We start from the raw sequence: 88,968 nt of genomic DNA, 5'->3' as shown, positions 1-88,968 counted from the left end.
TCTCCGACAGGTATAGACTTGACTTACAGCTTAGATGGCCGTACTTATCAGTCGAGTCCGACGTTTAGTAGTTTATCCTCAGGAACTTATAACATAACTGTCAGTAATGGCACTTGTACCAGCTCGTCTGTGAGTGTGACAATCAATAGTCAACCAGTAACACCTGATTCAGTAAAGGCAACTGTTACTCAACCAAGCTGTAATATAGCCACAGGCAGTATAACCATAACATCTCCGACAGCAACAGGCTTGACTTACAGCCTAGATGGTGGTAACTATCAGTCGAGTCCGACGTTTAGTAGTTTATCCTCCGGGACTTATAACATAACTGTCAGCAATGGCACTTGTATCAGCTCGTCTGTAAGTGTGACAATAAACGGTCAACCCACCACACCTGATTCAGTTAAGGCAACCGTTTCTCAACCAAGCTGTAATATAGCCACAGGCAGTATAACCGTAACATCTCCAACAGGATCAGGTTTAACCTACGGCCTAAATGGCAGTACTTATCAGTCGAGTCCGACGTTTAGCGGCTTAGTGCCAGGAACTTATAACATAACGGTAAGTAATGGTACTTGTGTAAGTGCACCTGTAAGTGTGACAATCAATAGTCAACCAGTAACACCTGATTCAGTTAAGGCAACCGTTATTCAACCAACCTGTAATGTAAGCACAGGTAGTATAACTGTAACATCTCCAATAGGTTCAGGCTTAACCTACGGCCTAAATGGTGGTAACTATCAGTCGAGTCCGACGTTTAGCGGTTTAGCACCAGGGACTTATAACATAACTGTAAGCAATGGTATTTGTACCAGTTCATCTGTGAGTATGATAATAAATAGTCAACCAGTAACACCTGATTCGGTAAAGGCAACAGTTATTCAACCCAGCTGTAATGTAGCGGCTGGCAGTATAACTGTAACATCTCCAACAGGATCAGGTTTAACCTACGGCCTAAATGGTGGTAACTATCAGTCGAGTCCGACGTTTAGCGGCTTAGCGTCAGGAACTTATAACATAACTGTCAGCAATGGCACTTGTACCAGTTCATCTGTAAGTGTGACAATAAACGGTCAACCAGTAACACCTGATTCAGTAAAGGCAACTGTCACTCAACCAACCTGTAATGTAGCCACAGGTAGTATAACCGTAACATCTCCAACAGGTTCAGGCTTGACTTACAGCCTTGATGGTGGTAACTATCAGTCGAGTCCGACGTTTAGCGGCTTAGCGTCAGGAACTTATAACATAACTGTCAGTAATGGCACTTGCAGCAGTTCATCTGTAAGTGTGACAATAAACGTTCAGCCACCAACACTGAGTCTAAGTGTTAAAGAAAAACTATGTAATACAGATGGTACCTACACTGTTTTCTATCAGACGGTAGCCGGAGCAACAATTAATGTGAATGCCGGAGTGGTAAATGCTGCAGCAAGTCGCATAACAGGAATCCCCGGTGGCAAAAACCTGACAATTACAGCGAGTATGCCAGGTTGTGATGATATGATGGTAAATGTACCGGCAATGACCTGTGTTCAAACATGTGAGGAGGCTAAGTGCATACCCTTTTTTATTACCAGGAGGATAGCAAAGCAGAAATAACGAGAATTTTTTAAATGAGTCAGAAGTAACCTTAACCCACAGCAAAGCCTGAGCAAATTTGTTTAGGCTTTTGTATTTATTCATTTGAACCTGAGATGTTTTAAATCAGTGGCATAATTTAATTAAACGTTCCCCTTTTTCTACAAGGTTCCTTCTTCCAACTGGTCTAAATAAATGAAATCCGGAGATTTGACGCCTGCTTCTTTACGTATCCGGACAAGTCTGGGAGATTCAAAGAAGTTTTTTGCGTCCTGCGAAGAAGTCCAGACAGAAAAATGCACAATTTTATTTGGCTCATTTTCATATTTTAAAACCTGATAGGAAATTTCACCAGCCTCTTTCCTGATATCAGAAGCTTTGTCGAACACACTTTTCCAGGCAGGATAATCTTCTACTTCATGAATGATTAATACGTGATTCATAATTGATAAGGTTTGGTTTTTAACGAGTTATCTGACAGGTGTCATTTTACAGTATTATAAAATACTTTTGCGTATTATTAAACATGAAATTGTAATGGATTTCGATGTATTCTAATTTGTCATTGCCGGTATTTTATTTTACAGGAAATAGCCTTAATCTAACGGTAAAGCAGGTATTTCTTTCTCATAGTTTTGTACTCTGATAATTTCGGTTCCCAGGAATCCTGAATCTGTTTTACCGTTGCTCCGGAAATAATCTGATTCCTGAAATCATACACTCCTGCCAGCACATCAATATTTCCCATTTCTTTGCTTTGTGTCCTGTCGAAAAACTTCTCTTTATCAGGATAGGCATTATACATAGAAATCATCCATTCAAGATTAATCCTTTTGGTTTTTCGCAACTGTCCGATATCGTATTTTCTTAAATCAATACCATAACATGCCTGATTCATATGTAAAGGCGTCTCACTCATTCCGGGAATACCTGCCGGAGTAAAAGAAAAAGAAAATTTATCTTTTAAAGCAGGACTGCCTAATACTGTAAAAGGAAAATAAGTACCTCTTCCAAGATTAAGAATAGTACCTTCAAAAAGACAAGTAGAAGGGTAGAGCATAATGCTCTGTTGAGTGTTGAGGTTAGGAGAGGGTTTGACCGGTAAAATATATTCCATGTCATGGGTATAGTTTTTGACAGGGATAATTTTTAGTTTACAAACTCTGTGTTCCGGTAACCATTGTTCGCCATTAATCATTTGGGCAAATTCAGCAATAGTCATTCCGTGTGCAATGGGTATTGGAAATTGTCCGATCCCGGATTTAAGTTTCATGTCTAAAATCGGACCATCTACCAAGTAGCCGTTTGGATTAGGTCTGTCCAGAATCAATAATTCTTTATTATTTTCAGCGCAGGCGTCCATTACATCTCTTAGCACATTAATATATGTATAGAATCTGCATCCTACATCCTGAATATCAAAGATCATAATATCTACATCTGAAAGATCCGCAGCAGATGGTTTTTTCTTACTTCCGTACAGGGAAATTATTTTAATGCCTGTTGCCGGGTCTTTTTCGTCCGCAACCTTTGCTCCATTACTGGCATTTCCTCTGAAACCATGTTCAGGGCCAAACACTTTTACAATATTTATACCTCTTAAAATCAGACTGTCAACCAAATGTTTTTTCCCGATGATGGTAGTCGGATTTGCCAAAATGGCGACTCTTTTGCCTTCCAGGTATTTTATATATTTTTCTGTTTGATTTGCACCGGTAATGATGCTGTCTTTTTTCAGGAAATTAATCGATTTATGGTTGTTTTCCAGGTCAGAAAGATTCATAAACCCTGATGAAATAATTGTAAAGAGGAGGAAGGTAACTGCCAGGAGTATTTTCATGGATGCCGGGAATGTATTTGCTAATCAAAGTTATGGTTATGGAAATCTAAATTGAGAGGATAAATATAATTGGATAAGCTTAAAATTCAATGAAACCTGCTCATCCTTCATGCCCGATTTTTTTCATAAATGTTTCAATATTATTCTTTTCAAAATAGATAAATTCCCTTTTTATGAGAAATTTACCAGATATGCCATTCATCTTTCAACCAAGACTTCCGCTTATTCTGTTGAAAATACTATCAAACTTCACACTTCTTTCTATCCCTAACCTCATCCTTTTGGCTCTTTTGAATTCTTTAAAGCCCAGGTCATTTAAAAATGCAGTTGCGGCTATATTTTCTGAAGGGAATGATACTTTGCTGTTTGACTTTAAATGAAATTTTAAAAGCGCTGATCCTGATTCAGGATCCGTTGAAATGATTAATCCTTCTCCGAAATCCGGTAGATAGAATCCTCTGACATGGTTTTCCTGTACATAAACGAATCCATTTTCCAGATACATATCCAGAAATTTTGTCCTTTCTTCATTTGAGACTAATTGATCGGTTTGGATAATCCCGTTTCGGAATTCATACTTAAAGGGGATAATCCGGTCTGAGAATTGGTGATTTTCTCCGAGATGTACGTCCTTGAAAAAGAGATATTCCGATTCTGTAATGAATCCGGCTTTCTCATAAACAGGTGCTCCCAGTTCAGTAGCGATCAGATAAACGGTTTCAATGTTTGCAGGCAAACTTTCGACCAAAGTTTTGGTAATTAATAATCCGATTCCTCTCTTTCTGAAATCCTTATGGACTATTACATGTGCCAGCCAGGCAGTGTTTTTATGAATGATAGTCGTACCAATTCCGGCAATTTTATTATCAATAACAACCTTTTTAGGGAAACAGAATGAAGATTTTGTGTAAAATTCAATGCTTGGAGTAATATCATTCCAATCATCAGGCTGCAATTCTCTTAAGGCATTAATATCGTTTTCTGTTAAATGCTGAATGTCCATATACTACTGTTTTGTGGTTAATTTATGAGCATGATTGAAATGCATGACACAGATAAATGTTTAGCGGTCTGACGAAAGACAGTGTATGGAAGAATTAAGTTCCATTTCTCGTCTTTTGTCAAACCGCTATTAAAAGTAGCTATGTACTTTGTTATGGATCTGGTTTTATTGAAGTCCTTCGATTTCAACAACTTCGTTTACATCTTCTGCATAATCAACTCCTGAAATACCAAATCCAAATAAATTTAAGAAGTCAGATTTATAGCCCTGTAAATCACCAAGTTCAGGAAGCGTTTCTGTTGTAGCATCTAACCATAATGCTGCAACTTCCTGCTGAACATCCTCTCTCATTTCCCAGTCATCTATTCTTATTCTGCCATTTTCATCAGTCGGAATATTCTGGCTTGTATATAATCTTTCGCTGAACAAACGTTGGATTTGCTCAATACATCCTTCGTGAATACCTTTTTCTTTCATTGTTTTATATAATAATGAAATGTATAAAGGTATAACAGGAATTGCCGAACTCGCTTGTGTAACCAGGGCTTTATTTACTGAAACATAAGCTTTACCATGAATACCTTTCAATTTGTCGGAAATCTGGAAAGCAGTTGCCTCCAAATGGTCTTTTGCTCTTCCGATTGTTCCTTTACGATAAACGGCTTCAGTTAAGCCAGGTCCGATATAGGAATAAGCAACCGTCATGGCATTTTCTGCCAAAACATCAGCTTTTAATAAGGCATCAATCCACATTTCCCAATCTTCACCACCCATTACAGCTACTGTATTTTCAATATCTTCTTCATTTGAAGGGGTAATCGTAATGTCAGAAACTATACCGGTATGGAAATCTACCGTTTTGTTTGTAAAAGTATTGCCGATAGGCTTTAATACAGATCTGTGTGTAACACCGGTGACAGGATGTGTTCTGACAGGCGAAGCAAGGCTATAAATAACTAAATCAATTTTGCCTAAATCAGCTTTAATAAGGTCAATGGTCTTATTTTTTACTTCTTCAGAAAATGCGTCACCATTGATACTTTTCGCATAAAGTCCGGCTTTTTTTGCCTGATCCTGAAAAGCTGCACTGTTATACCAACCAGGAGAGGCCGTTTTTTTCTCTTGCGGAGCTTTTTCAAAAAAAACACCAATTGTTGAAGCATTTGAACCAAAGGCACTTGTAATTCTTGAGGCTAAACCAAAGCCGGTCGAAGCACCGATTACCAATACTTTTTTAGGACCATCAATCTGCCCTTTTGATTTAACGTATTCAATTTGATTTATTACGTTTTGTTCACAACCTGCCGGATGCGAAGTCAAGCAAATAAACCCTCTCATTCTTGGTTCTATTACCATTTGCTGTGTTACTTTATGTTGACTATTATAATTGTTTTAATGTTTCAGAATCAATGAAGCGATAAATTTAGAAATATTAATGTTTGTTTCAGCATATCTTCTTTTATTTTATGAAACACTTTATAAACAAACCATTATCTTCAGGACTTAAATACATTTTTGACCGGTATTAAAAACACAGGATTTAATCAAGCATTTTTAAGATTTCTAATCCCTCTTGCCATTGCCCGAAGCCCGAGGAGGCATTAATGTGTCCTGCGTCTCCAATATTAATAAATCTGCTTCCCCAGCAATCTGCAAAGAACCTGGCTCTTTCCAATGAAACCCAGATATCGTTTGAACTTGCTACAACAATGGTATCGAAAGGTATTTTGCCTGTTGGAATCGGGCTGAAACCTGTGGTAGGAAAATGATAATCAGGGGCTTCAAGATCACTTGGTGCAACGAGTAGTGCCCCTTTGATTTTCCGGTTATAATTTGCCACCCAATGAGCAATCGTTGAACAACCCAGACTATGTCCGATTAAAACTACCGTAGAAAGGTCAATTCCGGAAAGAGCATTATCAATAGCCGCTATCCAGTCTTTGTAGGCCGGAGCCTCCCATTCTTCTTGAATAATCCGCTGAAAATTCTTTCCTGATTGTTCAAAAAAGGTTTGCCAGTGTTCTATGCCGGAATTGCCAAGTCCTGGCACAATGAAATAATTTGTCATTTAAGCGTCATTTTCTGTTGAGCAAACATTGCTCATCGTATTCTGCAAGGCAGGGTTAATTCATTATTTAACCTGCTAAAAATAGAGCTTTTTTGAATAAAGGGCAATTATCGCTTCGGTAGAATAGAGTTAATGAAAGAAGAATTGACCAATATTTTAGCCAGGTAAGCGCATTGAAATGATCTTTATCAAAGATAATGTATAGGTAAATGGCAATTAATTTCAATCTTTTTGTGACAAGATGAATTTGTAAATGTCTATATATCAGTAAGTATATATGGTTTTTGCTCAGGAATATTCACAAGCCTGTACAACCTAATCATTCAGAAATACGTCTTTAAGTTAAAAAACCACAAATTTTCAAACTTTTAAATCTCAGCCTAATGAATCAGATTAAATTATGCCTCTTTTCCTTCTTTTTAATTTTATTATTCTCTTGTAAAAATGACAATGATCTTACCCAAAACAGCAGACTGATCGGTAAATGGAAATTGGCCGAAGTTTTATTTGATCCCGGAAACGGAAGCGGGAGATATCAGACTGTTACGGCAATGGAGTCCAGTGTACTGGAATTTGAAGCAAATGGTGATTTCTCAGAAATAAAAGGCCCGACATATTCATCTGTTAATCCATACAACAGATATAGGGTATTGGATGATAAAAGGATAGAATTAAGCATGAAAAATGACCCTGACGGAACCCTCAAAACGATATGGTATTATGCTAATCCTACAGCTAATACTCTGGTAATGGGTTATGGATGTCTGGAAGCCTGTTCCGGAAAATATACTTCTATTAGAGAAAAATAGCTTTCCGCTGTTTTAAACCAAGCTGTGTTCAGCTGTATCTCTTTACCGGACTTTTCCTGACCATATTTAATTGAAAAAGCCCTGAAATAATTTGATTTCTCAAAGGCGGTTAATAAATTAGAGTTGTTACAATTAAAGAAACTAACCTTATAACAATCAGGGAAATGGATACAGCCGGAAATATTAAATACAGCACAGTAGAGGAGTATTTCTCTGCTTTTCCCAAACAGGTTGCAGATCTGCTGGAGGAATTAAGAAAAATAATTCAACAGACCGCTCCGGATGCTCAGGAATTAATAAGTTATAATATGCCTGCTTTTAAGCTTAACGGAATGCTGGTGTATTATGCTGCCTATAAACATCACATTGGTTTTTATCCGACTTCTTCCGGAATCAGGGTTTTTGAAGATGACCTGAAAGATTATAAAACTTCCAAAGGAGCTATTCAGTTTCCAATTGAAAAAGGAATTCCCTCAGATCTGGTAAAAAGAATCGTCGAATTCAGAGTACAGGAAAATCAGGAAAAAGCCTTACTGAAAAAGGCCGGGAAAAAATGAGTTTGCTGGCGTGTATTATCTTCGAAAAATAAAAATTAAGCGAGGGCTCTCTTATTGATAGAACAGTGTTTTGGATAAACTCAGGACCCAGACGTACTGTTTCAACTCAAAAACCTTAAAATATCCCCTTAAATCAGAAGTATATAAAGCAGGGTCAGGCTTTGTTTTATCAGAACTTTGCGCCTTAATGATTTAATAAGGTGCTGAAATACAGTATTAATACGGGTGAAGATACCGTATTAATACGCTATATTTTATTGGGTATCGGTTGTTACTTTGTATCAGTTAAATTAAACATTACCCCGAATCAATATCCCTTCCCACAAAATACTTTAAAACATTAATTTTTAGTAATTAATAACAGTTTCAATTTTTTCTAAAAAATGGGTAAACCCGCTGCAAAAATCGGCGATGTTCACGTTTGTCCGATGCTTAACCCGGGAGGTGCACCTCATGTAGGCGGACCTGTCATACAAGGAGCAACAACAGTCCTGATAGGAGGAATGCCCGCGGCAGTCGCAGGTAGTAACTGTATCTGCTCCGGCCCGCCGGATAGTATCGTAAGTGGCTCTGGTTCGGTGTTGATTACAGGCAAGCCTGCCGCCCGAATGGGAGATTCTACAGCCCACGGAGGTACGATAGTCGCCGGAACACCAACCGTCTTAATTGGAGGATAATTGTTATTTTAAGTAATACATATATCATTACCGTTAGTTGTTATTTAGCCTTTAGCCATCGAAAAGCTATGATTTTGCATGCCGCAAAAGTAATTGTGAATGAGCTTAATATTCATTTCACCATAACTCTTACCGACGCGCTCTCGGCGGTTCCTCCAACGCAGGAAGATACCGTTGAGTTGGGAAATATTGCCCTGGCGGAAGGAAACGGAGGGAATGTTAATGCCAATCTGCAAAACAAAATCATCGTAACTGTGGTCAATCTGCGGGAAGACAAGGTCTTGAAAAATACTGCTCATCAAAAGGTTGATCTGGCAAATATGCGGACGGATTATTTTAATCCATCTCTGTTTGTCAATACTTTTTTGTTGTTTTCTGCTACTTCTTCAGACTATAGTAAATCCATTTCTGAAATTTCAAGAGTGATTCGTTTTTTTCAATTCCGGAATATTTTCACCCATAATAATACGGATCTTACTATTGCTACAAAAGTGCCGTTGTATGACAGAATGACTGAATTTAAGCTTATTATGGATCTGTATTCTCCGAGTTTTGAAGAACTTAATCACTTGTGGGGTACACTGGGAGGAAAACAATATCCTTCAGTCCTGTACATGATGCGTATGCTGGAATTGAAACATGTTCCGCCAACTTACGAGGGTGGTGGTGTTATTCAGGAAGTACAAAGAAATTATAATCCGCTGACTAAATATCAGGATCCTTTCTGACATGGAAAAAATTGTTGAGAAATATAAGTTACTGGTTGGTCTGAAAATCACACACCAAAACTTTAAGCAGGAAACAGATGCCGTAGAGGATTGGCTGATCATTAAACCTAATGCTGAAACGGAGGCAATTTTTAAGCAAAACCGAATGATTTTAAGGCAGGTTAAAGATGGATTTTTGGTTTTGATTCAGACGAAAAACAGCACAGGTGATGAGAAGAAACCATTATTCTCTGTAAAAGATTTGGTGTTGGTATTTGAACTGGCTTTTGCTAATCCCGCTATCGCCAGCCAGACAGCGCTTCCTTTAAAGACTACCAAGAAATATAATTTCAGCAATGAAAAAGCAGGATTGGCGGCCAGGAATCTGGCTTCAGCTCCTCCGGTTTTTAACAACGCCCTGAAATACCTGGCGGGAGAAATTGTGAAAGACGGAACAGATTATAAAATGGCCGTTTTTGATTTCACAAAGCCACCGGATCAGGAAAGAATTAAGTTTCAGAAAATTTCAGTCTGGAACAACTATGTTACCACAGAGAATCTTGAAAATGTATCCGTTGTCAATGGATTTGGCCGTATAAGTATAAAAATCAGTGATAGCCTCGGCCCGTCTTTTAGCTTGCTGACCTTGACAACTGAACTGATCTCACCAACTTTTGAGATCAGGATATTGAATATTTTGAGTTAGAAGCAAGACGTGAGAAGCAAGATATAAGATTAAAGACAAAGTTTTGCCTATCGCTTATAGCCTAAAGCGTATAGCTGACTGCCGAAAGCCGATTGCCCCAATGAATTTTAAAATTTAAACCTGAAAATTTATTATAGCTATGTTAAATCTACTTAATGTTCGTACTCCCGGCGTTTACATAGACGAGGTGCCAAAATTTCCCCCTTCCATTGCAGCAGTTGAAACCGCTATTCCCGCCTTTATCGGATATACCGAGCTTGATAGCTATAATGGGATAAATCTTGTCAATAAAGCCACAAGGGTTGACTCAATGGTTGATTTTGAAGCAATTTTTGGTCTGGGACCTAAAATCAATATCATTGAGGTTGATCTGGATGCTAACAATGCTGTCAAAAAGACCAATGTTGAATCTACCTATTATCTGTATGATTCAATGCGCATGTATTTCAGAAACGGAGGAGGGAAGTGTTATGTAATTTCCCTGGGGAAATACCCGGACACTTTTGCCGACGCAAGTTTTCAGACAGGTGTTCAGAATGCTATAAATGCCCTTGAAAAAGAGGATGAACCTACCTTGATTTTATTTCCGGATGGAATCAAACTGACTTCAACAAGTATTCTGGGAAGTTTACAGGCATTGGTTTTAGTACAATGTGAAAAGTATAAAGACCGCTTTTTACTGGCCGATGTGAAAAAAGCGAATCCATTGAATGATGCAATTGTGCAGAGTGATATTCTGAATTTTAAAAATGGAATCGGTTCTTCAAATCTGCAGTTCGGCGCGGCCTATTATCCTTATCTGAAAGTAAATTTACCGCGACAGGTTCGTTATCGTGATGTAAAAGGAACTATTAAGAAATTAGGCATTCCGGTCAACTGGGTAAATGATTTTATCAATGCCACTGATGCTGAAACGATTGGGTTCTTTAATGATTTAAATAACCTCGTGGATGATAATAATACCCTGAACACTGTTCGTCAGAATTATATTACTACGCTCTCAAAACAACTGGAAGAGCAGTTCCTGGCGAAGAAACAGGAGTTCTTAAATGCCTTTGCTGCTGCAACTACAGGAGGTTATACAAATACCCAGGTTACGGCAGTTAAAACAAAATTTTCAGAGCTTTTTGATTATTTGTTCGATTTCCTGAACAAATTTATGGATCAGCTGGCTAAAAACGCATCTCCCCCCTTGCATGATCCTGCATTAACCGCTTTGAGGACACTAATTACCAATACACTAAGAGACAATTTTGCAAAACCACTCAATCTGGTAGATCGGTTTGCACAGGCTACTACCATTGTAAATACTGCTGTTGGTGTGATTCAAAGCACCGGTGGAAGATCCTGGGGGTATAATGGCTGGAGTACTGAAATTACTAATACAACGGCACTTACAGCCGGAGATCTGACAGGTTATACCTTTGCTGACCCCACTGGTGCAGCTGATGCCAATAAGCGCACGGTAGATAATCTCAAACAAATCGTCGATAAGAATGCGGATACGATTTTCGCAGGAATTAATTCTGCCAATAATGGTTTTCTGGGAGATATGGTCAAATTAGAAGCGGTAAGAGAAGACGCCATTCTGAAAAGAATTCCGGTGCTGAACAGTGTAATTAACTTTATCCGTTCAGAAGCATTTCTGCTTCCTCCGACCGGAGCTGTTGCAGGTATTTATGCAAGAGTTGATAATAACCGGGGGGTTTGGAAAGCTCCTGCCAATGAAAGTATTATCAATGTTGTTGCTCCTTCCGTATTGCTTACCCACGATCAGCACGGAGAATTGAATATAGACCCATCTACCGGAAAATCAATCAATGTAATCCGTTCTTTTGTAGGAAAAGGAAATCTGGTCTGGGGGGCAAGAACCCTGGCCGGAAATGATAATGAATGGCGGTATGTCAATGTCAGAAGATTGTTTAACATGATTGAAGAATCTTCGAAAAAAGCTACAGAACAATTCGTTTTTGAGTCGAATGACGCGAATACCTGGGTAAAAGTACAGGCAATGATCGAAAATTTCCTGACAACATTATGGCGCCAGGGAGCCTTTTTCGGAGCAACTCCTGATAAAGCTTTCTATGTGCTGGTTGGCTTAAACAAAACGATGACTCAGCTTGATATTCTGGAAGGCAGAATGATTGTTGAGGTAGGCGTGGCCGCCAATCGTCCGGCTGAATTTATCATTCTGAGATTCTCTCATAAGCTGCCGGAGGCATAAGGAAAATCTTTCAAATTAACGCTTAATAAACTTATAAAACGACATAAAAATGGCAGAATATCCTCTTCCTAAGTTTCACTTCGAGGTTGATTGGGGTGGACAAAAGTTCGGATTTACCGAAGTAACAGGCTTAGACAAGCAAGTTGAAGTCATTGAGTACCGTGATGGAAGCAATTGGACTTTTTCTAAGATAAAAATGCCCGGTTTGCAGAAATATAGCAATATCACTATGAAAAGAGGGACTTTCCTGGGTAAAACCGAATTTTATGACTGGCTAAAAACCGTTGATAATCTGGGAAAAGTTGAGCGTCGTGACATCACGATCAAGCTTTTGGACGAAACTCACCAGCCTGTTTTTACCTGGAAAGCACTCAATGCTTTTCCTACAAAAGTTCAGGCAAGTGATCTTAAATCTGATGGAAACGAAGTGGCTATTGAAACTTTGGAAGTAGCTCACGAAGGACTTAGCTTAGTAAAATAGAAAATAATGGCCTCAGCAGGATATTACCCGCCTCCGGGTTTTCATTTCAAAGTAGAATTTGACATAAGTTCTGACGATAACGATACCAGATTTCAGTCGGTGGCAGGTCTTACCGTAGAGTTTGAAACGGAATCCTTTAAAGAAGGAGGCGAAAATCGCTTTGAACATGTATTACCCGTTCGGACGAAATATCCTGATTTGGTTCTGAAAAGAGGATTTCTTACAAAAGATTCCAGAATTTTTGAGTGGTGCATGAAAGCCTTTCAGGAGCGTGACTTTAAACTTTCCAACATTATTGTCAAACTATTGAACGAAGAACATGAGCCACTTAAAACCTGGAAAATAGTAGGAGCCTATCCTAAAAAATGGACTGTCTCTGACCTGAATGCTGAGTCTAATACCATCGCTGTGGAATCGTTTGAATTACATTATAAATATTTTACGATCGGTTAAGTTATGCCTATCCTCATCAGAGAAATTCATATCAAACTGGCTGTAAATGCCCCTGCTCAGCAAAGCGGAAACAATACACCTGCCCGCAATACGGGCGGAGCGAATGCAGAAGTACGCACTGACGATAACCGCGAGCTGATTATTGCCGAATGCGTAGAACAGGTACTTGAAATATTGAAAGCTAAAAATGAACCGTAAATGAATGATTCTGACTCGGGTAAACTCGAAAAAATGAAAGTCATAGGGTACAAAAACGCCGAAATGAAAGAAAAAGTCGGTGAATTGAAAGCTATGATGAACCCCGAAAACTATCAGCTCGGGTATAAAATTGAGTATGATGACAAGCAAGGTTCAGGCACCAGCAGTAAACAATTAAAGTTCAAGGAAATTAAGCCTAATGAACTGGCTTTTGAGTTTCTGTTCGATAGTACAGGTATCATTGATGACAAAGCAAGGTCTGATGTCTGGCAGGAAATCTGGGATTTCAAGAAAATGCTGGTCGATTATGAAGGCAGTTCACATCAACCCCGTTTTTTTGAACTGATCTGGGGAAAGATGATTTTCAAAGGTAGATTAATGAGTCTTGACATTACTTTCAAGCTCTTTAAACCCGACGGAACGCCTATCAGAGCCATCGCCAAAACCAGCTTTTTAGGAAGTGTTGAAGAAAATCTCCGGGTAGCCAAAGAAGATGCCCAATCACCTGATCTGACGCATGAAAGACAAGTAATCAGTGGAGATCATCTTTCCTGGATGAGTTATAAAATATATGAAGATCCGAGGTATTATTTGCAGGTAGCCCGTGCAAACGGTCTGACAAATTTCAGGAAACTTCAGGCAGGTAGTAAAATATATTTTCCACCATTTGATCGTGAATCCAGATGAGTGAGCGCACCGTACAAACCACAGCTACACCAGATGTTTCTACCTTTCAGATTCTTTCTGAAGGGCAGGAAGTGCCACGTTCGTACCATGTTGTTTCCATTAATATTTCCGGTGAAATTAATAAAATACCAAAGGCGACTATCATTTTTCTTGATGGAGAAGCAGCTAAACAGACTTTTGCCATCAGTGATACCGATTCCCTGATTCCGGGAAAAAACATAGAGATAAAAGCAGGTTATCAGGGAAAAGATGATTCAGTTTTTAAAGGCGTAATTATAAAACACGGCATAAAAGTAAAAAGGAACAGTACTTTTTTAGTGATTGAATGCCGTGATAAAGCTGTCGGGATGACCATCCAGAAAAAAAACAGATATTTCTCGGAAATGAAAGACAGTGAGTTGATGGAAGATCTGATCGGGGCGCATGGTTTAGAGAAACAGGTTGAAACCACCGGTACAAAGCATGAGAGTCTGGTACAATATGAAACGACCGATTGGGATTTTTTGCTGTCACGTGCTAAGGAAAACGGTTTATTCACATTGATCGAAAATGGAAAAATCAGTGTAAAAAAACCGGATTTCTCGGATGACTCAACAGTCAAACTGGTTTTCGGATCATCTGTTCTGGAGTTGGATGCGGAAATTGATGCCAGATTGCAACCATCTGCCTATAAAGCCAGTTCCTGGGATTTTTCTGAACAATCCCTCAAAGAAGTTGAAGCTGCAGAACCAGGTTTTAGCCTTAACGGGAATCTTACTGCTAAAAATCTGTCAGAAGTCATTAATAAACCAGCTTATTTTCAAAGCAGTACCAGAATACCAGAACCGGCTTTGCAGGCAATGGCTGACGCTGAGTTGTTAAAAAAGCGTCTGGCTAAAATTATGGGTAGAGCTAAATGCCAGGGTTCACCTCAGCTCAGACCCGGTAAAATTGTAGAAATCGGAGGTATTGGCAATCGTTTTAAAGGTAAAGCCTTTATTTCAGGCGTAAGGCATCAGATTGCTAACGGAAACTGGGAGACGGATATTCAGTTAGGTTTTCCGGAAGAGATTTTTCAGAATAATGATAATAAATCTGTAAGCATCAATGGTTTACACGTAGGGATTGTAACGCAGCTACAGGAAGATCCTTCAGGAGAACATCGGATAAAAGTGAGATTGCCGATTATCAGCACAAGCGAGGAGGGAATATGGGCAAGAGTAGCCTCTTTAGATGCCGGAAAAAACCGTGGAATGTTTTTTCGGCCTGAGATTGATGATGAGGTCGTGGTGGGTTTTCTGAATAATGATCCCAATCATTCAATTGTACTGGGGATGTGCCATAGCAGTGCCAAACCTGCACCTATTGAAGCAAAAGACGAAAATCATGAAAAAGGATATGTATCGAGATCAGAAATGAAAATTCTGTTTGATGATGATAAGAAGATCCTGACCATTCGTACACCCTCAAACAATCAGGTAATTTTTTCAGAAGAAGAAAAAGGGATTTTTTTCGAAGACCAGAATGGGAATAAATTGAAAATGACAGAAGATGGGATTTTCCTTGAGAGTCCTAAAAATATAGAATTAAAAGCCACGAAAGACCTGAAAACAGATTCCATGAAAGCTGATATAAAAACCTCAGCCGGTTTTAAAGCAGACGGAGGCGGAGGATGCGAATTATCAGCAGGAGGAGGCAATACGATGGTTAAAGGCGGTATGGTAATGATTAACTGAGCAAAACTAAAGCGTCATGGATCCAATAGATAATCAGTTCTTAGGCAAAGGATGGTCGTTTCCACCTACGTTTATACCTTCAGTAGGCGGGGTATCAATGAGAGAAGGAGTGGATGATATTAATGAAAGTCTTCATGCTTTGCTCACCACGATTGTCGGTGAAAGAGTTATGCAGCCTCGTTATGGCTGTAATCTCCAGGAACTGCTTTTTGAAAATATAGATACCACTTTTCAGACCTATATCATTGACAAAATTGAAACCTCCATCCTGTATTTTGAACCCAGGATTAAAGTAGAGCAGGTCATTTTTCAGCTCGATCCGATTGGTGAAGGAAGAATTCTGATTCAGGTTGATTTTATTGTAAAAAACACTAATTCCCGATACAATTTCGTCTTTCCGTTCTACAAAAAAGAAGGAACCGAGATTCTGGAATTATTGACAGGTACCCCTCAAACCGACAATGCTTTATGAGCAATAAATGTAAAAATATCATCAATCCATTAAGGGTAGAACGTGAAGGAAATGACCAGAAAGGCAGAATTAAACCTGATCTTTTACCTGAGTCGTGTCCGGTAGATGCCCGTACCGAAATAGATGATCTGGTGTTTGTTAAGGAATTTGCCCGAAAAATCAGCTATTACGATATTTATAATCAAAAAAACGGAAACTGGGGACAGTTTTTTGACACCGATCTGACTATTACTCTGGCAAATATTGCGCTTCAGAACGAGAGCAATTTCAGAGGCTGGATTCAGTCTGAAATTGAAAAAATAAAAGATAATACTGTTTCTCTTGCCGAAAAGAAGAAAAGCCTGACTAATCTTTTCAAATATGTAGTCAATCTGGCCTGGCAACTGGATATGATTTACCGCAGAATGCCGGAAGGCTTGCCCTTTAGAGTTTTTCTGGAAAACCAGATATTTCGGCTCGCACCGTTTTTTAACAAAATGGTAAGCTATTATAAAGGCGCTGTTGCCGTAGGAATTATAGATGAAACCGGGTCGATTAGTCAGAAAGTTTTTGGCGAGAAAATCGAAACGGCCAGTGAAATTATTTTCAATAAATCCTTTTCGCTCAGATGGAACTACGCCGGGGGAGTGGCAACGCCGCAGGACAACTCTATTTATGGTACCGGAACGGATGACCACCAGCTGTATCTGGGAGCAACACATAATTTCTTTACGGATATTCTGTACCGTTTTCTGCAAACCTATACCCGGACAATCCAGGAGGCGAAACTTCAGTTTGAGAAATTACTGACTAAATCAGACCATGAACCGCACATAACCCTTTTGCTGTCTTTTATTAAGCTTTTTCAATATTCTCGTCAGCATCTCAACGGTCTTTCAGCCAGACATCTGGATTTGTATTATCGTGATATCCTGAAACTTTCTGAAAAAGCACCACAGCCTAATCAGGTACATATAAATTTTGAACTGGCTAAGCGGTTTGAGCAGTTTTTACTGGAAAAAGGCGCTTTTTTGAAGGCAGGAAAGGATGCCGCCGGAAAAGACGTGTTCTATAAAACGGAGTCTGATCTGACGATCAGCCAGGCTAAAATAAATTCTCTGCGATCATTTTACAGAGGTACCCAGGCTGATGATGATAATAAATCCGGGTTGATGGTTTATAAAAACAGGCTATTCGCTTCTGAAAACCTGATTGAAAAAGAAGGTATAAACTGGCAGCCGTTTGTGCAGAAAAACTATGAAGATGGAAAACTGACGGGTATTTCGACCCCGAAAGCACTCATTGGTTTTGCTGTAGCATCTAATCATCTTTTTTTAAGAGAAGGCAACCGGACAATTACTCTGACCCTGACCCTTACCAATTTACCGGCAACCTTACCTGTTAATCTCAAAGACCATTTCGGAATAGAACTTACGGGAGAAAAAGGCTGGATTCAGCCAGCCACCCTGACTAGCGTTAACGGTTCGGGAAATCAGCTCATCTTTATTTTTAATCTGGATGAAAAAGTACCTTCCATTTTACCATATGCCGGGAAAGTACATGGCGGTCAGTTTGGAACGGCACTTCCTGTAATGAAGGTTGTTTTGCTGCATATTGATAATGAGCCGTTTATCTATCAGTATCTGGAGAATGTTTTTGTGAATAATGTTAACGTTACCGTAAATGTTTCCGGTGTTAAAAACCTGCATTTACAGAATGATTTTGGGATTCTGGATGCTTCTAAGGCCTTTTTACCCTTTGGAGCGATTCCGCTTAAGGACAAAAGTTCATTCATTATGGGAAGCAATGAGTTATTTCAGAAAAAACTTACTTCGCTTTCTTTAACCTGGGACTGGAAGGATGGAACCTATGCCGGAGATGTAAATCCGGATTATATTCTGAGAAAAGGCGCCTGGGCTGCTTATGCCCAGCCTGTTCAGGCCGATGATATTTCGGTACCGACTTATGGAGATAATCCTTTACTCTCAACCGGCAATACGGAAGGATTTATCAAAACAGTTTTTAGCGGAGATTTTCAGACCGCTTACAATACCTATTTGAAAAATGTAACTGATGCCTTAAAACCTGCGACAACTTCAGCTCCTCCTTCAGCACCAAATCCGCCAATAGCCAATGCTTTGCAGGTGAGTTATACAGCTGAAATTAATTACAACATTGATTCAGACTCCGATTTTCCCAACCGGAATATTTCGTTTTTTCATATGACCCCTTTCGGCTGTGAGGAAAAACATCATAAGATTACTTCTGGTACGAGCCCTTTGTTACCACAGTTTCAGCATAAAAATGCCAATGATCCGTTTTTTGTCCTGAAAGATATCTCCGGTAATGTGATTGCCGGAGATATTGAACATGAGGGTGAGTTTTATCTGGGATTACAGGAACTGAAACTTCCGGGTATGATTTCGATTTTATTCCAGGTGGAGGATGGAAGTGCCAATCCGCTCATAGACAAACCTGAATTCCATATTCACTGGAGTTTTTTAACCGGCAATGGCTGGAAATCTTTTCTCAAAAGCGAAGTTTTTGATAACACACTTCAGCTGACAAAATCAGGGGTGATTTCATTTAACATTCCTGTGGAAGCAAGCAGCGAAAATACCAGCATGCCTTTGGGGAATTTATGGATAAAAGCAGCTGTAAATGATGCTGATGAAGCAGTTTGCCGGATAGCTGGTGTTCATCCTCATGCAGTCTTATGCACACTTCAGGAAGCTGTATCGCATCCCGATTTACTGGAAAAACCATTACCGGAAGAAACGATTTCGAAATTAGCAGTTCCTGAGGCGGCGATTAAAAAAGTAACACAAAATTATGATTCATTCGGAGGAAGACCCTCAGAACAATCAGACCAGTTTTATAAGAGAATCAGCGAAAGGTTGCGTCACAAAGACCGGGCTGTTACCGTCTGGGATTATGAAAACCTGATTTTAGAGGCTTTTCCGGCTATTTATAAAGTGAAATGTCTGAATCATACCCGGTATGAAACATCCGGAAGCGGGGATATTTACAATGAGCTTTCACCTCGTCATGTAACCATTGTTACACTTCCGAATCTCAGAAACCAACGCCAGATTGATCCTTTAAAACCTTATACTTCTGTAGATGTACTCTCTGAAATTGACAAATTTCTGACAAAGCGCACATCTGCATTCGTGAAGTTACATGTAAAGAATCCGATTTTTGAAGAAGTAAAAGTAAGCTGCAAAGTGAAGTTTTTCCCGCAGTACGATGCCTCTTTGCAGGTGATTACTCTGCAGAAAGAAATCACACAATTTCTCTCTCCCTGGGCATTTGATGCCGGAAGTGAGATTGTTTTCGGAGGAAAAACGGAAAAGTCTGTCCTCATTAATTTTATTGAAGAAAGAGAATATGTTGATTATCTGACTGATATGAAATTGTACCATAAACATGATGGAATTGAGGAAGAAACTGAAACGGCAAAAGCCGCCAAAGGTATTTCGGTACTGGTTTCGGTATCATCTAAAAACCATATAATTGATATCATTCCTCCTTCGGCAGACATCCTCAATTTAGAAACCTGCAGATGTTGAAAATTATAAAAACCGCATAAAATATTGTCTATGAAAGAGCCAGTTACCATATCGAAAAATCAAAACCTTTTGCCCTCAGAAGATTATATCTTTTTGAGAAAGAAAGGTCTTGAATTGATTGAACAGTTGGGAAGCGACAAATGGACAAACTATAACATTACGGATTCAGGTATTACGATTCTGGAAAATGCTGTATATGCCCAAACCGAAATGGGTTATCGGCTGGATTTTCCAGTCACTGATTTTCTGGCAGAAGCGCTTAACAAAGGAGGTTTTGATCAGGCATTTTACTCAGCAGCTGAAATTCTGACTACCTCAGCCATTACAATCAGCGATTACAGAAGGCTTCTTATTGATAAAACGGGTATCAAAAATGCCTGGTTAATTGCTAAAGACTGTGTCTGTGAAATGCCGGTTTTCACGGATTGCAAAAATAACCAGCTAGTCTATACTTATGATAAACTTTCAGAAGGAGTTCATCCTCAGGGATTTTATGATATTTTATTGGATTTTGAGGAAGATACCACCTTCGGAAGTTTGAGCGACGGAAAGCTTTTTACCAATTATTATTTCCCCTCAGTACAAAAAAGTGCTGAAGTGGAAATCCGTTTTCCGATCTGGCAGGAAGTCCTGAACCGCTTTCAGGATTTTGAACATTTCCTGGATTTATCTAAAGTTCTGGATACTGTAACTCCGGTCAAGGTCAGTCTTTTCAACGCCGCTAATCTGCCTTTGACAAACGCTAATTTTGCAAAATCTATCCGTCAGCCTCTGAAAGCGAATATTGAAATCAAGTTTGACGGCATTGCCAAAAAATTAATATTGCTGAATGTTCCTGTTATTATTTTTCTGGAGAAGGAAGAAGATAAAAACCTTTTGGAAATATCAGATTTTACTGCATTTATTGCTGAAGCTACTGATTTTGGCGTAGTATCGGTCTATCGGAAAAAACTTAAAAAAATACAGGAATCGATTGTCGCTTCAAAGACACTTTTACATCGTTTCAGAAATCTGGATGAAGATTATTGCAATTTTACTGAGGTAGGTGTTGAGGACATTGCAGTTTGTGCCGATATCGTGGTTTTGCCGGAGGCGGATCTTGAAAAAGTACAGGCACAGATTTATTTTGAAATCGAACAGTATTTCAATCCTTCCATTCGTTTTTATTCCCTTCAGGAACTTTTGGAAAAAGAAATTCCGACTGAGGAAATATTCAACGGACCATTTTTAGAGCATGGTTTTATTCTACAGAACGATTTAAAAAATTCACAGCTGAAAGCAGACATTCGTGCTTCTGATATTATCAATCGTCTGATGGATATTGAGGGAGTTCTGGCTGTTCAGCATTTTTTGATGACTAAATATGGTCCGGATGGAAATGCTATTTTACCAGGTGAATCCTGGAAATTAGCTATTTCACCACAGCACCGGCCGCAATTATATATCCATCGGTCTAAACTTCTGTTTTTTAAAAATGAATTGCCATTTCTTCCGGCCAATAACGATGAAGTAAAAGCAACACTTCAGCAACTCAAAAGTGCCTCTGAATCATACAAACTGCAAATTCATGAGAATAACCTTCCGCTTCCCAAAGGCATGATTCGTGATTTTGAAGACTATTTTCCTATTCAGTTCCAGTTTCCGCTCAATTATGGAATTGGTTTTGAAGGTTTGCCCAAAGAATCAACCGATCTGCGAAAAGCACAGGCAAAGCAGTTGAAAGCGTATTTATTACTTTTTGAGCAGATTCTGTCAAATGGTTTTAGTCAAATGGCGCATTTTGATCAGGTTTTTTCATTGAATGAATCAGTTAAACAAAGCATCTTTACAAAGTTTATTGATAGTGCTATGCTCTCAGTCAGCAGCATAGAATCAGGTAATTATGATTTATACGATGGCGTTTTTAATGCATCAGACTTAGCTTCTCTGGCGGAAACAGAAGAGGGAAAATTACTAAGAAGAAATAAGTTTTTGAATCATCTGCTTGCCCGTTTTGGAGAAAATTTCGGAGAATATGCTCTTTTGATGACGGAGTTGATTGCTGAAAATGATGATTATTTTACAGCAAAAAAGCTTTCACTCGAAAAACTCATTACCGATAAAATCAGATTTCTGAAAGATGAACCCCTGATGAGCCGTGAAAAAGCGAAATCCTTCAATTATCTGGACGAAGTAAAGGTTACCGGATTTCAGAATATTGCGGGTTTAAAGCGAAGAATTTCTCATCTGCTTGGTTTGGAAATGCTCAGAAATTACATCAAAACTGAGATTGTCATTATTGATAAGAAATATGTCGTTTCTCTAAAACTGGTAAAAGAAGACGGAACTGTTTTACTGAAAAATAAGCAAATCCTCGAAGCTGATACTTCACAGAAAGCCAATGAAATGGCAGATGATCTGGTGAATGAATGGATCGCATTTATGACCGAAAAAGCTAAGTCTGATGCTTTCCTAGACATTACAAACGGCTTTTATCGCCTGAAAAATCATAAGTCAGTTGAAATAGGGATAAGTGAGGCCTTTGCAGACGTACCATCCGCTCAGAATGCACTTACTGCCATGATTTCCTGGGCTGAAGAGAAGTTTAAATCCGAGCGTTTTTTTATCGTCGAGCACTTGTTGCTTCGCCCGCATTTTTACGGACAGGCGCTGCTGCCTGTTTGTCTGGATGCTGATTGTGAAACTTGCGGGGAAGATGACCCTTATTCTTTCCGTCTGACTTTCGTAATGCCTGGCTGGATGCAGAAATTCAAAAACCTCAATTTCAGAAAGTATGCCGAGCGGATTATCAGGACAGAAACTCCCGCTCATTTATTGCCCAAAATTTGCTGGGTTGGCAATGAAATTTACCGGGGCAAAGATGAAACAGATGGGATTATCTGTCAGATGCTGGCCTTGCTGAAATTACACTACAGCGGTTCCCCGCTTTCCGCAGATATTAATGAGAACGACAGGTTACTGACAAAATTATTTTGCCCTTGTACTGACTTTATCTTTGATAAATACAATGAGGCTTACGCTGAAAGTGTTTTCAATAATAATTTCCTGGATATCACTACGGCACAGAAAAATGCTCTTTTTGACCTGGTAATCAAGCCAGAGCTGATTTGTAAAGCGCAGCTGAAGCCTACTTATGAAGCTCCGTTAAAAGCACTTATAACCGGTTATTTCAAAACGGATACCTGTAAAATACAATTGGCAGATGATGAAATAGTTACTGAAGCAAAACTTCAGTGTTTTCAGTTGAACGCATTTCATAAGGCATGGAATGAATGGCTTATTGCTAATAAAGCCATCCTCTCAAATGAAGAACCCCAGCTTCATGACCAGTTCCGGAATTATTTTAAAAACGATGCTTTGATAAAGAATCTGCCTTATAATGAAGATCAGAGTTGTGAGAAAATCAGAACGATTTTGGGTGATTTTGGTGAGCAGCTTCGGCTTTGGGTTTTACAAAATCTTTACAATCCGGTAAGTGATGCGCAATGGGAAACTTCGATTGATACACTGATAAAAAATGCTTTGACAAAAATGCTGATTATCAATCCGCAATTTACAGATTTGGTCAATATCACAATCGAGTATTATACCGATAAAGCGAATGCGAAGAAAAAACATAAGAAAGATGTGATTTTCAAACACGCTTATTTGATTGCAATCTTCAAAAACCTCAAAAGCATCTATCCGCCTGCCACGCTTCATGATTGTGAAGACGGAGATGACGGAAATGTAGTACGACTTGATAATACGGTGATTATATAGTGCATTGTTCTGAAATTCACTCAGATAACGAATTGTAAATTGAAACTCGAAACTAATTCAAATAGCCATGTTTCCAGCGGACGATAACCTCGATTACCCTAAATTCATTGCGAACCAGGTGCTTCAAAGCAAGCATCTCAATGATATGTTTGAATATTTGGATGAGCAAAACCGCCTGACTCGTACAAACCTCATTGGCATCGGTGTAATGTGCGGAATGGATGTAGTGCCTGTGGGAGCTACCCAGCTTAAAATTACAAAAGGGGTCGGTGTTACTTCCGCAGGATATCTGGTAGAAGTTCCTGAAAAGACCTATCAGAACCGAAAGGATTATACTGTTCCGCCTGAAATAGAATACCTGCCTTTTTACAACAAACCGGCCAAAACAAATCGTTTTCCGATGTGGGAGCTGACAGAGGGGACACCGGCAGGTTCAGTTGCTCTTGATGCTGCTTTTCTGAGTGGCAGCGGCAATGAAAATGACAGAAAAGTAGTCTTGATTTTTGTAGAACTATTATACAGTGATAATCATAATTGTTCACCAAATTCCTGCGATGACAAAGGGGCAAATGTTAAAATAACCTTTCGCCCTTTGCTGATGCGCAAAGCTGACGCAATAACGCTGCTTAATGAAGTTAAGGCCTTTGATGGCGGTACGGTTAATGTGCCGGATGCTTCGTTTTTGTTGCCGGATATGAAGATTAAAAGGGTAAATGTGCCCAAAACAGACCTTATTACAGTCCAGAATGTTGTTGATGCTTATCGGAATGTTCTTACCCGGGGTTTTGTGGAAACTACTGTTAAACAAAACTGGATTACAGCTTTTAATACTTTCAATTTACTGCTTACGGGGATTCCGAATACATTGACCGGCTGGAATCCGCCTTTTGCAATTGATAATAAAATACAGCTGCCTAATCCATATGAATATCAGTATTATTATGATTTTATTGCTGATCTGATAGAAGTTTATGAAGAGTTGCAACAGGAAACAGGTGGCGTACTGGCAGTTTGTTGTCCGGATGAAAGACTTTTTCCGAGGCATCTTTTCCTTGGACTGGCAACTGAGAATACGAAACTGGTAACCAGTGATTTCCGGCATTATTTTATTCCTTCGCCAATATTGGGTAATAAAAATCTTATTAAAGCCAGAATCATTTCATTGTTTAAAAAAGCAATGAAATTGCTTTCATTTGCAGTTCCTGTTCCGCCTAAAAATGTTAGAATTACTCCCTCAAAACTGGGAGATTTCTTACTTTCAAAAAAGGCAATTCCTTATTATTATGATGTGACGGGAGGAACAGAGCCTCTTTTTAGCCTTTGGAATTATAAAAAAACTTCCCGGAATAAATCCAGACAGAACCTTTCATACCATGCAGTTGATTACCCTGACCCTAAACCGGACTTTGTGGTTAATCCCTTGTTGTACGATTTGGAACCATATAATTTTCTCAGAATTGAAGGCCATGTCGGTAAAAACTATAAGGATGCTTTGCTTGAAATTACCAATCTGAGAGACAATAACCGCTTACCTTTTGATGTACTGGCGATTCGCACGGGAGAGTTTACTAAAAATTCCGACGGGATTCTGAATTACGATTGTAATTTTCAGGACCTCGAAATAAATTATGACGTAGCCCGCCGTGAATGGGAATGTTGTATCGGCATGGCTATAGAATATCTGGATGATGTGCTTCCGGTCATTGATATTTTGCCTGTCCGTAAAAACAGAATCAGACAATTTGAAAAGCAGTTAGTAAAAGCCAAGAAATTCATGGTGAATGATTTACCTGAATTTGTGAAAAAATGGATTGAATTTATTACAGCTTACGAAGCAATTGAGCTGGAAGCAAGAGCAATAAGGAAATTGCTGGAAAATGATCTTGAAATTGCTCATAACGACCGGAATGTGAAAGATGATTTTGAGATCGAAGACCTTATCGACCATCTTGATTCTGTGATTCAGAGTTGCCGGAAAGGTCCGTTCAGAGCTATATATCAAGAGTATAAGAAACGCTTGGCTCTCATAAAAGAGAAACTTTTACTGAAAAATTATGCCAATGCAAATCCCGGTTTACAGCATAAAGCAGGAGTACCTTTAGGCGGAACATTTATTCTGGTTTACGATGATAACCCTTCCACTAAAAATACAGTTTTTGCAGATTTTTACCTGCCATACCTGTGTTGCTCTGATTGTTCTCCGTCGCAGGTAGTGATAGAGAAAACAGATGTACCTCCGCTTTCTGCGGTATTGGTTGGGGAACCTGTATGTGATCCGCAAGGGGCAAACTTCTCTGTTCAGATTGTAATCATGGGAGGTAAAGCTCCCTATAAAGCAAGTGGAGCCCCTATTCCGGGAAATGTAGTATCTATTGTAACAAAAAGCGGACAAGGAGGAAGTGTGGAAATAACGGATGATGACGGCCAGAAAGTAACTGTGACCATTCCGGTACATACCTGTCAGATTCCGGCTCAGCCACTGGTAATTTCAGCAACACCGCCTGTTTGTGCTCAGGATTTCCTGTCATACAGTGCAGATGTTACTATTACCGGAGGTACCGCACCTTTTTCATACAATGGCACACCTAAAACATCACCCTTTAAGGTTAGTTTCAATAGTGGTGTTACAGGAGTAGTTCAGGTGAAAGATTCTCTTGGAATAAACTCAAATACCTTAACGATTCCGGCACAGAACTGCTGTCAGTTTCCCTGCAACGGTAAACTTCTGACTTGCCAGTATCCGTTTATACCAATTCCTCAGCAGGAGATATTAATCAGCGCTACTTTGGAGGAATTTGTATTTGACGGACAGAATTTAGACCTGAAAATGGTCAGTTTCAACCTTCCGTTGAATGCGGGGCTGGAGACTGATTTTAAACTCAATCCAACCTCATATCCTGTTTTCAGAACATTAATAGTCAAGGAAATCAATAATGTCATCGGAGCACGGATTGGGCAGATCGGACTTGTAACGATGATCGAAGATTCGGGTGAAAAAGCTGGTATTATCAGCATTGCTAACTATCAGTGCAATGATTTCAGCATCAGAATTAGTTTCAAAATCAAAGAATCGGTCATTACTTATACTTATTCACCGCAAGGCCTGGTAATAAATGATGAAAATGGCAGCCAGCTTGTGCCTAAATTCAATTGTTCATTGTCGGATCAATGCAGTAAAAATGCTGAGGCCAAACCGCTGTGCAATCAGGATGTTAAGATTAATAACATTAAGATTTCGAAACCGAATCGTGCACAACCTGTCTATGATTTTGAAGTTGATCCTAATACTCCGGGTGCAAAATACTATTGGCTTTTTGAGGCTAAAAATGGTGTGAATCCATCCTCTTCAACGGCCCGTAAACCAAGGATAACTTTTAGCCCGAATGAAAATACGGTATCCGTGAAGGTGTTTGTGATTATTAACGGATGCATGAAAATGCTGGAAAAAGTTCTTGAATTGGGAAATCAATAAAAATATGCATCAGATTCAAAAGCAAATCATTGAAATGGAACTGCCTGACGGAGCTGATGTATTAAACTGGCAGGAGAAAATCGTGGCTATCTGTAATGATTCCCTTGCCAGCCAAATGAGCAGATTATTCGATGAAATCAGTCCTGAAACTCAGATGTCAATGGATCGCATTTACCTGGATTTAGGGATAATTGATGGTGATGATTTCGAAGAAAAACTCCTGAAAATGGTTGAAAGTCAGCTGTCAGCATTTTTAAAAAAGGAGTATTCCATTCAAAATAAGCGGAAGAACCCTTCACAGAAAACATTTTTGCAAAAGAGCTTTCCTCAAAATGGATCGGCTGACTTTTCAAAATTTGGAAGTTTTCTCTTCTTTTTAGAAAATGGTACTGTTGGCTGGTGGACAAGTTCAGGGTTTTTAAGTGAAGTCGAAAATCATTGGGCAGAGGTTTTAAGTCCTGATCTTTCTGAGAGAAAGCAGCAGATAATGCTTTTGAAAAAAGTACTGATAAAGCCCATTCCGATGACCCGGATTATTAATCAGTTTTCCGTTGATTTTCTTTGGAAAGTTATAAATGATTTGATAGAAAATGCCGGAGTTAAAATTGAGGCTCTTCAAAAAGCTGTCGCAATTTTTGAGGAGAGTCTCGGACAAGTTTTAAAGAAAAGTACTGTTTTTGACATTAAAACAGAAGTGTTGAATCAGATTATAGAAAGTGTTTTATTAGATAAATCATTAATAGTGAGTGATTTGTATGGTATTTTTTCTGAAAGTATATTAAAAAAACGACTTCTTTCCCAAACAGAGAGTACTACTTTTTTAGAGGTATTAGCGCAAGACTTTAAAGAGAATTTTGCTGAGAAAACCGAGGGCTTGAACACGGAGAAATACAAAAAGGCAGCATTAGGCTTTGAGGAGAAAGCAGGCGATTATAAAGTTGGGAAATCAGAGGAAATTGAATCTCGGAAAACCAGCCAGAGCAAGGAAATTTACATTGAAAATGCCGGATTAGTAATTCTTTATCCATTTCTGAAAGAATATCTTAAAGCTTGTGAAGTGGCAGATGATGAAAAGATTCTGAAGGTTAATGAGGCGGTTCATTTACTCCAGTATCTGGTTACTTCCCAATTGGAAACATCTGAAAATGAACTTGTTTTGAATAAAATATTGTGTGGGTTACCGCTTGATTTTCCGGTAAAGAAAGCATTCGGAATAACCCCTGAGCAACAGCAGCATGGTGAAAATCTGCTGGATGCTGTGATTCGTTACTGGACTGTTATGAAAAATACCAGTCGGGAAGGTTTGCAATTGAGTTTTTTGAGGAGAAACGGGAAATTAAGCAGACAGCCGGATGGCTGGCTTTTGCAAATAGAACAGGCTCCTTATGATATGCTTTTGGAAGAACTCCCCTGGGGTTATTCAGTCGTTTCTTTACCCTATATGAAAGAAATGATTTTTGTGGAATAAGTTGATTAATCACATTACGATTCCTGAAACTTAAAAGAAACTGAACTTGAAAAGTCCGGGCGAAAAAGCTAAAAATCCGCAGATTCAGCGAAGTCAGCATCCTTTTTTCTCAAAAAGAGGAGAGAATAGCTTTTTTGGCCAAACTGGTGTACAAGCCAAAATTGAAGTCGGTGAAGCCGGGGATGCCTTTGAGCAGGAAGCTGATGCTGTAGCTGAAAAAGTGGTAGCACAGACAGGTTCTGAAACCAAAGAAAAATCTGATGGTGAAAAGATTCAAAGCAAACCGATAGCCGAGTCCATTTCACCGATCGTCCGGCGAAAACAGGACGATGAAGAAACAAAAGTTCAGAAAAAAGAAGAGGGGCATTCAGCTCAGACCGCTCCGGCAAGTGTAGAAAAGGGTATTTCCGAAAGCCATGGGAGTGGAAGCCCGATGCCTGGTAAAGTAAAGGATGAAATGGAGAGTGGTTTTGGGGCAGACTTTTCCGGCGTAAGAGTCCATACAGATTCCAGAGCGGAAAAAATGAACCAGGATCTGGGTGCGCAGGCGTTTGCTCATGGAAACGATATTTATTTCAACCGGAATAAATTTAACCCGAATTCGAATGAAGGTAAAAAACTCCTGGCTCATGAATTAACGCATACGGTTCAGCAGGGAGGAAGTGGTGTAAAGAAAAAGAAAATACAAAAGGGAGATGATACTTCCGGAAGCAGTACTTATAAAAGCAAAACCGGGAAAGGTGAAGTTGAGAGAAATGGAAATACCTTTAAACTGAAAGTTGCCTCTATGCGTCTTCCAGACTTTAAAGTACCGTTTACAAAAACTCCTTTTACACTCCCAAAAGAAGAGAGGGCAAACCAGCAGATTGCTATTTGGGAGGGACAATTTGCGTCTTCCGACAGTATTAAAAAACATGTAAAAGATAAAATCGGGGAAGCTCCTCAGCCAATTATCAGCGGAAAATCCTCCTATGCCTTCAAACTTAAGGATGGAGGCGGAGAAACCAGTTATGTCATAGGTGATGCTGACCAGATTAAGCAAACGATGCTTCGTCCGTTTTGGGACTTAAACGGTAAGCGACAATCTTTTCATGTTGACCATAAACAGGAATATCAATTAGGCGGTAGTGATGATGATCCTAAAAATCTCTGGCTTTTGGAAGCAAAAGTGAATGTGGCCTCGGGAGATAAAATCAAGACGGAAAAATACCTGAAGATTCAGGAATTGATGGATGAGGCCCATGATGACGGCGGATTCTGGCAGGCAGGAACTCCTGATGCCAAAACCATTAAAAACAGCCCGAGGTATGACATCAGGTTTTTAGCAGTAGAAGGAGGTTTGAATGTCGGATTTAAGGATGAAAAGAAATACACAGAAACAGAAATACGACAAGGAAAACCCTTAGGAGGACTGACACCGCTTTCTAAAAGTGAAATCAAGAAAATGGGATTTGATAATGACAAGCAAATCCTGCTTTTTTCAAGAAGTGACGGAGGAACCGTTAATAAGATAGATTATGAAAGGGGCGGTCAGAAAGATATTGATTTAGGCTGGGGCGTAAATGTCAGAGCCCTGAAAATCAATGTCAACCGAGACGCAGAGAATATAATTGGCGGCGGTAGTTCTGTAACAGGGAAAATATTTAAAAATGATGGTAAAAAGATTCGTTTTGTTCATGATTTTGAATTTACATTTCCTGTAAAGCCTGTAGGCACTTTGCCAAATACGGGTTTTATTGACCAAAGTCAGCTGCGAAACCAGTTCAAAGATGAGCTGGAACTGGCAGGTTTGAGCCCGATTGCACTGGATGAGGCTCAGTTTGAGGAAGAAAAAGGCCTGGTTGCCAGAGGGAAAGTGCTTCCTTCCGTACCGTTTTTAAAAGATGCGAATATCGACATCGTAATGTCCGGAGAAGATATTTATTTAGAAAAGGTATTTAACATAGAGCAAATAAAAATTCCCAAACCATTTTCAATTACTGATTGCAGCCTCGCAGTAAGATTAGGAACAAAAGGACTTGAAATACAGGGCGGAGTTGATTTTGAGATTGAAAAAGTCGGAAAGGGAAGTGTGGAAGGATTTATTAATACAAAGTCGGAAGCGGGCATAAAAGGTTCTTTTGAATTTGATACCAAGCTTTTTACCAAAGCAAAAATCAGCATCGGTTACGAAAATGATAAATTTAAGGCAGAGGGAGAGCTGGCAATTGGCAAAGACAAAATAAAAGGCATCAAGAAGGCTGATGCAAATGTAAAATTTGAAAATGAAACTCTTACGGCTGCCGGAAGTGCAGACCTTGATGTAAAAGGCCTTGAAAAAGGCACCATGAGTCTTAAATACAACAAAGAGGTATTGGAAGTGGGGGGCGAATTTACCTTAAGTAACGACATCCCTCGTATAAAAGGCGGTAAAGTCAATGCAAAAGTTGTAAAAAAGGGTGATGAGTACGAGGTATCAGCCGGAGGGTCAGCCGAGATAGATCTGCCGGGTTTTAAGGAAACAACACTTGCAGTTGAATATGTTAACGGGGCAATTACGGTTGAAAGTACGCTGCAATATGAAAAAGGGATTGCGAAAGGCAGCATTAAAGTCGGTGCAACGAACCGACCAACTGATGAAAACGGGAACCCTGCCGGAGAGCCCGGTGATAAATGGGTAGTTTACGGAAACGGGGAACTGACACTTAAACTTACTCCCTGGCTTCAGGCCTCTGCCAAAGTAACACTGACCAAAGCCGGAGAGATGGAGGTAAGCGGAACTATTGGTATTCCGAATGCCCTTGAGGTTTTTAAAGCTAAAACAATCAATCAGCCTCTGCTGAAATTTCCGACACTTGAAATACCTCTTTTAGCTATTCCGCTTGGTCCGGTTAGTTTGGGTCTGGTCGCAACTATCGGAGGAGGTATAGATTTCAATGCGAGTATCGGCCCCGGTAAACTTGAACAGCTGAGTGCTACAATTAATTATAAACCCGGCCAGGAAGATAGCATCTCTCTGAGTGGAAAGGGAAAGTTTGTAGTACCGGCAGAGGCAATGCTGCGTGTTTACGGACGTGCAGGTATAGGATTAAGTGCGGCAGTAGCAAGTGTTTCCGGAGGAATAGAAGTTGGTGCCGGAATAGGTATCAAAGGAGCCGCCGAAGCCTCTCTTGATGTAGGCTGGACTCCGCAGGATGGTATATCATTGCATGCACAGGGAGAGGTTTATGTTGAACCTGCGCTCAATTTTGATGTTAAATTATTCTTACAGGCTCATATTCCGTTTTATACAAAAGAATGGACGAAAACACTTGGTCAGAGACAATTTGGCTCAGGTATGAAATTTGGCTTATTATTCCCGATTGATTACAAAGAAGGAAAGGATTTTAATATTTCTATGGAAGATTTAAAGGTTATTAAACCCGACCTTGATCTTTCATCAGTGATCGATAATTTCAAACACGAACTGTTTGATTAAATAGATTTTACCGGAAACCTGAATCAAAAATTATAAGAAATGGAGGTTTTAGATACTTTTAATAACCAGGGCGTAAAATCCTTTTTAGAAGGAAACCTTGAAAATGCTGAAATAGCTTACAGAAAAGCCATAGAGGAAGATACTGAAAATAGCTCAGCAATGAATAACCTCGGATTTTTGTTAGTTCGTCAGGGTAAACCTGATGAAGCAAAAAAACTTTTTCTGCAATCCCTGGCTATCAATTCAGAAAGTGACTCCACTCATCTGAATATCGGTAACCTGTATTTGTCTGAAAATGACCTGAAATCCAGTCAGTATCATCTGGAAAAATCACTTAGCCTGAATCCTGACAGCGCTTTTGTCTTTGAGGGTCTGGCCAGATTATACCTGAAATTGCAAAAATATGAGGAAGCCGTAGTGGCACTCGAAAGAAGTATCGAATTGAATCCAGGTAACACAGATCTGAAAACCACATATGCCTCATTGCTTTTATCCCTGGGAATGATTGATAAATCCACTGAAGCTTTCTACGAGATTTTCTTGTCAGATCCCGAAGAAACTGAAGCATTAATTGGCATAGGAATAACCTCTTTCATCAAAAAAGATTTTAATGTAGCTCAGAATTTCCTGAAAAGAGCTTTAGCCATAGAACCAGAAAATAAAAAAGCAAGGCAAAATCTGGCCAACTGCTATTTTTCTATGAATGAAGGAGAAAAAGGATTGAAAGAATATGAAAGGATTCTTATGCTTTATCCGGATGATTTAGAAGCAAAAACTGATTTGGCAGTTATTCATTTAAGTCTGGGAAACACAGATTTAGCTCATAAATATATCAGGGAGGTTTTATGTATCGAAGCATTACCTAAGGCAGTTTACTACGAAGGTGTCATTCTGCATTTGAAAAAGGATTTTGTAAATGCCCACAGGATTCTTGAAGATTTAAGTAAAACGGAACATTCTTATCAAAGGAAAGCCTTTGAATACTTAAATCAGTATTTTGAAAATTGAATCAGCAAATCTCAAATAACCAAAGGCCATGAAAGTCATGTTAAGCAGAGGTGTTCCGCCTCAGAAAGAATCTAAATCTTTGCTTGAAAGCTCTAAACAACAATCAGCAAATCAGCCTTTTTTTGGAAAAAATATTAGAAAACAAGAGGATAAAGCTGCAAACAACACGAAAGAGGAGGAGAAAAAGATGCAGAAAAAGGAGGATTCAAAGAAAGAAGAAGAAAAGAAAGTAAATAAAAAGGAAGAATCTCCTAAAAAAGAAGAAGAGAAGAATGTACAGAAAAAGGAGGATTCAAAGAAAGAGGAAGAGAAGAAAGTAAATAAAAAAGAAGATTCTCCCAAAAAAGAAGAGGAGAAGAATGTGCAGAAAAAAGAGGATTCAAAGAAAGAGGAAGAGAAGAAAGTAAATAAAAAGGAAGATTCCCCCAAAAAAGAAGAGGAAAAGAATGTGCAGAAAAAGGCTCAGCAGCCTAAGGCTGAAGAAGAAAAAGTAATGAATAAATTACGGAGAAAGCAGGTTTCTTATATGAAAATCCGGAAAAAAGAGGCCGACAATTCCAGTAAAGAATTGCCGAAAAATCTGGAAGAAAAACTCTTGGCCACTAAAGGTTCCGGTTTTTTACTTTCAGATGATATTAAGAAAGAAATGGAAGGAAAATTTGGTGCGGATTTTAGTCATGTGAGAATACATACCGATCATGATGCAGCATTGATGGCAGAAGAGCTTGGCGCAGCGGCTTTCACTCATGGAAGTGATATTTATTTTGCAAGCGGGCAATATGCACCTGAATCAACGGAAGGGAAAAAGCTTTTGGCACATGAACTCACTCATGTTGTTCAGCAAAAACAGGTATAAAGAAACAGATTTCCGGAAGGGAATATAGATTTTGTTACGGCTATGAACACTATTAAAGTATATTATCTTGACTCGGCCAGTTCGTTTTTGAAAGAACTTATCGGAAATCGTCTCCGGGATTACCTGCAAGGTGAAAAGGTTCCGTTTTTGTACGAAAAAGCTACAATCGGCGCCTTGAAGCGATCTCCGAGGTTTCAATACGTTTTCAAAAACCACCTACCCGAGGATGAAGAGTTTATTATTGTTCTGCTGGCTTTAATACCGCATTTATTACCGGATTTTTTCACGGAAATTATTGCCGATTTTTTGCAGGAAGGTGGTGAATTACCGGAATTTGGCGGGATAAAAGGGAATCATCATCGGGGGATTATTCCAACCGGTGAAACGGCTCTTTTTGTTTTATCGGGTAAAGACCTGGAAAAACGTTCCCGCATGGCTCAATTGCTTTCGTCAGACTCATGGTTGGTTAAAAATAATATTCTCAGTCTCGAACCAGTTCCGGAAACTGAACCGAGATGCAGTGGCAGACTGGTTCTCAATGAGGAAGCCAGTGAATATCTGTTGACTGGAAAAATCAGCCGGCCTAAATTTTCTCTGGAATTTGGTGCAGAATTTCTTGCGACAGAGCAATCCTGGGACGATCTGGTATTGAATCCTCATACAGTTAATCAGATCAGGGAAATTGAAATCTGGCTGAGGCATAATCAAACTTTACTGAATGACTGGGGAATGAAAAATAAACTGAAGCCAGGTTATCGGGCATTGTTTCACGGCCCTCCGGGCACGGGTAAAACCATGACTGCCATGCTTATCGGAAAATATACGCAACGGGAGGTTTACAGGGTTGATTTATCCAAAATTGTGTCAAAATATGTCGGTGAAACAGAGAAGAATCTTTCAAAAATCTTCGATAAAGGCCAAAACAAAGACTGGATCTTATTTTTCGATGAAGCAGATGCGATTTTCGGAAAGCGGACCAATGTAAAAGATGCCCATGACAAATACGCCAATCAGGAAGTAGCTTATTTGTTACAGAAAATTGAACAATATACGGGTCTGGTAATCTTGGCGAGTAATCTCAAAAGCAATATTGATGAAGCTTTTACCCGCAGAATTCATACCATTATTTATTTTCCAAAACCAACTCCTGAAGAAAGAGTACAAATCTGGAAAAGGACATTTCCGGCACAGGTTAAATTTGAGCCCGATCTTGACCTGGAAGAAATATCTCTTAATTATGAACTTACAGGAGCCAATATTGTCAATGTAGTACATAAAGTATGTCTGGAATTATTGAGCAGGAATACAGTAATGCTTTCCAATGAATTACTGATTGAAAATATAAAGAAGGAATATTTAAAAGAAGGTAAAATGATCTGAGGAAGTTTTTCGATATGATGATGTTTTAATGTATTTTTAAAAATCAGGCAGAAAGGTAACTGCCTGATTTTAATTTTTAAACTTGATGGAAAATACTTGTTTTTGATTCGTCATTTTTACTAATTTTAATTCCTGAAATCATGCTTTGCAGCGTGATTCAATTAAACCTTATTTTGCTAAACTTAAAATAAACAAAATGGAACCCTCAAATCAAGCAATTACAGTAGAAGCAACTGTTAAAGCCCCGGTAAAAAAAGTATGGGAATTTTGGACAAAACCTGAACACATTACCAAATGGTGTCAGGCTTCGGATGACTGGCATGCTCCTTATGCTGAGAATGATGTAAGGGTTGGTGGCAAATTCAAAACCACAATGGCTGCAAAAGATGGGAGTATGAGTTTTGATTTTGAAGGTGTTTACATCAATGTTGAAGAGGATAAACTTATTGAATATCTGATTGCTGATGGTAGAAAAGTAAGTATATCTTTTGCTGCTGAAGGAAATGAAACCAATGTGACCGAAACATTTGATCCTGAAGATACTAACCCGCATGAAATGCAAAAAGGGGGATGGCAGGCTATTCTGGATAATTTCAGGAAATATACCGAACAGTAGTAATAAATGTTACTAAAACATCAATGAAATGAAAAATCCAATCTATACCTGCCTGTGGTTTGACGGACAAGCTAAGGCTGCTGCTGATTTTTACTGCTCTGTTTTCCCGAATTCTCAAATCAATTCAGAGTCACCGATGGTGGTGATATTCGAGTTAAACGGGAGAAAATTTATGGGATTGAACGGCGGGCCCCATTTTCAGTTTAATGAAGCCGTATCATTCGTAGTTGATTGTGAAAATCAGGAGGAAATAGACTATTATTGGAATAAACTTACTGAAGGAGGAGAAGAAAGTATGTGCGGCTGGCTTAAAGACAAGTTTGGTTTGTCGTGGCAGATTGTACCGACAATTCTTCCTGAACTAATGAGCGATCCGGAAAGGTCCGGCCGGGTTATTCAGGCCTTTATGCAGATGCGGAAATTTGATATTGCAAAACTAATGGAAGCCTGATAAATAACATTGCAGCACTTATTTGAGGTACAATTGAATCAGGACGAGGGTGTAAACTCCTTTTAACCTGAGCAATTGTACCTCATTTTTATAGAATTATCATACAATACTAATTTTATCCGGCAGGAATTACGTATCATTTATGCCGTCAATTTTACGCATAAGAATAATTGGATAGATCCTTCATTGAAAAGTTTCACTCATCAGATATTTTCAGCATTTATTGTATTTTCTCTGATTTTTGAGCTGAAGACTCATTTACTCAAGTATCAGAAACGGGCGTTGAAATCAAATAATGCGCCATTCGAAGAAATAAATTGGATTTAGGCTATTTCTGCTATTAGCTTTGAACAGCCTAAAACTATAGAAAACCCTCCCCAGCTTTAAATAATAGCAATATTCAGTGAAACAATACTGTCATAACCTGCCTCTGCAAGGACAGGATTGGTTTTTATTGCCTGATGCTTGCAGATCAGTTGTTAAAGAATTTCTCTCAATACAAGCTATAACTTAACACCCCAAAACATGGAAAAAACAGCTACCCGCCAAACCTGAAAGACAATTTGCCTTGTCATTCAGCAAAATTCTCATGCTGAGATTGTCTAATCCGATCTCAATTCTGATAACACACTATTAATTCAGTAACTAAACCATCAAACAATTCATGAAAAAGCTGACAGCATCTCTGATACTGACAATGTTTTATGCAGTATCGGTTCTCGCACACCAAAATTTCACTTCACCTGATACCAGGGATGTTTTTAAATCTAGCAATTCTTACTCCGTCAAAGGACAGGATAAAAGTCTGAATGTTGAATTTATAAAGGCCGATACGGTAGAGAATGTAAGTTCTGATGTATTCTTTAAGGATACAGATGAGTTTACCGCAACTTATGATAAAAACAATACTGTAAGCCAGGAAATACATAATCAGGCCTTTGATCTGTATAAACAGGGAAAATGGGCGGAACTTGAAAGTTTATTTAAAGCAAATAACCTGAATGGCGGATGGCCTCCCGCAAATGGAGGATATAATATTCAGGACAATATAACGATTAAAGCGGGAGAGAAGTATGATCGTTATAGCGGGCCGACGCCAAACTGGAATGGTCAGGGAGCACCGGTTTTGGGAGGTAATTTTACAAGTCCTATCTTTGACGGTGCAAGTTACAGTTTTGGTGAAAGAGCATTGAATAAGCCTGAAAATACTTATGATTTTTATTATGAGATTGAAGTTTTACAGGACCTCCCGTTTACAGGCCAGACCGCCGGCATTATTCCCTGGTTCGGACAGGCAGGTAATGGCAAACAGACTATGTGGAAAATTCCGGTTGATCCTAAAACAGGTTACCCTAAAACCTGGAATCAACTGGCAGAAGAAGGTTTTATTAAAATTACAATAAAAAACTCGCCAAGCGGCAAGTATCCTGATTTGATTAATACTGTTATCAAATGATCGAAAAAATAACAAAAGTTAAAGAGGCGGGTTATTCTGTTTATGGAGACCCGCTTCTGAAAGACCTGAAAGAGCAGCCTGAAAGTGGTAATTTTAAGGCAGAACTACCTTTTCAGTTTAAATATAACAGCAGCTGGCAGGTAGGACATACCTGTGAGAAATGCAGTAAGCAGGTACTTTTTGGAGAAGAAGCTGATTCAGACGGAAGGCTTTTGCCCAAATCCTTTGATACGCTGAAGTATTTATGCAGTAAATATTACAAAAAGGACTTTCTGAAGGATTTTGTTAAAATCTTTGAAGCAACTGAATTAAAAAAGTTCGAAGAAAAGTATTACGTTATCAGCGATAGCATCTTTGAGGAGGATTATCCTGTTACCTCTTCGATAACTCCTTTGTTCTATTCATGTCCGAATTGTAAGGCAGAATATCTGGTACGATTCAGGCAGGGATATCCTTATGCTCCTGATGCCGGAAAACCAGAAGGAATGCCCGGAACTATATTTATTGATGAAATTGTCTTTGTTAAAACCAAAGGGAATAAAAAAATCATGGAATTGATTAGAGAAAATGGAACGGACTAGAAAATTCAGCCAAAAGAAGGAAGATTGTATTTTGAAGTCTTTCTTCTTTTGGCTGAATTTTTCTTATTTTAATTCCAGCAGAAACTGCATCGTATCAACACCATCTGCATAATCCCAGAGTTTGGGCGACTGGCTTTGTCCAAACGGCAGGCTGTTTTTAAACCAGGCATTTTGAGAAACCATGCACTGGATTTTCTCCAGATTTTCATCGATTTTGGTATTCAGTTCCTCTGCATTCTCATAAGTCTCATAGAAAAGTACTGAGATAGGAGATACCAGCGCCTCATTTTCCGTTATCATCAAAAAACCATTATCGAAGTGAGGAACTCCGTTGACGAGGTATATGGAACGGTTATAGTCGTAATTGTTCTGAAACTTGTTGTGTTGTATGACTTCGGAAAGAGATTCGATACTTTGGTAAAAATGATCGAATTTATAGCCTTTCGGAACATACATTTTGGAAATGTTTCTGCAACCCAACCCATAATAAGCGGTGATGTCTTTCCCCAGACTATTTAGTTCTTCTGTATTTTCCTGTCCATTCAAAATAGCCACGGAACTTCTGTTTTTACGGATAATATGTGGTTTATTTCTGAAATAATATTCAAAATAACGAGAAGTATTATCCGAACCTGTTGCAATAAGGGCATCAATTTCCTTCATTTGTTCGGAAATCCGGATATCAAGAGAAGGGTTGATTTCTAATAACTTATTGATTAATGCGGTCATCAGCACATTATCCTGAGAGCTAACTTTGGCTACGCAGGCATGGCCGGAAATGACAATGGTAAGAAGATCGTGAAAACCTACAGCAGGAATATTACCAGCCATAATTACACCTATACTTTTGACCTGCATCTGCCTGTCAGGTATTTCATATAAGCCGGCCCAGGTATTAAGATGCTTTTCGTCGAGATAAATTTCGGCAAGAGCCTTCAGTGATTGTCTGGTATTTTCAGGAGTAAACCAATTGTTTGTATGTACGGCATTATCTGCCCAGGTCTCTATTTCTTCCTGATTTTCAGGGTTTCTCAGAAACTTTCCCAGTTGAATGAAACTATCTATTCTATTGTTTAAACTCATGTTTTCTTATTTTATCTGCAAATTTAAGCAATAACTTTCAAATAAATTTTTTGCAATACTCTTCAAACTTTATATACTATTCAGAGTTTACTTATTACCTTTGCACTGTAATTAGTAAAACAACCATTTCTTTCCGGATGCTGTTACCTTTCCGGAATCTGATATAAGGAAATGAAGATACTAGTTCGATGATTGAGATTTAAAGTATTTAGATAACTAAAATTTAGTATAATTATGGCAATCATGATAACCGAGGAGTGCATTAACTGCGGTGCGTGCGAACCTGAATGCCCGAATACTGCTATCTATGAAGGTGGTATTGAATGGACATGGTCAGGTGGTACCGAGTTAGTGGACGTTGAGTTAGAAGATGGTTCGGTCATTGGAGGAAAAGATCCTATGACCCCAGTTTCGGATGAGTTTTATTATATAGTAGCTGATAAGTGTACAGAATGTATGGGATTCCATGAGGAACCACAATGTGCCGCCGTATGTCCGGTTGACTGTTGTGTTCCGGATCCGGATAATGAAGAAGATGAAGAAACTTTACTGGCTAAAAAAGCATGGTTACACGCAGAAGCGTAGATATACTATAAATTACTCATTTTTCGAAAAAGGCCTTAAGCATATTTGCTTAGGGCCTTTTTTATTTACTGAAACCTTCCATTCCGCATTCTCAGACTGATTATTTCCTGTAAACTTCTCAAAGTGCAATTATTATGCATACAGTGTTTTTCTTTTAAAATTTCTATAAATAACAAAAAAGTCCTATTTTTTCTTAGAATTTGAAACAAATAATATTTGGTTTTTTATTGATTTTGCAGAAGGTTTTAAAATTGACTTGATTTCGTGAAAAAACCATGTTTTTGTTAAAATTGAGTGTGAAAAAGTATTGATTTTCTGTAAAAATCTAATAATATCAAAAAAATAGGTAATTTTTTTGATATTATGTTTGGATAAATGATTCCGAAGTTTAATATTTGTACTGTAATCAAGCATTTATTTATAACTCTTTTACCAAATATTATTATGAAAAAAACCTTAACCACCCTATTTTCTTTGTTTTTAGGTTTTGGCGCATTTGCACAGGAAGCTAAAGAGGACAAAGGTAAATTTACATTCTCAGGATACATTGATTCGTACTATTTTGCGAACTTCAATAATCCTGCTGACAGAAGCAATTTGGGGGCATCAGGTACAGCACGCGCCTTTGATCAGAAATCCGGGCAATTCTCATTGGGATTGGTGCAAACAAAAATCGGTTACTCTACTTCTAAATCCGATGTAGTGGTAGATTTAACCTTCGGACCTAACGCAGATTTAGGTCAATACGGGAACGTAATCGGACCTTTGGGAAAAGGATCGACAGCATTAGCAATCAAACAAGCGTACTTTAACTGGAAGGCTACTGACAAATTAACATTCACTGCCGGACAGTTTGGTACACATATCGGTTATGAAGTGATTGATGCGCCGGTTAATTACAACTATTCGCTTTCGAATTTGTTTAACAACGGTCCATTCTATCACATTGGAGTAAAAGCACAATACGCATTCTCAGACAAATTCTCGATCATGGGAGGTATTGTAAATAACGTAGATAATTTGAACGATAATAACAAGTCTAAAGGCCTAATTGCTCAGGTTTTCGTTCAACCTGTCAGTGGCTGGAACTTGTACGTGAACGGAATTACTTCGAATGAAGCTAATACCGACCCTGCAACAGGTAAAGATCCGGACGGAACATACGCATTGTTAGATTTAACAACTACTTATCAGATCACCGATAAATTCCTGGTTGGCTTAAATGCAGCAACAGGTACACAAAAAGGTGATTATCAAGGTGGTGGAGGTCCGGTAACAAGTAAAAGCTGGGGCGGCTTTGCAGTGTATTCGAACTACGCTATTTCAAGCATATTCGGAATCGGAGCAAGAGTTGAATCTTTTAATAACAAGGATGGTGTGAGAGCGCTTCGTTTGGCTGATGGAACTGGTGTCAGTGTAACTTCAATTACAATTACTCCGACTTTCACAGTAGCAGACAGCCATTTATTCCTTAAGCCGGAGCTAAGAATTGATTCTTATGACAAGAACTTTTTCGTAGATGGCGACGGTAAAGACCAAAAATCACAAACCACTCTTGGATTAGCAATGATTTATAAATTCTAAAACAAACATTATAAATTCTGAACAAATCCATAAACCCTAAAATTACAAACACACATGACAGCACAAAAACCCAATTGGATTCCATTGATCGCGCTTTTGGCGGTCGCAATCTTAGCTCTTTTTGCTCCGCAACCCGGCGCAAGTCCAACTGAAGGATTAAATTCAGGTGATACTGCCTGGATGCTTGTATCCTCTGGTCTGGTATTATTGATGACACCTGGTCTTGCCTATTTTTATGGCGGTATGGTGAACCATAAAAACGTGATTTCTACAATGTTGCAATCATTTATTGCAATGGGAGTAATCTCTGTGATCTGGGTAGTTTTTGGTTTCAGTCTTGCATTCGGTGATTCTATCGGAGGCTGGGTAGGAAATCCGATGACATTCTTCATGTTCAAAGGTGTATTCGAACACCCTCTTGAATTGGTTTCAAACCTTGATCCAAGTGTGAAGTTGTCTTTCACAATTCCTTTTGCTTTGTTTGCTTTCTTCCAGATGAAATTCGCCGTAATTACTCCGGCGTTGATCTCAGGAGCTTTGGCAGAACGCATTAACTTCCGTGCTTTTGTATTATTTATGGTATTCTTCTGTATTTTCGTATATGCTCCGTTAGCTCACTGGACATGGCATCCTGCCGGCTTCCTTTTCGGATTAGGTGTTCTTGACTTTGCCGGTGGTACTGTTGTACACATGAGTGCTGGTTGGGCGGCATTAGCTGGTGCGTTATACTTAAAACGTCGTAAGTCACATATCGAAGCAAATGTATTGCCTCCTGCAAATATTCCTTATGTTCTTTTGGGAACAGGTTTACTTTGGTTCGGATGGTTTGGTTTCAATGCCGGTTCGTCTACAAGTGCAGGTCCTTTAGCGGTTTCTGCTTTCGCAACTACTCACGTGGCTGCTGCATCTGCCGGTCTTGCCTGGATTTTATTTGATGTAAGTCGTGGTAAAAAAGTATCTGCTTTAGGTTTCTGTATCGGTGCTGTAGTTGGTTTGGTTGCTATTACTCCTGCTTCCGGTTTCGTAACTGTAACGGCTTCAATCTTCATTGGTGCGGTAGCTGCTATTGTTTCTAACATTGTAGCACACTGGAGAGCTAATTCTAAATTGGATGATACGCTGGATGTATTCCCTTGTCATGGTGTAGGTGGTATGATGGGTATGTTGATGACAGGTTTGTTTGCTACTAAAGCAGTGAATGCTGTAGTAGGAGATAACGAAGGTTTGTTCATCCACGGTCAGACAACTTTATTCTTCAAACACTTGTTGGCTTTAGCAATCGTTTCAGCATTTGCTTTCGGTGTTTCTTACCTTCTGTTATTTATCACTGACAAAATCGTTCCGTTACGTGTAAATGAAGAAGAAGAAAGATTAGGTTTGGATGTTTCTCAACATGACGAATCTCTAATCGAAGTTTAGAAATAGAATCAGAAAGGATTAGATTCTTTCGATCTGTCGATAAAATATTTAAACATAGCCACAAGTAATGGTTCTTGTGGTTTTGTTTCAGAAGGAAAGCCCTCTCGCTATGCAGGAGGGCTTTTTCTGTGCTTACTAAAAATCCTTTAAATAACTGGAATTAAATATTTCTTTCTATGTGTCCTGTGTTCCTATGTGGTTGCAATATGTCTATTGATCTATGTGCCCTATAAGCCTATGTGGTTACAATGTGGTTATCCATTCACAAAACTTCTATGTGCCCTATATTCCTATGTGGTTGCAATGTGGTTATCTGGTAAGACTTCATCTATGTGCTCTATATTCCTATGTGGTTGCAATGTTCCGATCCATTCACAAAACTTCTATGTGCCCTATGTTCCTATGTGGTTGCAATGTTCTACTCAGTTACAAAACTTCTATGTGCCCTATATTCCTATGTGGTTGCAATGTATCTATCTGGTTGCAACCCCGCATAGCTTTTTACAGAATATTATTTACCTTTGTTATACCACAAGTTTGGTTTCTTGTGGTTTTGTTTTGTTATGAGAAAAGGCTGCCCATATCTATGAACAGCCTTTTTTGTTATATTCTAAGCTACCGGATTTCTAGTGCGTTTCAAAAACTTCAGCTTCCTGCACTTCAACAATCATGTCAGCATTGATTGAAACCAGAGCTACTTCCTTTAATTCGTTAATCAATAAAGGATCATATTTTGCTGAGACTCTGACATAATTTTCAGTAAATCCAGACATTTGTCCATTCTGATGAGCATTTTCAACGTCTTCCTCAAATAAGACCTTAAAAGTCTTGTTAAGTTGCTGTTCATAAAAGAACCTTCTCTTTTTATCGGAAAGAACATGCAGCATTTTAGATCTTTCAGATCTTTTCCCGGCTGGGACTACCGGCTTAATAGCCAGCGCAGCAGTATTTTCCCGTTCAGAATAAGTAAAAACATGCAGATAACTTATATCAAGTTCATTCAGAAAGTTGTATGATTCCAGAAATGCTTCATCTGTTTCTCCCGGATGACCTACAATTACATCTACTCCGATACAGCAATGAGGCATCACAGATTTAATCTTTGCGACTCTTTCCTGATAAAGTTCACGTTTATATCTGCGTTTCATTAATCCGAGAACCTTATTTGAGCCGGATTGAAGAGGAATATGGAAATGAGGAACAAATCTTTCAGATTTAGCCACGAAATCTATAATCTCGTCAGTCAGTAAATTTGGCTCAATAGAAGAGATTCTGATACGCTCTATCCCTTCAACCTGATCTAATGCGTTTACCAAATTGAAGAACGTTTCTTCTCTTTTGCCATTCCTTAACCCGAAATCTCCGATATTTACACCAGTCAGGACGATTTCTTTCACTCCATTCTCAGCAATTTCTCTCGCTGCTTTTACCACATTTTCTATAGTATCCGAACGGCTTGCTCCTCTTGCCAACGGAATAGTGCAATAGGCACAGGGATAATCGCAGCCATCCTGAACCTTCAGAAAAGTTCTGGTACGATCATTTAATGAAAATGAAGTATGATACTCGACAGCTTCCTCTATATTTTTGTTATAAATAACAGCTTTTTCCCCGGAAGGTTGTTTCACGAATCCATCCAGAAGGTCAATTAGCTGAAATTTCTCTGCTGCTCCCAATACCGCATCAACTCCTTCAATTTCAGAGATTTCCGTGGGCTTCAGTTGCGCATAACAACCAATGATGGTTACATATCCGTCGGGATTAATTTTCTTGGCTTCCTTAACGATTTTCTTACATTTCTTATCGGCATTTTCCGTTACAGAACAGGTATTTACGATAAAAATGTCCGGCTTTTGGTTGAATTCAACCTTTTCATATCCTTTTTGCTCAAACATTCTCGAAATGGTTGAGGTTTCGGAATAATTGAGTTTACAACCTAAAGTATAAAATGCTACTTTTTTCATTCTGCAAAATTAAAATAATAAGCCGCAAGAAACAAGATTTGAACCTTGTCCTTGCTCAATGGGCTTAAAATAAGGCTTATTTATCCAGAAAATCCTGAAATGTACTCTGCACCAAAGCCTTACCCGCTGAAATATCCTGTTTTGAAGGCTCTCCTTCCTGTTGAATAATTTGTTTACTTACATTATCGAATACAAACCATTTCCCGGGTTGTATTAAGCCAAACCCATTATGAAATGCGAAATAGGCAAATTCATGGGTATCTTTACTGAAAATATCTTTTGACCAGATATATTCCCTGCTGTCAAGATGTACCTGGTTCAGTAAAGTCCTGGCTAAATCATTCTGTGAAACAATTTTATCGATAACTATCCCTTTTTCTTTTAACGCACCACCGAGCCACAGCATCGGAATATGAAAATTATTTGGTTTTAAGGGATTTTCAGGAAGAGGATGGCCATGATCTGCTATAATCACTACCAACGTATTTTTCCACCAGTTTTGTTCCTTTGCTTTTCTGATAAAATCACCAAGGCTTTTATCTGTATAATGTAAAGCATTCAGGAACATGCTTTTTTCATCGTCACCTTTTATAACCGTTTTCATGGGAACGATAAATGGTTCATGGCTGCTTAAGGTAAAATAATTGACGAAAAAAGGTTTCTGGTATGTACCTAAATCATGTAATAATCTGTTAAAAACTACATGGTCATCTGCTCCCCAGCGGGTATTCTGCATGTCTTCCTGATTAAAATCATTTTTGGTAACCAGCTTGTCGAACTGTCCGTTGAGCATATATGATTTTATATTGGCAAACTCCGGTTCTCCGCCATAATACCAGGCTGTTGAATACCCGGCTTTTCTGAAATCTTTGCTGAGAACAGGCAATTTTGCTGTCTTTTTAGGCATAGTCATAATACTTGTAATCGGCTGAGCCGGATAACCGCTCAAAACAGCAATCAGGCCTTTATCAGAGCGATCGCCGCTTGCAAAGCACTGTTTAAATAAAATACCTTCGTCTGAAAGTTGAGCTAATTCCGGAAGTACATTACTCAGCCCTCCGGTTTTGGAAAATGCCTTTGCTGTTAAACTTTCCCAGGTAATAATGAGTACATTGGGTCTGTCAGTATTCAAAACCTGCAGTGTCGTAGTGCTTTTTTCAGAAAAGAGAGAGTCAACAACTGATTTTGCCTCTTTTTTACTGAAATAAATAAAAGGATTTTCACTTTCAGCAGTTTTGTTTACTACGGAATCGAAAAAATTCCAGAGCGGGTTGATCGCCGCATGATTAGCAAAAGGAATATTTGAAAAATAAACAGTACTTTGGTTAACCGGAGATAGCTGAAAACCTCCTCTGATTGGAATAATAAGTACTGAAGCAAGGAATATTCCGATCGGGAAAAAATACCATTTATGATAAGAATCAAATGCCTTAAGGTGATTGATAAATCTATTGAAAACCAGAAAACTACTGATAAGTAAGAACAGTAAAAGACTAACTAAAAGAAAAAGGGGGGATGCTCCGGCAGAGGCAGCCATTTCCCTGGGATGATTAATATACATTAAAGGTGTTGCATCGATCCGGAAGCCCCAGTTTCTGTAAAGTTCGAGGTCAGCTATAATGATAAATCCGGAAAAAACCAGACAGGCAGCAGTATAGATTTTTAAGAATATGAGGTTGAATTTATCAATTTTAAGGGTGTTAAAAACAGGGAAAAGTAGAAACGGAATAACAGAAAAATAAGCAGAAAAAGAAAGATCTAACTTAATCCCATGCCAGAATATACCCAAAATCGTAAGGCTATCCAGTTCGCTTGTCTTAGTCAGGTGATAAAATAAGAACAAAATTTTGGCTAACAGGAAATAGATCAACCAAAGTGAATAATATTGAAGTAGGAATAGCAATCGTCTCTGCATCTGAATTTTTTTTGCAAAGTTATGGATAATATCTTCATGAGATTTTCATAAAAGAAAGATTAGAGGGAAATGCTGTAAAATAAAAATGGCTCTTACCAGATGATAAGAGCCATTTTCAGCAGATAATTTCGTAAAATTAGATTTTAGCAGTTTTAACTGTTTTAATAATACGAGCTGCAACTTTATATGGATCAGCCGCAGAGTTAGGACGACGGTCTTCCAACCATCCTTTCCAACCTTTTTCAACTGCAGCGATTGGAATACGAATTGATGCACCACGGTCAGAAACTCCGTAAGAGAATTGATCGATAGCCTGAGTTTCGTGTTTACCAGTCAAACGTAAATGGTTATCAGCACCATAAACTTCGATATGTTCTTTTACATATGGAGCGAATGCCTGACAAATGATGTCATAAGTTTCTTTCTTACCTGCTGTACGTAGAGCAGTGTTAGAGAAGTTAGCATGCATTCCGGAACCGTTCCAGTCTGTATTACCAAGTGGTTTACAATGCCAGTTGATAGATACGCCGTATTTCTCACCTGATCTTTCCAACAAATAACGTGCAATCCAGATTTGGTCACCAGCTTCTTTCGCACCTTTAGCGAAGATCTGGAATTCCCACTGACCGGCAGCAACCTCAGCATTAATACCTTCAACGTTCAAACCTGCTTCAAGACAGATGTCAAGGTGATCCTCAACAATTTCTCTGCCGAAAGCATTCTGCGCTCCAACTGAACAATAATATTGTCCTTGTGGTGCAGGATATCCATTTGAAGGGAAACCTAATGGTTTGTTAGTTTCAGTATTCCAAAGGAAGTATTCTTGTTCGAATCCGAACCAGAAATCGTTATCATCATCTTCGATAGTAGCGCGACCATTGGTTTCGTGAGGAGTTCCGTCAGAATTCAATACTTCACACATGACTAAGTATCCCTCTTTACGAGCAGGATCCGGACAAATGAACACAGGCTTTAACAAACAGTCTGAAGATCCGCCAGGTGCTTGCTCTGTAGAAGAACCATCAAAAGACCACATATCGCAATCTTCTAATTTTCCACTGAAATTGTTTTCAATTTTAGTCTTGCTGCGGAGGCTTTGTGTTGGTTTGTAACCATCTAGCCAAATGTACTCAAGTTTAGCTTTTGCCATGATTTTGTAACAGAATTTTATAATGGGGTTAACTTTTCATTAAATTATGGGACAAATTTAAGGTAGTTTTCTTTAAAAATGCAAAAAAAAATGAAAAACAGTGCTTTTTTTTAACATTTACCTATTTTAAAGTATCTAACTTAGATAAAAAACTTGTGTTTTGGTAATACAAGAAATTTTCTTTTGTCTTTTTCAAATTTACAGCTTATAATTTCACAAAAACAAGTTTTTGCCAAAGAATATTAAAAGTTCTTGTTTAAGTATAATTTTTTCTTTGAAAAGGTATTTGAAGCCTGTCTTCTAGGTGTATTTACTAAAGCAACTTTGGTTTGGTAATTATTTTTTTTAGGTATTTTTCTTAAATTTTAAAGGCCAATTATTTGAAAAAGTAAAAAATGAACTACTTTTATTGTGTTTTTAAGCCTCAGGAAGCCTTTTTTTGAAAATTTCCTTTATATTCATAATAGATTATGTTTTGAATGCCGGAATCAGGTGACTGAGACTTAGCGTATTACCTTTAGAATTTGTTTCACAATTCATTGATTAGAGAATGGCAATAGCAAGATTTAAAGCCCTCGAACAGGCGCAGACACGCACAACTGTTCCTGTAAAGTTACCGACTGAGAAAGTCGCGGAGTATTATGGAAGTATGACCTTCAATGATGAGGTTATGCGTTCTTTGCTCTCCCCGGAAGCCTATTTAAAAATAAATACAGCCATTCAGACCGGCTCTAAAGTTGACAGAGATGCAGCGGATGAGGTGTCTGCCGCTATGAAATCCTGGGCTATATCCAAAGGTGCAACTCACTATACGCACTGGTTTCAGCCATTAACCGGAGCTACAGCAGAAAAGCATGATGCTTTCTTTGATATTGTTCCTGGTTCAGGAAAAGCTATTGAGAAATTCAAAGGCTCTGCTTTGGTACAGCAGGAACCTGATGCTTCATCTTTCCCTAATGGCGGTATCCGTTCTACTTTTGAAGCCCGTGGTTATACAGGCTGGGATCCGTCTTCTCCGGCATTTATTATGGAAAATGTAGCCGGTACTGCTACACTATGTATTCCTTCCGTATTTGTTTCATATACAGGAGAAGCGTTAGATTATAAAACGCCTTTACTTAAATCAATTGAATTGATTGACAAAGCTGCCACAGCTGTTGTAAAAGAATATTTTAACCGTGACGTAACGAAAGTAAGTCCGACATTAGGTGCGGAACAGGAATATTTTCTGGTTGACGAAGCACTTTTCAATGCCAGACCAGACCTTATGATGGCTGGAAGAACTGTATTTGGTCATGCGCCGGCAAAAGGACAGCAATTGGAAGACCATTATTTCGGTTCTATTCCTCCAAGAGTTAATGCCTTTATGGTAGATTTTGAACTGGAAGCTATGAGATTAGGACTTCCGGTGAGAACACGTCATAATGAGGTAGCTCCGGCACAGTTTGAAGTTGCCCCGACATTTGAAGAAGCCAATCTTGCCTGTGATCACAATGCTTTATTGATGGATTTGATGACGAAAGTTGCTTCAAAACATAAACTGAAAGTTCTTTTTCATGAAAAACCATTTGCAGGAATCAACGGTTCCGGAAAGCATAATAACTGGTCTTTAAGTACTGATACAGGAATCAATTTATTAGGACCTTCTTCAAAACCTAAGGAAAATCTTCGCTTTCTGACATTCTTTGTGAATGTTGTGAAGGCTGTTTTTGACAATGCTGACTTATTGAGAGCTTCTATCGCTACAGCAGGTAATGAACATCGTCTGGGTGCAAACGAAGCTCCTCCTGCAATTGTTTCTGCCTTCCTTGGCTCTACAATGAGCAGAGTATTGGATGATCTGGAAGGAATGAAGGATCTGAATGATATTAAACTTGAAAAAGGAGATAATGTTTATCTTAAGCTTGGAATCAACAAAATTCCATCATTGCTTTTAGATAATACTGACCGTAACCGTACTTCTCCTTTTGCATTTACAGGAAATAAATTTGAGTTCAGAGCTGTAGGATCATCTGCAAACTCTGCTTCTCCGATGACTATCCTTAATACTATTGTAGCACATCAGTTATTCCAGTTCAGAGAAGAGGTTGATGCTATTCTCGAAAAGGGTGTGAAGAAAGAACTTGCCATTATGGAAGTATTGAAGAAATATGTAAAAATTTCTAAAAGCATCCGTTTTGAAGGCAACGGTTATTCAGATGAATGGGTAGAAGAAGCTGCGCAACGTGGTCTTTCTAACCTGAGAACAACTCCTGAGGCATTAGGCGTATATGTTCGCCCTGCTTCAATTGAGTTATTTACGAAATACGGCATTTTCAATGAGGCAGAAATGCACGCACGTTACGAAATCGAACTTGAAAATTACATTAAAAAAGTACAGATCGAATCACGTGTAATTGGTGATATGGCTATTAACCATATTGTTTCAACTTCATTGAAATACCAGACTCAGCTTGTAGAAAACGTAAAAGGACAAAAAGAAATCGGGATTGATCCTCAGTATTTTGAGCCGACAATTGAGTTAATCAAGAGAATTTCTGAGCATACTTCAAAAATTTCACGCCTGGTAGATGAAATGACTGAAGCCCGTAAAGATGCTAATGAAGTGGAGGACCTTGCCACAAGAGCAGCATTATACGGTACAAAGGTTAAAAATTACTTTGAGGACATCCGTTACAATGTCGATAAACTGGAACTGATTGTAGATGATGATGAGTGGCCGCTTCCAAAATATCGTGAATTATTGTTAATCAGATAATCAGAATTTTAAAAGCCCATCAATTAAAATGATGGGCTTTTGTCTTATATTTGGGCTTTATTTGAGTAAAGAGGAAGTCAATTAGGTGTATTGGATTTTTATTTGTTTCGAACACTATCCCATTTAAAGGTTGCAAACAACGATTCTTCCCAAAATTTCCCAATAATTATTGATTATGACAACCAAAAAAAACCTGGGTTTCGACCCTGAAGAAATCCAAATATTAAAGAAAGAATGTGCCGAAAGCGAACAATCTTTCATGTATTTTGAAGATGAAGACCTTAACGAACCAAATGGCGAAGAATTTGCCCATATTCATTTTATCGGTCAATATGAGGGGAAAGAAGTAATATATGATTGCGTGATCTACACTTTGAGACTTCATCACGGAAGTTTGGTTTACGAAGCCGCAGAGCAGAAAGCAATTAAGGCTTTTCCTTTGTATATCCCGATCGAAAACCGTGACGAGACTTATCAGGCCAACGAAGCTTTGGACGAAGAAGTGGAAGTGATGATTCTTGAATTTATTGAAGAGCTTGAAGAAACTGAAGAAATCAAGGTTCAGGAGCATATTGAATTAGATGCTGATTTTGATTATGGTATCGGATTGGACGTAGCTCTGAATGTTGACGAAATAGATGACGATGTGATAGAAAAATTTGTCAAAGAATTTAACGCCGGAACAGTTAAACTGGATAAGACACTTTATTCTTTCAAGTCTGAAGAAGAATAATATCTTTTTAAATAGGGTAGATGTTAAGCCAAATGGCAGCATTTACCCTATTTTTGTGTTAAATCGAAAATGATTTTGGGTATTTTCAGTAAGAAATTATAATTTTTGACCTGAAACTCGGCCTGAAAATTGTCTGCTTTTCAAATATGAATATTTTTTACGAACCTGATATTAAAAATACCCTGAAACTCTCTGAAGAAGAGTCCCGGCATGCTATTAAAGTATTGAGACTGACTGCCGGGGATCTTTTATATGTGGTGGACGGGAAAGGAGGCTATTTTAAAACTCAGGTTTCGAATGCGCATGAAAAAAGATGCGAGCTTAGAATTTTAGAGGAATTTCCTGAGTTCGGGAAAAGAGATTTTTATATTCATATTGCCATTGCCCCGACTAAAAACCTGGACAGGATAGAATGGATGGTTGAAAAATGTGTGGAAATAGGAGTTGATGAAATTTCTTTTCTGCAGAGTCGTTATTCAGAAAGGAAGGAAATTAAGATAGCCAGAATTGAAAAAATAGCCATCGGAGCGATGAAGCAGTCTCTGAAGGCGTTCCTGCCAAAACTGAATGAAATGGTTCGGTTTGAACAATTTCTGAAATCTGATGACTTTTCCGGTGTACAGAAATTTATTGCACATTTGGAGGAATCTGAAAGGAAACTGCTTCAACATGAAATTAAAACCAAAGAAAAATACTGCATTCTGATCGGCCCGGAGGGAGATTTTTCCAAAGAAGAAATCAGCCAGGCAATTGCCTCCGGCTTTAATCCGGTTAGTTTGGGCGAAAGCAGACTTAGAACAGAAACGGCAGGAATTGTGGCCTGCCACACCTTAAATCTTGTGAATCAATGAACTTTATCAATCTGACAAACCTAACCGCTCTGAGCAATGCTTCCGGATTACCTTTTCTGAAAAAAGGAGTAATAATCGGCTCTATTCTACTTTTATGGGTATCTTTTGGTCTGAATGCTCAACCTTCTTTCAAAATTGCAAAAATGAAATACGGCGGCGGGGGAGATTGGTATTGTAATAAAACCTCATTGGGAAATCTGATTAAATTCTGTAATTCAAATCTCAGAACCAACATATTTGCAGAAGAAGATATTGTAGAGCCGGGAAGCCCGGAATTATTTACTTATCCTTTTGTGCATTTAACAGGTCATGGGAATATTGTATTTACAGATGCAGAAGCTGCAAATCTCAGAAAATACCTTATTTCCGGAGGATTTTTACACATTGATGACAATTATGGTCTCGATAAATTCATCCGCAGAGAAATGAAAAAGGTTTTTCCTGAGCTGAATTTTGTAGAGCTACCTTTCAATCATCCGATTTACAGTCAGAAATTTAAATTTACAAACGGACTGCCAAAGGTCCATGAACATGATAACAAAGCCCCTCAGGGATTTGGACTGATATACCAGGGAAAACTGGTTTGTTTTTATTCCTACGAATGCGATCTGGGAAATGGATGGGAAGATCAGTCTGTTTATAATGATCCGGAAGCAATCCGGCAGCTGGCTTTGAGAATGGGCGCAAACCTGATTTCTTATGCAACATCTGCCTATTAGTGAAAATGAGTACGGGATAAAGAAAAAAGATTAATAAAATGTATGACAAATGTCATAAAATTATTATCAATGGAAACTTACCATCCCTAAATTAAGTTTATTTTGTAACTTTGCAGTATTAATTAACTAATCAAATTATTAAACGATGTACTTAGTACTTCCCGCTTTCATTTTTCACTGGTATTTATCCTTGTTCAGCCAGACGTTCTTCTTACACCGATATTCTGCTCATAAGATGTTTACCATGAGCAAATTTTGGGAAAAGTTTTTCTATTTCTTGACCTATCTTTCGCAGGGATCTTCTTATTTGAGCCCGAGAGCTTATGCTATTCTTCACAGAATGCACCATGCTTTCTCTGATACAGAAAAAGATCCGCACTCTCCGCATTTCAGTTCAAACGTTTTTACGATGATGTGGAAGACTAAAGATATTTATAACGCAGTTTTAAACAACAGATCTAAAGTTGAAGAGCGTTTTGACCACAACTACCCTTTTTCTGAAACTATTGAGAAATTAGGAGATTCATGGATTTCAAGAATCGGTTGGGGTGTTTTCTATTCTTTGTTTTATATCGTTGCTTTTGTATATTTTGACATGCATTGGGCATTTTTCTTCCTGCTTCCGGTTCACTTTCTGATGGGACCTGTTCACGGAGCGATTGTTAACTGGTCTGGCCATAAATATGGCTATCAGAACCATGATAACAACGACCAATCTAAAAACTCTTTAGTATTTGACCTTTTAATGATGGGGGAATTATTCCAGAATAACCACCATAAATTGCCAAATAACTCAAATTTTGCTTCTAAATGGTACGAATTTGACCCTACTTATCCGGTAATCAAATTATTAACCTGGACGAGAATTATTAAGCCGAATATCAAGCCTGCTGACGCAAAATTCTGATATACAGCAAAAATCTTATAAAACCCGATAAAGAAATTTATCGGGTTTTTTTATGGATTTTGTAATTCACAGAAGCTTTCTGCGACTAAGAATGCAGATATTTATCCATATTTCTTATTAAATGATTACTAAACTTCTTAAAATCAGATTGTTTCAGCTTTTCAGGGAGCTGAAAAATGCAGGACTGTTTGCTGGTATTATCTCACTTCTGATCTATTCCGGAATTGTAATCAGGATATTGAAGGAAAGCGAAATGCCTCCTGACAGAATGCAAATGGCAGGTTTATTCGCTTTGGCAGTTTTAATGCTTCATTTAAACCGAAAGGATAAGAATTTTCTGAAAATTACCGGAATATCTTCATTTCAATTATTCTTTTGGGAATATTTACTGTTTTCTCTGCCATTTACAATTCCCTTTCTCTTTACCGGCAAATGGTATTTGTTTTTCGTACTAAGTGCCTGGTTTTTAATGATATCTAGTATTGATTTTACCATTTCAAGAAATAGTTACACTTTTAAAATCTGGTTTAAATCCTTTATTCCTTCTCAGAATTTCGAATGGATTGCAGGAATGAGACGATATCAGTACAGCATATTTATCATTTATATCCTTGCATTTATCCTTGGTTTCTGGCACTATAGCGCATTCATATGCGTTGGTATACTTACTTTCTGTTTTTCGGGTTTTTATAATGAATGCGAATCCCGGAATATTCTTTGTTTAACAGATTTAAAATCAAATCGCTTTATCATGGAAAAGCTTAAAAAGCATGTTTTTCTGTTTTTGAAACTATTAAGTCCGCTGATTCTGTTTTATGCCTGTATGTATCCCGCTGAGATTTATATTTTTTTGTTATTATTAATTACCTATATTGCAAATTATATAGTCTTTATCTTGAATAAATACAAATCCTTCGTTCCTGATACCAGACTTTCTTCCAATCAGTTTTTAGTATCTTTTTTATTTCTGGGAATATTCCTTCCTTACTTGTTCCCGGTTTCATTGGTTTTGATTTTTATTTTTTACAGGAAAGCCGTTTTGACTTTAAACTTTTATCTGTCGTAATTAATATGCTAAAGCTGGATGAGGTAATTGTATCATTTGATAAGCACAAAGTGCTTAATAAGTTATGTCTTTCATTGTCAGAAGGAAAAGTACATGGGCTGGTAGGATTAAACGGTTCAGGAAAGACCACCTTGCTTAACTGCCTTTATGGTTTTTTAAAACCTGATTCCGGGAGTATTTTGTGGAATGGAAAACCTTTAACCCGCCATGAAATCGTTTACCTGGAAACCAACAATTATTTCTATTCCAATATTACAGGAAGAGAGTACCTTTCTGTGTTTCCTGAGAATAATGCAAATTTTGATCTTAAATTCTGGCAAGACCTTCTGCAATTACCTCTGGATGAACTGATAGACAATTATTCTACCGGAATGAAGAAAAAGCTGGCCTTGCTGGCTATTCTCAAACTGGACAGACCTTTAATGATTTTTGATGAACCTTTTAACGGATTGGATTTGGAAACAGGTAAGATTCTGGTGGAACTGATTCAGAAACTGAAGGAAAAAGGAAAAACGATTATTATTACCTCACATATATTAGATACACTGCTTAATAGCTGTGATGAAATTCACTGGTTGAGAAATGGCAGAATAGAAAAAACTTTTTTCAAACCCGAATTTCAGCAGATAGATCATACTATTTTTGAAAACCTTAAACTCAAAAAGCTAAGAATATGAAAAAGCCACCTCTTCAGGTGGCTTTTCACTATTTATACCAGTTTGCGATCTAATTCAAAGGCTTCCAGATAATCTGAAACTCTTTTGACAAATTGCCCGCCCAAAGAACCATCTACAATTCTATGGTCATAAGAATGGGAAATGAACATTTTCTGACGGATGCCAAGTAAATCTCCCTGAGGTGTTTCAATGACTGCCGGTTTCTTTTGAATTGCACCGAATGCCATAATAGCGACCTGAGGCTGAAGAATAATTGGCGTTCCCATGATATTTCCGAAGGTACCGATATTTGAAATGGTATAAGTTCCTCCCTCCAGATCGGCAGCGGTAAGCTTATTTTCTCTGGCTCTTTTAGACAAATCATTGACCTTTTTCGTCAGACCAATCAAATTATAGGAGTCGGCATTATGGATTACCGGAACGATCAGATTTCCGTTTGGCAGCGCTACAGCCAGCCCTATGTTAATGTTTTTCTTTACAATGATCGTATCACCTGCAACAGAAGTATTAATCATCGGAAAATCTTTGATTGCTTTTACAACAGCTTCAATAAGAATAGGAGTATAGGTGATGTTTTCACCATATTCCTTTTTGAAGGCATTCTTGATATTTTCACGCCACAGAACCACATTCGTCATGTCTGTTTCCACAAATGAAGAAACATGAGGCGCAATCTGCTTCGAAGCGACCATTCTTTCGGCAATCATTTTACGCATTCTGTCCATCTGGATAATCTCATCTGTACCATTGCCTGCATAGGTCGGAGCAGGTGTGGCTGTTTTGGCAGGTTTCGGTTCTGCCACAGGCATTTTCGCAAGAATACTTCCTATAGATTGCGGTTGCTTTCTGTCTTTCAGATACGCCAGAATATCATTTTTAGTTACTCTTCCATCGGCACCTGTACCCGGTACGCTGTCAAGTTCTGCAGCACTGATTCCTTCTTCCTTGCTGATGTTTAAAACCAGAGGAGAATAAAAACGGCCTGAAACTGATTTTTCCAGAGGAGTAGTATCTGCAACAGGATTCAGATTCATTGCTGTCAGGGTAGAAATTTCTTCTTCCAGTTTAGCAGCAATAGCTTCCGGTTGCTCCGTAATTTTATCAGCAGTTGAAGAAGTACCGGTTTCGAGGATACAGATTGGTTTACCGATTTCAGCAACGTCTCCCTCCTGAACCAAAATTTCCTTCAGAACACCTGCGTGAGAAGACGGAACCTCCGTATCAATTTTATCTGTCGCAACTTCGAGCAGAAATTCATCCGTTTCCACCTGATCACCGATATTTTTCAGCCAGGTTAAAACGGTGGCTTCCATGATACTTTCGCCCATTTTGGGCATAATGATTTCGATTAATGCCATTTTTTTCTAGTTTGCGTTTGAAATTTTCCGGGTTTAATTCGGGATTTTCAAACTCAGGAAAGGTTTTGTCTCAAAAGATTTAATATTTGAATGCTGGTAAGATGTATATTCTGTTCTCTGAATCCTCCTAAAGTTAACTTTCTGGTAATTGTTCCTTCTTCCGAAGAAAGTGCAATCCAGATCGTTCCGACGGGTTTTTCAGGTGTTCCTCCGTCCGGTCCTGCGATCCCGCTTGTTGCGAGTCCGTAAGTTGTTCCAAGCCTTTTTCTTACACCTTCTGCCATTTCTTTAATCGTTTCTTCACTTACTGCGCCAAATTGCTCAAGTGTTTCAGCTTTCACGCCAAGCTGGTTCATTTTTACAGAATTGTCATAGCTGACAATCCCGCCCCAGAAATAAGCAGAACTACCAGGCACTTTTGTAAATAAATGGGCTAAATAACCTCCGGTGCAGCTTTCAGCAGTAGATACAGTCTGATTTTTCTCCTTCAGCAAAAGCCCTACTGCTTCTCCAAGTTCAATATTGCCATATCCGAAAACATAAGAATGGATAATAGGCATTACTTCTTCAAAGGCATCTTCTACCTGTTTTTCTAAGGATTCCAGGTCATTTCCAAAGCCTGTCAGTCTTAGTTTGACATCTCCTATTGCAGGTAAATAGGCCAATTTAAGGTTTTCAGGCAGATTATCTTCCCAATCACTGATCATTTCAGCCAAAAGTGATTCCCCGATTCCGACAGTTCTTACAACTTTATGAAAAATAACAGGTGTTTTAAAATGTTCCTGAATTTTAGGTAAGAGCAAATCACTCATCATTCCTTTCATTTCAAAGGGAACGCCGGGCATTGAAATAAAGATTTTGCCTTCATCCTCAAACCACATTCCGGGAGCAGTTCCCAGTTTGTTGGAAATAAAAGTACTGTTTAAAGGTAATTCAGCCTGTCCAAGGTTTAATCCGGTAACTTCCCGACCTCTTTTCCTGAAAAAAGCAGTTAATTCCTCCAAAGCCTCTTTATGGACAGCTAAGGAAGTATTGAAAAACTTACAAAAAGTTTTCTTGGTAATATCATCCTTCGTCGGCCCCAGTCCTCCGGTAACAATAATTAAATCGGCACGTTGTTTTGCCTCAGAAAAAATTTGTAAAATAGCCTCTTCTGTATCGCCGACGGAAGATTTTCTGACCGTATTTATTCCGATTTTATCGAGTTCGGCACTGATCCATTGTGTGTTTGTGTCTGTAATTTGCCCGTATAAAATTTCGTCACCTATCGTAATAACTTCTGCTTTAATCATATTTTATAAATTGAAGACAATTATTTTAGAACATTTGAGCAATTTTTGCAAAATATTATAATGTGTAAGTCATGTACAAAAACATGAAAGTAATCTTTAAATTTGCTCAAAAATACACATATTTATATATTTCTTTCGTTCTATCTGTCAATAACAAAAGCCTAGAAATACAATTATCATGAAAAAAACATTATTAAGCATTTCCCTTTTGATCTTAATGAACAGCTGCCAGGCTCAGAATTTAGGTGGAATTTTAAAACAGGCAGGTGATGTCCTGAATCAGGGGAAAGGCGGTTTAAGTACAGACGAAATCAGCCAGGGTTTAAAGGAAGCGCTTACCGTTGGTATTAAAAACAGTTCAAGTCAGGCTTCTGCACTTAACGGATTTCTTGGAAATGAGGCCATTAAATTACTTTTTCCACCGGAAGCTCAGAAAGTAGAGCAAAAACTCAGACAAATAGGACTTGGTAACGAATGCGATAAATTTATTACCGCCCTCAACAGAGGAGCAGAGAAAGCCTCAGAAAAAGCAGTACCGATTTTTGTGGATGCTATTACAAAAATGACGATCCAGGATGCTTTGGGAATTTTGAAAGGCGATAAAAATGCTGCAACACTTTACCTGAAAAAAACTTCTTCTGCGGCATTGGCTAATGCCTTTTCTCCTGTAATTGAAGAATCTATTAATTCAACAGGAGCTACCAGAATGTATGGCGACATTGCCAATACTTATAACAGACTTCCTTTTGTACAGAAAGTGAATCCGGATCTGAAGAATTATGCAACACAAAAAGCAATAGACGGATTATTTTCTTTGGTTGAAAAAGAAGAATTGAAAATCAGAGAAAACCCGGCTGCCCGTGTAACGGATCTTCTGAAAAAAGTATTCGGAGCCCAATAGACAGGTAGTTTAAGATTTCTCAGGCAGGAAATAAGCTTAATTCCCTTGGGTTTTATCTTATTTCCTGCTTTTTACGTATCTGAGCTTTTCCTGATTCCTGATTATGATATCTTGCTTCTGACAGCGATATCGTGTAAATTTGACTTTTGAAACGATTTCCCATTCTAAATTGGAACAAAGTGTCGGTGATTCAGGTTGTTTGAAAGACTAACCAAACTGAAAATCGGTCAATATTTAATAGTTAATGAAAAAATCAGAAATTAATTTTCAAGTCGAATTAGACGAACAAAGTATTCCGGAACGTATCTTATGGAATGCAACAGATAACCCAAATGAAGGAATTGAAGACACTAAGGCTGTTTTCATTGCTACCTGGGATCATTATCATAAAGGAACACTTGCTTTGCCGCTTTGGACTAAAGACATGGAAGTAATTGACATGAAAAGGTTCTTTATAGAGGTATTGGGAAGTGTTGCCAATACAGCTGTTACAGCCACAGGCGATCAGGCAATGGCTGATCATATTGAGAATGTATGCAGAATTCTGTCGAAAAATCTACAGGAAGAAATAAAAGCACAATCCACACAGGCTTAATGTGTAATTGTGAGCATTTCATCAGGTTTTTAAGTATTTTTAAGGCCGATTCCTTTCCGGGAATTGGCTCTTTTTTATTTCAGGAAAATCAAAAGCATTTCTAATCATTTTTATCCCGTTTATCTTATGAAAAGACTTTTGTCTGCTTTGTTTATTTTATGTTCCTTTTCTCAGATTTATGCCCAGAAAGGAGTGGCTTTCCTTACAGGTGGAAATTTGAGAACGGTTTTTGACGTCGCAAAAACACAGAATAAATATGTTTTTCTGGAGGCTTACGCCCCAACCTGTCATGTTTGTAATGCTTTTAAACCCACTTTTGAAAATGCGCAGGTCGGGAATTTTTATAACCAGAATTTTGTGAGTTATAAACTTGATATGACTTCAGCAGAGGCAACGGCTTTTTTGCAGAAACAAAAAATCTATATTCCATCCACGCCCACTTTACTCTTTTTTGATAAGAATGTAAAACTTATGCATATTGCCGTAATGGGAGAGCAGTTTAACACTCCTCAGGTTCTGGTAGATGCCGCATCAAAGGCTTTAAGCCCTCAAAACAGAAGTACAGCTTATAAAGCAAGTTTTCTTGCAGGAAACCGTGATAACAATTTTCTGATTGAATATGCCAATTTTGCCAGAATTACCAAGGATACTGCGCAGAATATTGCCGCTATGGATGCTTATTTCAGGCAGATACCTAAAAAACAGCTGGCGAGCAACACGAGCTTTCTGGTACTTCAGAAACTGGTTATGAGTGATGAAAACGGTTTGTTTAAATATCTGATTACTCATCTGACTGAGTTTTACGGAAAATTTGACAAAAAGGATGTTAATCAGGCTGCGGAAAATATTCTCATGTATTCATTATACAGCAGTGCAGGTAATCGTTACAGCATAGCGAAAGTAAATGAAGTAAAAGCAAATCTTGCCAAGGCAGGCGTGAATGCACAAGCCATACAAGGACGTGTATGGATGGCTGAAGCAAGAGCATATTTTAAAGCAAAACAGGCTGATAAAGGAATTCAGGTCATAGAATCATTGTTAAAGACTACGAAAAGTACCCCATCAGCCAAAGAATACGCATTTCTATGTGAATTTGTGAAGGGTTTGACCAGCGATAAAAATGCTTTGAGTAAAGCAAGCGCCTGGTGTAAATCTGGAGGGAAATAAGCGGAGGAATTATACTAAAACAGAAAATGCGTAGAGATTTCTACGCATTTTCTGTTTCACCGAATTTATTTCTAAGGATATAAAGAGAAGCTTCATCTCCTAATTCAACAGCTTTTTGGAAGTCCATTCTTGCATTTTCTTCCTGATTGATATAGTATCTTGCCATACCCCGCCACCTTAATGCTTCCGCATTTTCTCCTCTGAAATGCCAGTCAGCTTTATCAAACTCGACGAAAGCTCTGTCAAATTCATCAATTTTATATAATGCTTTGCCTTTCAGTAAATACGTTTCTCCGATGGTATTGTCAAACATAATTGACTGTTCGAAGTCATATAAAGCAGAGTAGTAGTTTTTCAATCCGAAATTTGCTTTTCCTCTTTTTTGGTAAAAAACAGCAGATTTCGGGCTTTTCAGAACTTGTTCTTTAAAAAAGGAAAGCGCATCTTCAAATCTTCTCTCACTCAAAGCCAGATCTCCTTCATTGAGCTTATTCTTCCTTTGGAGATAATCATCAAGTTTACTTTCCACCCAATTGAATAACAGGTGAACAGCCAGAAAGGGCATAAATAAGAATATGATTAAAATACCTTCCATATTGGTGAATTGATCAGTCTGATCATCAAAAAATAGTAAAAAACATTATTCAGAAAGCTGATTCAGACTTTCCTGCTGTTTTTTAGGGAGACCAGATACAACCAGATTATAAGAATGATCGATCCAATCCTTTTTTTGTTGCAGATTAGCCCTTTCAAAATCAACTGTATTCCAGTACTTTTTGTTCATATGATAGCCCGGAATCACATAGCTGAATTCTTCCCTTAACTGAATAGCCTTTTCCGGGTCGCATTTCAGATTCACATTAAAATGCTCACTGTCAAGTCCGGTTAAAGCAAACATCTTACCCATTACCTTGAATACTAACGTGTCAGGACCAAAAGGGGTTTCCTCAGTTACACCTTTTTTTAATAAACAATATTCTCTGAAGACCTCAATGTTCATAAAAACTATCGTCTAAAGGCTGAAATTTATCGGGTAAAGGCTCTGTAAATCATCACAATCAAACAAATTAAGAACATCACAATCGAAATTTTATTGATTACGTGCATAGTTCTTATGTTAAAATTGGTCGGTTTATTCGGATCCGGTTTTCTGAAAACCCTCAAAAAATATCCAAATGCTTCCGATAGCTTAAATTGTTCTTTCAACCTGCTCATTTGATTTTGCTTTAATTTTTGTAAAAATACGCTTGAAACGACCACAAATTTACTTAATCCACAGATTCTGTCTCACGCCAGTTGCCGTCTTCTTTAATCAACTCTATCAATTCATTTACAGCATTGTCGGCATGAACCGATTTTTTTACAACCTGCTGACCTCTGTATAGCGCAATTTTATCTTTTCCGATGCCTACATACCCGTAATCCGCATCTGCCATTTCTCCTGGACCGTTTACAATACATCCCATGATCCCGATTTTCACACCTTTCAGGTGATCGGTTCTCTTTCTGATCATTGCAGTAGTTTCCTGCAAATCAAATAAGGTTCTTCCGCAGGAAGGACAAGAAATGTATTCCGTTTTACTCATCCTTGTTCTTGCTGCCTGTAAGATACCAAATCCTGTCTGATTATAGATTTTAGTTTTGGCTAAAATCTGAGTATTTTCTTCAGTTTCAGGCATTTCCAGTAAAATGCCGTCTCCAAAACCATCAATCAGTAAACCACCACAGTCTGTCGCTGAGAAAAGCTGAAAATCACTTTCTGACAAATCAGGGTACTTCGCCATTAATACGGCCGGATTGGTGATTTTATTTTGCAGCAGCTCAAAAAATAACCTTCTCAGCTCAGGCATAGCGTGCGCATTGGTTGTATAAGTGAGAAGTAAAACATTCCTGTCATTCTTTATTTTCTCAATAAGTTCAGGATTTAAATCTGATAACCGGACTTTAAGGAATTTTATCCCATCGTAGTGATTTTCAGTACTTAAATATTCAGGGACAGTGAAAAAAGGGAATTTATTGTCCTGATCCGGCAGATTAACCCAGGTACTGAAGTCAATGATTTCCTTTAATCCCATTGGCAGCATAAAAGATGCCGGAGCAGAGCCGGTATAAATATAATCAGCTCCCATATCATTCATGCTCCATTTATCGGGCAAAGGGAGATAGAAATGACCGATTCCCTTTAATACTTCATGTTCCGCAACTTCTGTTGAAGAATAATCAGCAATAACCCTCGGAACATTATGGCCACCGAAGTTGGCTATTTCATGCGTTTTTCTTCTGAAATACTGAAAAGGATTGATCGGTGAATCAAAACCAGGTTCAGATTCATTAAAAGCCGGAATGGCAGATGATAACTCCTTTCTTTGAGCATATCTGTCAACCAGAGCTTTGGCTACGGGTGCTTCTAATTCAGGATCTTCTGTAAGACTTACCCTCACCGTATCTCCTAATCCATCTTCCAGCAAGGTACCGATTCCTACCGCCGATTTAATTCTTCCGTCTTCTCCTTCTCCGGCTTCTGTAACACCCAAATGAAGAGGATAAGGTTTCAGGCCTTCTTCCGCTAATTTTCTGCATAGCAATCTGTAAGCCTGAACCATTACCTGCGTATTGGAGGCTTTCATCGAAAGTACGATATTATAATAATTTTCATCTTCACAAATTCTCAGAAACTCCAGGGCAGATTCAACCATTCCAAGCGGAGTGTCTCCGTAACGGCTCAGAATTCTGTCGCTTAATGATCCATGATTGGTGCCGATGCGCATGGCTGTACCATATTCCTTACAGATTTTGATAAGCGGAAGGAATTTCTCTCTGATTCTGTCTAATTCCTGCTGGTAAGCAGATTCTGTATAATCAATCGTTTCGAAACGCTTTTTATCTGCGTAATTTCCGGGATTGATTCTGACTTTTTCAACCAGCCGGGCCGCTAATTCGGCCGCATTTGGCGTAAAGTGTATATCTGCAATCAAGGGAACGGTATATCCTCTGACTCTTAGCTCTTTCCGGATATTTTCAAGGTTTTGTGCCTCTTTTACTGAGGGAGCCGTAATTCTGACATATTCACAGCCTGACTCAATCATTCGGATGGTTTGTTCCACAGAAGCAATGGTATCCATCGTATCAATTGTAGTCATTGATTGAATTCTGATCGGGTAATCTGAACCCATGGGAAGGTCTCCGATTTTGACTGAAATAGTTTTTCTGCGTGAGTATTCAGTTAGAGAATTACAGTAAATATTGCCATTCTCTGTCAGGTTTACAGATTGTGAGGATATGATTGATTTATTTGACATGGATTATCTGAGTCGTATTGAATTTACAAATTTAGCCAAAACCGTATAAAAAAGCCTTGCCTATTGTTTAAAACTTATTTACTAACTTTATGTTTCATTAGGAATGAAATATAACTGAATGATGTTTTATCAAAAATAGAAATATTTCAGCAAGGAAAATATTAACTTTGTTTCTGATTTTTATTTAGATAACCGGTTCATTGAGGGAACATAAAAAATAAATTTATTGTTCTTATAACATCTGAGTTTTACGACACAGAAATATTAATTATTGTTGTTTAGTTTTATTTGAAAAAGATTAAACAAAATGTAAACTTTTTTACAAGACCCGAGTTATGTTATTGTAAAAAGCAATTCCTTGATTTAGTTTAAAAGTGTTGCTGGCAACCTTCCATACGACTTTTAAACTTTGAGACTAAATCCCCGAATTGAGCGGTTAGTATGATTTTCATTTCCTGAATATGGAAATTTAAGAATCAGACCGTCTGTACTTTTCAAAACCAAATTAAGTTTATGACCTTAAAGAAAGTGGCAGTGTTTCGTAAGGAACATTTTAATGCTGCGCATCGCCTTAACAATCCTAATTGGAGTGAAGAAAAAAATGAACGTGTTTATGGCAAATGCAACAATTACAATTTTCATGGCCATAATTACGATCTGGTAGTACAGGTAGTTGGTCCGCTTGATCCTGAAACAGGATATGTAATGGACATGAAATTATTAAGTGAACTAATCAAGGAGGAGATTTTAGACAGATTTGACCATAAAAATTTGAATCTCGATACAGAAGAGTTTAAAGATCTGAACCCTTCGGCAGAGAATATTGCAATAGTTATTTATGACAAACTCAGAAACAAACTCAAAACCGAACTTGAATTAAAAATTAGATTGTATGAAACCGAACGAAATTTTGTTGAATACCCTGTTGGTTGACAAAGATAAAATTATGTTTAGCGATGAAGAGATTGGTGATGAGCACATTGGCACATCAGTAGATACTCCTTTGCGTGAGGATGCCTTTCAATTGAGTGATGAAGAGAAAATTGCCAAAATAGAGCTGCATTTTAAAGAAATCATGGAAACGCTGGGTCTTGACCTGAGAGATGATTCTTTGAAGGGAACACCAAAACGTGTTGCCAAAATGTATGTTCAGGAAATATTCTCGGGTCTTGATCCTAAAAATAAGCCTGCCATTGCTCTTTTCGACAATAAATATAAATACGATGAAATGTTGGTTGAAAAGAATATTACGTTCTATTCAAACTGTGAACATCATTTCGTACCAATTATCGGAAAGGCTCACGTGGCATATATTTCCAGCGGTAAAGTGATTGGCTTATCAAAACTGAACAGAATCGTCCAGTATTTCGCCAAAAGGCCACAGGTTCAGGAGCGTCTGACGATGCAGATCGCCAGAGAATTACAGGAAGTACTTCAGACAGAAAACATTGCGGTATTGATTGATGCCAAGCATTTATGTGTTTCTTCAAGAGGTATTAAAGATGATACATCCACTACGGTTACTTCTTACTATGGCGGCAAGTTTCAGGAAGACGCAACTCGTCAGGAGTTTTTAAAATACCTTAATTTATAGTCCGGAGCTAAGTTTATTTTAAATCATATACCATTAATTATTTAGAGAAAGCCCTTTCTGTTCCGGAAGGGCTTTCTTTTTTGAATTTTTAAGGTTTAATTTAACCGTTCATCTGCCGGAATCTCATTTTCTTACGAAATATTGAGAGCTGAATAAACTTTTTCATACTTTTCCGTGGATTTTGAATTTTCATCAAATACTTATATTTAAACCTTAACTTTTTACATCATGAATTTCTTTTTAGTTTTACTCATTTTGGCAGTTGTCATTATTTTTCTTTCCATTGTGGTGGTTAACCAGGGAACAGTTGCTGTAATTACTGTTTTTGGTAAATACCAAAGAATTATGACTCCCGGTTTAAATTTTAAGATTCCTTTCGTCGAATTTATTTTTAAGAGAATTTCTATTCAAAACCGGTCAGTTGAGCTTGAATTTCAGGCAATTACTACCGATCAGGCGAATGTGAATTTTAAAGCTATGCTTGTTTTTGCCGTGCTTAATCAGGAAGAAGAGAGTATTAAAAACGTGGCTTTCAAGTTTATGGATGAAAAAAGTCTGATGCAGGCGCTTATCAGAACAATTGAGGGCTCTATCAGAAGTTTTGTAGCAACCAAACGTCAGGCTGAAATTCTTTCTCTCAGATCTGAAATCGTGCATCATGTGAAAGACCAGATTGATAATTTACTGGAAACCTGGGGTTATCATCTGATTGATTTACAATTGAATGATATTGCTTTTGATGAGGCTATTATGCGCTCAATGGCACAGGTTGTAGCTTCTTCCAATTTAAAAGCTGCGGCAGAAAATGAAGGTCAGGCTTTGTTAATCACTAAAACCAAATCTGCTGAAGCAGAAGGGAATGCCATCAAAATTTCGGCTGAAGCTGAAAAAACCGCTGCTCAGTTAAGAGGCCAGGGGGTTGCATTGTTCAGAGAAGAAGTAGCAAAAGGTATGGCTGAATCAGCGAAAGTAATGAATGAAGCCAATCTCGATGCTTCTTTGATTTTATTTTCAATGTGGACTGAAGCAGTGAAGCATTTTGCTGAGCAGGGAAAAGGTAATGTAATTTTCCTTGACGGATCTACGGAAGGTATGGAAAAAACCATGAAACAGCTAATGGCCGTTCAGCAATTGAAAGATATCGGACCGAAATCAAAATAATTTCTGATAAAATATCAAAACAATAAAAGCGGATTTAATCCGCTTTTATTGTTTCCAGAATTGCCTTTTTGATTACATCGGGTCTTTCCTTCGTAAGAAGATGGCTGTCTTCCGGTAAATAAATATAATGATGCGGAGCATTGACCAGCGCTGAATCTACAAACGCTCCGTTTTTAGGATCAATGATCCAGTCTTTACCTCCCTGAATTATGGTTACCGGGCATGAAATTTTTTGCCAGAGTGGTAACATCTTTTTTAACTCATCTGCATGGACAAATTTTTCATCGCTGGCCCGGTTTGCATATTCCGGCAGGAAAAACCTGAAGAACTTTGAGTTAACGGGTTTAGAAAACCACCAGAATTTCTCCAGATATGGAGAGCAGGCAGGTGCTACCAGAATAAGATTATCTACTTCTTTCGGGAAATTCATCGCCATCCTGGCCGCAATTGCCGAACCATAGGATCGTCCCAGTACAATGACTTTTTGGCCGTTATTATGATGCAAAAGCGGTTCCAGTAAAATTGCCTGTTTTTCAACGGAAGTTTCAGAAGGCCCTGAGTTATTATATCCGGGGCGATCCGGGGCAATAATATGAAAGTTTTTTGCCAGGCTGCTGTCACTCAGATATTCCAGGTATCCATGCCAGGCACCCGGAGCACCGTGAATAAGCAGGAGAAGAGGTTTGGTAGTATCACCGCTTTCCGCATAAAAAATCTTTCTCCCCAAAGTATCAGAATAGGCAAATTTTGGAATAGGAGGGTGTTCTGTATAGTATCTTTCAATTGATTTATCGCCAACTTTGAAATTCTGCATACAGGATATGCTAAAAATTATCAGGGCGATAAAAATTGATAGTATAATTGTGTTACGCTTCAATGATTTAATCTTTTTCAATAAAATGCTTTTGATTTAATGACAGATTAATCTTATTCCATTCGATCTGGCGGGTTTGAGGCACAGTTCTTATGGGACAATTTTCAACCTTACAATATGAACAGCAATCCGGCAGACATGGATCCGCATGAATGAATATTTCTACATTACTTGGAGATTCAGCTTTAATCACCTCTTCAAAATGATGTACTTCTTCATGAACTTCCTGAAGAGACCAGTAATTGGGTAAGGTAAGGTGGCAATCTATATGTAAATCTGCCCCATATTGCTGAATTCTCAGATTATGTACATCAATCCATGATTTGTTTTGATTGGCTTTCAGAATACTAACGATATTTTCAAGAATTTGGTTGTCAACTTCATCCATTAATCCTCCGATAGACTTACGGATTATTTTTATGCCATTCCACAGCATGAATATTGAAAAGGCAATTGAGGCAGCTCCGTCAAGCCATAACCAGTGGGTAAACAAAACAAGTCCTACCGCAGCGATCAGAATAATGCCGCTTTGGGCATCCAGAATTAAATGATAACCATCGGCTGTAAGGGTTGGAGAATGGCTTTTTTCGCCTTCTCTTTTCAGAAAATACCCCAGAACCCAGTTGACAATTACTCCGGATACAATAATTACCAGTCCAAAGCCAAGGTCATTAATTGGCACAGGATGGAGGAAATTCTGAATAGAGTGGAAAATAATGAAAATACTTGCTAAAACAATTAAAACACCTTCCAGACCGGCTGAGAAAAATTCAATTTTGCCATGACCATAGGGATGATTAAGGTCTTTGGGTAGTGAAGCCAGATAAATGCTGTAAAAAGCAAATCCGGTAGCTACTACATTAATAATTGATTCAAGTGCATCTGTCAGAATGGCACTGGAATAAGTGAGATAGTAGGCTACGAATTTTATGATCATCAGTAAAGTGCTGATGATGAATGATGTTATTATTAAACGATATTTCAAAGCTGATGATGAGTGATTAAATTGGGTAGATATATTGAGAAAAAGACAAAAAATAGACCTTGTTACTGCAATGAAATCCAGGCCTTCAAATGATTATACAAATATACCGAACTTAAACGGCTAAATTTGAAACTTGGCTTTCAAATATTACCTTTGTTTTATGACAGCACATAAAAATCCCTGGACGAAAATTAATTCCACAGAAGTTTATGACAATCCCTGGGTGAAAATTCGCCACGAGGAAGTTCTGAAACCTAACGGTGAACCCGGTATTTACGGGGTAGCCCACTTTAAAAACAAAGCTATTGCAGTTTTGCCACTGGATGCGCTGAACTTTACCTGGCTCGTTGGCCAATATCGTTATCCATTAGAGGATTATTCCTGGGAAGTACCGATGGGCGGAGGTCCGTTAGACAAGGATTCACTCGATTCTGCAAAAAGAGAATTGAAGGAAGAAACGGGAATGACCGCTGAAAAATGGACCGATTTAGGGCGTCTTCATACTTCTAACTCAGTAACTGATGAGGTAGGTTATTTATACCTTGCCGAAGAACTTTCGTTCGGAGAATCTGAACCTGATGATACGGAAATACTTACCGTTAAAAAAGTTCACCTTAGTGAAGCTGTAGAGATGGTGATGAGTTCTGCTATTACAGATTCATTAAGTATCGCCATTATTTTGAAAGCAGCCCGTTTAAAAGGCATTTAACTTTATTCAGAAATACATGACGCAAGCAATTATTTTTGGATTTGGCTGGGGTTTTCTGCTTTGCTTTACATTCGGACCTGCTTTTTTTCGACTGATTCAATCCAGCATTGATAATGGTTTCAGAACAGGTGTCCTGATTGCACTGGGTGTAGTCGGAGCAGATGCTTTACAAATGTTTTTTGCGGTTTTTGGCACAAGCATTTTGCCAAAAATCAGGCATTTCGATATGATTTTGTCTATTGGCGGAGCTACTTTACTATTGGTACTTGGGATCAGAAGTATTTTTGCAAAAACCAGACAATTGATATACCCTAAAACAAAATTCAGTAACATTATTTATTATTTCAGTTCGGGATTCTTTCTGAATATTCTTAATCCATCTAATGTTGTAGCTGTTTTTGCTACTTCAACTTATCTGAAAGAGGTATTGGATTTTACTTTGAATGATATCATTTTATTCTTTCTGTTCAGTTTAATCGGTACTTTTCTTGCCGAATCGCTTATTTCGTTTTATGCACAGAAAATGAAAAAAGTTTTAACCAAAAATGTAATTAACCGGATTAATCAGGCTGCCGGAGTCGTATTTATTTTTTCAGCATTGCTGATTCTCTGGAAGCAGTTTATAGAATAAGAAAAGGGCCTGAAATCTAGATTCCAGGCCCTTTTCTTATTCTATAAACATATTATTTTCCTGCAAATTTCTCCCAGTCATTGATCTGCTCTGCTTTTTTCAGTACTCTCGGAAATTTATTTTGTCCTCCCGTTTTGCCAAGACCGGCAAGATAGTCGTAAAATTTACTGACTGGTAAAACCTTTATTGAAAGTTCTCTCAAAGCATGTTTCCTTTCTACAGGATAGTCATCATTAATTTCACAAAGTGTCTGATCAATAAAATCCAGTAAATCTTTTTCGTTGACCTTGTCATCCGTACCTACATACCAGTTATGCGCAAAAGAACTGTCTCCTTTTTTACCGACTACTGTAAATTCTCTGATATCGATATTGAAGTGCTTTGATGCCAGCTCAATGGCTTTATTCATGTTATCAACAGAGAGGTGTTCACCGCATAAACTGAGAAAATGCTTGGTTCTTCCGGTAATGGCAATCTCAGCATTTTTCAGGTTCGTAAATTTGATAGTATCACCGATAAGATAACGCCACGCTCCGGAAACGGTGGAAATTAATAAAGCATATTCTTTGCCTTCTTCTACCTCATCGATCATTAATGTTTTAGGTTTGGGAACCATAGTGCCATCAACATCAAAATTCTCCTCATTGAAAGGAATAAATTCGAAGAAAATGCCATTATTCAATACCAATTGCATATCATGATTGGGCTGCGTCTGGTAAGCAATGAAACCTTCTGAGGCCAGATAAGTTTCGATATAGGTAATCGGGCGTCCGAGTAATTTCTCAAACCCCTGTTTGTAAGGTTCAAAGCTCACACCGCCATGTCCGAAAACCTCTAAATTCGGCCAGATTTCATGAATATTCTTTACATCGTATTCCTTGATAATCTTTTCCATTAAAAGCTGAATCCAGGCAGGAACACCAACTACGAATCCGATATCCCAGTCTTTCGCTTTTTTCGTAATTTTATCAAGCTTTTCACTCCAGTCGCGGGTTTGGGCAATAGTTTTCCCCGGTTTATAAAATCTTTCGAACCAGAAAGGGATTTTTCCGGCAGTAATTCCGCTGAGATCTCCTTCAAAATAAGTCCCTTTATCCTGTAATTTGGTGCTGCCGCCTAACATCAGATAGCCTTTCTCATAAAGTGTTGCAGGAAGGTTTTTATAGGCAGAAAGTGCCAGGATTTGTCTGATTGAAGTCCGGTGAATTGCTTTAATCATATCCTTGGTAACAGGAATATGCTTGGAAGCGGCCTCCGAGGTACCTGAACTGAGGGCGAAATATTTGACTTTTCCGTTCCAGGTTACATTTTTCTTTCCTTCATGTGTTTTATGCCACCATTCCTGATACATTTTATTGTAATCATAAATGGGTACATTTTCTTTATATTTTTGGTAGAAATCTTTTTTATCTTCTGAAAACAAGGCAGAATTGAGGATTTCCTCAAAATTATAAGCTTCGCCAAATTCAGTAAAGCGGGCTTTACTGATTAGTTTGGTCAGCGTTTTTTTCTGCATTTTAAACGGATTGATTTTTTTGCTTCTGACCACGGCGGTCAGGCCAATCCCTCTTTTTAGAAGACTTCCAACTATTGCCATATCGTATTAATTTCGAAGAATTTAAAAGTATTAATTTATAATAATTTAAGCCAGAGGCATTTTATAAATTCCAACTCTTTAATTGCTCAATTGCCTGATAATCTGTCAAATCAAACTTGACAGGAACTATTGAAATGAAATTTTCTTTTAAGGCATCTTCATCTGTTCCGCCATTGTTATCATTATTCTGAAGAAAGCCATCCATCCAATAATATGGTTTTCCGTAAGGATCTCTTCTTTCTTCAAAGGTTTCTCTGAAAACGGCAATTGCCTGTCTGGCAATTTTTACACCTGCAATAGGTTGATCCGTTTTAGCAGGAAAGTTAACATTTAATGCCAGTCCTGTCGGCAAACCTTCTTCAATTACTTTCTGAGCTATATTTTTAACATAAGCTCTGATATGGTCAAAATCAGCATCGGCTGAGAAATCGCATAAAGAAAAACCTATCGCCGGAATACCTTCAAGTGCTGCTTCGATTGCGGCGGACATAGTTCCTGAATAAATTACTGAAATTGATGAATTAGAACCATGATTAATTCCACTTACCACCAAATCAATTTTTCTTTCTTTTAAAATGAAGTGTTTCCCGAATTTAATGCAATCCGCGGGAGTGCCCGAACATTTATAAGCTTCAATTTCAGGACCTAACCTGAGGCTTTTAGAGACTCTCAGAGGAGTTCCAAGTGTAATTGCATGGCCCATTCCCGATTGATGAGAATCAGGGGCTACTACTACTACATCCCCGATTTCTGACATTACTTCTGTTAAAACTTTAATGCCTTTAGAGGCAATAGAATCATCATTGGAGATGAGAATGAGAGGTTTATCTGTTGACATAGAATTTTGCACGGAATAGAATTCCGTGAAGGAATTTTGTTGAAAATCAAAAGTACAAAATTACATTGAAAGCTATTTTATAAAGTTAAATTTTCGTGATAGATTCTTAACTTTGGACTAACTTAAACAATCTCATGAAAAGCCTTAGTGTTTGATTGAGCCCATAAATATGTTAAAACTTATCGGTAAACTCTTTTTAAGGCTAAACGGCTGGACAATTGCAGATCATACACCCAAAGGAATACAGGATGTGAAAAGATGTGTGATCGTTGCTGCTCCGCATACTTCCAATTGGGATTATCCTTTCGCTATGTCTGTTTTTTATGCATTAGGAGTGAAAGTAAGATTTCTGGCCAAAGATTCTCTTTTTAAATTTCCCCTGGGACTAATCATGAAAGGTTCGGGAGGAATTCCTGTTTACAGAAGTCAGAGAAATAACCTGGTGCAGACTATGATCGATCTGTTTGCCAGCAGGGAAGAGCTGAGACTCATGATTCCGGCAGAAGGAACCAGGAGTTTTGTAAGGGAATGGAAATCAGGATTTTATCATGTTGCTTACGGAGCTAAAGTACCAATTGTTTTAGGCTTTCTGGATTTTAAAGAAAAGAAGGGTGGATTTCTCAATGTATATTACCCTTCCGGAAATTATGCAAAAGATCTTTATGAAATTCAGAAACTTTATTCTTTAATACATCCTAAAAACCCCGATCAGTATAGTTTGAAAGATATGAAATTTGATTAGATGAAAGGGTTTAATTTGTTGTAATTCAGTGTGTTATGTTTATTAAAATTTTAACAATATACTAAATTCTATTTATGTCTGACACTATTAAAATTTACGAAGCCAATATTTCGCAGGTTGGTTTAATTCAGGAAATTGCCAGAGAAACATGGGGACCAACCTATGGTTCAATTCTAAGCCCGGAGCAGATAGAATATATGATGGAAATGATGTATTCCACTGATGTTCTTGAAAAACAATTCGAAAACCATACTTTTTTGTTTTTGGAGAATGAGGGAAAAGTGGTAGGTTTTGCAGGTTTTGAGCCTAAAAGCGAACAACTGATTAAGCTTCATAAGATTTACTTCCTTCCGGAAACACAGGGAAAAGGATTTGGCAAACTGATGGTGGAAGAAATTTGTAAAAGAGTAGAAACTTCCGGTTTTTCAATTCTTGAATTAAATGTAAACCGTTTCAATAAAGCAAGATTTTTCTATGAAAAGCTTAGTTTTCAGGTAGTTGATGAAGTTGATGTTAATATTGGAAATGGTTTTCTGATGAACGATTATGTGATGCAAAGGAAGATTTAATGCTGAATGTATATAAAAAGGGATTAAAAGATTAAGTCATTTTTAGCTCGATTCTTTTAACCCCTTTACACTTGAATCAGTTTTTTATTGCGTCAGTTTGGCAAGATCAACTTTCAGGTTTCTGCTGAAGCTTTTAAAGCCTAGTTCCGGAGAGTAACCATCAGATTTTTTAGAATAATATCCGGTTCCGTCATAGGGACGTTTACGTGGATGTTCTTTGCAGCTTTCGGAGCAGGCTCCTTCCATTTCCCAGCCACATTTCTCACAAATCGGTACGTGCTCGTTGCATTCCGGATTGGAACAGTTTACCATTCTGTCGCTTGGTGTCTGGCAAATATGACATTTTGAAATGACTTCAGGGTTCACATGATTTACAGGAACCTGAATTCTATTGTCAAAAACATAACATTTTCCATCAAAATCCTCACCACCTTCTTCAAGTCCGTATTTGATGATTCCACCATGCAATTGATACACATTTTCAAAGCCTTTTTCCAATAAATATGCAGAAGCTTTCTCACATTTGATCCCGCCGGTACAGTAAGTGATGATTTTTTTATCTTTCAGATGCTCAATCTCATGCATGTGGTCAGGAAGTTCCCGCAGGTTCTCCATATCAAAGGTGACAGCTCCTTTAAATTTACCGACTGAATGTTCATAATTGGAACGCATATCAACTAAAACGATGTCAGGGTCATTTTTGAGCATGTTTTTGAAATCAGCCGGCTCAAGGTGCTTGCCGGTACGTACCCGGGGATTCACAGGAAGGTCTGAGTTAACAATCTCTTCTTTTACTCTGACGTGGAGTTTCTGAAAAGCATGGATATCGTGTTCTTCCACCTTGAAATCAAAATCAGAACCTTTGAAAATCGGATCATTTTCGAGCCAGTTCATATATCTCTGACAATCTTCTGCCAGACCTGAAACGGTTCCGTTCAATCCTTCTTCAGCGACGATAATTCTTCCTAAAAGATTATTTTCCAGACAGAATAAGTGATGTTTTTCACGATAAGCCTCAGTGTCCGGGATAGGCGTATAATTATAATAAAGAATAACTCTGTAAGCTTTCATCTTCAACATGATTTACAGATACAACAAAAATTTAACGGTGCAAAGATACAAAAACGGCCTTGAAATGAAGAATTTTAAATTATTTAAAATCAGTGTTTTGGCTGATGTTTATCATTTCTGTTTAGAAAATTATAGTTATTTCCCTGCGAAATTGTGAACTTTGAGGTTGGAAGATTCATTATAACAATCACTGAAAATCATAAAGGCCAGGCTGTTTCCTGGCATAAAACAGATCTTAAATTATGCATATTGCAGTTACCGGGAACATAGGCGCAGGAAAAACAACGCTTGCTTCAAAATTGGCTGAACATTTCGGTTGGGAAGTATTATTTGAAGCGGTAGAAGGAAATCCATATCTGGCTGATTTTTATGGAGATATGCCCAGATGGGCATTCCATTTACAGATTTATTTTCTGAAAAGCCGTTATGAACAGGTTGCTCAGATTCAAAAATCCAATAAAAGAATAATTCAGGACCGGACGATTTATGAAGATGCCTACATCTTCGCTCTTAATTTGTATCAATCCGGAATCATGTCTCAGAATGACTATGATACCTATAAAAGCATTTTTGATCTGATGATGACTACAGTGAAGGCTCCTGACCTCACCATTTATCTGAAAGCCGATTTGCCAAAACTGGTTAACCAGATTCAGAAAAGAGGAAGAGATTTTGAAGCAAATATTTCAGAGAAATACTTGTCTGATCTTAATCAGCATTATGAGGATTTTGTAAATAATTATAAGGAAGGTAAGTTGTTAACAATCAATGTAAATGAGTTGGATTATGCCAATAATCCCGATGATCTTGCCTTTGTGATTGACCAGGTTGACAAAGCATTGCTTTACGGATAGCAGCATTAGAAAATCTGGAACAGGTAGTAACAATATCAAAAAAGTCCTGAAAACACAGAGTCTTCAGGACTTTTTAATTAAATCAGTATATGCTAAAGATTCCCTTTTCTTAGCTCTTTTACGGCATGGTCTGCTGCTCTTGCAGTTATAGCCATAAAGGTAAGTGAGGGGTTTTGTGTTGAAGTAGATGTCATACAGGCTCCGTCTGTAACAAATACGTTTTTGCAGTTATGAAACTGATTCCATTTATTTAACATAGAAGTTTTAGGATCCTTACCCATTCTTACACCGCCCATCTCATGAATATCCAGGCCTGGCGCTTTGCTTGGTACATCATGCGTTTTGACGTTTTTAAAACCGGCTTTGGTTAACATTTCTGTCATTTGTTCATGGAAATCAACAATCATCTTCTCATCGTTGTCGTCATAGGAAACAGAGATTTTCAATTGCGGAATGCCCCATGTATCTTTCAGATTTGAGTCCAGCGTTACATAATTACTTTCTTTCGGAATAGTTTCGCCCATCATGTGCGAGCCTACTCTCCAGTTACCGTATTTTTTGGCTGTAAGGTTAGTTTTCAAATCTTCACCGATTCCCGATAAATCATTATCAAGCATTCTGGTCGAGCCAAATCCAGCTGCATATCCTCTTAAGAAATCAGTTTCCTGTTTGAAGAAATTCCTGAATCTTGGAATATAACTGCTATTTGGTCTGATTCCCTCGCTGGTTGAATCCAGAAATCCTTCATATTCCGCTGAAATGGTCGTTCTGAAGTTATGGAAAGCCAGGTATTTTCCTAACAGGCCATTATCATTACCGAAACCAGTCGGGAAACGATGTGATTTTGAGTTAAGTAAAATCAGGTTGGTATTCATTGTTGCCGCATTCAGGAAGATGATTTTGGCATAATATTCTGTCATTTGATTGGTATGCGCATCAATCACTCTGACTCCGGTTGCTTTGTTCTTCTTTTCATCAAAAATGATAGAATGCACTACAGAATCCGGTTGAAGTGTCATTTTTCCGGATTTTTGAGCCCAGGGAAGGGTAGATGAATTACTACTGAAATATCCTCCGTACGGACATCCTCTCTGGCATAATGAACGATTCTGACATTGTCCTCGGCCTTGCTGATAATGTATAGGCTGAGGCTTGGTAAGGTGAGCACATCTTCCGATGATAATCGGCCTGGTGTTGTTATAGTGTTTCGCTGTTTGTTCGCTGAAATGTTTTTCTACACAGGACATTTCATGAGGAGGCAAAAACTCGCCGTCAGGCAACTGAGGAATTCCGTCTCTGTTTCCGGAAATTCCTGCAAATTTTTCTACATGACTATACCAGGGAGCGAGATCAGCATAACGGATTGGCCAGTCAACTGCAAAGCCATCTCTCGCAGGGCCGTCAAAATCCTGTTCCGACCATCTTTGCGTTCCTCTTGCCCACATTAATGATTTTCCACCTACCTGATAGCCACGGATCCAGTCGAAAGGTTTTTCCTGAACATAAGGGTGTTCGGCATCCTTTACAAAGAAATGAGCAGCATCTTCATTGAATGCATAACAACGGCTGACGATAGGGTTGGCATCTTTAATGGCTTTTGGCAATTGACCTAAATGTTCAAATTCCCAGGGATTCATCATTGTCGTCGGATAATCTGTAATATGTTTGACATCTCGTCCGCGTTCTAAAACAAGTGTTCTTAATCCCTTGTCTGTGAGTTCTTTGGCAGCCCAGCCGCCGCTTATTCCTGAACCAACTACTATTGCATCAAATGTGCGGTTTTTTACTGAATCTATATTGAGGAAAGACATATTTCAAAGGATAAAATGTTGTTTGGATCTTATAAAATTAAAGTATCGGGAAAGTTTATTTTCCAATGGGAACGCAGCCGTGATAGAATCCTGGAGCCATATTGTAATTCAGCAGGTTGACCAATACATATTCAGAATTCATGTAGCCCTGAATAGTGAGGTTTTTTACCATATTGGTGAATTGCTTTGCTGAAGTGTCATCTGATTTTCTCATTTTATTGAAAACATCAGCTTTTTGAAGAGCATCACAACTTGTAAAAGCCTTTCCGTAGCTCTGTTTTGCCAGATCGTCAATCAAGGTAAGCCCTTTTTTGAAGTTACTCTGAACAGGTTCTCCGTAACAATCGTTGACCATTCTCATGATAAATTGATTTACCTTCAACGATTTTGCTCCCGGGGTACTTGTTTCGGGAATAATCGTCTCAACAATTTCTGCCAGGATCATTTGATTATCCTCGCTGACTACTGAAGTCGAAACCTTTCCAATTGAATCCGGGGTCCATCTGGAAGCCCAGGCTGGAAGGCTTACCAAGCCACCAACTGCTAATGTTAAGTTTTTAATTGCGGAGCGCCTTTGCATGATTAATATAAGATTTATTTGGAGTTTTTGGGTATAAAGATACAAATATGCAGGTAAAATTTTTACCATTGTGGGTATTTATAGGGTTGTCATTTATGTTAAATTAAGAAAAAAAAAGCCATTTATAGCAAAAAAGAGCCTAAAAACGACCTGAATGATGTTTCTAAGCTCTTTTTGAAAATAAAATCGGAAATATATTACTTATAAAAATAAAAAAATAAAATACCTGCATGAATTTAACCAAGGTATTATTCTTTTAATGCAGGCGTTTGGCATATATGACACATTCCTTAGATGGATTGATAAAAAGAGAGGCTAATCCGCAATAGTCATAAGAGATATTTTGCCGCTGTTTCCGGTGGTTTGATTATATGGCTGATACAAATCTTTGAGTTTATTTGTAAATAGTCTAAATAAAAATAATATTTGTGTCAAATTTTACCTTTACACATTATGATAGCATTTTACCTGACCTTTCTTGGAATTTACCTTTATTATGCAAACTCAAAGTATTTTCCTGATTACTTAGTCAGGATTCCCCTGCTTAAATCAATTGGTTTTTTACCGGTTTTGAGTGGGACCATTTTGTTCGTTTACCAATGGGACTGGGCAAGCGGGTTGCTGCTTTCTTTGACTGTAGTCGTACTTTCTCTTTCCCTTATTCAGTTGTCAGCTGTCTTAGGGAAAGCTTATTTTATCGGATTAATTGTAATGATCCATGGTTTTGTCATCCTTGGAAATCTTTGATTATGCCAGCTAAGAAAGAATATTTATCAGGCCCCGGGCAAAGGGCATTAAAAATAAGTGCCGGAATATTAGGGGGATACATGCTAACCGTAGCTTTTCATTTGTCTTTGGGAGCGCTGTTTAAAGATAAAATGGCGATTATGCTTACGGCTTCATTTTCTTTATTTATTATGTGGACAGGGTTAATTGTGACAGCTTTTCTTTTCAGGAATGGCTGGCAAGCCTGGGCTGTCTATATCATATGTACTTTAATTTTTGCCTCAATTTACTTTATCAGCAGATAAACATGAAGTTAAAAGGATTGCCAAACAGAGCATATAATATACTGTTTCATACCCATACTGTTTCGGGGATTGCAATCAGTTTTGCCTTATATGTTATTTTTTTTGCGGGAGCATTTACGCTTTTCCGGAATGAATTTTATCAATGGGAAAATCCTGAAGCCAGGATTCCTTTGGTAAAAACCATTGATTATAATGCGGTTGTAGATCAGATTAAGGCAGAAAACCCCGCATTTAAGACCGAAAATGACATTAGAATGGTTTTACCTACTGAAGCAAACCCTCTTTTGTTAGTTAGAGGACAATTGTCGAAAAATAAAAAGGAAGTTGAGTATTTTGAAGCAATATATAATCCTGTGAAAAAGACCTATACGCTGAGTAAAGGTAATGAGGGAGCCGCTTCTACTATCGGAGAAACACTTTTCAGGTTGCATTATTTGCAGCAGATTCCGGCGGTAGGGATGTATCTGGCTGGTTTGGTCGCTTTATTTTTTGCATTTGCCAGCATTACAGGTTTACTTATTCACTGGAGAAATATTTTTTCCAAATTTTACGGATTTTCGCTCAAAGGTTCCTGGAAACAAATCTGGACAAATTCTCATACTGTTTTCGGGTTACTGGGTCTTCCATTTCAGTTAATGTATGCTATTACAGGCACATTTTACATCTTTTCAATTTTAATTCTGATTCCGGGAGTATTGGCTTTTTATGGAGGAAATCAGAAAAAAGCACTGGATATTTTACGACCGGACGGAGCAATTGTATTAAAGGACTCATCTCCTCAGAAATCCTATAAAGGCGCTGTTCTGAAAACCATTTCGCAATTAGAAAAAGAAAATCCTGATTTCGGGATATCTTCTTTGTCGATCAGGCATTATGATCGTGAAGATGCTATACTCACTGCGAGAATTTCAAAAAGTGAAAACTTTACCGGAAACGGAATGATAACAGTTTCCTTAAAAGATGGCAAAAAGCTGATAAACATCATTCCCGGTTCTAAAACTTATGTTCAATCCGTACTGGAGGGAATCGGGAGGTTGCATTTCGGAGAATTCGGGGGGATATTTCTGAAAACTATCTATTTTATACTCGCCCTGTTTACTTGTTTTGTGATACTGAGTGGTGTATTAATATGGAAAGAAGCCCGCAATAAGAAAGAATATACAGCAAAACAAAAGAAATTTCATCACCGGGTTACGATGTGGTATTTGTCGGTCTGTCTAATGATGCTTCCTGCAATTGCCTTACTTTTTATTTTAGAGCAAACTATAGCGCTAAATAGCCACAGACATACTTTCTATGTAAATACAGCCTTTTTTAGTATATGGTTTTTGCTAACAATCCGGGGAGCAACAGGATTGAAAGAGGAAAGAAAACTCATGAAATTTACTTTAATTCTTTTAGGAATTTTTTCAGTATTTATTCCCTTAATCAATGGTCTAATGACTGGTGACTGGATCTGGACTTCTGCCGTTCAGGGAAATTTTTATGTAATGGGAGTTGATCTGTTCTGGTTAGTAACAGGTATTGTCTCTTTTGGAATACTTTATCTGATGGATAGGAACAGCAACAGAGCAATTTCTCTGAAAGGTAGCTTAAACAGTAGCAGCATCAGACAAAAACCTGCAAATAAAGCAGAGGTCTGAATGTCAGTTTTAGAATAGATTTGTAAAAACACGAAATCCCGGAAAATCTGAATTTTCTGGGATTTCGTGTTTTTACAGAAAATGTACAGATTGTTTCTCTGAAATAACTAAATATCTTCCAGTTTTTCTAAAATGATTGTGGTTGAAAGAACATCTGAATTTTCACCCAGTACTGACTGATGGATTTCCTTGATCTCAAAACCAAGATCAAAATACTTATTCAATTGTGGAAATTCTATTTCTCTGATTCCGCTTTCTTTATCTACTTCGTAGGAAGTATTTACAATGATAAATTTTTGCATGTTAGCTTTATTTATGGATTGACTTTTCGTAATCTGTTTGACTTTTAACAGATTACAAATTATTAGGTCGAAATTTAGTAATTCTTTTCAGCATAAATTGAGGCTTCGGTAATTGTTTACAATAAGTTAAGATTGCATTAATACGTCAATTAAGAGGCCCGGCTTTGAAAACAGGTCTGTATAAATAAACCAGTTTAATATCTGTGGAAAGAATTTACCAATGATTGTAGGAGAGTGTATTTTAGAAATTGAGGTTAGAGCAGGAATATACGACAAGAGAATATTCTTAGAATGGGTAGGCTCGCTACTTTGAGGGGGGGGTGTCGGTTTCGGTATGGGAGTTCGAGTCTCCCCATCGTCACTACAAAAAAGAGTCAGCTAGTCCTGAGGGAAAAGCTGACTCTTTTTTAAGGATTTTGATTAAAAAGGAAGATCCTGATCGTCTTCAGAGAAACTCGGTAAATCAGCTACCGGAGCACTTTGAGTAGCAGCTCTAGGAGCAAAGCCTTGATTTTGCTGAGGAGCAGAATATCCGGCATCTGAGTTATTCAAATCAATTCTAAAAGCTCTTACCTCTGTGTACCAACGTTCGTTATATTCTCTGGATTCAATACTTATGCTAGCTTTTAAGGTATCACCAAGTGCAAATTGTCTCAATTCATTGGTTTTATCTCCCCAAGCTGCCATGCAAACTTTTTTAGGATATTGTTCCTGGGTTTCCAATACGAATTCCTGCTTAACCCAAGCCCCATTTCTTCCTTGTCCTGTTACTTCCGGCAATACTTTTATCAACTTGCCAATTACTTCTAAAGCCATTTTTAATGAAATTTATTTATTACAAAATTAAAATTAAGTTTATCTTTTTGATTTTCAAAGATTTAAAAAATCTTTCGTTCAAAAGGGATAATCAGATCAAATTTTCAGTTTGCAAGTAAGTAAAAAAGTACTACTTTTGCACCATCAAATAAAGGCGATGTGGTGGAATTGGTAGACACGCTACTTTGAGGGGGTAGTGCTGGTTTCGGCATGGGAGTTCGAGTCTCCCCATCGTCACTCAAAATATTTAAAAACCGCTATGAATGGGTTAAAATCCAGTCATAGCGGTTTTTAATTTTTACTGAAACCATTATCGCACATTAATTTAGGTTTATTGATCTTAAAATAATGCCAAATAAAGCTAAAACAGATGTCTGGTGTCTTTTGTCTTAAAATACTTCTAATATCAAAGTAAAACCGCTTTCTTTGCTACCAGCCAATCAGGCTTGTGAGTTGTAACTTTAGCCCTTAATTCATTCAGAATGGAATATAATCCGAAATAAGTTCTGTTCACATATAAGCCATGTTGTGAGCCTCTGGCGACTTTGGAGTTTTTTAATTCTTCTATTTTCGTAAGCCTGTCTGCAAAAGCATATACTGATTCGAAATATTCATCATCTGAAAAATCAAATTCGTCTGTAGCAAAAGGTTTGCCAAGTAAATGAATCATTCCTGTGAATAGATCTGTGAAAAAAGCCTTTTCTTCTGCTGAATCGGAAGGAACGATAAATTCCAGATTTCTGAAAATACGATCGGTTTTCTCTTTATCATCCAGGTTATCGAAATTAAGCAAGGCGAAGTAATCATGATAATAAGTCTCAGGAATCTCCTTAATACACCCGAAATCAATTACACCAATACTACCATCAGCTCTCATCAGGAAATTACCTGGATGAGGATCTGCATGTACCTGTTTTAAGGTATGAAATTGAAAATCATAAAAATCCCATAATAATTGACCGATTTTGTTCCTGATCTCCTGGGAAGGGTTTGTTTCAATAAATTCTTTCAGATGCAGTCCTTCAAGCCAATCCATCGTAAGAATTTTGTCTGAAGAATACTGAGGATAATACCGGGGAAAAATGATGCCTTCCAAATGTGCACAAGCCCGGGTAATTTCCATAGACCGTTTTAATTCCAGACGATAATCCGTTTCTTCCAATAGCTTGCTTTCTACCTCAGCCATATAACGGTCAACATCTTTTTCGTTAAGGTTAAACATAGCGATAGCAATTGGCTTAACCATTTTTAGATCTGCCCCGATACTTTCAGCTACGCCCGGATACTGTACCTTGACGGCCAGCTGTTTACCATCCTTCTCCGCTTTATGAACCTGACCGATTGAGGCGGCATTAGAAGCAGAAATGTTGAATTTGTCAAATAACTCAGAAGGAGACTTTCCAAAATTCTTTTGGAAAGTTTTCATAACCAATGGTGCAGACAGAGGAGGAGCTGAATATTGAGACATGGTAAATTTATCCCGGTATGCTTTTGGCAGAAGTCCCTTATCCATACTCAGCATTTGGGTAACTTTTAAGGCGGAACCTTTCAAAGTACTGAGTGAATTGTAAATATCTTTGGCGTTATCCTGATGTAGTTCATCTCTTGAAATAGAGGGGTCTACGATCTTTTTAACGTTATGTTTTATATAGTTACCTCCGATTTTAACCCCGGTTTTCACAAATTCCGTAGCTCGGGCAACTTTTGAGGTGGGTATGGATCCTTGTTGTTTCATCAGAAATTATTTAAAGTCAGGCTTTATGATGCTGGTATAAAAATTTAGCTAAATCCAATACCGAATCTAAAGCTGAAGCCCCAATCAGGTCAAAAGAAGTATTTACTGCTTTTTCAATAAAAGCATCCGTTTTTTCAAATGATTTGGAAGGGTCTTTCACCCAGAAATCTAAAATTAAAAGCGCTTGCAGCCAAAAAGCATCTGCATATCTTTCATCCAGGTAGCGTCTTGATGCTACTTCACGACTTTCTTTACCTTCTGATACAAGGCTATTGGCAAAATCCTTAAAAGCTGCCTTAAAGGGACCAAGAAAAGTCGGAGTTTTCAGTTTCTTACGATCAATACTTTGCCAGGCGAGAATGACATAGCTTCTGTTTTCTTTCAAAACTTCAACCCATGTATAATAAAATGCCAGTAATTTCTCTCTGATCGAATAGCCTGCATAGATTTCCTCGGCTTCAATCTTTTTTCTGGTTGTTTCAAAAAACCTTAGCCAGATATCACTTTCCAGCAATTCAAAGGAATTATAAAATTCATAAAATTCTGCTTCTTTCATTTTTAACTTTTTGGCAAAAGCAAATACGGAAGCGGGGCGATTTCCATTTTCAATAAAATGCTCAATGTAAGCCTGGATAATTTTTTCTGATTTTTCCATAATTTCCGAAAGTGATTTTAAATAAGTAAGCCGAGATTATCTGGATATTTGGGAATTCTTTATAATAACGTAACAATTTGTTTTCAAGCTATGTTTCGCAGTAAAGAAAAAAAGCGGAAATCCTTGATTCCGCTTTAGAAATTCTTGAAAAAGTTCAGTTTATTCAGCATTAAATCAGCTCCATAGCCTGATGTTGGATGCCAACTTCCCAGAATCTTTCTCCAAAGGGTTTAAAACCAAACTTCTGATAAAGAGGCATGGCAGATAGCTGGGCATACAGATATTTGATTTGTCCTTTACTTTTTTCCTGGCTGTCAATGTCTTTGATAATAAAGTCAACCAATGAAGCTCCAACTTTATTACCCCGAAATTCCTTTAAAACAGCAAACCGTTCAAGCTTGACACCTTTTGCCGTATATCTCCAACGGGCAGTTCCGGCAGGATTTCCGTCTGACAGCGCTAATAAATGCCTGCATTCCTGATCATATTCATCAAATTCTTCTTCAGGTGGACAGGCTTGCTCTTCTATAAAAACCTTTGTTCTGACATGATATGCCAGATCCAATTCCTCCTGATTCTCAACTACTTTAACATTAATCATATCATCTTTTCTAAAAAATATTTGCTCAGCGTGTCACAAAACATGCTAAGCTAAATTGAAATGCACAAATTGAACGATCATTCAGTATTGGTGTTACATAAAAACGAAAAATATAACCGTATTTTGAGCCAGAGTTGCTTGAAAATGCCTATCGGTTAACAATCAAGTGTTTACTCAGAGACTCATCTCCTGCAATGACTTGTAAAATATAGTTTCCGTTAGGATATTTTGAGGTATCAAGATAGATTAGTGAACTGGACTGATTCTCGTAAGTATTGGTATAAAAGCTTTTACCCGAATAGTCAAACACATTTACATAAATAGATTTTGTACTTTTGAAAAGTACTTCAATTTTCGCTAAATCACTGGTCGGGTTTGGCTTAATAGTGATAGCAAGCTTATCACTTTCCGGTAAGTCAATATTGGCGGTTACAATTTTTTGACGGGTAGGACTTTTATCCAATACACTTCTTACTCTGTCTTTTTGATCCTGGGTAAAAACATTCATGCAAAAATCAGGAGAATAATCCATGTAATTCTCTATCATATTCTGAACAACAACACCTGTGCAATTTGAAGTAATTTTATTACAGTTGGTAGAATTGTTCAGGGATTCGATAGTAGGAGTGTCATTGCAATAATCATCCCCGCAACGTATATCCCCATTCGGATGCAAAAGTCCCAGCCAGTGACCAATTTCATGCGAAGCTGTTCTTCCCCAGCCATAAGTTTTACTGGTAACTGCACCAACTGTACCAAAATAGCGGTAATCAATGATTACTCCGTCAAACTGTTTCTGCTCATTTAAGGAAGTCTGATCAAATTCCAATCCCCTTACATTGGCATCATATGGAAATGCTCCATAACCCAGATTACGTCCATTTGCAGTTAATACCCAGATGTTGAGATATTTTTCATAATCCCAATGGATAAGATTTCCTATTTTGAGGTATTCTCCGGTAATATCAAAAGTTGACTGAGAGACTTTTGTTCTGGTAATACCATTGGTTGAATTACCATTTGGGTCAATCGTGGCCAGAGAAAACTCAATTTCCATATCAACACCCACCGGATTGGTATTGAAGCCATTAGTCCCGGCTTGCCGCCTGTAATCCTGATTGAGAACCTTTATCTGAGAAAGGATCTGTTCTTCTGAAATATTATTATTATTCAATCCACCAATATCCTCTGGATTTCTGTCGGTCAGTACATGTACTACAACCGGAATTTTAATTACTGTCCCTGAAATTGCCGAAGAGGCAAGCCTGTCACTGATTACATTTTTACTTATTTCTTTGTTTATCAGTGCTTTTTTAAAGTTAAAAGAAGGATTATTCAAACTTCGGATAGAATCAATCTCCGCGACAGCGCATCTGCTCTGAGCAAAAGTATTGACCGACATTAAAATCAGTAAGGAGGTAATGCACTTTTTCATCTGGTGTTATTTTGTTCTCTCTCTGCCTCTGACTTTTCGTAAGCCATGATGATATCTCTTACCAATCTATGACGTACAACATCTTTACCATCTAATTCCACAAATCCAATTCCTTTGATTCCTTCAAGGATTCGGGTAGCTTCAGCCAGACCAGATTTTTGTTTCAACGGTAAATCTACCTGAGATTTATCTCCTGTTATAATAGTTTTAGAGTTTACACCCATACGCGTCAGGAACATTTTCATCTGCATAGGGGTAGTATTTTGCGCCTCATCCAACAGAATAAAAGCATTGTTAAGTGTTCGGCCTCTCATATAAGCCAAAGGTGCGATTTCAATGACCCGGTTGTCAATAAAAAACTTCAGTTTTTCGGGTTGAATCATATCATCCAGGGCATCATAAATTGGTCTCAGATAAGGATCAATTTTTTCTTTCAGATCACCGGGAAGAAAGCCCAGATTCTCACCGGCTTCTACTGCCGGACGGGTAATAATGATTTTCTTAACTTCTTTGTTTTTCAGTGCTTTTACCGCAATTGCTACTGCTGTATAGGTTTTACCGGTACCGGCAGGCCCTACTGCAAAAACAATATCGTTCTCTTTGGCTGCTTCAACAAGTTTCTTCTGATTGGGGGTTTTTACGCGAATTACAACACCTTTGGTACCATACAATAAAACGTCATCTTCTTCTTTAAGGTGGGCTTCAGGATCTTCTTCTGGGTTCTTATCCATCTGTAGGTAGGTTTTTACCTGCTCTTTGGAAATTTTGCCATATTTATGAACGTGCTCTATAATGGCGTTCAAAATATCGTTGATTCTGACAATCTCAGGCTGGGAACCTTTTATAATGATTTCATTCCCGCGGGAGATGATCTTACTTTGCGGGAATGCCGCCGAAACAATTTTGATATTTCCGTTTTCAACTCCCAAAAGGTCAATTAACGAAACATCTTCAAGGGTAATTACATTTTCTGTCAAATCGTTAAATGTTTAAATTGAAGGATTCAGGGGCAGATTTGCTGTTAATAAATATAACGAAAACGATGCGGATTATTTTTTATTCAGTCGGTTTATTAAAAAAATGTTCTCAAACAGATAAAATGAATAGATAAATCCGGAATATTTTCAGTTTTTTGAGAAAAAGAGTCAGAAAAATCCCCTGTAAATTATGCACTAATGTATTAAATTAATTTTGATGACAATATGTTTTTTAAGGAGATTTTTTAAGAAATTTATGTCTTAAAAATTAATATTTTGCATAACTGAGATCGCCCGCTGGGAATCAATCAGTTATAGTATTTGCTGAAGAAGTGCTTCCGAATATTGAGATATTTTCGTAACATTGTATTAATGGAACAGAACAGGCCAAATCAAAATACTTTTAAAAAAAATGCCACTTTTGCAGGTGGTAAGATAATTTCATCTAACCGTTGGCTGGATACAGGGCTTGGGAAAATACCACCTCAGGCGCTGGATTTGGAGGAAGCTGTTTTGGGTGCATTAATGATTGAGAAGGATGCCCTGACAAATGTAATTGATATTTTAAAGCCTGATTCATTTTATAAAGAAGCTCATCAGAGAATTTACGGTGCAATTACTTTACTTTTTGCTGCTTCAGAACCTATTGACTTACTGACGGTTAACAATCAGCTGAAGGCAATGGGGGAATTAGAACTGGCCGGAGGTACCTCATATTTAGCAGAATTGACGAGCAGAGTAAACTCTGCGGCTAATATTGAATATCATGCCAGGGTTGTGGCCGAACATTCTATTAAAAGACAGTTGATTTCAGTATCCTCAGAGGTTCAGAGATTAGCTTATGAAGATACCACAGATGTTTTTCAGTTGCTGGACAGAGTAGAGCAGGAGCTTTTCAGAATTTCTGAATCAAATATCCGGAAGAATTACTCGGATATGGCTGCAATCATGCGGAGTGCTTTGCTGGAGTTGGAAAACAAAAAGAATATGAAAGAAGGCCTGACCGGAGTTGCTTCCGGCTTTAGTGCCTTGGACAGAATTACTTCCGGCTGGCAAAGAACGGAATTAATTATCATTGCAGCCCGTCCGGGTATGGGGAAAACAGCCCTGATTGTTTCTGCCTGCAGAAATGCAGCGGTCGATTTTGGCCAGGCTGTAGCAATATTCTCATTGGAAATGTCTTCTGTTCAGTTGGTAAATCGTTTGATTTCCGCAGAAGCAGAGCTTGAGTCTGAAAAAATCAGAAAGGGGAATCTTGCACCGCATGAATGGGCCCAATTGCATGCCAAAATTGGTAAATTAACTTCCGCTCCGATATTTATCGATGATACTCCTGCTTTATCAATTCTTGAATTAAGGGCGAAATGCCGTCGTCTGAAAGCTCAGCATGATATTCAGATGATTGTAATTGACTACTTGCAGCTTATGTCGGGAGATTCTTCAGGCAGAGGAGGAAGCGGAAACCGTGAACAGGAAATTGCCTCGATTTCGAGGGCAC

The 88,968-nt window shown here is 38.1% G+C and carries 79 protein-coding genes and 1 tRNA gene (1 of these 80 only partly in view); 51 read left to right on the top strand and 29 right to left on the bottom strand.

The genetic code is table 11. The features are described 5' to 3' along the window. Window positions 1–1,602 (top strand): competence protein ComJ (locus BM179_RS25030; protein ID WP_218159143.1); only part of this gene is annotated, 1,602 nt, incomplete at its 5' end. Between the two features lie 140 nt (window positions 1,603–1,742). Here the strand turns inward: BM179_RS25030 and BM179_RS03045 are convergent. From BM179_RS03045 to BM179_RS03025, 5 genes are all read right to left on the bottom strand, one after another. Next, window positions 1,743–2,024: an antibiotic biosynthesis monooxygenase gene (locus BM179_RS03045; RefSeq protein ID WP_092011888.1), complete on the bottom strand. Its 282-nt coding sequence runs from the start codon at window positions 2,022–2,024 to the stop codon at window positions 1,743–1,745. A gap of 158 nt (window positions 2,025–2,182) precedes the next feature. Next, entirely contained in the window at window positions 2,183–3,364 is a 1,182-nt protein-coding gene (locus BM179_RS03040) for an exo-beta-N-acetylmuramidase NamZ family protein (RefSeq protein WP_229632885.1), read from the bottom strand. 262 nt (window positions 3,365–3,626) lie between these two features. Continuing rightward, a complete protein-coding gene (locus BM179_RS03035) occupies window positions 3,627–4,424 on the bottom strand; it encodes a GNAT family N-acetyltransferase (protein WP_092011882.1) in 798 nt (265 codons plus the stop codon). A 165-nt stretch (window positions 4,425–4,589) separates the two neighbouring features. Continuing rightward, the gene (gene fabV / locus BM179_RS03030; RefSeq protein WP_092011879.1) at window positions 4,590–5,780 is read right to left on the bottom strand and encodes an enoyl-ACP reductase FabV; all 1,191 of its coding nucleotides are present in this window, start codon (window positions 5,778–5,780) and stop codon (window positions 4,590–4,592) included. 184 nt (window positions 5,781–5,964) lie between these two features. Beyond that, on the bottom strand, window positions 5,965–6,492 hold the full coding sequence (locus tag BM179_RS03025) for an RBBP9/YdeN family alpha/beta hydrolase (RefSeq protein WP_092011876.1): 528 nt from the start codon (window positions 6,490–6,492) through the stop codon (window positions 5,965–5,967). Window positions 6,493–6,875: 383 nt separating this feature from the next. Between BM179_RS03025 and BM179_RS03020 the strand changes: the two genes are divergently transcribed. The 24 genes from BM179_RS03020 (at window position 6,876) to BM179_RS02900 (ending at window position 38,236) form a co-directional block, all read left to right on the top strand. Next, entirely contained in the window at window positions 6,876–7,301 is a 426-nt protein-coding gene (locus tag BM179_RS03020; protein WP_092011873.1) for a hypothetical protein, read from the top strand. A 164-nt stretch (window positions 7,302–7,465) separates the two neighbouring features. Next, on the top strand, window positions 7,466–7,858 hold the full coding sequence (locus tag BM179_RS03015; protein ID WP_092011870.1) for an iron chaperone: 393 nt from the start codon (window positions 7,466–7,468) through the stop codon (window positions 7,856–7,858). A gap of 383 nt (window positions 7,859–8,241) precedes the next feature. After that, complete coding sequence (locus tag BM179_RS03010; RefSeq protein WP_092011867.1) at window positions 8,242–8,535, top strand: PAAR domain-containing contractile injection system baseplate protein; 294 nt, start codon at window positions 8,242–8,244, stop codon at window positions 8,533–8,535. Window positions 8,536–8,603: 68 nt separating this feature from the next. Next, the gene (locus BM179_RS03005) at window positions 8,604–9,263 is read left to right on the top strand and encodes a contractile injection system cap protein (protein WP_092011864.1); all 660 of its coding nucleotides are present in this window, start codon (window positions 8,604–8,606) and stop codon (window positions 9,261–9,263) included. Between the two features lies 1 nt (window position 9,264). Continuing rightward, complete coding sequence (locus BM179_RS03000) at window positions 9,265–9,948, top strand: hypothetical protein (protein ID WP_092011861.1); 684 nt, start codon at window positions 9,265–9,267, stop codon at window positions 9,946–9,948. Window positions 9,949–10,087: 139 nt separating this feature from the next. Next, window positions 10,088–12,172 carry a phage tail sheath family protein gene (locus BM179_RS25675; RefSeq protein WP_229632883.1) on the top strand — a complete coding sequence of 695 codons (2,085 nt, stop codon included), beginning with the start codon at window positions 10,088–10,090 and terminating at the stop codon, window positions 12,170–12,172. Between the two features lie 49 nt (window positions 12,173–12,221). Next, window positions 12,222–12,653, top strand: coding sequence for a phage tail protein (locus tag BM179_RS02990; protein ID WP_092011859.1), 432 nt, complete (start codon window positions 12,222–12,224; stop codon window positions 12,651–12,653). A 6-nt stretch (window positions 12,654–12,659) separates the two neighbouring features. Then, window positions 12,660–13,106, top strand: coding sequence for a phage tail protein (locus BM179_RS02985; RefSeq protein ID WP_092011856.1), 447 nt, complete (start codon window positions 12,660–12,662; stop codon window positions 13,104–13,106). Window positions 13,107–13,109: 3 nt separating this feature from the next. After that, window positions 13,110–13,304: a DUF5908 family protein gene (locus BM179_RS02980; protein ID WP_092011853.1), complete on the top strand. Its 195-nt coding sequence runs from the start codon at window positions 13,110–13,112 to the stop codon at window positions 13,302–13,304. Next, window positions 13,305–13,991 (top strand): CIS tube protein, encoded by a 687-nt coding sequence (locus BM179_RS02975; RefSeq protein WP_092011850.1) that lies wholly within the window; start codon window positions 13,305–13,307, stop codon window positions 13,989–13,991. Beyond that, window positions 13,988–15,706: a type VI secretion system tip protein VgrG gene (gene vgrG, locus BM179_RS02970; protein ID WP_092011847.1), complete on the top strand. Its 1,719-nt coding sequence runs from the start codon at window positions 13,988–13,990 to the stop codon at window positions 15,704–15,706. The genes BM179_RS02975 and vgrG overlap by 4 nt, the downstream gene beginning before the upstream one ends. A 16-nt stretch (window positions 15,707–15,722) precedes the next feature. After that, a complete protein-coding gene (locus BM179_RS02965) occupies window positions 15,723–16,178 on the top strand; it encodes a gp25 family contractile injection system sheath assembly initiator (protein WP_092011844.1) in 456 nt (151 codons plus the stop codon). Next, window positions 16,175–19,729 carry a baseplate J/gp47 family protein gene (locus tag BM179_RS02960; protein ID WP_092011841.1) on the top strand — a complete coding sequence of 1,185 codons (3,555 nt, stop codon included), beginning with the start codon at window positions 16,175–16,177 and terminating at the stop codon, window positions 19,727–19,729. Before BM179_RS02965 ends, BM179_RS02960 begins: the two co-directional genes overlap by 4 nt. A gap of 30 nt (window positions 19,730–19,759) precedes the next feature. Beyond that, the gene (locus tag BM179_RS02955) at window positions 19,760–23,491 is read left to right on the top strand and encodes a baseplate wedge protein (protein ID WP_092011838.1); all 3,732 of its coding nucleotides are present in this window, start codon (window positions 19,760–19,762) and stop codon (window positions 23,489–23,491) included. 67 nt (window positions 23,492–23,558) lie between these two features. Continuing rightward, complete coding sequence (locus BM179_RS02950; RefSeq protein ID WP_092011835.1) at window positions 23,559–26,963, top strand: hypothetical protein; 3,405 nt, start codon at window positions 23,559–23,561, stop codon at window positions 26,961–26,963. Window positions 26,964–26,967: 4 nt separating this feature from the next. Beyond that, window positions 26,968–28,431, top strand: a complete 1,464-nt coding sequence (locus BM179_RS02945) for a contractile injection system tape measure protein (protein WP_143095133.1) — start codon at window positions 26,968–26,970, stop codon at window positions 28,429–28,431. A gap of 46 nt (window positions 28,432–28,477) precedes the next feature. Next, window positions 28,478–31,888, top strand: coding sequence for an eCIS core domain-containing protein (locus BM179_RS02940; RefSeq protein ID WP_092011829.1), 3,411 nt, complete (start codon window positions 28,478–28,480; stop codon window positions 31,886–31,888). A 39-nt stretch (window positions 31,889–31,927) separates the two neighbouring features. Continuing rightward, window positions 31,928–32,896, top strand: coding sequence for a tetratricopeptide repeat protein (locus tag BM179_RS02935; protein WP_092011826.1), 969 nt, complete (start codon window positions 31,928–31,930; stop codon window positions 32,894–32,896). Window positions 32,897–32,924: 28 nt separating this feature from the next. Next, window positions 32,925–33,752, top strand: a complete 828-nt coding sequence (locus BM179_RS02930; protein WP_092011823.1) for an eCIS core domain-containing protein — start codon at window positions 32,925–32,927, stop codon at window positions 33,750–33,752. 42 nt (window positions 33,753–33,794) lie between these two features. Further along, window positions 33,795–35,132 carry an ATP-binding protein gene (locus BM179_RS02925; protein WP_092011820.1) on the top strand — a complete coding sequence of 446 codons (1,338 nt, stop codon included), beginning with the start codon at window positions 33,795–33,797 and terminating at the stop codon, window positions 35,130–35,132. Window positions 35,133–35,328: 196 nt separating this feature from the next. Next, the gene (locus tag BM179_RS02920) at window positions 35,329–35,748 is read left to right on the top strand and encodes an SRPBCC family protein (RefSeq protein ID WP_092012038.1); all 420 of its coding nucleotides are present in this window, start codon (window positions 35,329–35,331) and stop codon (window positions 35,746–35,748) included. Between the two features lie 28 nt (window positions 35,749–35,776). Beyond that, a complete protein-coding gene (locus BM179_RS02915; protein ID WP_092011816.1) occupies window positions 35,777–36,199 on the top strand; it encodes a VOC family protein in 423 nt (140 codons plus the stop codon). Between the two features lie 664 nt (window positions 36,200–36,863). Further along, window positions 36,864–37,655 (top strand): glycohydrolase toxin TNT-related protein, encoded by a 792-nt coding sequence (locus tag BM179_RS02905; protein ID WP_218159142.1) that lies wholly within the window; start codon window positions 36,864–36,866, stop codon window positions 37,653–37,655. Next, a complete protein-coding gene (locus tag BM179_RS02900; protein ID WP_092011810.1) occupies window positions 37,652–38,236 on the top strand; it encodes a hypothetical protein in 585 nt (194 codons plus the stop codon). The genes BM179_RS02905 and BM179_RS02900 overlap by 4 nt, the downstream gene beginning before the upstream one ends. Window positions 38,237–38,299: 63 nt before the next feature. Here the strand turns inward: BM179_RS02900 and BM179_RS02895 are convergent, their stop codons facing one another. Then, on the bottom strand, window positions 38,300–39,319 hold the full coding sequence (locus tag BM179_RS02895) for an acyl-CoA reductase (protein WP_092011807.1): 1,020 nt from the start codon (window positions 39,317–39,319) through the stop codon (window positions 38,300–38,302). A gap of 234 nt (window positions 39,320–39,553) precedes the next feature. Between BM179_RS02895 and BM179_RS02890 the strand changes: the two genes are divergently transcribed. The 3 genes from BM179_RS02890 (at window position 39,554) to BM179_RS02875 (ending at window position 42,907) form a co-directional block, all read left to right on the top strand. Further along, window positions 39,554–39,904: a 4Fe-4S dicluster domain-containing protein gene (locus BM179_RS02890; RefSeq protein ID WP_092011804.1), complete on the top strand. Its 351-nt coding sequence runs from the start codon at window positions 39,554–39,556 to the stop codon at window positions 39,902–39,904. Between the two features lie 444 nt (window positions 39,905–40,348). Then, entirely contained in the window at window positions 40,349–41,488 is a 1,140-nt protein-coding gene (locus BM179_RS02880) for a porin (protein WP_092011799.1), read from the top strand. 54 nt (window positions 41,489–41,542) lie between these two features. Continuing rightward, window positions 41,543–42,907, top strand: a complete 1,365-nt coding sequence (locus BM179_RS02875) for an ammonium transporter (protein WP_092011796.1) — start codon at window positions 41,543–41,545, stop codon at window positions 42,905–42,907. A 626-nt stretch (window positions 42,908–43,533) separates the two neighbouring features. On the opposite strand, the gene mtaB is transcribed toward BM179_RS02875, so the two are convergent. The 3 genes from mtaB to BM179_RS02860 form a co-directional block, all read right to left on the bottom strand. Beyond that, the gene (gene mtaB / locus BM179_RS02870) at window positions 43,534–44,871 is read right to left on the bottom strand and encodes a tRNA (N(6)-L-threonylcarbamoyladenosine(37)-C(2))-methylthiotransferase MtaB (RefSeq protein ID WP_092011793.1); all 1,338 of its coding nucleotides are present in this window, start codon (window positions 44,869–44,871) and stop codon (window positions 43,534–43,536) included. A gap of 76 nt (window positions 44,872–44,947) precedes the next feature. Next, window positions 44,948–46,786 carry an LTA synthase family protein gene (locus tag BM179_RS02865; RefSeq protein WP_092011789.1) on the bottom strand — a complete coding sequence of 613 codons (1,839 nt, stop codon included), beginning with the start codon at window positions 46,784–46,786 and terminating at the stop codon, window positions 44,948–44,950. A 136-nt stretch (window positions 46,787–46,922) separates the two neighbouring features. Continuing rightward, complete coding sequence (locus BM179_RS02860; RefSeq protein WP_092011786.1) at window positions 46,923–47,936, bottom strand: glutamine synthetase beta-grasp domain-containing protein; 1,014 nt, start codon at window positions 47,934–47,936, stop codon at window positions 46,923–46,925. A gap of 550 nt (window positions 47,937–48,486) precedes the next feature. Here BM179_RS02860 and BM179_RS02855 point away from each other — a divergent pair. The 7 genes from BM179_RS02855 (at window position 48,487) to BM179_RS02825 (ending at window position 55,647) form a co-directional block, all read left to right on the top strand. Further along, a complete protein-coding gene (locus BM179_RS02855; RefSeq protein ID WP_092011783.1) occupies window positions 48,487–50,694 on the top strand; it encodes a glutamine synthetase III family protein in 2,208 nt (735 codons plus the stop codon). A 175-nt stretch (window positions 50,695–50,869) separates the two neighbouring features. After that, a complete protein-coding gene (locus tag BM179_RS02850) occupies window positions 50,870–51,427 on the top strand; it encodes a hypothetical protein (protein WP_092011780.1) in 558 nt (185 codons plus the stop codon). A 146-nt stretch (window positions 51,428–51,573) separates the two neighbouring features. After that, window positions 51,574–52,278 carry a 16S rRNA (uracil(1498)-N(3))-methyltransferase gene (locus BM179_RS02845; RefSeq protein WP_092011777.1) on the top strand — a complete coding sequence of 235 codons (705 nt, stop codon included), beginning with the start codon at window positions 51,574–51,576 and terminating at the stop codon, window positions 52,276–52,278. After that, window positions 52,275–52,997 (top strand): DUF4159 domain-containing protein, encoded by a 723-nt coding sequence (locus tag BM179_RS02840; RefSeq protein ID WP_092011774.1) that lies wholly within the window; start codon window positions 52,275–52,277, stop codon window positions 52,995–52,997. The genes BM179_RS02845 and BM179_RS02840 overlap by 4 nt, the downstream gene beginning before the upstream one ends. 145 nt (window positions 52,998–53,142) lie before the next feature. Next, window positions 53,143–53,904, top strand: coding sequence for an acyl-CoA desaturase (locus tag BM179_RS02835; RefSeq protein WP_092011771.1), 762 nt, complete (start codon window positions 53,143–53,145; stop codon window positions 53,902–53,904). 121 nt (window positions 53,905–54,025) lie between these two features. Next, complete coding sequence (locus BM179_RS02830) at window positions 54,026–54,970, top strand: hypothetical protein (RefSeq protein WP_092011768.1); 945 nt, start codon at window positions 54,026–54,028, stop codon at window positions 54,968–54,970. 5 nt (window positions 54,971–54,975) lie between these two features. Then, complete coding sequence (locus BM179_RS02825; protein ID WP_092011765.1) at window positions 54,976–55,647, top strand: ATP-binding cassette domain-containing protein; 672 nt, start codon at window positions 54,976–54,978, stop codon at window positions 55,645–55,647. A gap of 32 nt (window positions 55,648–55,679) precedes the next feature. Here BM179_RS02825 and BM179_RS02820 read toward each other — a convergent pair whose 3' ends face one another. Next, window positions 55,680–57,005, bottom strand: a complete 1,326-nt coding sequence (locus BM179_RS02820; RefSeq protein ID WP_092011762.1) for a dihydrolipoamide acetyltransferase family protein — start codon at window positions 57,003–57,005, stop codon at window positions 55,680–55,682. 53 nt (window positions 57,006–57,058) lie between these two features. Then, complete coding sequence (locus BM179_RS02815) at window positions 57,059–58,297, bottom strand: competence/damage-inducible protein A (RefSeq protein WP_092011759.1); 1,239 nt, start codon at window positions 58,295–58,297, stop codon at window positions 57,059–57,061. 178 nt (window positions 58,298–58,475) lie between these two features. Here BM179_RS02815 and BM179_RS02810 point away from each other — a divergent pair, with 178 nt between their 5' ends. The 3 genes from BM179_RS02810 to BM179_RS02800 all read left to right on the top strand — a co-directional run bounded on the left by BM179_RS02810 (window position 58,476) and on the right by BM179_RS02800 (window position 60,960). Further along, entirely contained in the window at window positions 58,476–59,198 is a 723-nt protein-coding gene (locus BM179_RS02810) for a DUF4197 domain-containing protein (RefSeq protein WP_092011756.1), read from the top strand. A 244-nt stretch (window positions 59,199–59,442) separates the two neighbouring features. Beyond that, window positions 59,443–59,793, top strand: coding sequence for a gliding motility protein GldC (gene gldC / locus BM179_RS02805; RefSeq protein ID WP_092011753.1), 351 nt, complete (start codon window positions 59,443–59,445; stop codon window positions 59,791–59,793). A gap of 126 nt (window positions 59,794–59,919) precedes the next feature. Next, a complete protein-coding gene (locus BM179_RS02800; protein ID WP_143095132.1) occupies window positions 59,920–60,960 on the top strand; it encodes a thioredoxin domain-containing protein in 1,041 nt (346 codons plus the stop codon). Between the two features lie 40 nt (window positions 60,961–61,000). Here BM179_RS02800 and BM179_RS02795 read toward each other — a convergent pair whose 3' ends face one another. The 4 genes from BM179_RS02795 to ispG are packed head-to-tail and all read right to left on the bottom strand — an operon-like array spanning window position 61,001 to window position 64,259. Continuing rightward, a complete protein-coding gene (locus BM179_RS02795) occupies window positions 61,001–61,555 on the bottom strand; it encodes a tetratricopeptide repeat protein (RefSeq protein ID WP_092011747.1) in 555 nt (184 codons plus the stop codon). A gap of 45 nt (window positions 61,556–61,600) precedes the next feature. Further along, complete coding sequence (locus tag BM179_RS02790) at window positions 61,601–61,960, bottom strand: MmcQ/YjbR family DNA-binding protein (protein WP_092011745.1); 360 nt, start codon at window positions 61,958–61,960, stop codon at window positions 61,601–61,603. Window positions 61,961–61,986: 26 nt separating this feature from the next. Further along, window positions 61,987–62,175, bottom strand: a complete 189-nt coding sequence (locus BM179_RS25670) for a DUF6728 family protein (RefSeq protein WP_092011742.1) — start codon at window positions 62,173–62,175, stop codon at window positions 61,987–61,989. 53 nt (window positions 62,176–62,228) lie between these two features. Continuing rightward, entirely contained in the window at window positions 62,229–64,259 is a 2,031-nt protein-coding gene (gene ispG / locus BM179_RS02780) for a (E)-4-hydroxy-3-methylbut-2-enyl-diphosphate synthase (RefSeq protein WP_092011739.1), read from the bottom strand. A gap of 513 nt (window positions 64,260–64,772) precedes the next feature. Here ispG and BM179_RS02775 point away from each other — a divergent pair. From BM179_RS02775 to BM179_RS02765, 3 genes are all read left to right on the top strand, one after another. Continuing rightward, window positions 64,773–65,192, top strand: coding sequence for a 6-pyruvoyl trahydropterin synthase family protein (locus BM179_RS02775; RefSeq protein WP_092011736.1), 420 nt, complete (start codon window positions 64,773–64,775; stop codon window positions 65,190–65,192). Next, a complete protein-coding gene (gene folE, locus BM179_RS02770) occupies window positions 65,152–65,853 on the top strand; it encodes a GTP cyclohydrolase I FolE (RefSeq protein WP_092011733.1) in 702 nt (233 codons plus the stop codon). The genes BM179_RS02775 and folE overlap by 41 nt, the downstream gene beginning before the upstream one ends. A 228-nt stretch (window positions 65,854–66,081) precedes the next feature. Beyond that, the gene (locus BM179_RS02765; RefSeq protein WP_092011730.1) at window positions 66,082–67,014 is read left to right on the top strand and encodes an SPFH domain-containing protein; all 933 of its coding nucleotides are present in this window, start codon (window positions 66,082–66,084) and stop codon (window positions 67,012–67,014) included. A 34-nt stretch (window positions 67,015–67,048) separates the two neighbouring features. Here BM179_RS02765 and BM179_RS02760 read toward each other — a convergent pair whose 3' ends face one another. Both BM179_RS02760 and BM179_RS02755 read right to left on the bottom strand, forming a co-directional pair. Continuing rightward, window positions 67,049–67,828, bottom strand: coding sequence for an alpha/beta fold hydrolase (locus tag BM179_RS02760; RefSeq protein ID WP_092011727.1), 780 nt, complete (start codon window positions 67,826–67,828; stop codon window positions 67,049–67,051). A 67-nt stretch (window positions 67,829–67,895) separates the two neighbouring features. Continuing rightward, window positions 67,896–68,873, bottom strand: coding sequence for a cation diffusion facilitator family transporter (locus BM179_RS02755; RefSeq protein WP_262503423.1), 978 nt, complete (start codon window positions 68,871–68,873; stop codon window positions 67,896–67,898). Window positions 68,874–69,033: 160 nt separating this feature from the next. Between BM179_RS02755 and BM179_RS02750 the strand changes: the two genes are divergently transcribed. Together BM179_RS02750 and BM179_RS02745 are read left to right on the top strand one after the other, a co-directional pair. Next, on the top strand, window positions 69,034–69,582 hold the full coding sequence (locus BM179_RS02750; RefSeq protein ID WP_092011721.1) for an NUDIX domain-containing protein: 549 nt from the start codon (window positions 69,034–69,036) through the stop codon (window positions 69,580–69,582). Between the two features lie 16 nt (window positions 69,583–69,598). After that, the gene (locus tag BM179_RS02745; protein ID WP_092011718.1) at window positions 69,599–70,213 is read left to right on the top strand and encodes a LysE family translocator; all 615 of its coding nucleotides are present in this window, start codon (window positions 69,599–69,601) and stop codon (window positions 70,211–70,213) included. Window positions 70,214–70,265: 52 nt separating this feature from the next. Here BM179_RS02745 and BM179_RS02740 read toward each other — a convergent pair whose 3' ends face one another. Both BM179_RS02740 and surE read right to left on the bottom strand, forming a co-directional pair. Continuing rightward, entirely contained in the window at window positions 70,266–71,810 is a 1,545-nt protein-coding gene (locus BM179_RS02740; protein ID WP_092011715.1) for a GH3 family acyl-acid amido synthetase, read from the bottom strand. Window positions 71,811–71,871: 61 nt separating this feature from the next. Then, the gene (surE, locus tag BM179_RS02735) at window positions 71,872–72,648 is read right to left on the bottom strand and encodes a 5'/3'-nucleotidase SurE (RefSeq protein ID WP_092011712.1); all 777 of its coding nucleotides are present in this window, start codon (window positions 72,646–72,648) and stop codon (window positions 71,872–71,874) included. Window positions 72,649–72,817: 169 nt separating this feature from the next. Here surE and BM179_RS02730 point away from each other — a divergent pair, with 169 nt between their 5' ends. Together BM179_RS02730 and BM179_RS02725 are read left to right on the top strand one after the other, a co-directional pair. Then, entirely contained in the window at window positions 72,818–73,390 is a 573-nt protein-coding gene (locus BM179_RS02730) for a 1-acyl-sn-glycerol-3-phosphate acyltransferase (protein WP_092011709.1), read from the top strand. A 74-nt stretch (window positions 73,391–73,464) separates the two neighbouring features. After that, window positions 73,465–73,959 carry a GNAT family N-acetyltransferase gene (locus BM179_RS02725; RefSeq protein ID WP_092011706.1) on the top strand — a complete coding sequence of 165 codons (495 nt, stop codon included), beginning with the start codon at window positions 73,465–73,467 and terminating at the stop codon, window positions 73,957–73,959. Between the two features lie 84 nt (window positions 73,960–74,043). Here BM179_RS02725 and trhO read toward each other — a convergent pair whose 3' ends face one another. Further along, entirely contained in the window at window positions 74,044–75,030 is a 987-nt protein-coding gene (gene trhO / locus BM179_RS02720; protein WP_092012033.1) for an oxygen-dependent tRNA uridine(34) hydroxylase TrhO, read from the bottom strand. Between the two features lie 242 nt (window positions 75,031–75,272). Between trhO and BM179_RS02715 the strand changes: the two genes are divergently transcribed. Next, window positions 75,273–75,884: a deoxynucleoside kinase gene (locus BM179_RS02715; RefSeq protein WP_092011703.1), complete on the top strand. Its 612-nt coding sequence runs from the start codon at window positions 75,273–75,275 to the stop codon at window positions 75,882–75,884. A gap of 92 nt (window positions 75,885–75,976) precedes the next feature. Here BM179_RS02715 and BM179_RS02710 read toward each other — a convergent pair whose 3' ends face one another. Beyond that, complete coding sequence (locus BM179_RS02710; RefSeq protein WP_092011700.1) at window positions 75,977–77,695, bottom strand: GMC oxidoreductase; 1,719 nt, start codon at window positions 77,693–77,695, stop codon at window positions 75,977–75,979. Window positions 77,696–77,750: 55 nt separating this feature from the next. After that, window positions 77,751–78,275, bottom strand: a complete 525-nt coding sequence (locus tag BM179_RS02705) for a gluconate 2-dehydrogenase subunit 3 family protein (RefSeq protein WP_092012030.1) — start codon at window positions 78,273–78,275, stop codon at window positions 77,751–77,753. 453 nt (window positions 78,276–78,728) lie between these two features. Between BM179_RS02705 and BM179_RS02700 the strand changes: the two genes are divergently transcribed. Genes BM179_RS02700 through BM179_RS02690 form a run of 3 tightly spaced genes read left to right on the top strand, consistent with a single transcriptional unit; the run spans window position 78,729 to window position 80,949 of the window. After that, the gene (locus BM179_RS02700; protein WP_092011697.1) at window positions 78,729–79,022 is read left to right on the top strand and encodes a hypothetical protein; all 294 of its coding nucleotides are present in this window, start codon (window positions 78,729–78,731) and stop codon (window positions 79,020–79,022) included. A gap of 2 nt (window positions 79,023–79,024) precedes the next feature. Then, window positions 79,025–79,306 carry a hypothetical protein gene (locus BM179_RS02695; protein ID WP_092011694.1) on the top strand — a complete coding sequence of 94 codons (282 nt, stop codon included), beginning with the start codon at window positions 79,025–79,027 and terminating at the stop codon, window positions 79,304–79,306. A 2-nt stretch (window positions 79,307–79,308) separates the two neighbouring features. Further along, the gene (locus BM179_RS02690; protein ID WP_177219286.1) at window positions 79,309–80,949 is read left to right on the top strand and encodes a PepSY-associated TM helix domain-containing protein; all 1,641 of its coding nucleotides are present in this window, start codon (window positions 79,309–79,311) and stop codon (window positions 80,947–80,949) included. Between the two features lie 107 nt (window positions 80,950–81,056). Here BM179_RS02690 and BM179_RS02685 read toward each other — a convergent pair whose 3' ends face one another. Then, window positions 81,057–81,251 carry a hypothetical protein gene (locus BM179_RS02685; RefSeq protein WP_092011688.1) on the bottom strand — a complete coding sequence of 65 codons (195 nt, stop codon included), beginning with the start codon at window positions 81,249–81,251 and terminating at the stop codon, window positions 81,057–81,059. Window positions 81,252–81,671: 420 nt separating this feature from the next. After that, on the bottom strand, window positions 81,672–82,067 hold the full coding sequence (locus BM179_RS02680; protein WP_092011685.1) for a DUF3127 domain-containing protein: 396 nt from the start codon (window positions 82,065–82,067) through the stop codon (window positions 81,672–81,674). Window positions 82,068–82,220: 153 nt separating this feature from the next. Between BM179_RS02680 and BM179_RS02675 the strand changes: the two genes are divergently transcribed. Next, window positions 82,221–82,304 (top strand) — tRNA-Leu (locus BM179_RS02675). Between the two features lie 169 nt (window positions 82,305–82,473). Here BM179_RS02675 and BM179_RS02670 read toward each other — a convergent pair. The 5 genes from BM179_RS02670 to BM179_RS02650 form a co-directional block, all read right to left on the bottom strand. Beyond that, a complete protein-coding gene (locus BM179_RS02670; protein WP_092011682.1) occupies window positions 82,474–83,802 on the bottom strand; it encodes an ABC1 kinase family protein in 1,329 nt (442 codons plus the stop codon). 16 nt (window positions 83,803–83,818) lie between these two features. Beyond that, a complete protein-coding gene (locus BM179_RS02665) occupies window positions 83,819–84,457 on the bottom strand; it encodes a TetR/AcrR family transcriptional regulator (protein ID WP_092011679.1) in 639 nt (212 codons plus the stop codon). Window positions 84,458–84,626: 169 nt separating this feature from the next. Further along, entirely contained in the window at window positions 84,627–85,058 is a 432-nt protein-coding gene (locus BM179_RS02660) for a GNAT family N-acetyltransferase (protein ID WP_092011676.1), read from the bottom strand. Window positions 85,059–85,206: 148 nt separating this feature from the next. Then, window positions 85,207–86,493 carry a M43 family zinc metalloprotease gene (locus tag BM179_RS02655; protein WP_092011671.1) on the bottom strand — a complete coding sequence of 429 codons (1,287 nt, stop codon included), beginning with the start codon at window positions 86,491–86,493 and terminating at the stop codon, window positions 85,207–85,209. Next, a complete protein-coding gene (locus BM179_RS02650; RefSeq protein ID WP_092011668.1) occupies window positions 86,490–87,470 on the bottom strand; it encodes a PhoH family protein in 981 nt (326 codons plus the stop codon). The genes BM179_RS02655 and BM179_RS02650 overlap by 4 nt, the downstream gene beginning before the upstream one ends. A gap of 372 nt (window positions 87,471–87,842) precedes the next feature. Here BM179_RS02650 and dnaB point away from each other — a divergent pair, with 372 nt between their 5' ends. Continuing rightward, window positions 87,843–88,968, top strand: partial view of a replicative DNA helicase gene (gene dnaB / locus BM179_RS02645; protein WP_092011665.1) — the 5' portion only. Its footprint extends 482 nt past the window's final position; 1,126 of the gene's 1,608 nt are visible here — the first part of the coding sequence; its start codon is at window positions 87,843–87,845; the stop codon falls past the right edge of the window.

The sequence above is a fragment of the Pseudarcicella hirudinis genome (assembly GCF_900115665.1).
GTDB lineage: Bacteria > Bacteroidota > Bacteroidia > Cytophagales > Spirosomataceae > Pseudarcicella > Pseudarcicella hirudinis.
The sequence above is the reverse complement of the archived record's forward strand: the minus strand, read 5'-3'. Positions and strand labels throughout refer to the sequence as shown.

Coding starts and splice junctions, on each gene's coding strand:
- BM179_RS03045 (WP_092011888.1), bottom strand. CDS start 2,024: ATGAATCACGTATTAATCATTCATGAAGTAGAAGATTATCCTGCCTGG.
- BM179_RS03040 (WP_229632885.1), bottom strand. CDS start 3,364: ATGAATCTTTCTGACCTGGAAAACAACCATAAATCGATTAATTTCCTG.
- BM179_RS03035 (WP_092011882.1), bottom strand. CDS start 4,424: ATGGACATTCAGCATTTAACAGAAAACGATATTAATGCCTTAAGAGAA.
- fabV (WP_092011879.1), bottom strand. CDS start 5,780: ATGGTAATAGAACCAAGAATGAGAGGGTTTATTTGCTTGACTTCGCAT.
- BM179_RS03025 (WP_092011876.1), bottom strand. CDS start 6,492: ATGACAAATTATTTCATTGTGCCAGGACTTGGCAATTCCGGCATAGAA.
- BM179_RS03020 (WP_092011873.1), top strand. CDS start 6,876: ATGAATCAGATTAAATTATGCCTCTTTTCCTTCTTTTTAATTTTATTA.
- BM179_RS03015 (WP_092011870.1), top strand. CDS start 7,466: ATGGATACAGCCGGAAATATTAAATACAGCACAGTAGAGGAGTATTTC.
- BM179_RS03010 (WP_092011867.1), top strand. CDS start 8,242: ATGGGTAAACCCGCTGCAAAAATCGGCGATGTTCACGTTTGTCCGATG.
- BM179_RS03005 (WP_092011864.1), top strand. CDS start 8,604: ATGATTTTGCATGCCGCAAAAGTAATTGTGAATGAGCTTAATATTCAT.
- BM179_RS03000 (WP_092011861.1), top strand. CDS start 9,265: ATGGAAAAAATTGTTGAGAAATATAAGTTACTGGTTGGTCTGAAAATC.
- BM179_RS25675 (WP_229632883.1), top strand. CDS start 10,088: ATGTTAAATCTACTTAATGTTCGTACTCCCGGCGTTTACATAGACGAG.
- BM179_RS02990 (WP_092011859.1), top strand. CDS start 12,222: ATGGCAGAATATCCTCTTCCTAAGTTTCACTTCGAGGTTGATTGGGGT.
- BM179_RS02985 (WP_092011856.1), top strand. CDS start 12,660: ATGGCCTCAGCAGGATATTACCCGCCTCCGGGTTTTCATTTCAAAGTA.
- BM179_RS02980 (WP_092011853.1), top strand. CDS start 13,110: ATGCCTATCCTCATCAGAGAAATTCATATCAAACTGGCTGTAAATGCC.
- BM179_RS02975 (WP_092011850.1), top strand. CDS start 13,305: ATGAATGATTCTGACTCGGGTAAACTCGAAAAAATGAAAGTCATAGGG.
- vgrG (WP_092011847.1), top strand. CDS start 13,988: ATGAGTGAGCGCACCGTACAAACCACAGCTACACCAGATGTTTCTACC.
- BM179_RS02965 (WP_092011844.1), top strand. CDS start 15,723: ATGGATCCAATAGATAATCAGTTCTTAGGCAAAGGATGGTCGTTTCCA.
- BM179_RS02960 (WP_092011841.1), top strand. CDS start 16,175: ATGAGCAATAAATGTAAAAATATCATCAATCCATTAAGGGTAGAACGT.
- BM179_RS02955 (WP_092011838.1), top strand. CDS start 19,760: ATGAAAGAGCCAGTTACCATATCGAAAAATCAAAACCTTTTGCCCTCA.
- BM179_RS02950 (WP_092011835.1), top strand. CDS start 23,559: ATGTTTCCAGCGGACGATAACCTCGATTACCCTAAATTCATTGCGAAC.
- BM179_RS02945 (WP_143095133.1), top strand. CDS start 26,968: ATGCATCAGATTCAAAAGCAAATCATTGAAATGGAACTGCCTGACGGA.
- BM179_RS02935 (WP_092011826.1), top strand. CDS start 31,928: ATGGAGGTTTTAGATACTTTTAATAACCAGGGCGTAAAATCCTTTTTA.
- BM179_RS02930 (WP_092011823.1), top strand. CDS start 32,925: ATGAAAGTCATGTTAAGCAGAGGTGTTCCGCCTCAGAAAGAATCTAAA.
- BM179_RS02925 (WP_092011820.1), top strand. CDS start 33,795: ATGAACACTATTAAAGTATATTATCTTGACTCGGCCAGTTCGTTTTTG.
- BM179_RS02920 (WP_092012038.1), top strand. CDS start 35,329: ATGGAACCCTCAAATCAAGCAATTACAGTAGAAGCAACTGTTAAAGCC.
- BM179_RS02915 (WP_092011816.1), top strand. CDS start 35,777: ATGAAAAATCCAATCTATACCTGCCTGTGGTTTGACGGACAAGCTAAG.
- BM179_RS02905 (WP_218159142.1), top strand. CDS start 36,864: ATGAAAAAGCTGACAGCATCTCTGATACTGACAATGTTTTATGCAGTA.
- BM179_RS02900 (WP_092011810.1), top strand. CDS start 37,652: ATGATCGAAAAAATAACAAAAGTTAAAGAGGCGGGTTATTCTGTTTAT.
- BM179_RS02895 (WP_092011807.1), bottom strand. CDS start 39,319: ATGAGTTTAAACAATAGAATAGATAGTTTCATTCAACTGGGAAAGTTT.
- BM179_RS02890 (WP_092011804.1), top strand. CDS start 39,554: ATGGCAATCATGATAACCGAGGAGTGCATTAACTGCGGTGCGTGCGAA.
- BM179_RS02880 (WP_092011799.1), top strand. CDS start 40,349: ATGAAAAAAACCTTAACCACCCTATTTTCTTTGTTTTTAGGTTTTGGC.
- BM179_RS02875 (WP_092011796.1), top strand. CDS start 41,543: ATGACAGCACAAAAACCCAATTGGATTCCATTGATCGCGCTTTTGGCG.
- mtaB (WP_092011793.1), bottom strand. CDS start 44,871: ATGAAAAAAGTAGCATTTTATACTTTAGGTTGTAAACTCAATTATTCC.
- BM179_RS02865 (WP_092011789.1), bottom strand. CDS start 46,786: ATGCAGAGACGATTGCTATTCCTACTTCAATATTATTCACTTTGGTTG.
- BM179_RS02860 (WP_092011786.1), bottom strand. CDS start 47,936: ATGGCAAAAGCTAAACTTGAGTACATTTGGCTAGATGGTTACAAACCA.
- BM179_RS02855 (WP_092011783.1), top strand. CDS start 48,487: ATGGCAATAGCAAGATTTAAAGCCCTCGAACAGGCGCAGACACGCACA.
- BM179_RS02850 (WP_092011780.1), top strand. CDS start 50,870: ATGACAACCAAAAAAAACCTGGGTTTCGACCCTGAAGAAATCCAAATA.
- BM179_RS02845 (WP_092011777.1), top strand. CDS start 51,574: ATGAATATTTTTTACGAACCTGATATTAAAAATACCCTGAAACTCTCT.
- BM179_RS02840 (WP_092011774.1), top strand. CDS start 52,275: ATGAACTTTATCAATCTGACAAACCTAACCGCTCTGAGCAATGCTTCC.
- BM179_RS02835 (WP_092011771.1), top strand. CDS start 53,143: ATGTACTTAGTACTTCCCGCTTTCATTTTTCACTGGTATTTATCCTTG.
- BM179_RS02830 (WP_092011768.1), top strand. CDS start 54,026: ATGATTACTAAACTTCTTAAAATCAGATTGTTTCAGCTTTTCAGGGAG.
- BM179_RS02825 (WP_092011765.1), top strand. CDS start 54,976: ATGCTAAAGCTGGATGAGGTAATTGTATCATTTGATAAGCACAAAGTG.
- BM179_RS02820 (WP_092011762.1), bottom strand. CDS start 57,005: ATGGCATTAATCGAAATCATTATGCCCAAAATGGGCGAAAGTATCATG.
- BM179_RS02815 (WP_092011759.1), bottom strand. CDS start 58,297: ATGATTAAAGCAGAAGTTATTACGATAGGTGACGAAATTTTATACGGG.
- BM179_RS02810 (WP_092011756.1), top strand. CDS start 58,476: ATGAAAAAAACATTATTAAGCATTTCCCTTTTGATCTTAATGAACAGC.
- gldC (WP_092011753.1), top strand. CDS start 59,443: ATGAAAAAATCAGAAATTAATTTTCAAGTCGAATTAGACGAACAAAGT.
- BM179_RS02800 (WP_143095132.1), top strand. CDS start 59,920: ATGAAAAGACTTTTGTCTGCTTTGTTTATTTTATGTTCCTTTTCTCAG.
- BM179_RS02795 (WP_092011747.1), bottom strand. CDS start 61,555: ATGGAAGGTATTTTAATCATATTCTTATTTATGCCCTTTCTGGCTGTT.
- BM179_RS02790 (WP_092011745.1), bottom strand. CDS start 61,960: ATGAACATTGAGGTCTTCAGAGAATATTGTTTATTAAAAAAAGGTGTA.
- BM179_RS25670 (WP_092011742.1), bottom strand. CDS start 62,175: ATGAGCAGGTTGAAAGAACAATTTAAGCTATCGGAAGCATTTGGATAT.
- ispG (WP_092011739.1), bottom strand. CDS start 64,259: ATGTCAAATAAATCAATCATATCCTCACAATCTGTAAACCTGACAGAG.
- BM179_RS02775 (WP_092011736.1), top strand. CDS start 64,773: ATGACCTTAAAGAAAGTGGCAGTGTTTCGTAAGGAACATTTTAATGCT.
- folE (WP_092011733.1), top strand. CDS start 65,152: ATGAAACCGAACGAAATTTTGTTGAATACCCTGTTGGTTGACAAAGAT.
- BM179_RS02765 (WP_092011730.1), top strand. CDS start 66,082: ATGAATTTCTTTTTAGTTTTACTCATTTTGGCAGTTGTCATTATTTTT.
- BM179_RS02760 (WP_092011727.1), bottom strand. CDS start 67,828: ATGCAGAATTTCAAAGTTGGCGATAAATCAATTGAAAGATACTATACA.
- BM179_RS02750 (WP_092011721.1), top strand. CDS start 69,034: ATGACAGCACATAAAAATCCCTGGACGAAAATTAATTCCACAGAAGTT.
- BM179_RS02745 (WP_092011718.1), top strand. CDS start 69,599: ATGACGCAAGCAATTATTTTTGGATTTGGCTGGGGTTTTCTGCTTTGC.
- BM179_RS02740 (WP_092011715.1), bottom strand. CDS start 71,810: ATGGCAATAGTTGGAAGTCTTCTAAAAAGAGGGATTGGCCTGACCGCC.
- surE (WP_092011712.1), bottom strand. CDS start 72,648: ATGTCAACAGATAAACCTCTCATTCTCATCTCCAATGATGATTCTATT.
- BM179_RS02730 (WP_092011709.1), top strand. CDS start 72,818: ATGTTAAAACTTATCGGTAAACTCTTTTTAAGGCTAAACGGCTGGACA.
- BM179_RS02725 (WP_092011706.1), top strand. CDS start 73,465: ATGTCTGACACTATTAAAATTTACGAAGCCAATATTTCGCAGGTTGGT.
- trhO (WP_092012033.1), bottom strand. CDS start 75,030: ATGAAAGCTTACAGAGTTATTCTTTATTATAATTATACGCCTATCCCG.
- BM179_RS02715 (WP_092011703.1), top strand. CDS start 75,273: ATGCATATTGCAGTTACCGGGAACATAGGCGCAGGAAAAACAACGCTT.
- BM179_RS02710 (WP_092011700.1), bottom strand. CDS start 77,695: ATGTCTTTCCTCAATATAGATTCAGTAAAAAACCGCACATTTGATGCA.
- BM179_RS02705 (WP_092012030.1), bottom strand. CDS start 78,275: ATGCAAAGGCGCTCCGCAATTAAAAACTTAACATTAGCAGTTGGTGGC.
- BM179_RS02700 (WP_092011697.1), top strand. CDS start 78,729: ATGATAGCATTTTACCTGACCTTTCTTGGAATTTACCTTTATTATGCA.
- BM179_RS02695 (WP_092011694.1), top strand. CDS start 79,025: ATGCCAGCTAAGAAAGAATATTTATCAGGCCCCGGGCAAAGGGCATTA.
- BM179_RS02690 (WP_177219286.1), top strand. CDS start 79,309: ATGAAGTTAAAAGGATTGCCAAACAGAGCATATAATATACTGTTTCAT.
- BM179_RS02685 (WP_092011688.1), bottom strand. CDS start 81,251: ATGCAAAAATTTATCATTGTAAATACTTCCTACGAAGTAGATAAAGAA.
- BM179_RS02680 (WP_092011685.1), bottom strand. CDS start 82,067: ATGGCTTTAGAAGTAATTGGCAAGTTGATAAAAGTATTGCCGGAAGTA.
- BM179_RS02670 (WP_092011682.1), bottom strand. CDS start 83,802: ATGAAACAACAAGGATCCATACCCACCTCAAAAGTTGCCCGAGCTACG.
- BM179_RS02665 (WP_092011679.1), bottom strand. CDS start 84,457: ATGGAAAAATCAGAAAAAATTATCCAGGCTTACATTGAGCATTTTATT.
- BM179_RS02660 (WP_092011676.1), bottom strand. CDS start 85,058: ATGATTAATGTTAAAGTAGTTGAGAATCAGGAGGAATTGGATCTGGCA.
- BM179_RS02655 (WP_092011671.1), bottom strand. CDS start 86,493: ATGAAAAAGTGCATTACCTCCTTACTGATTTTAATGTCGGTCAATACT.